Annotated in this window: 93 protein-coding genes, 1 tRNA gene and 2 rRNA genes; 67 read left to right on the top strand and 29 right to left on the bottom strand. The window is 74.1% G+C overall.

The window, feature by feature from the left end; all coding sequences use genetic code 11:
* The 9 genes from NJC10_RS08915 to xerD all read left to right on the top strand — a co-directional run.
* Positions 1-134 (top strand): 23S ribosomal RNA (locus tag NJC10_RS08915); the annotation flags it as partial.
* Between the two features lie 182 nt (positions 135-316).
* Positions 317-433 (top strand): 5S ribosomal RNA (rrf, locus tag NJC10_RS08920).
* Positions 434-1,064: 631 nt separating this feature from the next.
* Positions 1,065-2,033, top strand: coding sequence for a hypothetical protein (locus NJC10_RS08925; protein ID WP_319076048.1), 969 nt, complete (start codon positions 1,065-1,067; stop codon positions 2,031-2,033).
* A complete protein-coding gene (locus tag NJC10_RS08930; RefSeq protein ID WP_319076051.1) occupies positions 2,030-2,845 on the top strand; it encodes an HAD-IIA family hydrolase in 816 nt (271 codons plus the stop codon). Before NJC10_RS08925 ends, NJC10_RS08930 begins: the two co-directional genes overlap by 4 nt.
* On the top strand, positions 2,838-3,650 hold the full coding sequence (locus tag NJC10_RS08935) for a TlyA family RNA methyltransferase (RefSeq protein WP_319076053.1): 813 nt from the start codon (positions 2,838-2,840) through the stop codon (positions 3,648-3,650). The genes NJC10_RS08930 and NJC10_RS08935 overlap by 8 nt, the downstream gene beginning before the upstream one ends.
* A 70-nt stretch (positions 3,651-3,720) precedes the next feature.
* On the top strand, positions 3,721-4,818 hold the full coding sequence (locus NJC10_RS08940; protein ID WP_298988000.1) for an NAD kinase: 1,098 nt from the start codon (positions 3,721-3,723) through the stop codon (positions 4,816-4,818).
* Positions 4,815-6,569 (top strand): DNA repair protein RecN, encoded by a 1,755-nt coding sequence (gene recN / locus NJC10_RS08945; protein WP_298711393.1) that lies wholly within the window; start codon positions 4,815-4,817, stop codon positions 6,567-6,569. Before NJC10_RS08940 ends, recN begins: the two co-directional genes overlap by 4 nt.
* A complete protein-coding gene (locus tag NJC10_RS08950; protein WP_319076057.1) occupies positions 6,562-7,269 on the top strand; it encodes an NUDIX hydrolase in 708 nt (235 codons plus the stop codon). The genes recN and NJC10_RS08950 overlap by 8 nt, the downstream gene beginning before the upstream one ends.
* Positions 7,266-8,294: a site-specific tyrosine recombinase XerD gene (gene xerD / locus NJC10_RS08955; RefSeq protein WP_413466424.1), complete on the top strand. Its 1,029-nt coding sequence runs from the start codon at positions 7,266-7,268 to the stop codon at positions 8,292-8,294. The genes NJC10_RS08950 and xerD overlap by 4 nt, the downstream gene beginning before the upstream one ends.
* Before the next feature lie 199 nt (positions 8,295-8,493).
* Here the strand turns inward: xerD and NJC10_RS08960 are convergent, their stop codons facing one another.
* From NJC10_RS08960 to NJC10_RS08975, 4 genes are all read right to left on the bottom strand, one after another.
* On the bottom strand, positions 8,494-9,639 hold the full coding sequence (locus NJC10_RS08960) for a bifunctional 2-methylcitrate synthase/citrate synthase (RefSeq protein WP_319076059.1): 1,146 nt from the start codon (positions 9,637-9,639) through the stop codon (positions 8,494-8,496).
* Positions 9,640-9,706: 67 nt separating this feature from the next.
* Positions 9,707-10,645 (bottom strand): methylisocitrate lyase, encoded by a 939-nt coding sequence (gene prpB / locus NJC10_RS08965; protein ID WP_298711384.1) that lies wholly within the window; start codon positions 10,643-10,645, stop codon positions 9,707-9,709.
* Positions 10,645-12,171, bottom strand: coding sequence for an MmgE/PrpD family protein (locus tag NJC10_RS08970; RefSeq protein ID WP_319076062.1), 1,527 nt, complete (start codon positions 12,169-12,171; stop codon positions 10,645-10,647). Before NJC10_RS08970 ends, prpB begins: the two co-directional genes overlap by 1 nt.
* Positions 12,168-12,854: a GntR family transcriptional regulator gene (locus NJC10_RS08975; RefSeq protein ID WP_319076065.1), complete on the bottom strand. Its 687-nt coding sequence runs from the start codon at positions 12,852-12,854 to the stop codon at positions 12,168-12,170. Before NJC10_RS08975 ends, NJC10_RS08970 begins: the two co-directional genes overlap by 4 nt.
* Before the next feature lie 156 nt (positions 12,855-13,010).
* Between NJC10_RS08975 and NJC10_RS08980 the strand changes: the two genes are divergently transcribed.
* From NJC10_RS08980 to NJC10_RS09020, 9 genes are all read left to right on the top strand, one after another.
* Positions 13,011-14,966 (top strand): AMP-binding protein, encoded by a 1,956-nt coding sequence (locus NJC10_RS08980; protein ID WP_319076067.1) that lies wholly within the window; start codon positions 13,011-13,013, stop codon positions 14,964-14,966.
* Positions 14,967-15,117: 151 nt separating this feature from the next.
* Entirely contained in the window at positions 15,118-16,500 is a 1,383-nt protein-coding gene (locus NJC10_RS08985) for a cation:dicarboxylate symporter family transporter (protein WP_319076069.1), read from the top strand.
* Between the two features lie 207 nt (positions 16,501-16,707).
* The gene (locus NJC10_RS08990) at positions 16,708-17,568 is read left to right on the top strand and encodes a ParA family protein (protein ID WP_248117807.1); all 861 of its coding nucleotides are present in this window, start codon (positions 16,708-16,710) and stop codon (positions 17,566-17,568) included.
* A gap of 129 nt (positions 17,569-17,697) precedes the next feature.
* Positions 17,698-18,657: a pseudouridine synthase gene (locus NJC10_RS08995; RefSeq protein WP_319076071.1), complete on the top strand. Its 960-nt coding sequence runs from the start codon at positions 17,698-17,700 to the stop codon at positions 18,655-18,657.
* Positions 18,654-19,796, top strand: coding sequence for a prephenate dehydrogenase (locus NJC10_RS09000; RefSeq protein ID WP_319076073.1), 1,143 nt, complete (start codon positions 18,654-18,656; stop codon positions 19,794-19,796). The genes NJC10_RS08995 and NJC10_RS09000 overlap by 4 nt, the downstream gene beginning before the upstream one ends.
* A 2-nt stretch (positions 19,797-19,798) precedes the next feature.
* Complete coding sequence (cmk, locus tag NJC10_RS09005) at positions 19,799-20,572, top strand: (d)CMP kinase (protein WP_319076076.1); 774 nt, start codon at positions 19,799-19,801, stop codon at positions 20,570-20,572.
* Complete coding sequence (gene der, locus NJC10_RS09010) at positions 20,569-22,107, top strand: ribosome biogenesis GTPase Der (RefSeq protein WP_319076079.1); 1,539 nt, start codon at positions 20,569-20,571, stop codon at positions 22,105-22,107. The genes cmk and der overlap by 4 nt, the downstream gene beginning before the upstream one ends.
* A gap of 103 nt (positions 22,108-22,210) precedes the next feature.
* Positions 22,211-22,699, top strand: a complete 489-nt coding sequence (locus tag NJC10_RS09015; RefSeq protein WP_248117747.1) for a hypothetical protein — start codon at positions 22,211-22,213, stop codon at positions 22,697-22,699.
* 338 nt (positions 22,700-23,037) lie between these two features.
* Positions 23,038-23,111: transfer RNA gene (locus NJC10_RS09020), tRNA-Pro, on the top strand.
* Positions 23,112-23,208: 97 nt separating this feature from the next.
* Here NJC10_RS09020 and NJC10_RS09025 read toward each other — a convergent pair.
* Positions 23,209-23,730 carry an adenine phosphoribosyltransferase gene (locus NJC10_RS09025; RefSeq protein ID WP_298711359.1) on the bottom strand — a complete coding sequence of 174 codons (522 nt, stop codon included), beginning with the start codon at positions 23,728-23,730 and terminating at the stop codon, positions 23,209-23,211.
* 141 nt (positions 23,731-23,871) lie between these two features.
* On the opposite strand from NJC10_RS09025, the gene NJC10_RS09030 reads away from it, so the two are divergent.
* From NJC10_RS09030 to NJC10_RS09065, 8 genes are all read left to right on the top strand, one after another.
* On the top strand, positions 23,872-25,410 hold the full coding sequence (locus NJC10_RS09030; protein WP_319076081.1) for a peptide MFS transporter: 1,539 nt from the start codon (positions 23,872-23,874) through the stop codon (positions 25,408-25,410).
* 178 nt (positions 25,411-25,588) lie between these two features.
* Positions 25,589-25,975, top strand: a complete 387-nt coding sequence (gcvH, locus tag NJC10_RS09035) for a glycine cleavage system protein GcvH (RefSeq protein ID WP_248117743.1) — start codon at positions 25,589-25,591, stop codon at positions 25,973-25,975.
* A 101-nt stretch (positions 25,976-26,076) separates the two neighbouring features.
* On the top strand, positions 26,077-26,502 hold the full coding sequence (locus tag NJC10_RS09040; RefSeq protein ID WP_319076083.1) for an FHA domain-containing protein: 426 nt from the start codon (positions 26,077-26,079) through the stop codon (positions 26,500-26,502).
* Between the two features lie 91 nt (positions 26,503-26,593).
* Positions 26,594-27,274, top strand: coding sequence for a MerR family transcriptional regulator (locus tag NJC10_RS09045; RefSeq protein ID WP_248117802.1), 681 nt, complete (start codon positions 26,594-26,596; stop codon positions 27,272-27,274).
* Positions 27,267-27,788, top strand: coding sequence for a bifunctional nuclease family protein (locus tag NJC10_RS09050; protein ID WP_248117739.1), 522 nt, complete (start codon positions 27,267-27,269; stop codon positions 27,786-27,788). Before NJC10_RS09045 ends, NJC10_RS09050 begins: the two co-directional genes overlap by 8 nt.
* Positions 27,789-28,034: 246 nt before the next feature.
* On the top strand, positions 28,035-28,613 hold the full coding sequence (locus NJC10_RS09055; RefSeq protein ID WP_319076086.1) for a MerR family transcriptional regulator: 579 nt from the start codon (positions 28,035-28,037) through the stop codon (positions 28,611-28,613).
* Between the two features lie 81 nt (positions 28,614-28,694).
* On the top strand, positions 28,695-32,225 hold the full coding sequence (locus NJC10_RS09060; RefSeq protein ID WP_319076088.1) for a pyruvate carboxylase: 3,531 nt from the start codon (positions 28,695-28,697) through the stop codon (positions 32,223-32,225).
* A 38-nt stretch (positions 32,226-32,263) separates the two neighbouring features.
* Positions 32,264-33,727: a mycothione reductase gene (locus NJC10_RS09065; RefSeq protein ID WP_319076090.1), complete on the top strand. Its 1,464-nt coding sequence runs from the start codon at positions 32,264-32,266 to the stop codon at positions 33,725-33,727.
* 25 nt (positions 33,728-33,752) lie between these two features.
* Here NJC10_RS09065 and NJC10_RS09070 read toward each other — a convergent pair whose 3' ends face one another.
* Positions 33,753-35,588, bottom strand: a complete 1,836-nt coding sequence (locus NJC10_RS09070) for an AMP-dependent synthetase/ligase (protein ID WP_319076093.1) — start codon at positions 35,586-35,588, stop codon at positions 33,753-33,755.
* A 103-nt stretch (positions 35,589-35,691) separates the two neighbouring features.
* Entirely contained in the window at positions 35,692-36,471 is a 780-nt protein-coding gene (locus NJC10_RS09075; RefSeq protein ID WP_319076095.1) for an alpha/beta hydrolase, read from the bottom strand.
* A 70-nt stretch (positions 36,472-36,541) separates the two neighbouring features.
* Between NJC10_RS09075 and NJC10_RS09080 the strand changes: the two genes are divergently transcribed.
* Positions 36,542-37,255, top strand: coding sequence for a lysophospholipid acyltransferase family protein (locus NJC10_RS09080; RefSeq protein ID WP_319076097.1), 714 nt, complete (start codon positions 36,542-36,544; stop codon positions 37,253-37,255).
* A gap of 64 nt (positions 37,256-37,319) precedes the next feature.
* Positions 37,320-38,720: a class II 3-deoxy-7-phosphoheptulonate synthase gene (locus NJC10_RS09085; RefSeq protein WP_298711332.1), complete on the top strand. Its 1,401-nt coding sequence runs from the start codon at positions 37,320-37,322 to the stop codon at positions 38,718-38,720.
* 21 nt (positions 38,721-38,741) lie between these two features.
* On the opposite strand, the gene pknB is transcribed toward NJC10_RS09085, so the two are convergent.
* Complete coding sequence (gene pknB / locus NJC10_RS09090; RefSeq protein WP_319076100.1) at positions 38,742-40,667, bottom strand: Stk1 family PASTA domain-containing Ser/Thr kinase; 1,926 nt, start codon at positions 40,665-40,667, stop codon at positions 38,742-38,744.
* A gap of 44 nt (positions 40,668-40,711) precedes the next feature.
* Positions 40,712-41,869: a LysM peptidoglycan-binding domain-containing protein gene (locus NJC10_RS09095; protein WP_319076102.1), complete on the bottom strand. Its 1,158-nt coding sequence runs from the start codon at positions 41,867-41,869 to the stop codon at positions 40,712-40,714.
* A 268-nt stretch (positions 41,870-42,137) separates the two neighbouring features.
* On the opposite strand from NJC10_RS09095, the gene NJC10_RS09100 reads away from it, so the two are divergent.
* Positions 42,138-42,536: an Rv2175c family DNA-binding protein gene (locus NJC10_RS09100; protein WP_298985441.1), complete on the top strand. Its 399-nt coding sequence runs from the start codon at positions 42,138-42,140 to the stop codon at positions 42,534-42,536.
* A 44-nt stretch (positions 42,537-42,580) separates the two neighbouring features.
* On the opposite strand, the gene NJC10_RS09105 is transcribed toward NJC10_RS09100, so the two are convergent.
* Positions 42,581-43,702 (bottom strand): polyprenyl synthetase family protein, encoded by a 1,122-nt coding sequence (locus tag NJC10_RS09105; RefSeq protein WP_319076106.1) that lies wholly within the window; start codon positions 43,700-43,702, stop codon positions 42,581-42,583.
* Between the two features lie 36 nt (positions 43,703-43,738).
* On the opposite strand from NJC10_RS09105, the gene dinB reads away from it, so the two are divergent.
* From dinB to nrdR, 24 genes are all read left to right on the top strand, one after another.
* The gene (dinB, locus tag NJC10_RS09110) at positions 43,739-45,010 is read left to right on the top strand and encodes a DNA polymerase IV (RefSeq protein WP_319076107.1); all 1,272 of its coding nucleotides are present in this window, start codon (positions 43,739-43,741) and stop codon (positions 45,008-45,010) included.
* An 82-nt stretch (positions 45,011-45,092) separates the two neighbouring features.
* Positions 45,093-45,467 (top strand): DUF3040 domain-containing protein, encoded by a 375-nt coding sequence (locus tag NJC10_RS09115; protein WP_319076108.1) that lies wholly within the window; start codon positions 45,093-45,095, stop codon positions 45,465-45,467.
* A gap of 395 nt (positions 45,468-45,862) precedes the next feature.
* Positions 45,863-46,294 carry a division/cell wall cluster transcriptional repressor MraZ gene (gene mraZ / locus NJC10_RS09120; RefSeq protein WP_319076109.1) on the top strand — a complete coding sequence of 144 codons (432 nt, stop codon included), beginning with the start codon at positions 45,863-45,865 and terminating at the stop codon, positions 46,292-46,294.
* Between the two features lie 157 nt (positions 46,295-46,451).
* On the top strand, positions 46,452-47,477 hold the full coding sequence (rsmH, locus tag NJC10_RS09125; RefSeq protein ID WP_319076110.1) for a 16S rRNA (cytosine(1402)-N(4))-methyltransferase RsmH: 1,026 nt from the start codon (positions 46,452-46,454) through the stop codon (positions 47,475-47,477).
* Positions 47,478-47,497: 20 nt separating this feature from the next.
* Positions 47,498-48,097, top strand: coding sequence for a hypothetical protein (locus NJC10_RS09130; protein ID WP_248117703.1), 600 nt, complete (start codon positions 47,498-47,500; stop codon positions 48,095-48,097).
* A complete protein-coding gene (locus NJC10_RS09135) occupies positions 48,097-49,920 on the top strand; it encodes a penicillin-binding protein 2 (protein WP_319076112.1) in 1,824 nt (607 codons plus the stop codon). Before NJC10_RS09130 ends, NJC10_RS09135 begins: the two co-directional genes overlap by 1 nt.
* A 38-nt stretch (positions 49,921-49,958) precedes the next feature.
* On the top strand, positions 49,959-51,701 hold the full coding sequence (locus NJC10_RS09140; RefSeq protein WP_319076114.1) for a UDP-N-acetylmuramoyl-L-alanyl-D-glutamate--2,6-diaminopimelate ligase: 1,743 nt from the start codon (positions 49,959-49,961) through the stop codon (positions 51,699-51,701).
* On the top strand, positions 51,698-53,221 hold the full coding sequence (locus NJC10_RS09145; RefSeq protein WP_319076116.1) for a UDP-N-acetylmuramoyl-tripeptide--D-alanyl-D-alanine ligase: 1,524 nt from the start codon (positions 51,698-51,700) through the stop codon (positions 53,219-53,221). Before NJC10_RS09140 ends, NJC10_RS09145 begins: the two co-directional genes overlap by 4 nt.
* The gene (gene mraY / locus NJC10_RS09150; RefSeq protein WP_298711296.1) at positions 53,218-54,345 is read left to right on the top strand and encodes a phospho-N-acetylmuramoyl-pentapeptide-transferase; all 1,128 of its coding nucleotides are present in this window, start codon (positions 53,218-53,220) and stop codon (positions 54,343-54,345) included. The genes NJC10_RS09145 and mraY overlap by 4 nt, the downstream gene beginning before the upstream one ends.
* Positions 54,346-54,359: 14 nt before the next feature.
* On the top strand, positions 54,360-55,940 hold the full coding sequence (gene murD / locus NJC10_RS09155) for a UDP-N-acetylmuramoyl-L-alanine--D-glutamate ligase (protein WP_319076189.1): 1,581 nt from the start codon (positions 54,360-54,362) through the stop codon (positions 55,938-55,940).
* Between the two features lie 32 nt (positions 55,941-55,972).
* Positions 55,973-57,349 carry a putative lipid II flippase FtsW gene (ftsW, locus tag NJC10_RS09160; protein ID WP_319076119.1) on the top strand — a complete coding sequence of 459 codons (1,377 nt, stop codon included), beginning with the start codon at positions 55,973-55,975 and terminating at the stop codon, positions 57,347-57,349.
* Positions 57,349-58,482 (top strand): undecaprenyldiphospho-muramoylpentapeptide beta-N-acetylglucosaminyltransferase, encoded by a 1,134-nt coding sequence (murG, locus tag NJC10_RS09165; RefSeq protein WP_319076121.1) that lies wholly within the window; start codon positions 57,349-57,351, stop codon positions 58,480-58,482. Before ftsW ends, murG begins: the two co-directional genes overlap by 1 nt.
* Positions 58,479-59,963, top strand: coding sequence for a UDP-N-acetylmuramate--L-alanine ligase (murC, locus tag NJC10_RS09170; protein WP_319076123.1), 1,485 nt, complete (start codon positions 58,479-58,481; stop codon positions 59,961-59,963). Before murG ends, murC begins: the two co-directional genes overlap by 4 nt.
* Before the next feature lie 29 nt (positions 59,964-59,992).
* Positions 59,993-60,742 carry a cell division protein FtsQ/DivIB gene (locus tag NJC10_RS09175; protein ID WP_319076125.1) on the top strand — a complete coding sequence of 250 codons (750 nt, stop codon included), beginning with the start codon at positions 59,993-59,995 and terminating at the stop codon, positions 60,740-60,742.
* A gap of 311 nt (positions 60,743-61,053) precedes the next feature.
* On the top strand, positions 61,054-62,313 hold the full coding sequence (gene ftsZ / locus NJC10_RS09180) for a cell division protein FtsZ (RefSeq protein ID WP_298711282.1): 1,260 nt from the start codon (positions 61,054-61,056) through the stop codon (positions 62,311-62,313).
* The gene (locus NJC10_RS09185; protein WP_319076127.1) at positions 62,310-63,140 is read left to right on the top strand and encodes a polyphenol oxidase family protein; all 831 of its coding nucleotides are present in this window, start codon (positions 62,310-62,312) and stop codon (positions 63,138-63,140) included. Before ftsZ ends, NJC10_RS09185 begins: the two co-directional genes overlap by 4 nt.
* Before the next feature lie 49 nt (positions 63,141-63,189).
* Entirely contained in the window at positions 63,190-63,969 is a 780-nt protein-coding gene (locus NJC10_RS09190) for a YggS family pyridoxal phosphate-dependent enzyme (RefSeq protein WP_319076190.1), read from the top strand.
* A 111-nt stretch (positions 63,970-64,080) separates the two neighbouring features.
* Positions 64,081-64,701, top strand: coding sequence for a cell division protein SepF (locus NJC10_RS09195; protein ID WP_248117681.1), 621 nt, complete (start codon positions 64,081-64,083; stop codon positions 64,699-64,701).
* Between the two features lie 7 nt (positions 64,702-64,708).
* The gene (locus NJC10_RS09200; RefSeq protein WP_248117679.1) at positions 64,709-64,999 is read left to right on the top strand and encodes a YggT family protein; all 291 of its coding nucleotides are present in this window, start codon (positions 64,709-64,711) and stop codon (positions 64,997-64,999) included.
* Positions 65,000-65,124: 125 nt separating this feature from the next.
* Positions 65,125-65,754, top strand: coding sequence for a DivIVA domain-containing protein (locus tag NJC10_RS09205; protein WP_319076129.1), 630 nt, complete (start codon positions 65,125-65,127; stop codon positions 65,752-65,754).
* A gap of 74 nt (positions 65,755-65,828) precedes the next feature.
* A complete protein-coding gene (gene lspA / locus NJC10_RS09210; RefSeq protein ID WP_319076191.1) occupies positions 65,829-66,287 on the top strand; it encodes a signal peptidase II in 459 nt (152 codons plus the stop codon).
* A 5-nt stretch (positions 66,288-66,292) separates the two neighbouring features.
* Positions 66,293-67,270: an RluA family pseudouridine synthase gene (locus tag NJC10_RS09215; RefSeq protein ID WP_319076131.1), complete on the top strand. Its 978-nt coding sequence runs from the start codon at positions 66,293-66,295 to the stop codon at positions 67,268-67,270.
* Between the two features lie 121 nt (positions 67,271-67,391).
* Entirely contained in the window at positions 67,392-70,994 is a 3,603-nt protein-coding gene (gene dnaE, locus NJC10_RS09220) for a DNA polymerase III subunit alpha (RefSeq protein ID WP_319076132.1), read from the top strand.
* A gap of 67 nt (positions 70,995-71,061) precedes the next feature.
* The gene (gene nrdR, locus NJC10_RS09225) at positions 71,062-71,556 is read left to right on the top strand and encodes a transcriptional regulator NrdR (protein WP_298711262.1); all 495 of its coding nucleotides are present in this window, start codon (positions 71,062-71,064) and stop codon (positions 71,554-71,556) included.
* Positions 71,557-71,688: 132 nt separating this feature from the next.
* Here nrdR and ppgK read toward each other — a convergent pair whose 3' ends face one another.
* Positions 71,689-72,498 (bottom strand): polyphosphate--glucose phosphotransferase, encoded by an 810-nt coding sequence (gene ppgK, locus NJC10_RS09230; protein ID WP_319076193.1) that lies wholly within the window; start codon positions 72,496-72,498, stop codon positions 71,689-71,691.
* A gap of 74 nt (positions 72,499-72,572) precedes the next feature.
* A complete protein-coding gene (gene map, locus NJC10_RS09235; RefSeq protein ID WP_319076134.1) occupies positions 72,573-73,517 on the bottom strand; it encodes a type I methionyl aminopeptidase in 945 nt (314 codons plus the stop codon).
* 36 nt (positions 73,518-73,553) lie between these two features.
* On the opposite strand from map, the gene NJC10_RS09240 reads away from it, so the two are divergent.
* Positions 73,554-73,778 (top strand): SPOR domain-containing protein, encoded by a 225-nt coding sequence (locus NJC10_RS09240; RefSeq protein ID WP_248115681.1) that lies wholly within the window; start codon positions 73,554-73,556, stop codon positions 73,776-73,778.
* A 60-nt stretch (positions 73,779-73,838) separates the two neighbouring features.
* On the opposite strand, the gene panB is transcribed toward NJC10_RS09240, so the two are convergent.
* Positions 73,839-74,723 (bottom strand): 3-methyl-2-oxobutanoate hydroxymethyltransferase, encoded by an 885-nt coding sequence (gene panB, locus NJC10_RS09245; RefSeq protein ID WP_319076137.1) that lies wholly within the window; start codon positions 74,721-74,723, stop codon positions 73,839-73,841.
* A gap of 39 nt (positions 74,724-74,762) precedes the next feature.
* On the opposite strand from panB, the gene glnA (NJC10_RS09250) reads away from it, so the two are divergent.
* Positions 74,763-76,103, top strand: a complete 1,341-nt coding sequence (glnA, locus tag NJC10_RS09250) for a type I glutamate--ammonia ligase (protein ID WP_319076139.1) — start codon at positions 74,763-74,765, stop codon at positions 76,101-76,103.
* A gap of 8 nt (positions 76,104-76,111) precedes the next feature.
* Positions 76,112-79,201, top strand: coding sequence for a bifunctional [glutamine synthetase] adenylyltransferase/[glutamine synthetase]-adenylyl-L-tyrosine phosphorylase (locus NJC10_RS09255; RefSeq protein ID WP_319076141.1), 3,090 nt, complete (start codon positions 76,112-76,114; stop codon positions 79,199-79,201).
* Between the two features lie 15 nt (positions 79,202-79,216).
* On the opposite strand, the gene NJC10_RS09260 is transcribed toward NJC10_RS09255, so the two are convergent.
* On the bottom strand, positions 79,217-80,221 hold the full coding sequence (locus tag NJC10_RS09260; RefSeq protein ID WP_319076143.1) for an LLM class flavin-dependent oxidoreductase: 1,005 nt from the start codon (positions 80,219-80,221) through the stop codon (positions 79,217-79,219).
* Positions 80,222-80,428: 207 nt separating this feature from the next.
* Positions 80,429-81,853 (bottom strand): type I glutamate--ammonia ligase, encoded by a 1,425-nt coding sequence (glnA, locus tag NJC10_RS09265; RefSeq protein WP_248115676.1) that lies wholly within the window; start codon positions 81,851-81,853, stop codon positions 80,429-80,431.
* A 158-nt stretch (positions 81,854-82,011) separates the two neighbouring features.
* On the opposite strand from glnA (NJC10_RS09265), the gene NJC10_RS09270 reads away from it, so the two are divergent.
* A complete protein-coding gene (locus NJC10_RS09270) occupies positions 82,012-82,527 on the top strand; it encodes an RDD family protein (protein ID WP_319076145.1) in 516 nt (171 codons plus the stop codon).
* Positions 82,528-82,612: 85 nt separating this feature from the next.
* Here the strand turns inward: NJC10_RS09270 and NJC10_RS09275 are convergent, their stop codons facing one another.
* From NJC10_RS09275 to lipB, 3 genes are read right to left on the bottom strand one after another with little or no spacing between them, the layout of a single operon-like run.
* On the bottom strand, positions 82,613-83,419 hold the full coding sequence (locus tag NJC10_RS09275; RefSeq protein ID WP_248115674.1) for a DUF4191 domain-containing protein: 807 nt from the start codon (positions 83,417-83,419) through the stop codon (positions 82,613-82,615).
* Between the two features lie 27 nt (positions 83,420-83,446).
* A complete protein-coding gene (gene lipA / locus NJC10_RS09280; protein WP_319076146.1) occupies positions 83,447-84,454 on the bottom strand; it encodes a lipoyl synthase in 1,008 nt (335 codons plus the stop codon).
* Positions 84,451-85,152: a lipoyl(octanoyl) transferase LipB gene (lipB, locus tag NJC10_RS09285; RefSeq protein ID WP_319076148.1), complete on the bottom strand. Its 702-nt coding sequence runs from the start codon at positions 85,150-85,152 to the stop codon at positions 84,451-84,453. Before lipB ends, lipA begins: the two co-directional genes overlap by 4 nt.
* 176 nt (positions 85,153-85,328) lie before the next feature.
* Between lipB and NJC10_RS09290 the strand changes: the two genes are divergently transcribed.
* The gene (locus NJC10_RS09290; RefSeq protein WP_319076150.1) at positions 85,329-87,059 is read left to right on the top strand and encodes a serine/threonine-protein kinase; all 1,731 of its coding nucleotides are present in this window, start codon (positions 85,329-85,331) and stop codon (positions 87,057-87,059) included.
* A gap of 86 nt (positions 87,060-87,145) precedes the next feature.
* On the opposite strand, the gene NJC10_RS09295 is transcribed toward NJC10_RS09290, so the two are convergent.
* The 4 genes from NJC10_RS09295 to NJC10_RS09310 all read right to left on the bottom strand — a co-directional run bounded on the left by NJC10_RS09295 (position 87,146) and on the right by NJC10_RS09310 (position 92,510).
* Positions 87,146-87,496, bottom strand: coding sequence for a hypothetical protein (locus NJC10_RS09295; RefSeq protein WP_248115670.1), 351 nt, complete (start codon positions 87,494-87,496; stop codon positions 87,146-87,148).
* Between the two features lie 10 nt (positions 87,497-87,506).
* Positions 87,507-89,369: a 2-oxoglutarate dehydrogenase, E2 component, dihydrolipoamide succinyltransferase gene (sucB, locus tag NJC10_RS09300; RefSeq protein WP_319076152.1), complete on the bottom strand. Its 1,863-nt coding sequence runs from the start codon at positions 89,367-89,369 to the stop codon at positions 87,507-87,509.
* A 108-nt stretch (positions 89,370-89,477) separates the two neighbouring features.
* Positions 89,478-90,857, bottom strand: a complete 1,380-nt coding sequence (gene lpdA / locus NJC10_RS09305; RefSeq protein ID WP_319076153.1) for a dihydrolipoyl dehydrogenase — start codon at positions 90,855-90,857, stop codon at positions 89,478-89,480.
* A 117-nt stretch (positions 90,858-90,974) separates the two neighbouring features.
* Positions 90,975-92,510: a leucyl aminopeptidase gene (locus NJC10_RS09310; protein ID WP_319076155.1), complete on the bottom strand. Its 1,536-nt coding sequence runs from the start codon at positions 92,508-92,510 to the stop codon at positions 90,975-90,977.
* A 243-nt stretch (positions 92,511-92,753) separates the two neighbouring features.
* Between NJC10_RS09310 and NJC10_RS09315 the strand changes: the two genes are divergently transcribed.
* The 3 genes from NJC10_RS09315 (at position 92,754) to NJC10_RS09325 (ending at position 96,727) form a co-directional block, all read left to right on the top strand.
* Positions 92,754-93,743 carry a PAC2 family protein gene (locus tag NJC10_RS09315; RefSeq protein ID WP_319076156.1) on the top strand — a complete coding sequence of 330 codons (990 nt, stop codon included), beginning with the start codon at positions 92,754-92,756 and terminating at the stop codon, positions 93,741-93,743.
* Positions 93,744-93,780: 37 nt separating this feature from the next.
* Positions 93,781-94,839: a DUF4192 family protein gene (locus NJC10_RS09320; protein WP_319076157.1), complete on the top strand. Its 1,059-nt coding sequence runs from the start codon at positions 93,781-93,783 to the stop codon at positions 94,837-94,839.
* A gap of 208 nt (positions 94,840-95,047) precedes the next feature.
* Positions 95,048-96,727: an RNA polymerase sigma factor gene (locus NJC10_RS09325; protein ID WP_319076160.1), complete on the top strand. Its 1,680-nt coding sequence runs from the start codon at positions 95,048-95,050 to the stop codon at positions 96,725-96,727.
* Between the two features lie 120 nt (positions 96,728-96,847).
* Here the strand turns inward: NJC10_RS09325 and NJC10_RS09330 are convergent, their stop codons facing one another.
* The gene (locus NJC10_RS09330; protein WP_319076161.1) at positions 96,848-97,048 is read right to left on the bottom strand and encodes a hypothetical protein; all 201 of its coding nucleotides are present in this window, start codon (positions 97,046-97,048) and stop codon (positions 96,848-96,850) included.
* A 281-nt stretch (positions 97,049-97,329) separates the two neighbouring features.
* On the opposite strand from NJC10_RS09330, the gene NJC10_RS09335 reads away from it, so the two are divergent.
* Positions 97,330-99,426: a DNA topoisomerase IV subunit B gene (locus tag NJC10_RS09335; RefSeq protein ID WP_319076164.1), complete on the top strand. Its 2,097-nt coding sequence runs from the start codon at positions 97,330-97,332 to the stop codon at positions 99,424-99,426.
* An 80-nt stretch (positions 99,427-99,506) separates the two neighbouring features.
* The gene (locus NJC10_RS09340) at positions 99,507-99,935 is read left to right on the top strand and encodes a hypothetical protein (RefSeq protein WP_319076165.1); all 429 of its coding nucleotides are present in this window, start codon (positions 99,507-99,509) and stop codon (positions 99,933-99,935) included.
* Between the two features lie 20 nt (positions 99,936-99,955).
* Here the strand turns inward: NJC10_RS09340 and NJC10_RS09345 are convergent, their stop codons facing one another.
* From NJC10_RS09345 to NJC10_RS09360, 4 genes are all read right to left on the bottom strand, one after another.
* Positions 99,956-101,029: an NAD-dependent epimerase/dehydratase family protein gene (locus NJC10_RS09345; RefSeq protein ID WP_319076166.1), complete on the bottom strand. Its 1,074-nt coding sequence runs from the start codon at positions 101,027-101,029 to the stop codon at positions 99,956-99,958.
* Positions 101,026-103,914 (bottom strand): alpha/beta fold hydrolase, encoded by a 2,889-nt coding sequence (locus NJC10_RS09350; RefSeq protein ID WP_319076168.1) that lies wholly within the window; start codon positions 103,912-103,914, stop codon positions 101,026-101,028. Before NJC10_RS09350 ends, NJC10_RS09345 begins: the two co-directional genes overlap by 4 nt.
* A 15-nt stretch (positions 103,915-103,929) precedes the next feature.
* Positions 103,930-104,961, bottom strand: coding sequence for a 3-oxoacyl-ACP synthase III (locus NJC10_RS09355; protein WP_248115659.1), 1,032 nt, complete (start codon positions 104,959-104,961; stop codon positions 103,930-103,932).
* Positions 104,962-105,080: 119 nt separating this feature from the next.
* Positions 105,081-107,696 carry a DNA topoisomerase (ATP-hydrolyzing) subunit A gene (locus NJC10_RS09360; RefSeq protein WP_319076170.1) on the bottom strand — a complete coding sequence of 872 codons (2,616 nt, stop codon included), beginning with the start codon at positions 107,694-107,696 and terminating at the stop codon, positions 105,081-105,083.
* 48 nt (positions 107,697-107,744) lie between these two features.
* Between NJC10_RS09360 and NJC10_RS09365 the strand changes: the two genes are divergently transcribed.
* From NJC10_RS09365 to NJC10_RS09375, 3 genes are read left to right on the top strand one after another with little or no spacing between them, the layout of a single operon-like run.
* Positions 107,745-110,474 (top strand): GNAT family N-acetyltransferase, encoded by a 2,730-nt coding sequence (locus tag NJC10_RS09365; protein ID WP_319076172.1) that lies wholly within the window; start codon positions 107,745-107,747, stop codon positions 110,472-110,474.
* A gap of 52 nt (positions 110,475-110,526) precedes the next feature.
* On the top strand, positions 110,527-111,198 hold the full coding sequence (locus NJC10_RS09370) for a DUF5998 family protein (RefSeq protein WP_248115656.1): 672 nt from the start codon (positions 110,527-110,529) through the stop codon (positions 111,196-111,198).
* Positions 111,195-112,412, top strand: a complete 1,218-nt coding sequence (locus NJC10_RS09375; RefSeq protein WP_319076173.1) for an alkaline phosphatase family protein — start codon at positions 111,195-111,197, stop codon at positions 112,410-112,412. Before NJC10_RS09370 ends, NJC10_RS09375 begins: the two co-directional genes overlap by 4 nt.
* A 26-nt stretch (positions 112,413-112,438) precedes the next feature.
* Here the strand turns inward: NJC10_RS09375 and sepH are convergent, their stop codons facing one another.
* Positions 112,439-114,175, bottom strand: coding sequence for a septation protein SepH (sepH, locus tag NJC10_RS09380; RefSeq protein WP_319076174.1), 1,737 nt, complete (start codon positions 114,173-114,175; stop codon positions 112,439-112,441).
* 291 nt (positions 114,176-114,466) lie between these two features.
* Here sepH and NJC10_RS09385 point away from each other — a divergent pair, with 291 nt between their 5' ends.
* Positions 114,467-114,766, top strand: a complete 300-nt coding sequence (locus NJC10_RS09385; protein WP_248115653.1) for a DUF4193 domain-containing protein — start codon at positions 114,467-114,469, stop codon at positions 114,764-114,766.
* Positions 114,767-114,770: 4 nt separating this feature from the next.
* Here the strand turns inward: NJC10_RS09385 and NJC10_RS09390 are convergent, their stop codons facing one another.
* Positions 114,771-115,298: a DUF3093 domain-containing protein gene (locus NJC10_RS09390; protein WP_319076176.1), complete on the bottom strand. Its 528-nt coding sequence runs from the start codon at positions 115,296-115,298 to the stop codon at positions 114,771-114,773.
* Positions 115,299-115,343: the final 45 nt, after the last annotated feature.

The raw sequence follows: 115,343 nt of genomic DNA on the forward strand, positions 1-115,343 counted from the left end.
CGAGATGAGATTTCCTTGCCCCTTGAGGGTGTGAGGCCCCCAGCGAGAACACTGGGTTGATAGGCTGGATGTGGAAGCGAGGACTGAAGACTCGTGGAGCTGACCAGTACTAATAGGCCGATGACTTTTACACACATGTTCCTTCTGCTGCTTCAAGCGGGAGGGGTGATGGTGCTTGCGTCCACTGTGCGGTTGTCTGATTGCAACCGGTCCTGTCCCTTGTGGGGGTGGGGTTGAGAATTGAAGAGTGTGTCACTGTTGTGTGACCCGATGGTTTCCCGCTGCGCCTGTTTGGGTGTGTAGGTGGGGTTAGGGTTACGGCGGTCATAGCGTGGGGGAAACGCCCGGTTCCATTCCGAACCCGGAAGCTAAGGCCCACAGCGCCGATGGTACTGCAACCGGGAGGTTGTGGGAGAGTAGGTCGCCGCCGGACATCTTTTGAAGAGGGAAAAGGCCCTGCACCGAGTGTGCAGGGCCTTTTTCTGTTTCTGCACCACTACGCTGGACGACAGACCTCGCGTTGCCTCGGACCTCGAGGACGAGCGCGGATTGAGCACCGCCCGATTCGTCCCTTTCCACGGGGCGGCGGGGAGAGAGGACACCACATGGCAGACGGCACCCCCCGCGGAGAGACCCCCCGAGACGATCGCCGCGATCGACCCTCCGGAGGCCGTGGGCGTCCGGAGCGCTCCTCCGACGGCGGTCAGCGTTCTCGCTCTCCCCAGGCAGGGGCGGGACGCGGGGACCGCCGCCGGGATGACGCCGGGGGCGGTCAGCGTCGCGCCTTCTCCGGGGACCGTCGTCGCGACGACGCCGGCGGCGGAGAGCGGCGCGCGCGGGGTGGCGACGGTCGCCGCGACGAGGCAGCGGGCGATCGGCGGTCCTCCTTCGGCGATCGCCGCGGCGGCGCGGGGGAGCGGCGCCGGGACGGTGCCCCTCAGGGAGCCCGGCGGCAGGGCGACCGTGACGCCCGCGGCGGACGTCCGTTCGAGGACCGCCGCCGTCCGGACGCCGAGCGTCAGCGCCCGGCCCACAACCCCCGGGATCTGCGCGCCGCGAACCGGGTGGACCAGGAGCGCTCCCCGGACATCGACCACGATGTGACCGGCAAGGAGCTGGACCGCGGCACCCTCAAGGAGATCGGCGGCCTCGACGAGCGCCCCGCGGAGTGGGTGGCCAAGCACCTGGTGATGGCCGGCCGCTACCTCGAGGACGATCCGGCCCTGGCGTTCCAGCACGCCCTCGCCGCGTCCCGCAAGGGCGGCCGCCTCTCCCGCGTCCGCGAGGCCGTCGCGCTCACCGCCTACGCGGCGGGGGAGTACGGCGACGCCCTGCGCGAGTTCCGCACCTACCGTCGCATGACCGGCGACGACACCCACATCGCGGCGCAGGTGGACAGCGAGCGGGCCCTCGGCCGTCTCGACAAGGCGCTGCAGCTGGCCGCTGAGGTCGACCCCGCGGAGCTCAGCCGTGAGGCCCGGGTCGAGCTGGTGATGGTCGTCTCCGGCGTGCACGAGGACCTGGGTGACCTGCAGGGCGCCCACGACGCGCTCCAGATCCCCGAGCTGGACCGCCGACGCGGATACCCCTTCTCTCCGCGCCTCTTCCAGCGGCAGGCCGACGTCCTGGCAGCCCTCGGCCGACGCGAGGAGGCCCGCCTGTGGGCGCGCTCCGTCCGTGTGGCGGAGAAGGCGCTCGGCATCGGCGGGTTCGCCGAGCCCGAGATCATGGACATCGAGGTGGAGCCGGCAGAGGAGCCCGACCGGGGTGCTCGGGCCGGCGACCGGGGCGGTGCCCGCCACGGACGCGCCGATGATCGCCGCGAGGACCGTCCTCCTCGCCCCGCGAGCCCCCACGAGGAGGCGTCGGTGCCCGATGCCGCGGACACCGACGAGACCGCTCCCTCGGTCGCCATCGACCACGACCCGGAACAGATGGCCCTCTTCGACGCTCCGGCGGACGCCTCGGCCGAGGTCCCCGCGGCAGATCGGGCCTCGGAGGACGGTGCGGCGGCGGAGGGCGACGCCCGATGACGGCCCACGGTGTGCTCCACGGACACGACGGCCTGCTCTGCGACCTCGACGGGGTCGTCTACGCCGGCGGCGCCGCGATCCCGGGTGCGGTCGAGACCCTGACCACCCTGCAGGACCGGGGTGTCCCGGTCGCGTTCGTCACCAACAACGCCTCGCGCGCCCCCGAGGCGGTCGCCGAGCACCTCACCGCGCTGGGCATCCCCGCCGAGCCGTCCCAGGTCTTCGGCTCCGCCGTTGCGGGGGCCGACCTGCTCGGGGAGACGCTCGGGTCGCAGGCCGGCCGTGTGCTCGTCGTCGGGTCGCCGTACCTGCGGGAGGTCGTGGCCGAGCGCGGCCACACCCTCGTGGAGTCCGCGGCCGAGCACCCGGATGCCGTCATCCAGGGCTTCGACCCCTCCCTCGCGTGGTCCGACCTCGCGGAGGCGGCCTACGCCGTCAACGCCGGCGCCGCGTGGGTGGCGACCAACCTCGACCTGTCCATCCCCCGGGCCGAGGGCGTCGCCCCCGGCAACGGCGCCCTCGTGGCGGCGGTCGGCCACGCGACGGGCACGTCCCCTGTGGCCGCCGGAAAGCCCGAGCCGCACCTGTTCCGCAGCGCTGCCCGCGCGCTCGGCCTCTCCCGTCCCCTCGTGGTGGGAGACCGCTTGGACACGGACATCCGCGGGGGCAACGCCGCCGGCTTCGACACCGTCCTCGTCCTCACGGGCATCGACACGCGTGCGACGGCCGAGGCGGCGCCCGCGGGGGACCGCCCCACGTGGATCGTCGCGGACCTCTCCGCCCTCCTCGAGGCGCTCGGGGCCGATGCCTGAGGTCGGACGCGCCGACGTCGTCCTGGCCGCCCGGGGCCTCGCCCGTTCCCGCACGGACGCCGCCGCCCTGATCCGCGCCGGCCAGGTCCTGGCGGACGGGACGCCGGTGCGCCGTCCCGCCCAGCCCGTGGGGCCCGGCGTCGAGCTCGCCCTCGTGGACGACGGCCCGCGGTACGTGTCCCGTGCCGCCCACAAGCTCGTGAGCGCCCTCGCGGCCTTCCCGGACGTGGCGGTCGCCGGGCGCCGCGCCCTCGACGCCGGGGCCTCCACGGGCGGCTTCACCCAGGTGCTCCTCGAACGCGGGGCCGCCCCCGTGGTGGCCGTCGACGTCGGCCACGACCAGCTGGCGGCCGAGATCCGGGCGGACGAGCGGGTGACCGTGCATGAGGGGCTGAACGTCCGCGATCTCACGGCCGCGCACACGGGAGGGCCGGTCGAGCTCGTCGTCTCCGACCTCTCCTTCATCTCCCTGCGCCTCGTGGTGGGAGCCCTCGCGGGCGTGTGCACGCCCGACGCCGACCTGCTGCTCATGGTGAAGCCCCAGTTCGAGGTGGGCCGGACCGCGCTGCCGCGCACCGGCGTCGTGACGGACCCCTCGGCGCGCCGGCGCGCGGTGACCGACGTGGTGGCCGCGGCGCATCGCGCAGGGCTCGAGGCCACCGGCGTGGCCCGCTCGGGCCTGCCCGGCCAGGACGGCAACGTGGAGTTCTTCCTCCGCCTGCGCGCCGCCGCCTCGCCCTCCACCGACGACGCGGCCGGGCACGCGGAGCGGCTGTGCACCGCCCGGGCCGTCGACTGGGGCTGAGGCCGCCCCGCCTGGTTATCCTGGTCGGACGCGTCCCGCCCCACCCCGCCGTCCGCCCGCGGAAGGAACCATGCCCCAGAACCCCGCACGCCGCGTCCTCGTGCTCGCCCACACCGGGCGGCAGGACGCCATCAGTGCGGCGCTCCAGGCCACCGCGGCACTCGCGGACGAGGGCCTGAGCACCGTGATGCTCGAGCAGGACATCCGGGCCATCCGTGAGGCGGCCGACGAGCCGGACGGCTTCGCGCCCCTCACCCTCGGCGTGGACTGCGCGCTGACCGACGTCGCCCTCGGACTCGTGCTCGGCGGCGACGGCTCGGTGCTGCGCGCCGCCGACTTCGTGCGCGGGCACGGGGTCCCGCTCCTCGCGGTCAACCTCGGCCACGTCGGCTTCCTCGCCGAGTCGGAGCGCACCGACCTGCACCGCACGGTCCAGGCGATCGCGGACGAGGCGTACGTGGTCATCGAGCGGATGGCGCTCGACGTCGTGGTCCGGGTGGACGGCCACGAGGTCGCCCGCACGTGGGCGCTCAACGAGGCCTCCGTCGAGAAGTCGAACCGGGAGCGCATGCTGGAGGTCGTCGTCTCGGTGGACGACTCGCCGCTGACGGCCTTCGGCTGCGACGGCGTCGTCCTGGCCACCCCGACCGGCTCCACCGCCTACGCGTTCTCCGCGGGCGGTCCCGTGGTGTGGCCCGGGGTGGAGGCCCTGCTGTTCGTGCCCATCAGCGCCCACGCCCTCTTCGCCAAGCCGTGCGTGGTCGGCCCGCGCAGCACGATCGCCGTGGACGTCATGACCCGCACGCGGGAGACCGGCGTGCTGTGGTGCGACGGCCGCCGCACCGTCGAGCTGCCGCCCCAGGCGCGGGTCGAGGTGTCCCGCTCGGCGGAGCCGGTGCGGCTGGCCCGGCTGAACCCCACCCCCTTCGCGGAGCGCCTCGTGCGCAAGTTCCGCCTGCCCACCGAGGGGTGGCGTGGCCCCGTGACGGCCGAGGAGAGGGACGCGGCCGCGGGCTACGCCGTGGAGACGGTCGAGCCGCGGCACGCGGGTCCGCGTCCTGAGGTCGTCGCCCCGGCCACCGCCAGCCTGCCCGTGCTCTCCCCGGAGGAGCTGCGGCGGCACCGGGAAGAGGGCCGCCCGTGGCGCCGCTCGGAGGAGGGCTCGTGATCGACGTCCTGCGCATCTCCGGTCTCGGGGTGATCGGGGAGGCCAGCGTGGAGCTGGACCCCGGCTTCACCGTCGTCACCGGTGAGACCGGCGCCGGCAAGACCATGGTGGTCACCGCGCTCGGCCTGCTGCTGGGCGCGCGGGCCGACGCCGGCGTGGTCCGGCGCGGCGCCAGGTGCGCCGCGGTGGACGCCGAGGTCCGCGTCCCCGAGGGGCACGCGGCGCTGGCGCTCGCGGAGGGGGCCGGCGCCGTCGTCGACGAGGCGGACGAGGCCGGGGTGCGCGACCTGGTGCTCAGCCGTTCCGTGACCGCGTCCGGGGACGGCACCCGGTCCCGCGCGAGCGCGGGAGGACGCACGGTCCCGGTGGGGCTGCTCTCCGAGATCGGCGCCACGCTCGTCGCCGTGCACGGCCAGAACGACCAGGTGCGCCTGCAGAGCGCGCAGGCCCAGCGGCGCGCCCTCGACGCGTTCGGCGGGCCGCCGCTGCAGGCCGTGCTCGCCGCCTACCGCGGCGACCACGCGGCGTGGAGCGCCGCCCGCCGTGAACGCGACGAGCTCAGCACCCACCAGCAGGAGCGCGCCCGCGAGGCCGAGGCCCTGCAGCGCTCCCTCGAGGAGATCGACCTCGCCCAGCCGGCCGCGGGGGAGGACGAGGAGCTGCGGACGCGGATCCGCCGCCTCGAGGACGTCGAGGAGCTGCGCGCCGCCTCCGGCACCGCGTATGCCCACCTGACGGGCGGCGACGTGGACGCCGCCGAGGAGATCCCCGGGGCCGTGGCTCTCGTGGAGGCGGCCCGGCAGGCCCTGGCGGCCGCCCCCGGGAAGGACGCGGACCTCGAGGCCGCGGCGGCGCGCCTGGCCGAGGCCTCCCTCGTGCTCACGGACATCGCCGGGGACCTCGCGGGCTACGGCGCCGACCTCGACGCCGACGCCGCCGGAGACCTCGACGCCGCCCAGTCCCGGCTGGCCGAGCTCACCCGTCTCCAGCGCCTCTACGGGCCCGAGCTCACGGACGTCGTGGCGTGGGCCGAGACGCAACGCCCGCGCCTCGACGAGCTGCAGGGAGACACCGGCCGCCTCGAGGAGCTCGACGCGGAGCTCGCCCGCCTGGACGCCGTCCTGCGCGAGCGCGCCGCGGAGCTCAGCGCCCTGCGCGCCGCCGCCGCCGAGCAGCTGGAGGCGGCCGTCACCGAGGAGCTGCACGCCCTGTTCATGCCGGACGCGTCCTTCCACGTGGGCCTCACCCCCCTGCCCGGGGAGGAGCTCGGACCGCACGGCGCGGAGGAGGTGGCCCTCGCGCTGCGCCCGCACGCCGGCTCCGAGCCGCGTCCACTGGGCCGCGGCGCCTCGGGCGGCGAACTGAGCCGCGTGATGCTCGCGCTCGAGGTCGTCCTGGCCGCCACGGACCCGGTGCCCACCTTCGTCTTCGACGAGGTCGACGCCGGCGTGGGCGGCGAGGCCGCCGTGCGCATCGGCGCCCGCCTGGCCCGCCTGGCCCGCCACGTGCAGGTGATCGCCGTGACCCACCTGCCCCAGGTGGCCGCCTACGCGGACCGCCACGTGCGCGTGGAGAAGAACTCGGATCCCGGAGCGGGCGTGACCGTCTCCGACGTCGTGACCCTCAGCGAGGAGGAACGCGTCGAGGAGCTGGCCCGCATGCTGGCCGGCCACGGGGACTCCGCGGCCGCCCGGGCCCACGCCCGAGAGCTGCTCGAATCCCGCACCCACGAGGAGGACGACGATGCCTGAGATCCCCGCCGCCGCGGGCCGCGCCCCGCTGCGCGACCTGCACGTCCCGCGCAAGGTGAAGAAGGCCAAGACCGTGTTCGAGGGGCGCGTGTGGGACATCGCCCGCGAGACCTTCCGGCTGGACCCGGCCGAGAAGGAGGTCGAGCCGATCACGCGCGAGCTCATGGTGCACCCCGGCGCCGTCGCGGTGCTGGCCCTGCGCACCGCCATGACCGGGGCCGGACCGCAGGAGCAGGTCGCCCTCGTGCGGCAGTACCGGCACCCCGTGGGCATGGAGCTGTGGGAGATCCCGGCCGGGCTGCGGGACGTGGACGGCGAGGCCCTCCACGAGGTCGCCGTGCGCGAGTTGCACGAGGAGGCGGACCTGCGCGCCGACGAGTGGCACACCCTCGTGGACTACTTCACCTCCCCGGGCGGCTCCACCGAGGCCATCCGCGTGTTCCTCGCCCGGAAGGTGCGCGAGGTGGGGGAGGAGGAGCGCTTCGCCCGCACCGACGAGGAGGCCGCCATGCCGCTGGCCTGGGTGGGCGTGGACGAGGTCGTCGACGCCGTCCTCGACGGACGGGTGCACAACCCCTCCACCGTGGTGGCCGTGCTCGCCCTCCAGGCGCACCGCGCGCGCGGGTGGCGGCGGCTGCGCCCCGTGGACGCCCCCTTCGTGCCGGAGCGGCAGGGCCCAGGGGCGGACTGGCCCGCGTGAACGCGGCGAGGACGACGACGGCCGGCGGCACGGGGGGACAGGGCGATCCCGGTGGGACCGGGCGCGAACCCGACGCACCCTCGCCGCTCGCGGGCCCGATCCGGCGACATCTGGACCACCTCGCCGTCGAGCGGGGACTGGCGGCGAACACGCTGGCCGCGTACCGGCGCGACCTCGAGCGATACCGGGCCTGGCTGGACGCACACGGCATCAGCGAGCCGCGCGCCGTGGAGCCGGGGCACGTCTCCGGCTTCCTCCAGGCGCTCGGCACCGGAGCCGACGGCGGCCGCCCCCTCGCGGTGCGCTCGGCCGCGCGGGTGCTCGCCGCGGTACGCGGCCTGCATCGGTTCTGGGCGCTCGAGGGGATCACCGAGTCCGACCCCGCGCGGGACGTCCACCCCCCGCGGCCCGGTGCCCGCCTCCCGAAGGCGCTTCCCGTGGATCAGGTGACCGCGCTGCTCGAGTCCGTCTCCGTGGACACCCCGGCGGGGCTGCGGGACCGCGCCCTGCTGGAGTTCCTGTACGGCACCGGAGCGCGCATCTCCGAGGTCGTCGGCCTGGACGTGGACGACGTCGTGGGGCTCAGGGGCGTCGAGGACGGCGACGGCGGCCAGCCCGTGGTGCGCCTGTTCGGCAAGGGCTCGAAGGAGCGCGTGGTGCCCGTCGGCTCGTACGCGTCCGAGGCCCTCGAGGCGTGGCTCGTGCGGGGCCGGCCCGCGATGGTGGGCGGGGCGACGGCCTCCTCGCCCGCGCTGTTCGTGAACCGGCGCGGCGGACGGCTCTCCCGGCAGTCCGCATGGGCCGTGCTGAAGCGAGCGGCGGAGCGCGCCGGGATCGACGCCGAGGTCTCCCCGCACACGCTGCGCCACTGCTTCGCCACACACCTGCTGGCCGGCGGCGCGGACGTGCGCGTGGTGCAGGAGCTGCTGGGCCACGCCTCCGTCACCACCACGCAGGTGTACACGCTCGTCACCGTCGAGTCGCTGCGCGAGGTCTACGCCACGGCGCACCCGCGGGCACGCTGACCCGCGCACGCTGACCCGGGCCGGCACGCCGACGGCGGGCCGCCTCCCGTGTGGGGGGGGCGACCCGCCGTCGTCGTGGGTCAGGTCGTGACGGCCGGTCCGGCCGCGGCCCTGGATCTGACCCCGCAGGCTGGTCAGGACACGCCGTGTGCCGTTCGTGCAGACGGCGTGTCGTGACCACTCTGCGGCGAGGGGGTGCTCACTGCTGGGGCAGCTCGCGCTGCTCGGGGCCGTCGTAGGCCGAGAGGGGGCGGATCAGCGCGTTGGAGGCGCGCTGCTCCATGATGTGAGCGGTCCAGCCGGTGATGCGCGCGGCGATGAAGATCGGCGTGAACATCTCGGTGTCGAAGCCCATGAGGTGGTAGGTCGGGCCGGCCGGGTAGTCGAGGTTCGGCTTGATCTGCTTCGCCTCGTCCATGGCCTGCTCGAGACCGTCGTACAGGCCGAGCATCTCGGCGCGGCCGTAGTGCTCGATCATGCGGTCCAGCGCGGCCTTCATGGTGGGCACCCGGGAGTCGCCCTTCTTGTACACGCGGTGCCCGAAGCCCATGACCTTCTTCTTCTGGGCCAGCGCGTCCTCCATCCACGCCTTCGACCGGGCGGCGGCGTCCTCGCGGGACTCCTCCTTGCGGATGCCGATCTCGTCGAAGGTGTGCATGACGGCCTCGTTCGCGCCGCCGTGCAGCGGGCCCTTGAGCGCGCCGATCGCGCCGGTCACGGCCGAGTGCAGGTCGGAGAGCGTGGAGGTGATGACGCGCGCCGTGAAGGTGGACGCGTTGAAGGAGTGCTCGGCGTAGAGCACCATCGAGACGCGGAACGCGTCCACCACCTCGGGGGCGGCCTCCTCGCCGAACGTCATCCAGAGGAAGTTCTGCGAGTAGTCCAGGTCCTCGCGGGGCTCCACGACGTCCTGGCCGCGGCGGCGGCGCTGGTCGTAGGCGACGACGGCCGGGAACGCCGCGAACAGCGCCTTGGCCTTCTCCAGCTCGGCCTCCGGGGAGGAGTCCTCCGCCTTCGGGTGGTTGGCGCCCAGCACGGACACGGCGGTGCGGCCCACGTCCATGGGGTGGCAGTCCGTGGGGAGCAGGTCGATTGCGTCCTTCACCTTCGGGTCCAGGGCGCGGTGGGCGCGCTCGAAGCGCTCGAACTCGGAGAGCTCCTCGTCCGAGGGCAGCTCGCCGGTCCAGAGCAGCAGCGCGACGGCCTCGAACGGCAGGCTCGCCGCGAGGTCCTGCACGGGGTAGCCGCGGTAGAGCAGGGAGTTGGTCTCGGGGTTGACCTTGGAGACCGCCGTGGTGTCCACGACGACGCCGGCCAGGCCCTTCTTGATCTCGGTCTCGGTCATGATGTGCCTCCTGGAGGAGAGGCGGCCCGCCCGGGCGGGCGGGCCGCGGTGGTGTCAACGGTGACGGTCAGAGATTGGCGTTGTTGGACTCGATGTCCGTGGTCGGCACGTCGAAGTTGAAGATGCCGGTGTCGAAGGCGTTGTAGGCCTCGTAGTCCACGAGCTCGTACAGGCGGGCGCGGGTGAGCATGTGCTCCACCTGCGACTGCTGGGTGCCCTCGGACGAGATCGCGTCGAGCACACGCTCGGCGGCGCCCATCGCGGAGCGCAGCAGGGTCACCGGGTAGATGACCATGGCCACGCCCGCCTCCGCCAGCTGCTCACGGGTGAACAGCTCGGACTTGCCGAACTCGGTCATGTTGGCCAGCACGGGCACGCCGAGCGGGGCGAGCTCGCGGCACACGGTCTCGAACTCGGAGATGTCCTTGAGCGCCTCCGGGAAGATCGCGTCCGCGCCGGCCTCCACGAGCGCCTTCATGCGGGCGATCGCGGCGTCCAGGCCCTCGACGGCGCGCAGGTCGGTGCGCGCCATGACGAGAAAGTTCGGGTCCCGGCGGGCGTCCACCGCGGCGGCGATGCGCTTGACGGCGGTGTCCAGGTCCACCATGTTCTTGCCGTCGAGGTGGCCGCACCGCTTCGGGTTGAACTGGTCCTCGATGTGGCATCCGGCGAGTCCGGCGTTCTCGAGCTCCTGCACGGTGCGGGCCACGTTCATCGGCTCGCCGAAGCCCGTGTCCGCGTCGATCAGGCAGGGCAGGTCCGTGAGGCGGGCGATCTGCCCGCCGCGCTGGGCCACCTCGGTCAGCGTGGTCAGCCCGACGTCGGGCAGGCCGAGCTCATTGGCGAGCACGGCTCCGGAGATGTAGACGCCCGGGAACCCCTTCTCCTCGATGAGCTTCGCGGTGAGCGGGGTGAACGCGCCGGGGAACTGCTGCGCGCCGCCCTTCGCGAGGGTCTCGCGGAGGTCCCTGCGCTTCTGCTCGGCGGTCTTCGTGGAGTACAGCATCAGAAGAGGCCCTTCGGAGCGGCGGCCAGGTCGGCCTCGGACAGGTAGGCCGGGTCGGCCTTGACGTTGAGCTGGTCCAGGTCACCGGCCTCCAGCTCGGACACGCGCTGGGCGGCCGCGAGGAAGCGGTCCTGCTCCTCGGGCGTGACGATGCCCTCGGCGAGGGTGCGGAACTTCTGGATGTACTGCTCGCGGGAGAACGGGCGCGCGCCGAGCGGGTGCGCGTCGGCCACAGCGATCTCGTCCGTGATGACGGTGCCGTCGGTCAGCGTGATCTCCACGGCGCCGCCGAACGCCTTCTCGGACAGGTCGAGGGAGTGGTACCGGCGGGTCCACTCGGGATCCTCCACCGTGGTGACCTTGTGCCACAGCTCCACGGTGTCCGGGCGCGCGGCGCGCTCCGGGGCGTAGGAGTCCACGTGGTGCCACGCGCCGTCCTGGAGGGCCACCGTGAAGATGTAGGGGATCGAGTGGTCGAGGGTCTCGCGGGACGCCGTCGGGTCGTACTTCTGGGGGTCGTTCGCGCCGGAGCCGATGACGTTGTGGGTGTGGTGCGAGGTCTTGATCAGCACGGACGCCACGTTCTTCGGGTCCGTGGCCTCGGGGTGCTCGCCGTGCAGCTTGCGGGCGAGGTCGATCCAGGCCTGCGCCTGGTACTCCGCGGAGTGCTCCTTGGTGTAGGTGTCCAGGATGCCGCGCTTGGGCTCGCCCTTCTCGGGCAGCGGGACCTCGTAGGAGGCGTCCGGGCCGTCGAGCATCCACGCGATGACACCGTCCTCGCCCTCGTAGATCGGCACGGGGGAGGTCTGGCCGCGCATCGCGCGGTCCGCGGCCTCGACGGCCATCTTGCCGGCGAAGGCCGGGGCGTGGGCCTTCCACGTGGAGATCTCCCCCTTGCGGGACTGGCGGGTGGCCGTCGTCGTGTGCAGGCCCTGGCCGATGGCCTGGAAGATCGTCTCGGCGTCGAGGCCGAGGAGCGTGCCGATGCCGGCGGAGGCCGAAGGGCCGATGTGCGCGACGTGGTCGATCTTGTGGCCGTACAGGTTGATGGACTTCACGAGGTCCACCTGCACCTCGTAGCCGGTCGCGATGCCGCGCACGAGGTCCTTGCCGGAGCGGCCCGTGTGCTGGGCGACCGCGAGGATCGGCGGGATGTTGTCGCCGGGGTGGGAGTACTCGGCGGCCAGGAACGTGTCGTGGTAGTCGAGCTCGCGCACGGCCACGCCGTTGGCCCAGGCCGCCCACTCGGGGGAGACCTTCTGGTCGATGCCGAACACGGTGGCGCCCTCGCCGCCGGTGGAGGCGGGGTGGGCGAGCGCCTGGGCGCGGGCGGCGACGATCGGGCCGCGCTTGAGCGAGGCGACGGCGACGGAGGCGTTGTCGATGATGCGGTTGACGATCATCTCCTCCACCTCCGGGAGGATCTCCACCGGGTCCACGGCGACCTCGGCGAGCTTCATGGCGAGCTGGTCCTTGCGCTCGAGGTTCTCCTCGGAGCGGTGGACGCGGACGTGGTGGTTCTTCATGGTCGGTCTCCTTCGGTGGGGGTCAGCAGGGCCCCGGCGTCGTCGCGACGGCTCCGGGTGAGGTGGTGGAAGGCGTGGTGCAGGTGGACGCGGGTGGTGGCCTCGGCCAGGTCGGCGGCGCCGGAGGCGACGGCGGACGCGATGTCCGCGTGCTCCTCGGCGGAGGTGGCGAGGCGGCACGGGTCGTTGGCGGCCAGCCGGCGCAGCCGTGCCAGGTGCAGGCGCAGGGTGCGCAGGGTCGAGACGAGGTACGGGTTGTCGGCCGCGGCGTCGAGCGAGGCGTCCAGCTCGGAGGTCATGGCGTAGTACTCGGTGGGGTCGGACCCCGCGCGCAGGGACGGCGCGGCGGCCGCGAACCGCTCGGCCAGATCGGCCAGCGACTCGGCCGCCTCGTCCGTCGCCCGCTGGGCGGCTCGCCGGGCGAGGAGGGACTCGAGCGCGATCCGCAGCTCGAACAGCTGGTCCGCCTGCTCGAGGGAGATGTCGGCCACGACGGCGCCGCGCCCCGTGGCCTGTTCGGCCAGGCCGTCCGCGACGAGCCGGGAGATGGCCTCCCGGACCGGGGTGCGGGAGATCCCCAGCCGCTCGGCCAGCTCGACCTCGGCGAGCCCGGCGCCGGGCGGCAGGGACCAGTCGAGGATCTCCGTCCTCAGCGTCTGGTAGGCCCGCTCACTCGCTCGCATGCCAGAAGTGTATACACGGGCACCCCCCACCGCCAAGGCCCCATCGGGGTGAATGCGCCTGAGAATCGCCTCGGTGTCCTCACTCAGGCCTGCCGTTGCGAGAACATGTATACAGAAACCCTTGATCTCTGTGATGTGGCGCACTACGATCGCGGCATGGCGACTCCCGACGCATCCCCGGCCCCCGGCACCCGCAGCTCCTACGCAGACGTCCACGCCCGCTCCCTCGCCGACCCGGAGGGGTTCTGGCTCGAGGCCGCCCAGGCGATCGACTGGACCACCCCGCCCACGCGCGCGGTCGACTCCTCGAACGCGCCCCTGCACCGCTGGTTCCCGGACGGCGTCCTGAACACCGCCCACAACTGCCTGGACCGCCACGTGGACGCCGGCCGCGGCGACGCGCTCGCGCTGGTCCACGACTCGGCGATGACCGGCACGGTCACCCGCTACACCTACGCGCAGCTGCGGGACGAGGTGGCCGCGCTCGCGGGCGCCCTCGCGGCCCAGGGGGTGGGCAAGGGGGACCGCGTGCTCGTCTACCTGCCGATGATCCCGCAGGCGCCCGTCGCGATGCTCGCGTGCGCCCGCCTCGGCGCCGTCCACTCGGTGGTCTTCGGCGGCTTCGCCCCGCGCGAGCTCGCCGCCCGCATCGACGACGCCGCGCCCGACGTCGTGCTGACGTGCTCGGGCGGCATCGAGCCGAAGCGCCGCGTGGAGTACCTGCCCGCCGTCGCCGAGGCGCTCGAGACGGCTTCGCACCCGGTGCGGACGGTCCTCGTCCACCACCGCGACGGCTTCGAGACCGCGCTGGCCGACGTCGCCGAGCGTGGGGGAGCGGCGTGGAAGGACTGGGACGAGGCCGTGGCCGCCGCTGAGCCGGCCGCCTGCGTGGACGTCGCCGCCACCGATCCGCTCTACGTGCTCTACACCTCCGGGACCACGGGCAGGCCCAAGGGTGTGGTCCGGGACAACGGCGGACACGCCGTGGCCCTGCGGTGGACCATGGAGAACATCTACGACGTCGGCCCGGACCAGGCCATGTGCACCGCCTCGGACGTGGGCTGGGTGGTGGGCCACTCCTACATCGTCTACGGTCCGCTGCTGGCCGGAGCGACCACCGTCATGTACGAGGGCAAGCCCGTGGGCACGCCCGATGCGGGGGCGTTCTGGCGCCTGATCGAGGACCACGGCGTCCGCTCCTTCTTCACGGCCCCCACCGCGCTGCGCGCCATCCGCCGTCAGGACCCCGAGGGCGCGCTCATGAAGGAGCACGATCTCAGCACGCTCGCGCACTTCTACGCCGCCGGCGAGCGCCTGGACCCGGAGACCCAGCGCTGGATCGAGGAATTGCTGGGCATGCCGGTCATCGACCACTGGTGGCAGACGGAGACGGGCTGGGCGATCGCCGCGAACCCGGTGGGGCTGGAGGAGCTGCCCGTGAAGATCGGCTCCTCGTCCGTGCCCTCGCCCGGCTTCGACCTCGTGGTGCTGGACGGCCTGGGCGAGCCGGTGGGCCCCGGAGAGGAGGGGAACATCGCGGTGCGCCTGCCTCTGCCCCCGGGCACCCTGCCCACCCTGTGGGGCGACGACCAGCGGTACATCGACTCCTACCTCTCCGCCTTCGAGGGCCACTACGCGACGGGCGACTCGGGCCTCGTGGACGAGGACGGCTACGTGTTCGTCCTGGGCCGCACCGACGACGTCATCAACGTGTCCGGGCACCGCCTCTCCACAGGCGTCCTCGAAGCGGCGCTCGCCGCGCACCCGGCCGTGGCGGAGTGTGCCGTCGTCGGGCTCGCGGATCCGCTCAAGGGCCAGCGCCCCTTCGGCTACGTGGTGCTCAAGTCCGGGGTGGAGACGCCGGAGCCGGGCTCCCCGGCGGAGGCCGCGCTCCTCGAGGAGCTGCGCCAGGCGGTGCGGCGGGGCGTGGGCCCCGTGGCCGACTTCCGCGACGTCGCGATCGTGGACGCCCTGCCCAAGACCCGCTCCGGCAAGATCCTGCGCAAGACCATGCGCCAGATGGCGGACGGCGAGGAGTACACGGTGCCCTCCACGATCGAGGACGCCTCCGTCCTGGACGATCTGCGCCGGCTCCTGCACCCGCAGCGCTGAGGCCGCGTCGAGGGCACGCGCCGTGACGGGGGTGGGAAGGCCGGCCGGCCTCTCCCGCCCCCGTCGCAATGCCGTGCGTGGCCGAAGTGGCGCTCATCTCATCGTAGGGTGATCCTTGACATCTCTGGCACCCTCTGAAAGGACCGTGCCCATGGCGCACTCGACCGCCGCCGCACCGCCCACGGCGAAGCAGCCGAAGGACCGCACCCACTGGCTCTACATCTCCGTGATCGCCTCGGTGGTCCTCGGCGCCCTCGTGGGCCTGCTGTTCCCGGAGTTCGGCAAGTCCCTCAAGCCCCTGGGCGACGGCTTCGTCTCCCTCATCAAGATGATGATCGGCCCGGTCATCTTCTGCACGATCGTGCTCGGCATCGGCTCGATCGCCAAGGCCGCCACCGTCGGCAAGGTCGGCGGCATCGCGCTGCTCTACTTCATCACGATGTCCACCTTCGCCCTGGCCATCGGCCTCGTGGTCGGCAACTTCGTGCACCCGGGCGAGGGCCTGGCCCTGAAGCCCTATGACCCGAGCGCCCCCAAGCCGGAGATGGACTCCACGGTCAAGTTCCTGCTGGACATCATCCCGGGCTCCGTGCCCGTGCTCCCCGTGCTGTTCGTGGCGCTGCTCGTGGGCTTCGCGCTGCAGCAGATGGGCCCGGCCGGCGCGCCGCTGCTGCGCGGCCTCACGCTCATCCAGGGCGTCGTGTTCCGCATCCTCATGATGATCATGTGGATCGCTCCCATCGGCGCCTTCGGGGCGATCGCCGCCGTCGTCGGGTCCACGGGCTGGTCCGCGATCGGCGCCATGCTCCTGCTGATGGGCTCGTTCTACCTGACCTGCATCCTGTTCATCACCCTGATCCTGGGCACCCTCTTGAAGGTGGTCACGGGCCTGAGCATCTTCTCGCTCATGAAGTACCTGGGCCGCGAGTACCTGCTCATCTTCGCCACGAGCTCCTCCGAGTCCGCCCTGCCGCGCCTGATCGCCAAGATGGAGCACGCCGGCGTGCACAAGTCCGTGGTCGGCGTGACCGTGCCCACCGGCTACTCCTTCAACCTGGACGGCACCGCCATCTACCTGACGATGGCCGCCCTCTTCGTCTCCAACGCGATGGGGATGGAGATGAACCTCGGCGAGCAGGTCGGCCTGCTGCTCTTCATGATCATCGCCTCCAAGGGCGCCGCCGGCGTGACGGGCGCCGGCCTGGCCACCCTGGCCGCCGGCCTGCAGGCGCACCGCCCCGAGCTGCTCGGCGGCATGGGCGTGATCGTGGGCATCGACAAGTTCATGTCCGAGGCCCGCGCGCTCACCAACTTCACCGGCAACGCCGTGGCCACCCTCCTCATCGGCCGCTGGGTCGGGGAGCTCGACGGGGAGCGCGCGCGCGCCGTCCTCGCCGGCGAGGTGAAGTTCGACGAGGCCTCCGTGGTCGGTCACGACGTCGTCGAGTCGCCCACGGCCGCCGAGCAGGCGTTCGAGGGCCACCCCGGGTCGAGCCTGCACACCGCGATCCCGGACGAGGCGACGCGCCGCTGACCGGATGGAGCACGCGCCGCCGTCGCGGAGGGGCCGGGGGCTGCTGCCCTCGGCCCCTCGGCGTCTCCGCCCAGGCACTAGGGTGGAGGGCGAGCATCGCGCCGACGGCAGCCGCGCGCCCGTGACCGGGCGAGGCGCCGGCAGGGCGCCACACCCCCCGTGGAAGGAGCCGGCACCGCCGTGACCTCGAAGGAACCCACCCCCGTCATGACCATCCACGGGGAGCCCGTGATCGGCCCCACCGGCCGCCCCAAGCACGAGTTCCCCGAGCCTGCGCCCCTGGAGGGCCACGGCCCGGCCCGCATCATCTCGATGGTGAACCAGAAGGGCGGCGTCGGGAAGACGACGTCGACCATCAACCTGGGCGCCGCCCTCGCCGGGTACGGGCGCCGAGTGCTCATGGTGGACTTCGATCCCCAGGGCGCGCTCTCCGCGGGCCTCGGCGCGAGCCCCCACGAGCTCGACACCACCGTGTACAACGTGCTCATGGAGCGCTCCGTGACGGCGCGGGACGCGATCCTGCGGACCCCCTTCGAGAACATGGACCTGCTGCCGGCCAACATCGACCTCTCGGCCGCGGAGGTGCAGCTCGTGAACGAGGTGGCCCGGGAGCAGGTGCTCGACCGGGCCCTGCGCCAGGTGCGCGACGACTACGACGTGGTCCTCATCGACTGCCAGCCCTCCCTCGGCCTGCTCACCGTGAACGCGCTGACGGCCTCCCACGGCGTGATCATCCCGCTCACCGCGGAGTTCTTCGCGCTGCGCGCCGTCGCGCTGCTCGTGGAGACCATCGAGAAGGTCCAGGATCGGCTCAACCCTGACCTGGAGATCGACGGCGTGCTGGCCACGATGTTCGACCAGCGCACCCTCCACTCGAAGGAGGTCGTGGGCTCGCTCGTGGCCGGCTTCGGGGACAAGGTGTTCGAGACCGTGATCAAGCGCTCCATCAAGTTCGCCGACGCGACCGTGGCCGCCACGCCGATCACCAGCTACGCCGAGAACCACGACGGCGCCCGGGCCTACCGCCAGCTCGCCCGCGAGCTCATCAGCCGCGGCGGCGCCCCGTGATCCGCTGAGCGTCCGGGATCTGCGACAATGGAGGGTGCACGCGTGCGAACCGCCGCGTGAACCCCTCCGCATTCCGGCCCCTGGCGGCCGATCTGCGGTCGAACGCCTCCCGGAAGGAAGCACCCTCCCATGAACTCCCGCAAGCCGCGAGGCTCCGGACGAACCCCCGCCGTCGGACGACGAGGCGGCCCGTTCCAGGAGCGCGACTTCCAGCGTCAGATCGGCCCCCGCCGCGGGGCCGCCACCCGTCCGCAGGACGAGGCCCCCTTCGACGAGAACGCCGTCGAGCGCCCCCGCGGGCGTCGCGGCCGCGGCGCCGGCGCCGCCCGCGCGAAGGCCGCGGACCTCACGGGCGTCCACACCGAGGACGGCGAGCGCCTCCAGAAGGTGCTGGCCTCGGCCGGCGTCGCGTCCCGTCGCGTGTGCGAGGACCTGATCGCCGAGGGCCGCGTGGAGGTCAACGGCAAGATCGTCACCGAGCCCGGCGTCCGCGTGGAGCCCCGCTCCGCCGTGATCCGCGTGGACGGCATCACGGTGCAGACGGACACCTCCCGTCAGTACCTCGTCTTCAACAAGCCCCGCGGCGTCATCTCCACGATGATCGACCCCGAGGCCCGTCCCTCGATCGCCACGTACCTCAAGCCGGGCCAGGAGCACCTCTTCCACGTGGGCCGCCTGGACAACGAGACCGAGGGGCTGCTGCTCCTCACCAACGACGGCGAGCTGGCCAACCGCCTCACCCACCCCAGCTACGAGGTCCCCAAGACCTACGTGGTGCAGACGCGCGGCCCGCTCGCGAAGGGCGTGTCCAACCGCCTGCGCGAGGGCATCGAGCTCGAGGACGGCATCGCCAAGGTGGACTCCTTCAAGCTCGTGGACTCCACGCCGGGCCACGTGCTCGTCGAGGTCGTCCTGCACTCGGGCAAGAACCGGATCGTGCGCCGCCTCTTCCAGGAGATCGGCCACCCCGTGGAGCGTCTCGTCCGCGTGAAGGTGGGCCCGATCCTCCTGGGCGACCAGAAGCAGGGCAGCGTCCGTCCGCTCTCGCAGCAGGAGCTGGGCCACCTCAAGGCCCTGGTCGGGCTGTGAGCACCGCCGAGGCGCCCGCCGCCGCGGTCGGCGTCCCGGATCCCGTGCTCATCCGCGGCACGGGCCTGCTCGGCACCTCGATCGGCATCGGCCTCAGCGCGGCCGGGTCCACCGTGCTCCTCCACGACCCCTCGCCCTCGGCGAGCGGCGTGGCCCAGGACATCGGAGCCGGCGTCGCGGTGGACCTCGACGGCGACGCTCTCCGGGACACCCCGCCCGTCCTCGTGGTGGTGGCGGCGCCGCCGGACGTGACGGCCGCCGTCGTGGTGGACTCGCTGCGGCGCTGGCCGGGCGCCGTCGTGGTGGACATCGCCTCCGTCAAGGAGGGCGTGGTCCGCGCGGTGCGGGAGGCCGTGGAGCGCGGGGAGATCTCCGCCGCCGACGCCGATCGCCACCTGGGCACCCACCCCATGGCCGGCTCCGAGCGCTCGGGCCCCGTGGCCGCCCGCGGGACGCTGTTCACGGCAAGCCCGTGGGTGCTGTGCCCCGAGCCCACGACCGCGCCGGCGGCCCTGGCGGCGGGGGAGGCCCTCGCCCGCGTCCTGAAGGCGACCCCGTCCCGCATGGACGCGCAGGCGCACGACGAGGCGGTGGCCCTGATCTCGCACCTCCCCCAGATCGCGGCCTCCCTCGTGGCGGCGCGACTGCAGGACACCGCGGACGCGTCGCTCGCGCTCGCGGGCAACGGGCTGCGGGACACCACCCGGATCGCCGCGTCGGACCCGCAGCTGTGGGTGCAGATCCTGGCGGGCAACGCCGAGCGGATCGTGCCTGCCCTGCGCAGCCTCCGGGACGACCTGGACGGCCTGCTCGACGTGCTCGAGGAGCCGGCGGCGCCGGGCGCGCGCCTGGGGATCGCCCGGCTCATCGCCGAGGGGAACGCGGGCCGGGCCCGCATCCCCGGCAAGCACGGGACGCCGCCCCAGGCGTTCGCCGTGGTGACCGTGGTCGTCGACGACGCCCCGGGCCAGATCGCAGCGCTCCTGGAGGCCGTCGGCCGCACGGGCGTCAACGTGGAGGACCTTCGCCTCGAGCACGCCTCCGGGCATCGGGCGGGCATGGTGGACGTGTCCGTGCTGCCCGGATGCAAGGACGAACTCGTGTCGGCACTGGCCGACGCCGGATGGAAGGTGGTCTGAGGATGACCGAGAACACCGCTGAGCACGCCCGCGCGGCCGAGGCCGCGTGCACGGACGCCGCGCCCCTCGTGGTGGCCGTCGACGGCCCCTCCGGGTCCGGCAAGTCCTCCGTGTCCCGCGAGGTGGCCCGGCGCCTGGGCGCCGCCTACCTGGACACGGGGGCGATGTACCGCGCCGTGGCGTGGCACTGCCTGGACTCCGGGGTGGACCTCGCCGACCCCGAGGCCATCCTCGAGGCGACGCGCACCATGCCGCTGACCCAGTCGACCCACCCGGACGAGGACGTCGTGCTCGTGGGCGAGGCCGACGTCACCGAGGCCATCCGCGGTGCCGAGGTGACCGACGTCGTCTCCACCGTGGCCGTCGTCATCCCCGTGCGCGAGGAGCTGCGCCGCCGCCAGCGCGCGGCCATCGCGGACGCCGGGCGCATGGTGGCCGAGGGACGCGACATCACCACCGTGGTGGCCCCCGATGCCCACGCCCGCGTCCTGCTGACGGCCTCCGAGGCCGTGCGCACGGCCCGCCGCTCCGGCCAGCTGGCCGCCGCCGGCGAGCCCGGCGTCGACGCCGGCACGCTGAATCGCCAGGTGGCCGGGCGCGACGCGCGCGACGCCACCGTCTCCACGTTCGACCGCCCCGCCGAGGGCGTGGTGCTCGTGGACTCCACCGAGCTCGACTTCGAGCAGACCGTGGCGGCCGTGATGGCCGCCGTCGAGGAACAGGCCGGGGAGGCAGCCCGTGGGGCGCGCCCGGCCGAGAAGGGACAGGGACGATGAGCGAGAACCCGCAGAACCGCCCCGAGGACGACGAGTACACGCCCGCGGGCGACGACAAGGTGGCCGAGCGCCTCGCCGCGATGAGCGACGAGGAGGCCGCCGCGCGGGCCGCCTCGCTGCGCGCCGGCCTGGCCGACTATGAGCTGGACGACGAGGACGCCGCGCTCCTGGGCGACTGGGACGTGGACGACGACCTCGAGCCCGATGCGCCCGTGCCCCCGGTGCTCGCGATCGTGGGCCGCCCCAACGTGGGCAAGTCCACCCTCGTGAACCGCATCATCGGCCGCCGCGAGGCCGTGGTGGAGGACGTGCCGGGAGTGACCCGTGACCGCGTCTCCTACGAGGCGGAGTGGAACGGCCGCACCTTCACCGTGGTGGACACCGGCGGCTGGGAGCACGACGCGAAGGGCATCCACCGCCGCGTGGCCGAGCAGGCCGAGCTGGCGGTGGACGTGGCCGACGCCGTGGTGTTCGTGGTGGACTCCACCGTGGGCATGACCTCCACCGACGAGGCCGTGGTGACCATGCTGCGTCGCAAGGACCGCCCCGTGATCGTGGCCGCCAACAAGGTGGACGACATGGTGCAGGAGGCCGAGGCGGCCTCGCTGTGGTCCCTCGGCTTCGGCTACCCCCACCCCGTCTCGGCCGTGCACGGCCGCGGCGTGGCCGACCTGCTGGACGCCGCCCTCGAGGCGCTCCCCGAGGAGTCGGCGCACGGGGGCCTGGTGCCGCGTGGCGGCCCCCGCCGCATCGCACTCGTGGGCCGCCCGAACGTGGGCAAGTCCTCCCTGCTGAACAAGCTCGCGGGCTCCGACCGCGTGGTGGTGGACGACCTCGCGGGCACGACCCGTGACCCGGTGGACGAGCTGATCGAGCTCGGCGGGCGCCTGTGGCGCTTCGTGGACACGGCGGGCATCCGCCGCCGCCAGCACATGGCGCACGGGGCGGACTACTACGCCTCCCTGCGCACCGCGTCCGCCCTGGACCGGGCCGAGGTGGCCGTGGTCCTCCTGGAGGCCCCCTCGGTCATCTCGGAGCAGGACGTGCGCATCCTGCAGATGGCGCTCGAGTCCGGCCGCGCCCTCGTGGTGGCGTTCAACAAGTGGGACAAGGTGGACGAGGACCGCCGTGAGCAGCTCGAGAAGGAGATCGACCGGGACCTCGCGCACGTGGCGTGGGCTCCGCGCGTGAACATCTCGGCGCTCACCGGCTGGCACAAGGACCGCCTCGTGCCCGCGCTGGACACGGCGCTCGACTCGTGGGAGACCCGCATCCCCACGGGCAAGCTCAACGCGTTCCTCGGCGAGCTCGTGGCCGCGCACCCGCACCCGCTGCGCGGCGGCAAGCAGCCCCGCATCCTCTTCGCGACGCAGGCCTCGGTCCGCCCCCCGAAGTTCGTGCTGTTCACGACGGGCTTCCTGGACCCGGGCTACCGTCGCTTCATCACGCGCCGCCTCCGCGAGACCTTCGGGTTCGAGGGCACGCCGATCGAGATCGGCATGCGCGTGCGCGAGAAGCGCGGGCGGCACCGCTGACGTCGCCACCGCCTCCGCCGGGGGAGTCCGCCGCTCGTGGACTCCCAGGCGGCGGAGGCGGTGCTCCCATGCGGCGTCCATGCCGCCCGGCTAGCCTGGATCCATGAGAACCCGCCGACGCCCCCGCCCCGCGGCCTCGATGGCCGCCGTCGCCGCCCTGGCGCTGACCCTCAGCGGCTGTGCCGCGGACGACTCCGAGACCCAGGCCGCCCTGGAGAGCGCGAACGAGCGGATCTCCCGGGCCGAGCAGCGCATCCAGGAGCTCGAGGACGAGGCCGACCGGCGGGTCGACCTCCCGGACCTGCGGCAGCGGGCCGAGGACGCCCTCTCCGGGCTCGGCGACGCCTCCGAGGACGCGCAGGCCACGGCCGACGAGCTCGTGTCCTCCCTGCCCTCCGTGGACGACGTCGTGGACGTGGAGGCCATGAAGGAGGAGGGCAGGGTGATCGTGGACTACGCCGACGACGTCCTCTCCGCGGACCCCGCCGAGCTCGAGGGTCAGCTGCGGGACGCCGCCGAGAGGGCCAAGGAGTCCATGCCGGACCTGAAGGACGTGGAGTTCCGCGTGGGGGACCGCGCGTTCACGTTCTGACCTGCGGCGCCGTGGCACGGCGGGAGGCGGCTCCCGTGCTATCCTCGCCTGCGTACGCATGATCATCGATGGTTCGTGCCGTCCCCCGGGACGGCCCTGCCGCAGATGCGTGTAGACCACCGCGGGGCGCCTCGGCGAAGGCCGCGGACACCGGGGGACTCTCGGTCGGGTCACCCTTGGTACAGGGGCAAGGGGTGCATGGTCGCGGAAGCGGACGTGGGCCCCTTGTTCGTCTCCGGGCGGCGGGTCCCCGCCGCGTCGTCCTCGCCGATTCGCCTCCCGGCCGGGGGCGGTGTAGGATCATCGGGTGCCGAACCGCGCAGGACGCGGAGTCGCCACGGGCTGTAGCGCAGCTTGGTAGCGCACTTGACTGGGGGTCAAGGGGTCGCAGGTTCAAATCCTGTCAGCCCGACCGATCGAAGGACCCGGTTCCGCCGCAGGCGGGGCCGGGTCCTTCTGCGTCCGGGCCCGTCGGTGTGACGGGCCGTCCATGTGACCGCCCGTCCGGGTCAGACGCGGATGAGTGCGTGGGCATCGGGCACGGCCGCCCGTCCGCCGAGGCTCTCGAGCTCGAGCAGGCACGCCGCGCCGGCCACGTGTGCCCCCCGCTCCCTCACCAGCCGCGCCGCCGCGGCGAGCGTGCCGCCCGTGGCCAGGACGTCGTCGAGGACGAGGACGCGGTCTCCCGCGTGCAGGTCGGCGGAGACCTCGATGGCGGCCTCCCCGTACTCCAGCGCATAGCTCGCGGAGGCCACCGGGGCGGGGAGCCTGCCCGCCTTGCGCAGCGGCACGAGTCCCGTGCCCGTGAGCACCGCGGCGGCGCCTGCCAGCAGGAAGCCGCGGGCCTCCACCCCGGCCACGACGTCGAACGACCCCGCGAAAGGCTCCACCAGCGCCTCCACGCACGCCCGGAACGCCCGGGCGTCGGCCAGGAGCGGGGTGATGTCCTGGAACGCCACGCCCGGGACGGGGTGGTCCTGGACGACGCGGATCAGGGAGCGGGCGCGGTCGATCTCGGGGGAGTGCGGCATGGGGCCAGCGTAGACGGGCGCCCGCGGGTGGCCCTCCGGGCGCGGGATGAGAGAGCCCGCCGCCCCCGCATCGTTCGTCGTGTGTCGAGCATCACCCAATGTCAGTTTGATAACGGGGGCGCCCGGGAGGACAGTGGATCGGTGATCCATCGCACAGACACCGCCCCCGGCTCCGCGCCCGACGTCGAGCCCTCCGCCCGCGTGAACCCCGCCACGGCGTCGTCGCCCGGCGCGCCGGACGCGCACAACCCCTCGGGCCGGCGGTTCTTCGGCCAGCCCGGACCCCTCGCCAACATCTTCTCCGTGGAGATGTGGGAGCGGTTCTCCTTCTACGGCATGCAGGCCATGCTCGTGTACTACATGTACTGGTCCGTCGCGGACGGCGGCCTGGGGATCGACCGCGCGGTCGCCACGGGCATCGTGGGCGCGTACGGCGGCATGGTCTACGTCTTCTGCATCCTCGGCGGCTGGGTCGCCGACCGCCTGATCGGCTCCGAGAAGACCCTGTTCTTCTCCGCCATCGGGATCATGCTCGGCCACATCGCCCTCGCCCTCGTCCCGGGCGTGCCGGGCCTCATCCTCGGCCTCTTCCTCGTGGCCATCGGCTCCGGCGGCCTCAAGGCGAACGCGGCCAACATCGTGGGCTCGCTCTACGCCAAGGGCGACCGGGCCCGCGACGCCGGCTTCTCCATCTTCTACATGGGCGTGAACATCGGCGCCCTCATCGGCCCGCTCCTCACGGGCTGGGCCCGCGACATGTGGGGCTTCCACGTGGGCTTCGGCCTCGCCGCGGCGGGTATGGCCATCGGCCTGACGCAGTACGCCCTGACGCGCAAGGACCTCCCGGACAGCGTGCACGGCGTCCCGGACCCGCTGCCGCGCTCCCAGTACGGCCGCTGGGCGCTCATCGCGCTCGCCGCCGTGGCCGTCGTCGCGGCGCTGTTCCTCACCGGACTGGTGACGGTGGACAACCTCGCCGACGCCGTCGTCGCGCTCTCCGCCCTCGCGGCGGTCGGGATCTTCGTGATGCTCCTGACCTCGTCCAAGGTGGACGCGGACGAGCGGTCGCGCGTGAAGGCCTTCATCCCGCTCTTCGTCGGCACCGCGGTGTTCTTCGCGCTGTTCCAGCAGCAGTTCACCGTGGTGGCCCTGTACTCGGAGAACCGCCTCGACCGCGTCGTCGCCGGCTGGGAGGCCCCGATGGAGTGGGTCAACTCGATCAATCCGGTGTTCATCATCGCCTTCGCGCCGATCTACGCGGCCCTGTGGACCCGCCTCGGGAACCGCCAGCCCTCCACCCCGGTGAAGTTCGGCATCGGCATCCTCCTGATCGGCCTCGCGTTCCTGCTCTTCATCCCCATGGCGGGCGTGGCCTCCGTGCCGCTGCTGTGGCTCACGCTGATCCTCTTCGTCATGACGCTGGGCGAACTGATGGTGTCGCCCGTCGGCCTCTCCCTGTCCACGAAGCTGGCGCCCGCGGCCTTCCCCGTGATGACGGTGGCACTGTTCAACCTCGCCGTCGCGCTGGGCTCGGCCCTCGCCGGGTCCCTCGCCGGGTCCTACTCCGAGCAGAACGAGGCCGGCTACTTCGGCGTCATCGGCGCCGTGACCGTGGGCGTGGGCCTGCTCATGCTCCTGTTGGCCCCGGCCATCCGCCGCGGCATGCGCGGCGTGCGCTGACGCACGCCGTTCCCCTCCCGGCCCGCGCGCAGTCGCAGGCCCGCTCCGCGCCCCGCACCCCTCCCGGTGCGGGGCGCCGAGCGTTCCGAGTGCCGTGCGGTGGCGCGAGTCACCCGCGGATTCGGTAAGGTGCTGGAGAGCACCCACCGTCGTCTCCACCAGTGAAGGGGCCCTCCCGATGAGCACCATCCCCGCAGGACTGAAGTACTCCGCCGAGCACGAGTGGATCGCCGAGGCCGACGCCGCGGGCACCGTGCGCGTCGGCATCACCGACTTCGCCCAGGACGCCCTCGGCGACGTGGTCTACGTCGACCTCCCCGAGGTCGGCACCGAGGTCACCGCGGGCACCGCGGTCGGTGAGGTCGAGTCCACCAAGTCGGTCTCCGACATCTACGCCCCGGTGTCCGGCACGGTCTCGGCCGTCAACGAGGAGCTCGACGGCGAGCCCGGCCTCGTCAACAGCGCCTCGTACGAGGGCGGCTGGCTGCTCGAGATCACCCTCTCCGACGCCGCCGAGCTCGACGGCCTCATGGACGCCGAGGGCTACGCCTCGCACGTCAGCTGATCCCCTCCCTCCGACGCCGCCCCGCCCCCTTCGCGCGGGGGCGGCGTCGGCGGCACCCACACCACCCCCGCGCGTCGGGGGCCCGCGCACAGGAGCACCCCATGCAGCAGCCCGGACACGAACCGGACCTCCACACCTCCTCCATCAGCCTGACGGAGCTCGCCCCCCTCGTGGCGGCCGACCTCACCCCGGAGGAGTCCGATGCGGTGCGCGCGCTGCCCGTCGGCTCCGCGCTGCTGCTGGCCCACGGCGGCCCCGGCCACGGGGCGCGCTTCCTCCTGGACCAGCCCGTGGTGACCGTGGGCCGCCATCCGGACGCGGACATCTTCCTCGACGACGTGACCGTCTCCCGCCGCCACGCCGAGCTGCGCGCGGAGGGCGGCGGGCACCGGATCGTGGACATGAACTCCCTCAACGGCACCTTCGTGAACAACGACCGGGTGGATGAGGTGCGCCTGCGCTCCGGCATGCAGGTGCAGATCGGCAAGTACCGCCTCGCCTACTACGCCGGCGTCGCCGGCGCCTGAGCGCCGCCTCCGCTCCGTGAGCGCCCCCTCCGACGAGCCGACGCCGCCGTCCCGCACCGACGCGGGGACGCGGCCGCTCGGCGCGCTCGGCATCGGGGACGTGGTGGCCGAGCTCAAGCCGCACTTCCCCGCCGTGAGCGCCTCCAAGGTCCGATTCCTCCAAGAGCGCGGCCTGGTCCATCCGGAGCGCACCCCGGCCGGATACCGCCGCTACACCCCGGCCGACGTCGACCGGCTGCGGTTCGTGCTCACCCTCCAGCGCGACCAGTTCCTCCCGTTGAAGGTGATCCGGGAGCACCTCGACGCCGTCGACCGCGGCGAGCGCCCCCAGGACCTGCCGGGCGGGGTCACGCTGGCCCCCCAGTCCGAGGCCGAGCGCCTCGGCCACGAGGTGGCCGGAGGCGAGCGGCGGCGGTCCCGCGCTGAGCTCGCGCGGGACTCCGGGGCGGCGGAGGAGCTGCTGGAGGAGCTCGAGAAGTACTCCCTGCTCCCCGTGGACGACGACGGCGGGTACAGCGTGCACGCCGTGAGCGTGGCGAGGGCCGCCGTCGCCCTGGCCGCCCACGGGCTCGAGCCGCGCCACCTGCGCCCCTTCCGTGCGGCCGCGGACCGGGAGCTCGGCCTCGTGGAGCGGGCCGTCGTGCCCCTGACGTCGCGCCGCGACGCCGCGACCCGCACCCGCGTGGCCCGCCGGGCCCACGAGATCGCCGAGGCGTGCCTCCAGCTGCACTCCGCGCTGGTGAGCACCGGCCTGGAGCAGTGGGATGACTGAGGGCGGGGACGGCATGGCCCGCGGACCGCACAGGCGCGGTGCGGACGTGCCGCTCACGGTGCTCGGCGTGCGCGTCGAGCTGCCGGAGCAGCACCACGTCGTCCTGCTGCTCAACCCGGAGGGGGACACGATGCTGCCCCTCTGGGTCGGGGCGCCGGAGGCCGCGGCCGCCGCGCTCGCCCTGGACGCCGCACCCACCCCGCGGCCGCTCACCCACGAGCTGCTGGTCTCCGTCCTGGCGGCCCTGGGCCAGACGCTCGAGCGCGTCCGCCTCACGGAGGTGCGGGACGACGTCGTGCATGCCGAGCTCCACCTCAGCGGCGGCGCGACCGTGGACGCCCGGGCCTCCGACGCCGTGGTGCTGGCCCTGCGGGCCGAGGCCCCCGTGCTGTGCGACCCCGCGGTGCTGGCCGAGGCCGGGATGGACGCGCGCGGGCAGGAGGCCGGAGACGAGGGCGAGCTGGACGACTTCCGTCACTTCCTGGACTCGGTGCGCCCCGAGGACTTCGGCTGAGCGGTGCGCCCGGGCCCGCGCGGTGACGCCCGGCGAGTCCCCGCGGGCGCGAGCCGGGAGGGTCCGGGGGCGCGACACGACCGCCGTTCACGGCCGGGTTCGTTGACCGGCCCGGGGCTCGGACGTACCGTCGAGCAGAAGGGTCCCGCGCCGTGGACCGCCAGGACGCGTCCCCGCCTCGCCGGCCGGGCCGTCCGGGCGTCCTCGGCATCTCGCACGGGGGCCCATGATCAGAAGGGTCCACCCATGACGCCGAGGACAGGTGCCGGCCATCCGCCCGTGATCGCCGGCCGGCAGGACAGCCTCTTCGAGGCCTCCTCACCCGACGGCGACGTCGGCTACCGCGGCCCGACCGCGTGCAAGGCCGCGGGCATCACGTACCGGCAGCTCGACTACTGGGCGCGCACCGACCTCGTGGTGCCCACCGTGCGCGGAGCGGCCGGCAGCGGATCTCAGCGCCTCTACTCGTTCCGCGACATCCTCGTGCTCAAGGTCGTCAAGCGGCTCCTGGACACGGGCGTGTCCCTCCAGCAGATCCGCACCGCCGTCGCGCACCTGCGCGAGCGCGGCGTCGCGGACCTGGCCCAGATCACCCTGATGAGCGACGGCGCCTCCGTATACGAGTGCACCTCCGCGGACGAGGTCGTGGACCTCGTGCAGGGCGGGCAGGGCGTCTTCGGGATCGCCGTGGGCCGCGTGTGGCGTGAGGTCGAGGGGAGCCTGGCCGACCTCCCCAGCGAGCTGCTCGGCGCCGCGACGGACGAGCCCGCGGACGAGCTCGCCCGGCGTCGGCACGCCCGCCGGCCCGCCCGCAGCGCCTCCTGAGACCCGCCTGGCGGCGGTCCCCGCGCGTCATGTGTAGGTCAGGTCACGGGCAATCAGGGTGCGCTGTGACACACTCGGGGTATGAATGCACCTGAGGAATCCGTCACCACCCGCAGCGCCGCGGGTCGGCAGGCCGAGGCCGGTTCGACCCCCGTCTTCTCCAAGGTCCTCGTGGCGAACCGCGGCGAGATCGCGGTGCGCGCCTTCCGTGCCTGCTACGAGCTGGGAGCCCGCACCGTCGCGGTCTTCCCCGTCGAGGACCGCAACTCCATCCACCGCCAGAAGGCGGACGAGGCCTACCGCATCGGCGAGGAGGGCCACCCGGTCCGCGCCTACCTCGACGTGGACGAGATCATCCGCGTCGCCAAGGACGCCGGCGCGGACGCGATCTACCCCGGCTACGGCTTCCTCTCCGAGAACGCGGGCCTGGCCCGCGCGGCGGCCGAGAACGGCATCACCTTCGTGGGCCCGCCCGCGGACGTGCTGGAGCTGACCGGCAACAAGGTGGAGGCCCTGCGCGCCGCGAAGAAGGCGGGCATCCCCACGCTCGCCTCCTCCGAGCCGAGCGCGGACGTCGAGTGGCTCCTGGAACAGGCGGAGGGCATCGGCTTCCCCATCTTCGTCAAGGCCGTCGCCGGCGGCGGCGGTCGCGGCATGCGCCGTGTCGAGCGACGCGAGGACCTGCGGGACTCCCTCCAGGCCGCGATGCGCGAGGCGGAGACCGCGTTCGGCGACCCCACAGTCTTCCTCGAGCAGGCCGTCCTGCGCCCTCGGCACATCGAGGTCCAGATCCTTGCGGACTCCGAGGGCAACGTGGTGCACCTCTTCGAGCGCGACTGCTCGCTGCAGCGGCGCCACCAGAAGGTCATCGAGATGGCGCCGGCACCGAACCTGGACGAGGACATCCGCCAGGCCCTGCACCGGGACGCCGTCGCCTTCGCCAAGGAGATGGGGTACGTCAACGCCGGCACCGTCGAGTTCCTGGTGGACACCGCAGGCGAGCGCGCCGGCCAGCACGTGTTCATCGAGATGAACCCCCGCATCCAGGTGGAGCACACGGTCACCGAGGAGGTCACGGACGTCGACCTCGTGGCGGCCCAGCTGCGCATCGCCGGCGGCGCCACCCTGCCGGAGCTCGGCATCACGCAGGACTCCCTGCACGTGCGCGGCTTCGCCATGCAGTGCCGCATCACCACCGAGGACCCGGCGAACGGGTTCCGCCCGGACACCGGCACCATCACGGCGTACAGGTCCGCCGGCGGCTCGGGCGTGCGGCTCGACGGCGGCACCATCTACGCCGGTGCCGAGGTCAGCCCCCACTTCGACTCGATGCTCGTGAAGCTCACGTGCCGCGGGCGGGACTACGCCACCGCCGTGCGCCGCGTCCGCCGCGCGCTGGCCGAGTTCCGCGTGCGCGGCGTGGCGACGAACATCCCCTTCCTCATGAACGTCATGGACGACCCGCAGTTCCTCAGCGGGGACGTGGCCACCGACTTCATCGACAAGCACCCCGAGCTGGCCTCCGTGAACCGCTCGCAGGACCGCGGCTCCAAGGCGCTGCAGTTCCTCGCAGACGTCACGGTCAACCAGCCGCACGGCCCCCGCGTCGAGGGCATCGACCCGCGCGACCGGCTGCCCGAGCACCCCGGGGACAAGCGCCAGGAGCCCGACCGCTCGCCGTTCGACGGGCCGAGCCGTGACCCCGCGGCCGTGCCGCCGCCCGGCTGGCGCCAGGTGCTGCTCGAGCGGGGCCCGGAGGGCTTCGCCGCCGCGCTGCGCGAGCAGACCGCGCTGGCCGTCACGGACACCACGTTCCGCGACGCCCACCAGTCCCTCCTCGCCACCCGTGTGCGCACGCGCGACCTCCTGGCCGCCGCGCCCGCCGTCGCCCACACCCTCCCCGGGCTGCTGTCCGTGGAGGCCTGGGGCGGGGCCACGTACGACGTCGCCCTGCGCTTCCTGCACGAGGACCCGTGGAAGCGGCTGGCCCTGCTCCGCGCGGAGCTGCCCAACATCCCGATCCAGATGCTGCTGCGCGGGCGGAACACCGTGGGCTACACGCCGTACCCCACCGAGGTGACGGACGCGTTCGTGGCCGAGGCCGCCGCCACCGGCGTGGACGTCTTCCGCATCTTCGACGCCCTCAACGACGTCTCCCAGATCACCCCGGCGATCGAGGCCGTGCGGGCCACGGGCACCGCCGTCGCGGAGGCGGCGCTGTGCTACACGGGCAACATGACCGACCCGGCCGAGACCCTCTACACCCTCGACTACTACCTGGGGCTCGCCCGCCGGATGGTCGACGCCGGCGCGCACGTGCTGGCCATCAAGGACATGGCCGGGCTGCTGCGCCCCGCCGCCGCGCGGGAGCTCGTGGGCGCCCTGCGCGCCGAGTTCGACCTGCCCGTCCACCTGCACACGCACGACACGGCCGGCGGCCAGCTGGCCACCCTGCTCGCGGCCTCCGAGGCGGGCGTCGACGCCGTGGACACGGCCACCGCGTCCATGGCGGGCACCACGAGCCAGGTGCCGCTGTCCGCTCTGGTGGCCGCGCTCGAGCACACCGAGCGGGACACCGGCCTCGGCCTCGACGCGGCCACGGCCATGGAGCCCTACTGGGAGTCCGTGCGCACCGTGTACGCGCCGTTCGAGGCCGGCCTGCCGGCACCGACCGGCCGCGTGTACCGCCACGAGATCCCGGGCGGCCAGCTCTCCAACCTCCGCACCCAGGCGATCGCCCTGGGGCTGGGGGAGCGGTTCGAGCAGATCGAGTCGATGTACGCGGCGGCCAACGGCCTGCTGGGCAACATCGTGAAGGTGACCCCGTCCTCCAAGGTGGTGGGCGACCTCGCACTCCAGCTCGTGGGCCAGGGCGTGGACCCGGCGGAGTTCGGGGAGCGGCCGCAGGACTTCGACATCCCCGACTCCGTGGTCGGCTTCCTGCGCGGCGAGCTCGGCGACCCGCCCGGGGGCTGGCCGGAGCCCTTCCGCACGAAGGCCCTGCAGGGCCGCCGCGAGGGCGCCGGCACGGCCGAGGTGAGCTCCGAGGACGCGGCCGCCCTGGCCGCCGGCGGCCAGGAGCGTCGCGACACCCTGAACCGCCTCCTCTTCCCCGCCCCCACGCGGGAGTACGAGGCGCACCGCGACGAGTTCGGCGACACCGGGACGCTGCACACGCGCGACTTCCTCTACGGGCTCGTCCCGGGGCGGGAGCACGTCATCTCGCTCGGCCGCGGCGTCCGCCTGCTGGCCGTCCTGCAGTCCGTCTCCGAGCCCGACGAGAAGGGCATGCGCACCGTCATGCTCACCCTCAACGGGCAGCTGCGCCAGGTGATGGTGCGGGACCGCTCGGTGGAGTCCACGGTCCGCACCGCCGAGAAGGCCGACCCCGCGGCGGCCGGCCACGTGGCGGCGCCCTTCGCGGGCTCGGTGACGGTGCAGGTCGCCGTGGGCGACGCCGTGGAGGCCGGCCGGCCCGTGGCCACGATCGAGGCCATGAAGATGGAGGCGGCCATCACCGCCCCCGTCTCCGGCACGGTCTCGCGAGTGGTGACGGAGGGCGTGACGCCCGTCAACGGCGGCGACCTGATCCTGGTGATCGACGGTCAGTGAGCCAGCGACGACATGCCCCCAGCCCCTAGGCTGGGGGAATGTCCACGTCTGAGGAACGCTTCGACCTGATCGTCATCGGCTCCGGATCGGGCAACACGCTCATCACGGAGCACTGGGAGGGCCGCCGCGTCGCCCTCGTGGACTCCGGCACCTTCGGAGGCACGTGCCTGAACGTGGGCTGCATCCCCACGAAGATGTACGCCTACCCCGCCCAGCTCGCGGCGACCCCCGCCGAGGCCGCGCGCCTCGGGGTGGGGCTCGAGTTCACGGGGGCGGACTTCCCGGCCATCCGCGATCGGATCTTCACGCGCATCGACGGCATCAGCGCCGACGGGCTGCGCTTCCGCAGCGAGGACCAGCCGCACGTCACCGTGGTGCGCGAGGAGGTCAGGTTCACGGGGGAGCGGCGCCTGGAGACGGCGACCGGGCGCGTGCTCACCGCTGACCGCGTGGTCGTGGCGGTCGGCTCCCGCCCGGCCGTGCCGGACGTCCCGGGCATGGACCTGCCCTCGGTCCACACCTCGAACACGGTGATGCGCCTGGACCGTCTCCCGCGCCGACTGGTGGTGGTCGGCGGCGGCTACATCGGCGTGGAGTTCGCCGCGATCTTCTCCGCCCTCGGCTCCGAGGTGATCGTGCTGAACCGCGGACACCGGCTGCTGAAGGAGCACGACCTCACGGTGTCCACGCGCTTCACCGAGATCGCCCGCGAGCAGTGGGACGTGCGCACCGGATGGACGCTGGCCGGCGTCGAGCCCGCCGAGGACGCGGCGCGCGCCGCCGACGGCTGGGTGCGGGTCCGCCTGGACCCCGCCGAGGGCCAGGAGCAGAGCGGGACGGTGGAGGAGGAGATCGAGGCCGACGCGGTGCTCGTGGCCGTCGGCCGCATCCCCAACACGGACCGGCTGCACGTGGACGCCGCCGGCCTGGACCTCACCGAGGGCGGCGTGCTCGCGGTGGACGAGCACCAGCGCGTGCTGCGCGGCGGCGAGCCGGCCGAGGGGGTCTTCGCCCTGGGCGACGCCGCCAACGACTGGCAGCTCAAGCACGTCGCCAACCGCGAGGCCCGCGTGGTGGCGCACAACCTCGAGCACCCCGACGACCTCCGCGCCATCGGCGACGTCCCGGTCCCCGCCGCGGTGTTCACGCGGCCCCAGGTCGCCTCGGTCGGGCAGACCGAGGCCCAGGCCCTCCTCGAGCACGGCGCGGAGGCCGTCACCGTGAAGGTCCAGCGGTTCGGCGACGTGGCGTACGGCTGGGCCATGGAGGACCGTGAGGGGCTGTGCACGGTGGTGGCCGAGCGGGCGACGGGACGCATCCTGGGCGCCCACATCCTCGGGCACGAGGCCGCCAACCTCATCCAGCCCTTCGTGCAGGCCATGACGTTCGGGCTCGACGCCCACACGATGGCGCGGGGGCAGTACTGGCCGCACCCCGCCCTCACGGAGGTCATCGAGAACGCCCTGCTGGGGCTCGACGTCCCGGACTGCGGGCTCCTCTGACGCCGCCCCCGCCACGCCGCCCCGGTCAGGGGCGGGGGGCGGCGCCCGCGTAGATGTCCTCGATCTCCTTCTGGAAGTCGCGGAGGATGGCCGCGCGCTTCATCTTCAGCGAGGGCGTCATGTGGCCCTCGTCCTGGGAGAAGTCCCGGTCCAGGATCCGGAACTCGCGGATGCCCTCCGCGCGGGACACGGTGGCGTTGGCGCGGTCCACGGCGGCCTGGATGTGGGCGCGCACCTTCTCCTCCCGGGCGGCGGCGGCAACATCCAGGGTCCGGGGCAGGCCGTGGGCGGCGAGCCAGGCGGGCAGGGTCTCGGCGTCGAGGGTCACGATCGCCGCGACGAAGGGCTTCGCATCGCCGACGACCATCACCTGGGAGATGAGCGCGTCGGAGCGGATGGCATCCTCCAGCTGGGCCGGCGCCACGTTCTTGCCGCTGGCCGTCACGAGGATCTCCTTCTTGCGGCCCGTGATGCGCAGGTAGCCGTCGTCGTCGAGGCTGCCGAAGTCGCCGGTGCGGAACCAGCCGTCCTCGAAGGCCTCGGCGTCCGCCTCGGGGCGGTTGTGGTAGCCGCGCATGAGCGAGGTGCCGCGGGTGAGGATCTCCCCGTCCTCGGCGATCCGGACCTCGTTGCCGCCCAGCGGAAGACCCACCGTGCCGATGCGCAGGCCGCCCGGACGGCCGACCGTCACGGGCGCCGTCGTCTCGGTCAGGCCGTAGCCCTCGAGGATGGTGACGCCCAGGCCGCGGAAGAAGTGCGCGAGGTCGGGGGAGAGGGGGCCGCCGCCGGAGACCGCGTACCGCAGGCGTCCGCCCATGGCGGTGCGGATGCGACGGTAGATGAGCGCCGAGTAGAAGGCGCGGCTGACGCGCAGCGGCACGGGCACCTTCCCGGAGTCCAGGGCCTTGGAGTAGCGGACCGCGATGTCCGCGCCGCGCTCGAAGATCCGCCCCTTGCCCCCGGACTGCGCGGAGAGCAGTGCGGCGTTGTAGATCTTCTCGAACACGCGGGGCACGGCCAGGAGGAACGTGGGCTGGAAGGACTGCAGCGAGCCCGAGAGCTGCGCGAGGTCCGCGACGTGCCCGCAGCGCGCGCCGGCCCCCACGGTGAGCACCGAGACGAAGCGTGCGAACACATGCGCGAGCGGGATGAACAGCACGGTGCTGGCGTCCTCGGTGACGACCTCGCCCAGCGAGGAGGAGAGGGTCTGGTTCACCAGCTCCGCGAAGTTCCCGTGGGTGAGCTCGCACCCCTTGGGGCGGCCGGTCGTGCCCGAGGTGTAGATGATCGTGGCGAGGTCGGCCAGGTGCGTGGCGGAGCGCCGCGCCTCGAGGTCGGCCTCCGTGACGTCCGCCCCGAGGCGGGTCAGCTCGTCCAGTCCGGCGCCCGGCTCGCCGTCGGGGGCGTCCATGGTCCAGAGGCCCACCAGGGCGTCGAGCCCCTCACGGTGCACGGCGTCCCGCACGGTCTTGGCGCGCTCGGCGGTGTCGGCGACCACGGCGCGAACACCGGAGTCCTCGAGGATCCAGGCCACCTGGGAGGCGGACGAGGTCTCGTAGATCGGCACGGTGACGGCGCCGGCGTACCAGATGGCGAAGTCCACCAGCGTCCACTCCAGGCGCGTGGCGGCCATGAGGCCCACGCGGTCCCCGGGACCGATGCCGGCGGCCATGAGCCCGCGGGCGAGCTCGGCGACGCGGTCGCGGGCCTGCGCCGCGGTGACGTCCCGCCAGCCGCCCTCGCCCTCGGGCACGGCGAAGAGCGCGGCGTCCGGGCGTTCGCGGGCCTGGCGCTCCAGGACGTCGGTGATGTTGGCCTCCGGCGACAGCCGGGGGTGGTAGGGCTCGCTGACCTCGCGCATGGTCCTCCTTGGGTCGGGCGCCTCCTCTGCGCCGCTGCGGGGACCCGGGCGGATCGCGGCGTGGACGCACGGGGCTGTCAGGTGAGGCGGATCACAGGCCAGCCTACCGCAGGAGCCCCTGCACGGCGCCGGCGACGGCGGTCCGGCTGCGCTCGACCAGCAGCTCCCCGTCGAGGTCCATCGTGGCCACGTGCCGACTGCGCGGCAGGGGCACCACCTGGACGGGCGCGCGGCGCAGTCCGCGCAGGAGGGTGCGGTGGCTCGCGGCGGGGACGACGGCGTCGCGCGCCGAGCGGAAGACCGTCACGGGAGCCGTGACCCGGCCGAGCCCGCGGCGCGCCGCCCGCTGGATCGCGCCCACGGCCGCGACGCCGGCCACCGGCGTGCGCTCGTACGCGAGCTCGTCCGCCTCGGGGTCGGCCACGTCGTTGGCGATCGAGGCCACGGTGGGCACCACGTGCCGCAGCAGCGGGGCGGCCGGGGCGAGCGGGCTCGCGAAGCGCAGGGCGGGGTTCACGAGCAGGACGCCCGCCACCGGCCGGTGCGCGGCGGCGTCGAGGGCCAGGGCGCCGCCCAGGGACAGGCCTGCGACGACGACCGGCAGCCCGCGGGCGAGCTCGGCGTCGACGGTCCGGCGCACGGCCGCCCGGATCTCAGGGGCGGGGGTGTCCGCGAGGTCGCGCCAGTGGGTGCCGTGGCCGGGGAGCAGCGGGACGGCGACCTCGGAGCCCGCCGCCGCGAGGCCCTCGGCCCACGCCCGCACGGAGTGGGGACCGGAGGTGAAGCCGTGCAGCATCACCACGGTGTGCGGCACGCGGGCGGGCGCGGCGGGGGGCAGGCGGAACGGGCGATGCTCGGCGCGGACCTCGAAGTGCTGGACCATGGCGTCAGACTACGGCGGACCCCTGCGTAGGATGGTCTCCGCACCCGCCCCGTCTCCGGAAGGCCCCGCCGTGTCCACGTTCTACTGGTCCGCCAAGACCTTCGTCGTGGCCCCCGCCACCCGCGTGCTGTTCCGCCCCTGGGTCAAGGGCCTGGGCAACGTCCCGGCGTCCGGCCCGGCGATCCTCGCGAGCAACCACCTCTCCGTCTCGGACTCCGTGTTCATGCCGGCGATGCTCGACCGCCAGGTGCACTTCCTGGCGAAGAAGGAGTACTTCACCGGACCCGGCGTCAAGGGCTGGGTCACCCGGAAGTTCTTCGAGGCCGCCAACCAGCTGCCCATGGACCGCTCGGGCGGGGCCGCCTCCCTGCGCTCGCTCGAGGCAGGCGTGGACTGCCTGCGCCGGGGGGACCTGCTGGGCATCTACCCCGAGGGGACCCGCAGCCCGGACGGGCGGCTGCACCGCGGCAAGATCGGCGTGGCGAAGCTCGCCCTGGCCACCGGCGCCCCCGTGGTGCCGATCGCCATGATCGGCACGGACCGCGTGCAGCCGATCGGACGCAGCCTGCCCTCGATCCGCCGCCTCGGGATGATCTTCGGGGAGCCCCTGGACTTCTCCGACCGCGTCGCGGACGCGGACGACCCGCGCGTCCTGCGCGAGGTCACGGACGAGGTCATGGAGGCGATCCGCCGGCTCTCCGGCCAGGAGTACGTGGATGCGTACGCCGGGGACGTGAAGGCGGGCCGCGCCGTCGCCCCGCCCCGGAGCCGCCCGGGCGCGTGAGGCGCGGGCCACCGCGCCGCGTCATGCGCGCGCCCCGGCCCCGGTGCGCCCCTAGCCTGGAGGCATGAGTTCGGACCCCCGCGATCAGATCCTGGCCTTCGGCACCGCCATCACGGAGGGCGCCGCGGACACCCCGGGCCTCGACGACTGGCGCTCGCTGCCCATCACGCAGGCCCCCTCCTGGGCGGACCGGGAGGACTACGAGGCGGCCGTCGCCGAGCTGAGCACCGTGCCCCCGCTCGTCTTCGCCGGCGAGGTGGACGTGCTGCGCACCCGCCTGGCCGCCGTGGCCCGCGGTGAGGCGTTCCTCCTGCAGGGTGGCGACTGCGCCGAGACCTTCGCCGGCTCCACCGCCAACCGCATCAGCGCCCGCGTGAAGACCATCCTCCAGATGTCCGCCGTGCTCACCTACGGGGCGTCGATGCCCGTGGTGAAGATGGGGCGGATCGCCGGGCAGTTCGCCAAGCCGCGTTCCTCGGACACCGAGACCCGCGACGGGGTCACCCTGCCGAGCTTCCGCGGGGAGATCGTGAACGGCTACGAGTTCACGGAGGAGGCGCGCCGCCACGACGCGCGGCGCATGGTGCGGGCCTACCACACGGCCGCCTCCACCCTGAACCTGGTGCGAGCGTTCACGCAGGGCGGCTTCGCGGACCTGCGCAGCGTCCACCAGTGGAACCAGGGGTTCATGGCCAACCCCGCGTACGCGCAGTACGAGGAGCTCGCGGCGGAGATCGACCGCGCCGTCCGGTTCATGGACGCCGCCGGCGTGGACTTCGAGGCGATGCGCCGCACCGAGTTCTACTCCGCGCACGAGGCGCTGCTCCTCGACTACGAGCGTGCACTGACGCGCGTGGACTCCCGCAGCGGCGACCCCTACGCCACGAGCGCGCACTTCCTGTGGATCGGGGAGCGCACGCGCGACGTGGCCGGCGCCCACGTGGACTACCTCTCCCGCGTCCGCAACCCGATCGGCGTGAAGCTCGGCCCCACCACGACGGCGGCGGACGCGCTCGAGCTCGCGGAGAAGCTGGACCCGGAGCGCGAGCCCGGCCGCCTCACCTTCATCACGCGCATGGGGGCGGGCGTCATCCGTGACGTCCTCCCCGGGATCGTGGAGGGCGTGCGCGATGCGGGCGTGCAGCCGGTGTGGGTCACCGATCCCATGCACGGCAACACGGTCACCGCCGCGAACGGCTACAAGACGCGCCGCTTCGAGGACGTCATGGACGAGGTCAGCGGTTTCTTCGAGGTGCACCGCGCCCTCGGCACCCACCCGGGCGGCATGCACGTGGAGCTCACGGGCGACGACGTGGCCGAGTGCCTCGGCGGCTCGGAGCCGGTGAACGAGGCCGACTTCGACGCGCGCTACGAGACCCTGTGCGACCCGCGGCTGAACCATCAGCAGTCGCTCGAGATGGCGTTCGCCGTCACCGACGCGCTCTCCCACCCCGAGCGCGGCTGACCTTCGGCGGGGAGGGCGCCGTCAGAGGCCCCAGACCTCGACGGCGGTGCCCTCGTCCAGCTCCGTCCCGGCGGCAGGGCTCTGGCGCGCCACGACGGGGGAGCGCTCCCGCAGCGGCGTGAGCGGGGCCTCGTGGACGCGCACCGTGAAGCCCAGCTCCTCGAGGGCGGACCGGGCCCGGGCCACGTCCTGCCCGCCGAGCTCGGGCACGACGCGGCGCGCCGGACCCGCGGACACCACCACGCGGACCGCGGAGTCCGGCGCGGCCTGCGCTCCGGCGGCCGGGGTCTGGAGGAGCACGGTGCCGGCCGGGACCTCGCGGTCGGTCCGCCGCTCCGCCACGCTCACCCGCAGGTGCTCTTCGGCGGCGCGCGCGTGGGCCCGCGTGATGGTGGAGCCCGTCAGGTCCGGGACGGACACGGGGGCCGGGCCGGTGGAGACGGTCAGCTCCACGCGCGTGCCCGGGGCCAGCGGGTCTCCCGCGGCCGGAGCGGCGGCCGCCACCGTGCCGTCCGAGTAGCGCTCGTCGGCCCGGGCCGAGACCTCGACCGCCACACGGGCGTGGGCCAGCCGCTCCTCCGCGGTGGCGCGGTCCAGCCCCTCGAGCGCCGGCATGACGGCGACGCCGGCCGCGCCGAGCGGGGCACCGCCCGAGCCGAGCGTCCATCCCAGGAGCAGCGCGGCACCGGTGAGCAGGAGGGTGACCGCCGTGCCGATCGCCACCGTCCTGCCGGCCCCCTCGCCGAGCGGCACCTCGGGCCGGCGCGCGGCGCGACGGCCCTCACGGGCCGGACGGGGGGGACGGGGGGTGGCCGCGGGGCGCGCGCGGGACGCGGCGGGCTCCCGCATGTCAGGACGGTCTCGTGACGCGGGCGGGTCCGTGCGCGGGAGCGGCGCCGGGTCCGCCGCCGGTGCCGGGGATGCCGAGGATGCGGGCGCCGGGGAGGAGCGGGGCGTGGAGGCGCCGTGGACGGCGTCGAGCACGGCGGTCTCGGGGTCGCCGGAGTGCCGCGGCGCAGAGGCCAGCACCCGCGTCTCGTCGTCCACCGGGACAGGATGGCCGTGGGGACGGTGGTCCAACTCCTCGGGCGTGAGCCGCTCGGCCAGGGAGTGCAGTTCGGTGAGGAGCGCCCCGGCGTCGGCGGGACGATCCGCGGGGTCCGGCTCCGTGCACCACAGGACGAGGTCGTCGAGGGGCTCGGGCAGTCCGGGGACCACCGAGGACGGCACGGGCACGCGCTCGTGCACGTGCCGGTAGGCCACGCGGATGGGGGTCGCCGCCGGATAGGGCTGCCGGCCCGTGAGCAGCTCGAAGAGCACGATGCCCGCCGCGTACACGTCGGCGCGGGCGTCCGCGGTCCCGCCCGTGATGAACTCCGGGGCGAGGTAGGCCGGCGTTCCCACGAGCGCCTGCCCGGTGGCGGTGTGGGTGGTGGCCGCGCGGGAGAGGCCGAAGTCGGCCACGGTGATCCGCCCGTCCGTGGAGACCAGGACGTTCTCCGGCTTCACGTCCCGGTGCACGAGCCCCGCACGGTGGGCCGCCGCCAGGCCGTCCACCGCCGGGGCGAGGACGGCGAGGGCCTCGCGCGGGGTCAGCGGCGCGTCCTCGCGGACCACCGTGCGCAGCGTGTGGCCCGGCACGAGCTCCATGACGAGGTAGGCCAGCACCCCGCCGTCGCCGTCGTCGGTGTGCCCCTGGTCCAGCACCGCGACGATGTGCGGGTGCGAGAGCCGGGCGGCGGTCTTCGCCTCGCGTTCGAAGCGGCCCACGAGGGCCGGGTCCTCCGCGAGGTGCGGGTGCATGACCTTGAGCGCGACCTCGCGGTCGAGGCGCAGGTCCACGGCCCGGTAGACCGTGGACATGCCGCCGCGGGCGAGGCGGTCCCGGACCTCGTAGCGGCCGTCGACGATGCCCCCGACGAGGGGGTCGCGGCGTGTGCTGCTCATCGCTCCAGCCTAGAGGACCGGATCCCGTCCGCGGCGGGCGCCGCTCAGAACATGGCCATCGCGGCCTTCACCTTGGCGATGTAGTCCACGGTGTCCGGGCGGGGGCCGTCGCGCAGCACGCCGCCGAGGCCCTGGTAGTAGGCGCCGATCCCCAGCTCGAGGGTGGGCGTGCGGGCCTGGATGTACTTGATGTACGCGATGCCTGCCGTCACGTTGTCGTACGGGTCCAGCAGGTTCAGCTTCCGGCCCACAAGCTGGGACGCGAACTCGCCCGTCACGGGGATGACCTGCATCGTGCCGATCGCGTTGGCGGGGGAGACCGCCCGCTGGTTGAAGCGCGACTCGGTGTACGCGTGGGCCAGGGCCAGGCGCGGGTCGACGCCCATCTTGACGGCCGTCTCGCGGACGATCTGCTGCATCTGCTCGCGGGAGGGCACCGGCACGGACTGGAGCAGGCGGTAGTTCTCGTTGGCCGCGGCGGTCACGTGCGGCGGGTACGTGTAGTGCAGGAAGGTGTTGCCGATCGGCTGGACGTCCGAGACGGGCTGCGGGGCCACGGCGCCGTTGGAGATCACGAGCACCTGGCCGGGCCGCAGGATGGACTCCGCGGTGATCCCGTTGAGGCTGAGCAGCTGGGAGATGGAGACCTCGAAGCGTTGGGAGATGCCCCACAGGGTGTCGCCGGTGACCACGGTGTAGCGCACGGTGGACCCGGTGGTCGGCGCGGGGGCGGGCGTCGGGGTCGGCGTGGGGGCCGGGGTGGAGGTGGCCGCGCCGGTCTTCAGGACCATGCCGGGGTGGAGCATCGTGGAGGCGCTCATCCCGTTGAGGGACCACAGGGTGGACATGGGGACGCCGGTGCGCTCCGAGATGACCCACCAGCCGTCGCCGGGGCGCACGGTGTAGGTGGTGGAGGAGGCCGGCGCGGGGGCCGGGGCGGAGGCGGCCGCGCCGGTCTTCAGGACCATGCCGGGGTGGAGCATCGTGGACGCGCTCATCCCGTTGAGGGACCACAGGGTGGACATGGGGACGCCGGTGCGCTCCGAGATGACCCACCAGCCGTCGCCGGGGCGCACGGTGTAGGTGGTCTCAGCGGCCTGGGACTGCGCCGGGACGGCGGCCAGGAGCATCAGGGGGACGGCTCCGCCGGCGAGTGCGGAGCGCAGGCGGCGGCGGGCGGGGGTGCGAGCGGAGAGGGGCACGGTGAGGACCTCGGATCCAGGGTCATGCGGGACATGGCGGTGGGGAAGCGCTGGGGTTCCCCAGCAGTCGGGCGGAGTGGGGGAGCGTGAGCCCGCCCCGTCGTGCCGTGCGACCTCGTCGATGTTATCGGAACGTGATCTGATCTCCCATTCCCCATTGCTGAGGAATTTCTGTGCAGCTCGGACGTCAATTGTCACTCGCAGTTCACCCTGTATTCACCGTCACGGGGGCCCGGAGGCGTCCCGCGGCCGCGCGTACCCTGGACGCGTGACCATTCCCTCCTCAGACTCCCGCGTCCCCGCCGACGCCATCCCCGCCGAGCTCGACGCCCTCGTGGGCGAGTGGCTCGCGCTGCCCGACGTCGCCGAGCGGCTCGACGTCGTGGTGACGCGCGTGCACTCCCTCGTGAAGGACCGCCGCCTCATCGCCGTCCGTCGTCCCGATCCCGCGGTGCGCGCCGTCCCGGCGCTCTTCCTCGACGAGGAGGGGATCCTCGACTCCCTGCGCGGCACTCTCGTGCTCCTGCAGGACGCCGGGTACAGCGACGCCGAGGCCCTGCGCTGGCTCTTCACACCGGACGAGTCCCTCCCTGGCCGCCCGATCGACGCGCTGCGCGGCGGACACAAGACCGAGGTGCGGCGGCGCGCGCAGGCACTCGCCTGGTGACGTCGGCCCGGTGAGCCCTCCCGTGGTGCCGCGCGCGCCCCGCCTCAGGCGGAGCGGCGGGTGAACGCGTCGATCAGCCCGCTCACCGCAGAGCAGACCGCGTCTTCCACGCCCAGCCCCTCCCAGGCGGCGACCCCCGCGGTCGCCTCCGCGGAGAGCCGGTCGACGTCGGCCGCCACCGCGGCGCGCGCGCCGCACTCCTCCAGCCGGCGCTGCCAGTGGGCCACCCGGTCGTCCGCGAGGTCGGCGTCGCCCAGGTCGGCGTCCAGGGCCTCCGCCTCGGCGGGGTCGAGGAGCGCCGCGGCCCGCGCGATCAGGACCGTCCGCTTGCCCTCCCGCAGGTCGTCTCCACTCGGCTTGCCCGTGAGGGCAGGGTCGCCGAAGACGCCCAGCAGGTCGTCGTGATACTGGAAGGCCAGGCCGAACGGCAGCGAGACCGCCGCGAACGCCTCCAGGAGGGCGTCCTCGGCCCCGGCGAGCAGCCCGCCCAGGGCGAGGGGGTGCACGGCCGAGTAGCGGGCTGACTTGAACTCCACGACGGTGGCCGCGGAACGCACGGCCTCGGCGGGATCCGGGTCCGGGGGCGTCATCTCCGCGAGGACGTCCAGGTACTGGCCGGCCATCACCTCGAAGCGCATCCGCTCCATCTCCGCACGAGCCCGGCCCGCCCGCGGCGTGCCGGCGATCGCCTCGGCGAACGCCTCGTCGCTCAGGGCCAGGCACACGTCGCCGGCCAGGATGGCCGCGGAGACGCCGAAGTGCTCCGCCTCGTGACGCCATCCCGCCGCGCGGTGCGTCGCCTCGAAGTGCCGGTGCACGCTGGGCATGCCGCGGCGCGTGTCCGAGCGGTCCAGGATGTCGTCGTGGATGAGCGCCGCCGCCTGGAAGAGCTCGAAGGCGGCCCCTGCCGTCACGATGCGCGGGTCAGCCGGGTCCGCGCCGGCGGCGCGCCAGCCCAGCCAGCACAGCACGGCGCGCAGGCGCTTGCCGCCCGAGGTGAGCCGGGCGATGGCGTCCACCACCGGCACCGCCCCGGGGTGGATCGCCCGCGCGTCGTCCCGCCGTCGGTCCAGGATCTCCTCGAGCCGGGCCGCGACGGCGGCGCGGTGGGTGTCCGGCGAGGGCGCGTCGGCGGGGGAGGGGCTCAGGGTCGCGGCGTCGGGCATGCCCACACCCTAGCCGCCGGTCACTAGGCTCGACCCATGCCCGCACGCCCGTCCGATGCCGCCGCCGCACCCGCGCGGGAGGCCTCGATCCTGCACGTGGACATGGACGCCTTCTTCCTGTCCGTGGAGGTGCGGGAGCGGCCCGGGCTCCGGGGCCTGCCCGCGGCCGTCGCGTCCCCGATCGGGCGCTCCGTCGTCCTCTCCGCCTCGTACGAGGCGCGCGCGTACGGCGTCCGCTCCGCCATGCCGCTCGCCCACGCCAAGGCGCTGTGCCCCCCGCTCGCGGTGGTGGCCCCGCGGCAGGACGTCTACCGTGCGGTCTCGGCGGAGGTCATGGCCCTGCTGGGGAGCGTCACCCCGGTGATGGAGCAGCTCAGCGTGGACGAGGCGTTCCTGGACGTGGCCGGCGCCCGACGGCGGCTGGGACCGCCCGAGCGCATCGCCCGGCTCATCCGCCGTCGGGTGGCGGACGAGCTGGGCCTGCCCTGCACGGTGGGCGGGGCCGCCGTGAAGTTCGTGGCGAAGATGGCCTCCACCGCCGCGAAGCCGGACGGGCTGCTGATCGTCCCGCCCGAGCGCACCCTCGCCTTCCTCCACCCCCGGCCCGTGGGGCACCTGTGGGGCGTGGGCCCGGTGATGGCGGGACGGCTCGAGACCCGGGGGATCGCCACGATCGGCGACCTCGCGCGGACCGACCCCGAGCGGCTGCGCGGGTGGTTCGGCGCCGCCGGCGCGGCCTGGTCCGAGCTCGCCCGCGGCCGGGATCCCCGCCCGGTGGCCCCGCGCGCGGCGGCGCGCACGGTGGGCGCCGACCACACCTTCGACGTCGACCCCACCGACGGGGAGGCGGTGGCCCTCGAGCTGCTGCGTCTCGGCCACCGGGTCGCGGCGCGGCTGCGCGCCGACGGCGTGGAGGCCGCGGGGGTGACGGTGCGCCTGAAGGACCCCCGCGGCCTGGTGCGCGCCCGCACCGCACGGCTGCCGAGGCCGAGCGCGGCCGCCCACGACCTCGTGGCCGCGGGCCGGCGGCTGGCCGACGAGCTGCTGGCAGAACGCCGTCACCCCGTCCGTCTCGTGGGACTGCGGGCCGAGCGCCTGACGGCAGCGGGGGAGCCCGTCCTCGCGCAGGACGCGCTCTTCCCCGCCGAGGGTGAGGAGCCGGCGGCCTCGTCGTCGGCCTGGACGGAGGCCGAGACCGCCGCCGACGCCGTCGCCCGGCGCTTCCCGGGGGCGGCCGTCCGTCCGGCGTCGCTGCTGCCGGCCCCGCGGCCGGACTCGCGCGGGGGTCCTGGCACGCGCGTCCGGTGAGCACTATCCTGGTCTGACCCGGCGCCCCCGTGCGCCCGCGTCCGCGGCCTCACGGACGACGCCTGTGATCGAAGGAGCGGGAGTGCCTCTCTCGGAGCACGAACAGCGCATGCTGGACCAGCTGGAGCGCCAGCTCAACGACGAGGACCCACGCCTCGCCACCCAGCTCGCGGAGACGTCGCGACCCGCCCTCCCGGTGCGTCGCATCGTGCTGGGGGCGGTGCTCGGCGTCGTCGGCCTGCTCGTCATCCTGGCGGGCGTGTCCACCCACCTCCTCCTCGTCGGCGTGCTGGGAACCCTTCTGCTGGGTGCCGGGATCCTGGTGCTCACGGCACGGGGGCCGGCCCAGGCCGCCCGCCCCGGGCGCTCCGGGCGTCCGACCCCGGACGCCGGGCGGGGCGAGTTCATGTCCCGCCTCGAGCAGCGCTGGGACGAGCGCCGGCGCCGCGAGCCGTGACCGCACCGGCGCGCTGAGCGCGCCGGTGCGGGAGATCCGGTCCGTCCTCGCGCCGCCCCGTCCCCACTCTTCTCCACCGGACCCCTCCACTTTCCTCCTCCACCGCCTCCTCGGCCCTCCATCGGCCCCGATCCCGCCCCGGGATCGGGGCCGGCGGCGTCCTGGGGCTCATCGGCGTGTCCCGGAGTGGGCGGCTCTCCACCGCCCCCCCACCCGCCGACGACCGCGGGATTCCGCGGAGGTGAGCGGCGTCATCGGGCCGACGGGAAACGCCGCGCCGACGCGGTGGGAGGAGGGGGTTGTCGGTGGGGGAAAGTGGGGTAAAGTGGAGCGCAGGAGAGAGCAGTGGTCCCGACTCTGGTCGGGAGGGACCACTCGGCGAGTCAGGGGGGTGCGTGTTCCTCGGGACCTACACCCCCCGGCTCGACGAGAAGTTCCGGCTGATCCTCCCCGCGAAGTTCCGTGAGGAGCTGTCCGAGGGACTCGTCCTGACGCGCGGGCAGGAGCGGTGCCTCTACGTCTTCAGCGCCCGTGAGTTCGAGAGGGTCCACGAGCAGATGAGGGCGGCTCCGCTGTCCTCCCGCCAAGCCCGTGACTACATCCGCGTCTTCCTCTCGGGAGCGTCGGACGAGGTCCCGGACAAGCAGGGCCGCGTGACCGTGCCCGCTCCGCTGCGCCAGTACGCGGGGCTGGACCGGGACGTGACCGTGATCGGCGCGGGGACCCGGGTCGAGATCTGGGACACCGCGTCCTGGAACGAGTACCTGGCGGAGCAGGAGGCCGCGTTCTCCGAGACCGACGAGGACGTCCTCCCCGGCATGTTCTGACCACCGACTCACCGACTTCCCCCGCGTGAGACCTCCACCCGACGTCGCCGCACCTGACCCGCCTTCCCCTGGGCCAGGCACGGCGACGGACGGATGGGGATCCCGCCCGAGGGACCATGTCCCACCGATGGATGAGAGCAGGAGCAGGAGGTCGCCCATGGACGCCGACGCCCCCCTCTCGGACCGCTCCGCGGATTCCGCCCCCCGCCCCGAGGACCGCCACGTCCCCGTCATGCGCGACCGTGTGGTCGACCTGCTCGCCCCCGCCGTCCAGGCCGCCGTCGACGCCGGGCGCGTCCCCGTCGCGATCGACGGCACGCTGGGCATGGGCGGGCACACGCAGGCCCTGCTCCGCCGTTTTCCCACGCTGCGCGTGATCGGGATCGACCGCGACCCCCACGCCCTGCGCATGGCGCAGGAGCGCCTCGGGGAGCTCGCAGAGCGCCTCGTCCCCCACCACGGCACCTACGACGAGGTGCCCGAGGCCATGGAGGCCGCCGGCGTGAGGCGCGTGGACGCGGCCCTCTACGACCTCGGCGTCTCCTCTTACCAGCTGGACGACCGGGAGCGGGGCTTCGCGTACTCCTACGACGCGCCGCTCGACATGCGCATGGACACCACCGCAGAGCGCTCGGCCGCGACGCTGGTGGCGGACCTGGACGAGGACGAGCTGCGTCGCATCATCCGACGCGACGGCGAGGAGCGGTTCGCCGGGCCGATCGCCGCGGCGATCGTGCGCGCCCGTGCCGAGGCCCCCATCGAGACCACGGGCCGCCTCGTGGACGTCATCCGGGATGTCGTGCCCGTCTCCGCCGGCGCCAAGGGCGGCCACCCGGCCAAGCGCACCTTCCAGGCCCTGCGCATCGCGGTGAACGAGGAGCTCGACATCCTCGACGCCGCCGTGCCGGCCGTCCTGGACGCCCTCGCCGTGGGAGGCCGCCTCGTCGTGATGAGCTACCACTCGCTCGAGGACCGGATCGCCAAGCGGCACCTGAGCGCCTGGGCCACCTCGACCGCGCCGCCCGGGTTCCCCGTGGTCCTGGAGGAGCACGAGCCCGTGGTGCGCATGCTGACCCGCGGCACCGAGAAGCCCACTTCCAGGGAAATCGCTGAGAACCGCCGCGCCTCCTCCGCGAAAGTGCGTGCGGTTGAGAAGATCAGGGCGACGAGGACACCGCAATGACGGCGTATGAGGAGTTGGGCATGAGCGCACAGGCGCGGATCGAGACCACGCTGCACCCGGTCTCGCCCTACGAGGCGGTCCCGCCGCGGGCCCTCGAGCCGCGCACCCCCCTCTCCGTCGTCCCCGCCCCGCTGCCGCGCTCCGGACCGGGGCTCGTCGTGTTCTGCGTGAGCCTGCTGGTCGCGGCCCTCGCGGCCGTCCTCGTGCTCAACATCACGCTCTCCAACCGTCAGTACGCCCTGCTCGAGCTGCGCGCGGAGCAGCAGACCCTGATGCAGACCAACGAGCGCCTGGCCGAGCAGGTGGGCTACCTCGAAGCACCCCAGAACCTCGCCGCGCGCGCCGACGCCCTCGGCATGGTGCCCCCCGCCGGCACCGCGGCCCTGGACGCCTCCACCGGAGAGTTCTCCGGCGAGGCCGTCGGGGCGGGCACCGGCAGCGTCTCGGCCGCCTTCGTCGCCCCGCCCGCCGGCGCTGACGCGGCGGGCCCCGCGGACGCCGAGGGCCGCATCCCCGCGCCGCGCACGGGGGCCGGCGCGGCCGACCCGGCAGCGGCCGCCCCTGCCTCCGGCGAGCCGTCTGCGCCCGCCGCAGGCCAGCCGGGGCCCGCCGTCGACTGATGACGCGTTCCGCCCCCCACCCCGCCCACGGCGGGTCTCGGGTCCTCTCCGCGCCCGGACTGCCCACCGCCCGCACCCGAGCCGCCCTGCTGGTGGTGTTGGGACTCCTCGCCGCCCTCGCGCTCCGCCTCCTCTTCGTGCAGGGCGTGGACCCCACGGGCCAGGCCGCCAGGGCCATGGACGAGAGGCTGCGCACCCAGACGCTCGAGCCCGAGCGCGGGTCCATCCTCGACCGCGACGGCGACGTCCTCGCCGCCAGCGTCCGCCGCTACGACATCGTGGTGGACCAGCGCCTCGTCAAGGACTTCGACGAGTGGGACCGGGAGAGCGGCGGGGAGAAGCGGGTGAGCGTGGACGAGCGGCTCCGGGAGCTCGCCGGGGTGCTGGAGCTCTCCGAGGAGGAGGTGCGCCGCTCCACCCTCGGCGACCGTCCGTACGCGGTGGTCAAGCGCTCCGTCACCCCCGAGGTCCGTGAGCGGGCGCTCGCCGTCCGCGTGCCCGGCGTCCTGGCCGATCCGGTGGACCGTCGGACCTATCCGAACGGGGCGGTGGCCGGCAGCGTCGTGGGCTTCATGGGCGGCGACGGCGAACCCCTCGAGGGCCTCGAGCTCAGCCAGGACGCCGTCATGTCCGGCACGGAGGGCACGCGCACCTTCGAAGTGGGCGCGGACGGCATCCGCATCCCCAACGCGGAGTACGAGGAGACACCCGCGGTGGACGGTGCGGACCTGCGCCTCACGCTGGACAAGGACGCCCAGTGGTACGCGCAGGAGCAGATGGGCGCCCTCGCGGCCCAGCACCAGGCGGAGTGGGCGAACGCCGTCGTGATGGACGCCCGCACCGGCGACGTGCTGGCCATGGCCGACTCCACCACGGTCGACCCGGCGGAGCCGGACGCCACCGACGCCCGCTTCCGCACGCCCACCACGCTCACCACGCCGTACGAGCCGGGGTCCACGGGCAAGGCCCTCACGCTGGCCGCGGCCCTCGACGCCGGCGTGGTCGAGCCGGAGGACGCCTTCACCGTCCCCAACCGGATGGACTTCCACGGCCAGACGATCAGCGACGCCGGGCGGCACCCGACCTTCGACATGACGGCGGCGGGCATCTTCGCGCGCTCGTACAACACGGGCACGGTCCAGATCGCGGAGCGGCTCACGGACCAGCAGCGGTACGACGCGATGCGCGCCTTCGGGATCGGCCAGCCGATCCCGCTCGGCCTTCCCGCGCCCGCGACGTCCGTGCTCGTCCCGCCCTCCGCGTGGGACGGCCGCCAGCGCCTCGTCACGGCCTTCGGGCAGGGCTACACGCAGACCACCCTGCACACCGCCCAGATGTACCAGGCCCTCGCCAACGGCGGCATGCTCATGCCCGCGCGGCTGATCGACGCGGCCGTCGACGCGGACGGGGCCGAGCGGCGCTGGGAGGACGGGCGCACGCCCCGCCGCGTGGTTTCCGAGGACACCGCGGCAGAGATGCTGCGCATGACGGAGACGGTGATCACCCAGGGGACGAGCAAGGCCGCCGCGATCCCCGGGTACCGCGTGGGCGGCAAGTCCTCCACCGCCGAGGCCGCCGGACCGACCGGGCGCTACGACGGGTACAACTACGGCTTCACGGCGGTGGCGCCGCTGCACGACCCGCGCTTCGTGGTCTCGGTGTCCCTGCACCGCCCCACGGCAGGCGGCAGCTCGAAGGTGGCCGCGGAGGCCGCCGCGCGGATCATGGAGCACATGCTGCGCCAGGCCAACGTCCCCGCCACCGGGGCGGACCCCCACGACTACCGTGTGTTCGTGGACGACCCGCAGGAGCGCCCGTGGTGACGCGAGGACAGACAGTGACGAGCACGGAGGAGCACCCCATGACGCAGACGCCCGGACCCGAGGCGCCGCTGAGCCCGGCGGAGCAGGACGGGGCGTTCCGACCCGCGCACGTGGACCCGCTGCCGTGGGACGCCCTCCTGAGCGCTCTCGAGACCGCCGGGCAGCCTGCCCGCGTGCACGGCGAGGCGCCCGCCGCGGGCCTCACGGGGGCGGCCCTCGACTCACGGGTCGTCCGCCCCGGCGACCTCTACATCGCCCTGCCCGGTGCGCGTGCCCACGGCGCCGCGTTCGCGGGGGCCGCCCTCGACGCGGGCGCCCGCGCCGTTCTCACCGACGCCGCCGGCGTGCGGCTGCTGGCCGAGGCCGGTCGCGACGCCGTGCCCGTCCTGGACGTGGAGTCAGTGCGCACCGCCGCCGGCGCGGCGGCGGCGGCGGTCTACGGCCGGGGCCTGGATGCGGGGCCCCGACTGGTGGGCGTGACGGGCACGAACGGCAAGACCACCACGAGCTTCCTCGCCGCCGCGCTGCTCGAGGCGCTCGGGCGCCGCAGCGGGATCATCGGCACCATCCTCACCCGCGCGGGGGAGCGCACGGTGCCCTCCACCCTCACCACCCCGGAGTCCACCCAGCTGCACGCCCTCATGGCGCTCATGCGTGAGGAGGGCGTGGACACCACGGTCATGGAGGTCTCCTCGCACGCCGTCTCCTACCGGCGCATCGCGGGGCTGCGGTACGCCGTGGCCGGCTTCACGAACCTCACGCAGGACCACCTGGACCTGCACGGCTCCATGGACGAGTACTTCGCGGCCAAGGCCGGGCTCTTCGACGCCGACCGCACGGACCGCGCCGTCATCACCGTCGACGGCGGCGAGGGCCCCCGCTGGGGCCTGGCCATGGCACGGGCCGCGCAGGCGCCCGTGACCACGCTCGCGCTCGGCCCCGCGGCCCCCGTGCCCGGCGCGCTCGCCGCGGAGGCCCCGGACTTCCGCGCGGACTGGGCGATCACGGAGCTGACGCCGGACGGCCTCGGCCACCGGTTCACCCTGCACCACGCCGCGTCGGGGCGGGTCCTGCGGGCCTCCGTGGGCCTGCCCGGGCGCTTCAACGCGGCCAACGCCGCGCTCGCGGCCCTCCTGGTGCTGCACGCCGTCGGGGAGGACCAGCTGGACGCGCTCGAGGCCGTGCTGGACGTCCCGGCGGGGGAGGGCCCGTTCGCCGCCGCCGTCCCCGGCCGCATGGAGGTCGTGGGACGCGAGCCGGACGCCGTGGTGGACTTCGCCCACAACCCCGACGGCATGGTCCAGGCGCTCACCTCCCTCTCGGACGCCCGCGCGGCCGGCGGCCGGACGGGGCGCACGCTCATCGTCTTCGGCGCCACGGGCGACCGCGACGTCACGAAGCGTCCGCTCATGGGGCGGATCGCCGTCGACCACGCCGACGTCGTGATCGTCACGGACGACACGCCCCACTCGGAGGACCCCGCGCCCATCCGCGGCGACGTGCTCGCGGGTGCCCGCGAGCAGGCCGCCCGTGCGGCGGCCGAGGGCCGCACGGTGCTCGTGGAGGAGGTCGTCCCGCGCGCCGCGGCGATTCGGCGGGCCGTGGAGCTCGCGGGGGACGCGGACGGCATCCTCGTGGCCGGCCGCGGCCACGAGACGGAGCAGGACTTCGACGGCGTGGCCGTGCCGCTGGACGACCGCGTCGAGCTGCGCTCCGCGCTGGCCGAGCGCACGAGGGGCCGGTCGCAGGCGTCCTCCGGGGGTAAGGTCGACCCGTCATGATCGCTCTCACCGCCGCCCAGATCGCCGACGCCGTCTCCGGCGCGCTCACCGCCGCCCTCGACCCCGAGACCGTGCTCGTGCACGCCACCCCGGACTCCCGGCAGGTGGAGGGGGCCGGCACGCTCTACATCGCGAAGCCGGGGGAGAGCGCCGACGGCCACGACTTCATCGACGCGGCCCTCGCCGCCGGCGCCTCCGCGGTGCTGGCCGAGCGCGTCACCCACGCCCCCGACGGCGCGGAGCATCCCGCGATCGTCGTGCCGGATGCGGTGCTCGCGATGGGCGCCCTCGCCCGCGAGGTGATCCGCCGCATCCGCGCACACTCCGAGACCACCGTCGTCGGGATCACCGGCTCGGCCGGCAAGACCACGACGAAGGACCTGCTGGCGGCCCTGCTGTCCACGCAGGGCCCCACCGTCGCCCCCGTCGGATCCTTCAACGGCGAGGTCGGCGTGCCGCTGACGGCCTTCCGCGCCGAGCTGGACACGCGCTTCCTGATCGTGGAGATGGGGGCCGACCACGTCGGCAACATCGCCTACCTGTGCGACATCGTGCAGCCGGACGTCGGCGTGGTGCTCATGGTGGGCACCGCCCACGCGGGCAGCTTCGGCGGGGTGGAGAACATCGCCACGACGAAGGGCGAGCTCGTCGAGGCGCTGGCCGCCGACGGCGTCGCGATCCTCAACCGGGACGACCCGAAGGTCGCCGCGATGGCCTCCCGCACCCAGGCCCCCGTCACCTGGTTCTCCGCCGACGAGGACGCCCTCGCCTCCGTGGCCGAGGACGTCGCCGCGGGCCGCGCCGCCGCCCTCGTGGCCGCCCGCGACCTGCGCATGGACGCGGAGGAGCGTCCCGAGTTCGACCTCCAGGTCGGCGCCGACCTCGACGCGCCCCGCCACCCGGTCCGCTCGGGCCTGACGGGCGCCCACCACGCCTCCAACGCGCTCGCGGCGGCCGCGGCCGCCCACGCCGCGGGCATGGAGCCCGCCGAGATCGCCCGCGTCCTCGACGGGCTCGGCCCCACGAGCCGCTTCCGCATGGAGCGTACGGACCGCGCGGACGGCGTCACGGTCATCAACGACGCGTACAACGCCAACCCCGAGTCCATGCGCGCGGCCCTGCGGACCCTGGCCACGCTCGGCCGCTCCACGGGGCGCCGCACGTGGGCCGTCCTCGGCGAGATGCTCGAGCTGGGCGACGCCCGCGTGCGCGAGCACACCCTCGTGGGCGAGTCCGTCGTGCGCCTGAACATCGCCCAGCTGCTCGTGGTCGGCGCCGGCGCGCGCCCCCTCTACCTCGCCGCCCTCAACGAGGGCAGCTGGGGCGAGGAGGCCCACTTCGTGGACGACGCCGCGCAGGCCGAGGCGTTCCTCGCCGCGCGCCTCGAGCCCGGCGACATCGTGCTCGTGAAGTCCTCGAACGGGGTCGGTCTGGCCGCCCTCGGCGAGCGGCTCGCGACCGCGGACGTCGACCCCTCCGCCTCCCCCTCCGTCCCGTCTCTCAAGGAGCCCCGCCCGTGATCGGCCTTCTCGTCGGTGGCCTCCTCGGCCTGATCCTCTCGATCGTCGGCACCCCCCTGTTCATCCGGTTCCTCGTGCGGAAGGGGTACGGCCAGTTCATCCGTGACGACGGTCCCACCACGCACAAGACCAAGCGCGGCACGCCCACCATGGGCGGCGCCGTGATCATCGGGGCTCTCGTGCTCGGCTACCTCCTCACGCACGCGGTGCTCGCCCTGATCGGCAGCCCCATGGCCGGCCCCACGGCGTCGGGCCTGATCCTGCTGTTCCTGACCGTCGGCATGGCGTTCGTGGGCTTCGTGGACGACTTCACGAAGATCACGAAGCAGCAGTCCCTCGGCCTCACGGCGCGCGGCAAGATCATCCTGCAGGCGCTGATCGGCACCGCGTTCGCGCTGCTGGCCCTGAACTTCCGCGACGAGCGGGGCCTCACCCCCGCCTCCACCGCGGTCTCCTTCGTGCGCGACGTGCCGTGGCTCGACCTCGCCTTCGCCGGCCCCGTGCTGGCCGTGGTGCTGTTCGTGATCTGGTCCAACCTCATCACCACCGCCACCACGAACGCGGTGAACCTCACGGACGGCCTGGACGGCCTGGCCACGGGCGCGACCGCCATGGCGACCGGCGCGTACGTGCTCATGTCCCTGTTCCAGGCGAGCCAGCACTGCGGGCTCGGCGGAGCGCCCGGGTGCTACGAGGTCCGCGACCCCATGGACCTCGCCCTGCTGGCCGCCGTGCTCACCGGCGCGCTGCTCGGCTTCCTGTGGTGGAACACCTCGCCGGCCAAGATCTTCATGGGCGACACCGGCTCCCTCGGCCTCGGCGGCGCCCTCGCCGGCTTCGCGATCTTCACGCGCACGGAGATCCTCGTGGTGCTGCTCGCCGGCCTCATGGTGGCCATCACCCTCTCCGTGATCATCCAGGTGGGCTGGTTCAAGATCTCCGGCGGCAAGCGCGTGTTCCTCATGGCGCCGCTGCAGCACCACTTCGAGCTGAAGGGCTGGGCCGAGGTCACCGTGGTGGTCCGGTTCTGGCTCGTGGCGCTGATGTGCGTCATCGCCGCCCTCGCCGTCTTCTACGGCGAGTGGCTGCTCGCCCAGGGCGGCCTCGCCGGGGTGACCCCGTGAGCGCCGTCGAGGGGATGGGCCCCGTGCTGAGCCCCCGTGCGGACACCCCCCGCACGGAGTCCCTGCACGGGTGGGACGCGCCGGGCTGGCGCGGCCTGCGCGTCGTGGTCACCGGGCTGGGCGTCAGCGGATTCTCCGTGGCGGACACGCTGGCCGAGCTCGGCGCCGTCGTGACGGTGGTGGACGGCAACGACGGCCCGGAGAACCAGGCCCGCGCGGAGACCCTGCGGATCGTCGGCGTCTCCGAGGTGCTCCTCGACGCCGAGGCGACCCGCTCCCTGCCCGCCGTGGCCGGGGAGCCGGCGGACCTCGTCGTGACCTCTCCGGGCTGGCGCCCGGACCAGCCGCTGCTCATGGAGGCGCACGCCGCCGGCCTGCCGATCTGGTCGGACATCGAGCTGGCGTGGCGCGTGCGGGAGCGGCCCGGCCGCCCGACCGCCGAGTGGGTCTGCCTCACGGGCACCAACGGCAAGACGACCACCGTGACGATGGTCGAGGCCATCCTGCGCGCCGACGGGCGCCGCGCGATCGCGTGCGGCAACGTGGGCACGCCCGTGCTCGACGCCGTCCGCGACCCCGAGGGCTTCGACGTCCTCGCCCTCGAGCTCTCGAGCTTCCAGCTGCACTGGACGCACAGCCTCGCCGCGGCCGCCGCCGCCGTGCTCAACCTCGCCGAGGACCACGTCGACTGGCACGGCTCCCTGGAGGCCTACGCCGCGGACAAGGGCAAGGTCTATCAGAACGCTCGCGTGGCCTGTGTCTACAACGAGGCCGACGCCCTGACGCGCACCCTCGTGGAGCGCGCGGACGTGCAGGAGGGCTGCCGCGCAATCGCCTTCACCACGGGCACCCCCGGGCTGTCCACGGTGGGCATGGTGGACGGCATCCTCGTGGACCGCGCCTTCACCGAGAACCGCCGGCACGAGGCCGTCGCGCTCGCCGCGCGCTCCGACCTGGGCACCGTCGCCCCGAAGCACACGGTGGCGAACGCCGCGGCCGCCGCCGCGCTCACCCGTGCCGTGGGCGTGAGCCCCGAGGCCGTCGCGGAGGGCCTGCGCGGCTACGACCGCGGCGAGCACCGCATCCAGCTCGTGGCCACCTCCCGCGACGTGATGTGGGTGAACGACTCCAAGGCCACGAACCCCCACGCCGCCGACGCCTCCCTGGCCGCGTTCACCTCGATCGTCTGGCTCGCGGGCGGACTGCCCAAGGGCGTGACCTTCGACGAGCTCGTGAGCACGCACGCGAGGCGGCTGCGCGCCGTGGTCCTGCTCGGCACGGACACCTCCGTGCTGCGCGCGGCCCTCGCGGCCCACGCCCCGGACGTGCCCGTCCACGCGCCGCTGGCGGCCGCCGACGGCGCCGGATCGCCGGACGGCCCGGCCGTCATGGCCGAGGCCGTGCGGCTCGCGGACAGGCTCGCCCGGCCGGGGGACACCGTCCTCATGGCGCCGGCCGCGGCGTCCATGGACCAGTTCCGCTCGTACGCCGAGCGCGGAGACAGCTTCATCGCGTCCGTCGCGGCCCTGATGCAGGAGCACGGCTGGGACGTGGACGGCGAAGGCCCCGGCCCCGACGCCCCGGACCCGTCCTGACCACCCGACCGACCGCCACCCCGAGGAGCACCATGCCGCACACCGCACCGAGCCGCCCGGCGGCGACGCGCGGAGCGCACGGCGCCCCGGGCCGTCCCGCCCGCTCCGGCAGCCCGATGACCCGGGTCTGGGCGGGCCTGGAGGGCGCCCGCGCCCTGGACCTCTCCGCGTTCCTGATCGGGACCAGCGCGGCCCTCCTGACCGTGCTGGGCCTCGTGATGGTCCTCTCCTCGTCCTCGGTCGAGGCCATCGGCACCGGCGGAGGCTCCTACGACCTGTTCCTGCGCCAGCTCATGTGGGCCGGCGTGGGCGTGGCCGTGCTCATCGGGTTCTCCCTCACGCCCCTGCGGGTGCTGAAGGCGCTGGCGTGGCCGGCGATCGGCATGGCGATCCTGCTCCTGGTGCTCGTGGCCTTCACCCCGCTGGGCGTGGAGGTCGGCGGCAACCGCAACTGGCTCGGCATCGGCGGCTTCCGGATGCAGCCCTCGGAGGCGGCCAAGCTTGCCCTCGCGCTGTGGAGCGGGGCCGTGCTGGAACGCAAGGCCCGCCTCATCTCCCACGTCAAGCACGCGCTGCTGCCCGTGCTCCCCATGGCCGCGCTCCTGATCGGCCTCGTGCTCGCCGGCCGGGACCTCGGCACCGCCCTCATCCTCGCCCTCGTCCTCATGACCGTCCTCTTCGTGGCCGGCACCCACCGGGGGGTGTTCCTCGTCTCCGGAGCCGTGGTGACGGTGGGGGCGATCCTGATGACCGTGTTCGCCCCGCACCGCATGGTGCGCGTGCAGGCGTGGCGCGGGATCTGCGACTTCCCCACGGACCCGTGCTTCCAGCCGGACCACGGCATGTTCGCGCTCGCCTCGGGCGGCTGGTGGGGGGTGGGCCTCGGCCAGTCCCGCCAGAAGTGGAGCTACATCCCGGAGGCGGAGAACGACTTCATCTTCACCATCCTGGGCGAGGAGCTCGGCCTCGTCGGCACCCTCGCCGTGATCCTGGCGTTCGCCGCCCTGGCCGTCGGCATGTACCGCGTGGCCGCCCGCACCACGTCCACGTTCATCCGCCTGACCACGTGGGGGATCCTCGCGTGGCTCGTGGGACAGGCCTTCGTGAACATCGCCATGGTCTCCGGGATGATCCCCGTGGTGGGCGTGCCCCTGCCGTTCATCTCCTACGGCGGCTCGGCGCTCACGCTGTCCCTGGCCGCGGTGGGCGTGGTCCTCTCCTTCGCCCGCCACGAGCGCCAGCGCGCCGCAGAGCTGCGGGCACTGGCCCACGACGACGACGGCGCCGCCGGCCTCGACGCCGTGCCGGACGCCCGACCCGCCTCCCGGGCCCACACCGACTCGGCGGAGCCGGAGACCGATCCCATCCCGCTCGTCCCTTCCCCCACCCGCGCACCGCAGGAGTCCTGATGCCGCAGATCCCCGAGACCGACCGTCCGCTCCGCGTCGTCCTGGCCGGCGGCGGCACCGCCGGCCACATCTCGCCCATGCTCGCCATCGCCCGTGCCCTGGGGGCGGACCAGGGGCAGGCCCCCGCCGTGTGCACCATGGTGGGCACCGCCTCCGGCATGGAGACCCGCCTGGTTCCCGAGGCCGGCTTCGAGCTGGACCTCATCGACCGCGTCCCCATGCCCCGACGCCCCTCGATGGACGTCGTCCGCTTTCCGGGGCGCTTCCGCGCGGCCATCGGCGCGGCGAGCCGCATCCTCGCCGAGCGGGAGGCGGACGTGCTCGTGGGCGTGGGCGGCTACGTCGCCACGCCGATGTACCTCGCCGCCCAGCGGGCCGGCATCCCGTACGTGGTCCACGAGGCCAACGCGAAGCCGGGGCTGGCCAACCGCCTCGGCGCCCGCCGGGCCTCGCGCGTCGGCACCGCCCTGCCCCAGACCCGCCTGCCGCGCGCGGAGTGGGTCGGGATGCCCATGCGCCCGGAGATCTCAGGCCTCGACCGCAGCGCCGCACGGGCCGCCGCCCGCGCCGAGCTCGGCCTGGACCCGGAGCGCACCACCGTGGTGGTGACCGGCGGCAGCTCCGGTGCGCTGGCCGTGAACCGCACCGTGCGCGAGTCGCTGGACGACCTCCTCGGAGCGGGCCTGCAGGTCTTCCACCTCACGGGCCGCGGCAAGGAGCTCACCGACGACGCCGGCCACCGGGTCCAGCGCGACGGCTACGTCCAGCGCGAGTTCCTGAGCGGCATGGAGCAGGCCTACGCCGCCGCCGACCTCATGGTCGCCCGCTCCGGCGCCGGCACGGTGTGCGAGGTCTCGGCGGTGGGGCTGCCCGCCGTGTTCGTCCCGCTGCCCGTGGGCAACGGCGAGCAGGCGCTCAACGCTGGGCCCGTGGTGGAGGCCGGCGGCGCCCTCCTCGTGCGCGACGACATGTTCCGCGCGGACTGGGTCCGACGCGAGCTGATCCCCCTGGCCACCGACCCCGCGCGCCTGTCCGCGATGGCGGAGGCCTCCGCGCGCCTGGGCGTGCGGGACGCGGACGTGACGATGGCCGGCCTCGTGCGCGCGGCGGCCCAGGAAGGAGCACGGCGATGAGCCACCAGACCACCCCCGCATCCGAGGGGCGCTTCGCCGACCTCGGCCGCGTCCACCTGCTCGGGATCGGCGGCGTCGGCGTCTCCGGCGTCGCGCGCATCCTCCAGGACCAGGGCGTCGCGATCTCCGGGTCGGACGCCAAGGACCTGCCCGTCATGCGCGAGCTCGCCGCGGGCGGGGCCCGCATCACGGTGGGCTACGCGGCCGAGCACGTGGGGGAGGACGTCACCACCGTGATCGCCTCCTCGATCGCCGGCCCGGGCAACCCGGAGCACGACGCCGCCGTGGAGCGCGGCCTGCGCGTGCTGCACCGCTCGGAGGGCCTCGCCCTCGCCATGGCGGGGCACCGGGTGCTCGCCGTCGCCGGCACCCACGGCAAGACCACGACCTCGTCCATGGCGGCGATGGCCTTCTCCTCCGCGGGCTGGGACCCGACGTTCGCCGTCGGCGCCGCCGTCGCCGGGCTCGGCACGAACGCCCAGGCCGGCCGGGGCGAGTGGTTCATCGCGGAGGCCGACGAGTCCGACGGCACGCTCGTGAACTACCCAAGCACGATCGCCGTGGTCACCACCGTGGAGGCCGACCACCTGGACCACTACGGCACGGAGGAGGCGGTGCACCAGGTGTTCCGCGACTTCGCGGCCGGGCTGCCGGCCGCCGCGGACGGCGGAGCACTCGTGGCGTGCCTGGACGACGACGGCGCGGCCGCCCTGGCCGCGTGGGTGCGGGTCCACACCGCGGCGCGGGTCCTCACCTACGGCTCCGCCGAGCGCGACGGAGTGCGTCCGGACCTGCTGGTCTCGGACCTCACGGTGGAGCCGGGGGAGTCGGGGGTGGGCCAGCGCGCCCGCTTCACGCTCGCCGACGGGACCTCCGCGGAGGTCCGGCTGCTGGTGCCGGGACGCCACAACGCCCTGAACGCGGCGGCCGTGGCGCTCGCCGCCGTCGAGGCCGGCATGGCGTTCGAGGACGCCGTACGCGGCCTCGAGGCCTTCCGAGGCACCGCCCGGCGCTTCGAGTTCCGCGGCGCCGGCCGCGGCGTGCGCGTCTTCGACGACTATGCGCACCACCCCACCGAGGTGGCGGCCGCCGTCTCGGCGGCCCGTGCGGTGGCGGACGGGCACCGCGTGCACGTGCTCTTCCAGCCGCACCTGTTCTCCCGGACGCGCGAGTTCGCCGCCGAGTTCGCCTCGGCGCTCTCCGGAGCGGACGTCGTGCGCGTGCTGCCCGTGTACGCGGCCCGCGAGCAGCCGATGGAGGGGGTGGACTCCTCGCTCATCGCGTTCCGCCTGACCACCGCCGACCCGGCAGACCGGGCCGTGGCGGAGGACCGCGCCGCCGCCGTGGCCCAGCTGGCCCGCGGTGCGGCGGACGGCGACGTGATCCTCACGATGGGCGCGGGCGACGTCACCGCCCACGGCGCCGACCTCGTGGCGGCCCTGGCCGACGACGCGGGCACGGCGTCCTCCCCCGCCTCGTGAGCGAGCGGCCGGGCCGTCCGCTGCCTCCCGTGGGGGACGCTGGGTCCACGGTGGTCCGCTTCCCCGGGCGCAGCGCCCGCCAGCGCCGGGCCGCCCGCTGGGCGATCGGCGCCGGCGTTGCCGCGCTCCTGGCCCTCGTCGCCTGGATCCTGTTCTTCTCTCCCGTCCTCGCGGTCGACCGCGTGTCGGTGACCGGCACGCGGCTGGTGGACCGGGCCGACGTCGAGCGCCGTCTCGAGCCGCTGCGGGGCGAGCCGCTGCCGCGCATCGGGACGGGCCGGGTGGAGGGCCTGCTCGCGGACGTCCCGGGCATCGCCGAGGTGCGCTCCGTGGCCCAGCCGCCCACCGGTGTGGAGGTGGTCGTGCGCGAGGAGACCCCCGTGGCGCGGAAGGAGGCGGGGGACGGGGTCGACGTGCTGCTCGCGGACGGCTCCGTCCTGTCCGGCATCGCGGACGAGGCGCCCGGGGTCGGCGCGCTGCCCTCCATGGCGGATCCCCTGCCCGGCGGGGACGAGGCGGTGCGCGCCGAGGCGGCCCGCGTCCTCACCACGCTGCCGGACGCGGTCCGCTCCCGCGTGGAGACGGTGGGCGCGGGCACGCCCGGGCAGGTGAGGCTCGGGCTCGACGGCGGCACGGTCCTCGTGTGGGGAGACGACTCGCACGCCGACCTCAAGGGGGACGTCGTCGAGGCCTTCCTGGACGAGGACGGCGGCGGCCCGGACCTGCGCCGTGTGAAGGAGCTGGACGTCACGGTCCCGGAGCGGCCGATCACCCGCTGACGCGGCTTCCCGAGGGCGACGGGGTCTCAAGGTGAAAGTGAAGATGAAGGTTGTGCTCGACGGACCGGCGCCCCCGGTCGACCTGCTCCGACGAGGACCTAAAGTTCGACTCTCATGTGAAGGTTGAACAACGACACGCGCGAGCCCCGCCGTGATGCGGATTTCTTTGCGCTGGCCGCGCCCGTGCCAGTACGGTGGTCCTGAACGCGCGTGAGCGGCATCATTCAAGCTGAGCTTGAAGGCGGCTCGTCAAGGGGTCCGTACCCCGTCGGGCGTGGACATCGCGATTCCGAGCAAAGGGACTGAACACCGTGGCTGCACCCCAGAACTACCTGGCCGTCATCAAGGTCGTCGGCATCGGCGGCGGCGGCGTCAACGCCGTGAACCGCATGATCGAGGTGGGGCTCCGCGGCGTGGAGTTCATCGCGATCAACACGGACGCACAGGCGCTCCTGATGTCCGACGCGGACGTGAAGCTGGACGTGGGCCGCGAGCTCACCCGCGGCCTCGGTGCCGGCGCGAACCCCGAGGTGGGCCGCCAGGCCGCCGAGGACCACGCCGATGAGATCGAGGAGGTCCTGCGCGGGGCGGACATGGTCTTCGTGACCGCCGGCGAGGGCGGCGGCACCGGCACCGGCGGCGCCCCCGTGGTGGCCCGCATCGCCCGCTCGCTCGGCGCGCTGACCATCGGCGTCGTGACCCGCCCGTTCACCTTCGAGGGCCGCCGCCGCGCGGGCTCCGCGGAGAACGGCATCGACGCGCTGCGGGACGAGGTCGACACCCTGATCGTCATCCCGAACGACCGCCTGCTCTCCATCTCGGACCGCAACGTCTCCGTCATGGACGCGTTCCGTCAGGCGGACCAGGTCCTGCTCTCCGGCGTGCAGGGCATCACCGACCTCATCACCACCCCCGGCCTGATCAACCTCGACTTCGCGGACGTGAAGTCCGTGATGCAGGGCGCGGGCTCGGCGCTCATGGGCATCGGCCACGCGCAGGGCGAGGACCGTGCCGTCAAGGCCGCCGAGCTCGCCATCGCCTCCCCGCTGCTCGAGGCCTCGATCGACGGCGCCTACGGCGTGCTGCTCTCCATCCAGGGCGGCTCCGATCTCGGCCTGTTCGAGATCAACGAGGCCGCGCGCCTCGTCCAGGAGGTCGCGCACCCCGAGGCCAACATCATCTTCGGCGCCGTGATCGACGACGCCCTGGGCGACGAGGTCCGCGTCACCGTGATCGCCGCCGGGTTCGACCAGGTGGACGCCACCTCCGCCCCGCAGGCCTACCAGCAGCCCGCCCCGCAGGCGCAGTCCTCCTCCTACCAGCAGGCGCAGCAGCTGCCGCAGCAGCGCGAGGCCCCGTCCACGCAGCAGCAGCAGGCCCCGCAGCAGTCGGCTCCGCAGGGATACACCCAGCAGCAGCCGCAGCGTGCCGCGGTGCCGGGCACGGTCCCGACGCAGTCCGGCCAGCAGGGCCAGCAGCAGTCCCGCCCGCGTCCCGAGCTGCCCACCGTCGTCGAGCCCGACCTGGGCGCCGGCTCGTCCGACCTGGACGTGCCGGACTTCCTGAAGTGACCGCCTCGAAGGGGCCGGAGGGGACCGTCGTGGGCCGCTCCGGCCCCTTCGTGCACCGTGTGGACCTCCCGGCAGACGGCCGGGGGAGCGCGGTGCACGTGGCGTGGACGTCCGTGGACGCGGGCAGCCTCGCCTTCCACGTCCTGGACTCGGACGCCCCCGCCGCACGCGCGGACGTCGCGGCGGCGCGCCGCGCCCTCGAGGCGGAGATGGGCGTGACGCCCGGGTCCACCGTCTACCTCGACCAGGTCCACTCGGCGGACGTGGTGTGGGCCGAGGGCCGCGGCTGGGAGCACGACGCCCCCGAGACCGCCGACGCCGCGGTGAGCCGCGATGGCACCCGTCCCCTCGCCGTCATGGTGGCCGACTGCCTCCCGGTGGTCCTCATGGACGAGCGCACGGGCGCCACCGCGGTCGCGCACGCGGGCCGGCGCGGTCTGCTGGGCGGCGTCCTGGAGAACACGCATGCGCGCCTCCTCTCCCTCCGCCCGGCCGAGGACCGGGAGGCCCCGGGGATCCGCGCGTGGATCGGTCCCGGCGTGTGCGGGAACTGCTACGAGGTCCCCCCGCAGATGTGCGCCGACGCCGCCGAGCGGATCCCCGTCGTCGCCTCGCGCACCTCGTGGGGCACCCCCGCGCTCGACCTGCCGGCCGGCGCCGAGGCCGTCCTCGCGTCCCTGGGTGCCGCCGTGGAGCGCGTCCGGGCGTGCACCCTCGAGGACGATCGGCTCTTCTCCCACCGGCGGGCGCCGGGCCGAGGCCGGTTCGCCGGGCTCGTGTGGCGCACCCCCGCGGACGCCTCCACCGGGGAGGCGCAGCGTGGCTGAGCGCCCCGCCGACACCTGCACCCCCGATGCCGGCACCGGGGACGTCCCCATCGACGGCGTCGGTGCCGCCGACGCCCGCACCGCTGAGCTGGCCGCCGCGCTGGACGCCGTCCGTGCGCGCATCGCGCGGGCCGCGGCCGGGGCCGGACGCGCCGACGTGCCCGAGCTGATCGTGGTGACCAAGACCCACCCGGCCGCCGACGTCGCCCGGCTGGCGCGCCTCGGCGTGCGCGACGTGGGGGAGAACCGCGACCAGGAGGCCCGGCCCAAGGCGGCCGAGGTCGCCGAGGCGCTCGGCGCCGACGCCCCGCGGTGGCACTTCATCGGCCAGCTGCAGACCAACAAGGCCAAGCTCGTCGTGCGGTACGCGAGCGCCGTGCACTCCGTGGACCGCGTCGAGCTCGCGGACGCGCTCTCCCGGGCCGTGGTGCTGCGGCGCGAGCGGGAGGGCGGGGGAGCGGACGGCGTGCCCGACCTCGAGTGCCTCGTCCAGGTGGACGTGGACCCGCGGTCCGACGACGAGCGCCCGGAGGGCATCGGACCGCGCGGGGGGGCGTCCCCCGAGGACGCCTCCTCGATCGCCGGGCGGATCGCCGCCGCCGAGGGGCTCGCCCTGCGCGGGCTCATGTGCGTGGCCCCGCGCGGACTCGACGCGGAGGAGTCCTTCCGCCGCCTGGCCCGTCTCGGCCGCGACCTGCGGGCGGCCCACCCCGAGGCCGAACGGCTCTCGATGGGGATGAGCGGGGACCTCGAGGCCGCCGTGCGCGCGGGGGCGACACACGTCCGGATCGGCTCGGACGTCCTCGGCGCGCGCGGCGCCGTGGGATAACGTGGGGAGGGCATGCCCGCGAGGCGGGCGACACCCCGCGCCCCGTGCGCGGGCGACGAACGACGGCGATCCGCGCCCCGGCGGATCGCAGGACGTGGTGAAGGAAGAGTCATGGCTGGCGCACTGAAGAAGACGATGATCTACCTCGGTCTCGCCGACGGCGAGGAATACGAGGAGCACGAGCGCACCGCCGCTCCGCGCGAGGAGGCCTCCCGCCGCGACGTGGTGGAGGCTCGCCGTGCCCCGGCGCCGGACGAGGCTCCCGCGTTCGAGGAGGCTCCCGCGCGCGTGGAGCAGCCCGCCCACGCCGCCGGCTCCACCGCCGCCCCCGTGGTGTCCGAGCCCACCGAGGTCCGGCGGGCCGCGCGGCCCGAGCCGGCGGACCAGGGCTACCGGGCCCCCGTCACCCCCATCAAGCGAGCCGCCGCCTCGTCGGCCGAAGGAGCCCCCGTGCGCACCCTCTCCACCGTCCACCCCCGCTCCTACGACGACGCCAAGGCGATCGGCGAGGCGTTCCGCACCGGCATGCCGGTGATCATGAACGTCACGGAGCTCGGTGAGAACGAGGCCAAGCGCCTCGTGGACTTCGCCGCGGGCCTCGTGTTCGGCCTGCACGGCTCGATCGCGCGCATCACGAACAAGGTCTTCCTCCTGACCCCCGCCACGGTCGAGGTCGTGGGCGCGGACACCGCCGAGTCGGCCGAGGCCGACGCGCCGTACGACGCCGACTGAGGCTGCCGTGGACCTGCTGCTCGCCCTCGTCTACCTCGCGCTCACGCTCGTGATCGCGGCCCTCACGGTCCGCATCGTGTTCGACGTGACCGAGTCCTTCGCCCGCTCGTGGCGGCCCTCGGGTGCCGTCCTCGTCATGGCGAGCGGCATCTACGCGGTCACGGATCCCCTCCTGGACACCGCGCGGCGGCGCATGCCGCCGGTGCGGCTCGGCGGCGTCAGCCTCGACGTGGCCTTCCTCGTGGTCTTCATGGCCGTGGTGCTGCTGCGCGTCCTGGTGCTCGCCCTCGCCCGCTGACCCCCGGAGTCGCCGCGGCACCCGGTGGTATCGTGCGGTGACGACCTGAGGCGCGCGCAGTCGGCCGCGCCCACCACCGCGGGCCGTGCCGGTGCTCGGCGCGCGCGAGAGAAGGGTGCCCCTCCGTGGCTCTGACCTGGGAAGACGTGCTCAACAAGCAGTTCCAGCACACCAAGTTCCGGGAGGGGTACGACCAGGACGAGGTCGACGACTTCCTCGACGCGGTCGCGGAGGAGCTCAAGCGCCTGCACGTCGAGATCGAGCGGCTGCGCGCGGGCGGGGCCGCCGAGGCCCCCGAGGCGGGCGTCTCGTTCGCGCCCGGCGACGCCCCCGCGCAGGAGCGCCCGGAGCTCGTGCTGGCCGCCGGCGAGGCGGAGGCCGCGGCTCTCGAGGCCGAGGAGACGGCCGCACCCGCCGCGTCCGACGGGCCTGCTCAGGCCGGCTCCTCGGCGGCAGCCGTGCTCGCCATGGCCCAGCGGCTGCACGACGAGCACGTGGCCGACGGCGAGCAGCGCCGCGCCGCGCTCATCGCCGAGGCCGAGGCCACGGCCGCCGAGGTGCTCGGCCAGGCCGAGGAGACCAAGGCAGCGACCCTCGCGGAGCTGGCCTCCCAGCGCTCCGAGCTGGAGTCCGAGGTCGAGCGGCTGCGCGGCTTCGAGACCGACTACCGCCTCCGCCTGACCGCCTACATCGAGGGGCAGCTGCGCGAGATCCGATCCCAGGAGCGGGTGGAGCCCCGCGGGGAGACCGCGTGAGCACAGCGCTCGATGGGGCCGGGGACGGCACCCCCCGCGCGGCGGTCTCCGGCCGCCGCGCCGTCGGCGTCGCCCTGACCCTCGCCGTGCTCGCCTACACGCTCGACCAGCTGAGCAAGCTGTGGGTCGAGCGCACCATGGAGCTCGGCGAGTCGATCGTCGTGATCCCGGGTCTGCTGCGGTGGCACTACATCCTGAACCCGGGCGCGGCCTTCTCGATCGGGGAGGGGCACACCTGGGTCTTCACCCTCATCCAGGCCGTGGTCGCCGTGGTCGCGCTCGTGCAGATCGCCCGCGTGCGCTCGCTGCCGTGGGCGCTCGCCCTGGGCGGCCTGGCCGGCGGCGTGCTCGGCAACCTCACGGACCGGCTGTTCCGGCCGCCGTCGTTCGGCCAGGGCCACGTGGTGGACATGATCTCCGTGCCCCGCTTCGCGGTCTTCAACGTGGCCGACTCCTTCATCGTGTGCTCCATGATCCTCGTGTGCCTGCTGCTGGTGACCGGCCGCCGGCTCGACGGCACCCGTGAGGCGTGAGCGGCATGGGCGCAGGCGTGCGGCGCGTGGAGGTCACGGCCGAGCAGGCGGGCAGGCGCGCCGACGCCGTCCTCACGGAGGCCCTCGGCGTGTCCCGCGCACGGCTGGCGGACTGGTTCGCGCGCGGGCTCGTCCGCGCCGAGACGCGCGGCGGGCGTCGGGACCGGGTGCTCGCCAAGTCGGCCAGGGCGGTGCCGGGGGAGACCCTGGCCGTGGACCTGCCGAACGATCCCGATCCGCTGGAAGTGAGGGCAGAGGCCGTGGACGAGATGACCGTGCTGCACGAGGACGAGCACCTGCTCGCCGTGGACAAGCCGACCGGCGTGGCGGCCCACCCCTCGCCGGGCTGGAACGGGCCCACCGTGGTCGGTGGCCTCGCGGGCCTGGGCTACGACATCACCACCTCGGGGGCGCCGGAGCGCCAGGGGATCGTGCACCGGCTCGACGTCGGCACCACCGGCGTGATGGTGGTGGCCAAGACGGAGCGCGCGTACGCCGCCCTGAAGGACCAGTTCCGCGAGCGCGTGCCGCACAAGGTCTACCACGCGGTGGTGCAGGGGATCCCGGACCCGCTTGCGGGCACGATCGACGCCCCGATCGGCCGCCACCCGGGGCACCAGTGGAAGTTCGCCGTGCTCGAGGGCGGACGGCCCTCCGTGACGCACTACGAGACCCTCGAGGTCTTCGGCCGCGCCACGCTGCTTCAGGTGCACCTCGAGACCGGGCGCACCCACCAGATCCGCGTCCACACCTCCGCGCTGCGGCACCCGTGCGTGGGCGACCTCACCTACGGCGCCGACCCGCGCCTGGCCGCCGAGCTGGGGCTCACGCGGCAGTGGCTCCACGCCCACCACCTCTCCTTCCCGCACCCCGTCACGGGGGAGCCCGTGAGCATCACCTCGCCCTACCCGGACGACCTCGCCCACGCGCTGGCGGCGCTGCGCGGCGACGACGTCGCCGACGCCGCGGGCGAACGGGACTGACCGCCGGGGACCGGAGACCGCAGGCCCGACGCCCGCCGGGCCCGTCCCGCCCGCCCCCCCGTGACGCGCAGTAGGCTGGGGCGGGCCCGCCGTCGTCCTCTCCGAAGGAGCTCCACCCCGCATGACCGCGACCTCCGAGACCCGCGCCGAGGCCCTCAAGGACGGCGGCTTCGTCCACCTCCACACGCACACCGAGTACTCGATGCTCGACGGCGCGGCGAAGCTGGACGAGCTGTTCGCCGAGGCCGACCGCCTCGGCATGCAGTCCCTGGCCATCACGGACCACGGCTACCTGTTCGGCGCGTTCGACTTCTGGCGTCAGGCCACCGCGGCGGGCATCAAGCCGATCATCGGCCTCGAGGCCTACCTGACCCCGGGCACGCAGCACCGCACGGACAAGGAGAAGATCCGCTGGGGGGAGCCGCACCAGCGCGGCGACGACGTCTCCGGCGGCGGCGCCTACACGCACATGACCATGCTGGCGCAGTCCACCACGGGCATGCACAACCTCTTCCGCATGGGCTCCATCGCCTCGCTGGACTCGGTGTACGCCAAGTGGCCGCGCATCGACCGGGAGCTGCTGAGCCAGTACTCCTCGGGGCTCATCGCGACCACGGGCTGCCCCTCGGGCGAGGTGCAGACGCGCCTGCGCCTGGGCCAGTACAAGGAGGCCGTGGCGGCGGCCGCCGAGTTCCGGGACATCTTCGGGGCCGAGAACTTCTACTGCGAGATCATGCAGCACGGCCTGGACATCGAGAAGCGCGTCATCACGGACCTGCGCCGCCTGGCCAAGGACCTGGGCCTGCCGCTCGTGGCCACGAACGACCTGCACTACACGCACGAGCACGACGCCAAGGCCCACGAGGCGCTGCTGGCCCTGCAGTCCGGCTCCAAGCTCAACGAGCCCAGCTACGACCAGGGCGGCTCGCGCTTCGCGTTCTCCGGCACGGAGTACTACCTGAAGTCGCCGCGGCAGATGCGCGAGCTCTTCCGGGAGATCCCGGAGGCGTGCGACAACACCCTCGTGATCGCTGAGCGCTGCGAGTCCACGTTCGACACGGACGCCAACTACATGCCGGTGTTCCCCACGCCGGAGGGCGAGGACGAGACCAGCTGGCTCATCAAGGAGGTCACGAAGGGCCTCGACTACCGCTATCCGGACGGCGTCCCGGACCACGTGCGCAAGCAGGCGGACTACGAGCTGGACGTCATCATCTCGATGGGGTTCCCGGGGTACTTCCTCGTCGTCGCCGACTTCATCAACTGGGCCAAGGAGAACGGGATCCGCGTGGGCCCGGGCCGCGGCTCGGGTGCCGGCTCCATGGTGGCGTACGCGCTGCGCATCACCGACCTGGACCCGCTGAAGCACGGGCTGATCTTCGAGCGCTTCCTCAACCCGGACCGCGTGTCCATGCCCGACTTCGACGTGGACTTCGACGACCGGCGCCGCTCCGAGGTGATCGACTACGTCACCCGCAAGTACGGCGACGAGCGCGTCACCATGATCGTCACGTACGGCACGATCAAGACGAAGCAGGCCCTGAAGGACTCGGCCCGTGTGATGAACCAGCCCTTCTCCATGGGCGAGGCGCTCACCAAGGCCCTGCCGCCGGCCGTGATGGCCAAGGACATCCCGCTCAAGGACATCGAGAACCCGGACGCCCCGCGCTACGGGGAGGCGGCGCCGTTCCGCGAGCTGATCGCGACGGACCCGGTGGCGGCGCAGGTGTTCGAGACCGCGAAGGGCATCGAGGGCCTGAAGCGGCAGTGGGGCGTGCACGCGGCCGGCGTCATCATGTCCTCCGTGCCCGTGGTGGACGTCGTGCCGATCATGCGCCGCCTCCAGGACGGCCAGGTCATCACCCAGTTCGACTACCCCATGGCGGAGTCGCTGGGCCTGATCAAGATGGACTTCCTGGGTCTGCGCAACCTCACGATCATCTCGGACGCGATCGAGAACGTGAAGGCGAACCAGGGCGTGGACCTGGACCTCGAGACCCTCGACGTCGACGACCAGGCCTCCTACGACCTGCTGGCCCGCGGCGACACCCTGGGCGTGTTCCAGCTCGACGGCGGTCCCATGCGCTCCCTGCTGAAGATGATGCGCCCGGACAACTTCGAGGACATCTCGGCGACCATCGCGCTCTACCGTCCGGGCCCCATGGGTGCGAACTCCCACACGAACTACGCGCTGCGCAAGAACGGGCAGCAGGAGATCACGCCGATCCACCCGGAGCTCGAGGAGCCGCTGCGGGAGATCCTGGACACGACCTACGGCCTGATCGTGTACCAGGAGCAGGTCATGGCGATCGCCCAGAAGGTGGCCGGGTACTCGCTCGGCCAGGCGGACATCCTGCGCCGCGCGATGGGCAAGAAGAAGAAGTCCGAGCTGGACAAGCAGTACGCCGCCTTCCACCAGGGCATGCTGGACCGCGGCTTCTCCGAGGCCGCCGTGAAGGCGCTGTGGGACATCCTCCTGCCGTTCTCGGACTACGCGTTCAACAAGGCCCACTCCGCGGCGTACGGGCTGGTCTCCTACTGGACGGCGTACCTGAAGGCGCACTACCCGGCCGAGTACATGGCGGCGCTGCTCACCTCGGTGGGCGACGACAAGGACAAGCTCGCGATGTACCTGAACGAGTGCCGCCACATGGGCATCACGGTGCTCCCGCCCGACGTCAACGAGTCCCACCTGACGTTCACCCCGGTGGGCCGGGACATCCGCTTCGGCATGGGGGCGGTGCGCAACGTGGGCGCCAACGTGGTGAAGGGCATGGTGCAGGGCCGCGAGGAGAAGGGCCTCTACACCGGCTTCGGCGACTTCCTGGCCAAGGTGCCGCTCGTGGTCTGCAACAAGCGGACGATCGAGTCCATGATCAAGGCCGGCGCCTTCGACTCCCTCGGCTACGCCCGGCGTGCCCTGCTCGCGGTGCACGAGGAGGCGGTGGACGCCACGGTGGCGCAGAAGCGCAAGGAGGACCACGGCGAGTTCACGTTCGACCTCTTCGCCCTCGGCGGCGCGGCGGAGGCCGAGGACGCCTCCGACGCCTCGGACGGCGTCGCCGTGCCCGAGCTGCCCGAGTGGTCCAAGAAGGACAAGCTCGCCTACGAGCGGGAGATGCTGGGCCTCTACGTGTCCGACCACCCGCTGCAGGGCCTGGACGCCGTGCTCTCCCAGCACGCGGACACGCAGATCACCCGCGTGCTCGACGACGACGGGCCCGCCGACGGCTCCCAGGTCACCATCGCGGGGCTCATCACCACGCTCGAGCGGCGCATCGCCAAGTCCTCCGGCAATGCGTACGCGCGGTGCGAGATCGAGGACCTCGGCGGATCCATGGACGTGATGTTCTTCGGCCAGGTGTACGCCCCGATCGCCATGATGCTCGCGGAGGACCTCGTCGTCGCCGTGAAGGGGCGCGTGCAGCGCCGCGACGACGGCTCCGTGTCCCTCTCCGCGATGGAGCTGACCATCCCCGAGCTCACGGACGGCACGTCCGGGCCCGTGCGCATCCAGATGCCCTCCTTCAAGGCCACGGAACAGGTGATCGGCCAGCTCGCAGACGTGCTGCGCACCCACGAGGGCTCCTCCGAGGTGCGGCTGACGCTGATGGGCCAGCGCGGAGCGCAGGAGTTCGTGCTCGGCCCGCAGTTCCGCGTGAGCCCGAACCCGGCGCTCTTCGGGGATCTGAAGATCCTGCTCGGTCCGGCCTGCCTGGGCTGATCGCCGGCCGCCGCCGTAGAGTGGGCGCAGGTCAGGCCGAGGTCGTCCACGAGGAGGGAGCGAGAGAGTGCACTGCCCGTACTGCCGTCACGAGGACTCCCGCGTGGTGGACTCCCGTTCCCTCGACGACGGCTCGGCGATCCGCCGCCGCCGCCAGTGCCAGGCGTGCGGCAAGCGCTTCACCACCATGGAGACCACCGCGCTCACCGTGGTCAAGCGCTCCGGCGTGGCCGAGCCCTTCGACCGCTCCAAGGTGATCAACGGGGTCCGCAAGGCCTGCCAGGGCCGGCCGGTCACGAGCGACGACCTGGCCATGCTCGCCCAGGAGGTCGAGGAGACCGTCCGCGCCTCGGGCAACGCCGAGGTGGACGCCCACGACGTTGGCCTGGCGATCTTGGACCCCCTGCGCCGCCTCGACCAGGTCGCCTTCCTGCGCTTCGCCTCCGTCTACCGGGACTTCGAGTCGCTGAGCGACTTCGAGGACGCGATCGCGGACCTGCGCGACGCCGAGGGCGAGGCCCCCGGACGGCCCGCGGTGCAGCCCCGGCTGTTCACGCGCTAGGGGCTGGACAGGGGAGCCCGTCGAGGGGCTACAGTGGGGGCGGCGAGGCCCCCAGCGGGCGACGCACAGACTGCCGCGGGCGGTTCCGGAGGGGAAGCCGGAACCGCCCGCGGTGTCTTCACCGGCCGGGGCTCAGGTGTGGTCGGCCGCCGAGCCGTGGGCCGCGAGCGCGGCGCCCACGATGCCCGCGTTGTTCTGCAGCTGCGCCGGGATGATCGGGGTGTCCAGCCGCAGCAGGGGCAGGTAGTCGTCGGGGCGCTTGGAGATGCCGCCGCCCACGATGAACAGGTCGGGGGAGAAGATCCGCTCCACGTGGGAGAAGAAGCGCTGCAGGCGCACCGCGTACTCGGCCCAGCTCAGGCCGTCGCGCTCGCGGGCCTTCGCGGACGCCCGGGTCTCGGCCATGACGCCGTCGAGCTCCATGGAGCCGACCTCGAAGTTGGGCACGAGCACCCCGTCGTTGATCATCGCCCCTCCGATGCCGGTGCCGAGGGTGATGACCAGGACGAGCCCCTCGTGGCCGCGTCCCGCGCCGTAGCGGGCCTCGGCCAGGCCCGCGGCGTCGGCGTCGTTGACCACGGTGACGGGGCGGCCCAGCCGCTCCTCGAACATCGACCGCAGGTCCGTGCCGATCCAGGAGGGGTCGATGTTGTTGGCCGAGCGGCACACGCCGCCGCGCACGATCGAGGGGAAGCACACGCCGATCGGGGAGTCCGGCGCGGGGGCCTTCTCCCGCCGGTCCAGCTGGGCCGTGATGGCCGCGAGGGTCTCCGCCACGGGCAGCGGCATGGCCGGCTGCGGCGTGGCGATGCGGAAGCGGTCCCCGCGCAGCGTCCCGGCTTTGGGGCCCGTGCCGAGGCGCACGAGGCCGCCCTTCATGCCGGTGCCGCCGATGTCGACGCCGAGCACGGTCGGGTACTTCGACGCCCCGGGGTCCTTCACGGACTGCTCGGTGCCGGGCTGGTCAGGGGGGGAGGCTTCGAGGTTGCTCACGTGCGCCAGTGTACGGACACCCCTCACGGGAGGGTGAGGATCTCCGCGCCGTCGTCGGTGACCACGAGCGTGTGCTCGAACTGCGCGGTGCGCCGGCGGTCCCGCGTGACCACGGTCCAGCCGTCGTCCCACTGGTCCCACTCGATGGTGCCGAGGGTGATCATCGGCTCGATCGTGAACACCATGCCCGGGACCATGACGGTGTCGTGCAGGGGCGCGGCGTCGTAGTGCGGGATGACCAGGCCGGAGTGGAAGTCCGTGCCCACGCCGTGACCGATGAAGTCGCGCACCACGCCGTAGCCGAAGCGCTTGGCGTAGGACTCGATGGCCCGGCCGATCACGTTGACCTGCCGGCCCGGCTTCACGGCCTTGATGCCGCGCCGCAGGGCCTCCTCGGTGCGCTCCACGAGCAGGCGGGACTCCTCGTCCACCTCGCCCACGAGGTAGGTGCGGTTGTGGTCGCCGTGCACGCCGTCCACGTAGGCGGTGATGTCCAGGTTGACGATGTCCCCGTCCTCCAGGACGGTGCCGTCCGGGATGCCGTGGCAGATGACCTCGTTCAGCGAGGTGCAGATGGAGCGGGGGAAGCCGCGGTAGCCCAGGCACGAGGGGTAGGCGCCGTGGGAGACGAGGAACTCGTGGGCCACGCGGTCGAGCTCGTCGGTGGTGACGCCCGGGGCGATGTGCGCGGCTGCGGCCTCCATGGCCTGCGCGGCGAGCCGTCCGGCCGTGCGGATGCGCTCGATCCCGGCGGCGTCGTACACGTCCGAGGCGTGGCCCTCGTCCGGCGTGGCCTTCCCCACGTACTCGGGGCGCGGGATCGCGGCGGGCACGGGAGGGGCGGGGGAGAGGACGCCCGGCGCGAGCGTGCCCACCGGGGCCCTCGAGCCCGGCTCCGGCGCCGGGGGCCCCGCGGGGCGGGGGCCGTTGTGGCTGGACGGGGCGGCGGGGCTCTGGCGATCGGACATGTCCTCCAGCGTATCGGCCCCGTTAGGGTGGCCCGCATGAACGACGACGTGAGCACCGCTCGGGAGTACTACTTCAACGTCCGCACCCACGAGGTGGAGGAAGGGGCCCAGTCCAACTGGAAGGAGCTCCTCGGCCCGTACGCCTCGCGTGCCGAGGCGGAGTCCGCGCTGGCCCGCGTCCAGGCCCGCAACGAGGCCTTCGACGAGGCCGAGGACCACGACGAGAAGTGGAATGCCAACCCGCTCGACGACGCGAGCTGAGCCGTCCCGGCACCCGGCCCGTCGCGGCCCACCCGGCCAGGGTGGGCCGAGAGGGGCGTCTCAGCCCTCGAACCCGTGCTCCGGCGCCGGGAACGAGCCCTCGAGCACGTCCGCGCGGAAGGCGCGCACCGCCTCGCCCATGACCGCGTGCAGCTGCGCGTACTGCTTCACGAACCGGGGCATGCGCCCCTCACGCAGGCCGAGCATGTCCTGCCACACGAGCACCTGGCCCGTGGTCCCCGGCCCCGCACCGATGCCCACGGTGGGCACGCGCACCGCGGCGTCGACGGCGGCGGCCACGTCCGAGGGCACCATCTCCATGAGCACGGCGAAGGCGCCCGCCTCCTCGAGTGCCCGTGCTGAGGCGGTCATGCGCTCGACGGCCCCCTCGCCGCGGCCCTGCACGCGGTAGCCCCCGAGGACGTGCTCGGACTGCGGGGTGAAGCCGATGTGCGCCATCACGGGGACGCCGGCCGCGGTCAGCGCGGCGACGTGCTCGGCGAAGCGTTCGTCGCCCTCCATCTTGACGGCCGCCACACCCGCCTCCTTCATGAGGCGCACGCCCGCGGCCACCGCCTGCTGCGGGGAGGCCTCGTAGGAGCCGAACGGCAGGTCGGCGACCACGAGCGCGCGCGTCGCTCCGCGCACCACGGCCGCGGAGAAGAGCACCATCTCGTCGAGGGTCACGGGCAGGGTGGAGGGATGGCCGAGGACCGTGTTGCCCACCGAGTCGCCCACCAGGAGCACCTCGACGCCGGCCTCCTCGAAGAGCGCGGCCGTCATCGCGTCGTAGGCCGTGAGCATCGCGAAGCGCCGGCCCTCGTCCTTCGCGCGCTGCAGGTGCACCGTGCGCCAGCGCGCGGGCGGGCCGGCTGACGCGGGCGCGGCGCCGCCGTAGGGGGCCGGGGACTCGGGGGCGGGCGTGGCGGAGGGGGTGGCGGACATGCCCCGGAGTCTACGGCGGGCGTGGATAGAGTGGGCGGCATGGATCGTCAGCAGGATGTCGTGCTCCGCACCATCGAGGACCGGGACGTGCGCTTCGTGCGCCTCTGGTTCACCGACGTGGTGGGCACCCTCAAGTCCGTCGCCCTCGCCCCCGCCGAGGTGGAGTCCGCGTTCACGGAGGGCCTCGGCTTCGACGGCTCCTCGATCGACGGCTACACCCGCATCTCCGAGTCGGACATGCTCCTGCAGCCGGACCCGGCCACCTTCACCATCCTCCCGTGGCGGGGGGAGCAGGGGCAGACCTCCCGCATGTTCTGCGACGTCCTCACCCCGGACGGCGCCCCCGCCCCGGCCGACCCCCGCCACGCCCTGCGGCGCGTGCTGGAGAAGGCCTCGGACATGGGCTTCAGCTGCTACACGCACCCGGAGATCGAGTTCTACCTGCTCAAGAGCTCGGAGCTCGGCCCGGACGGCCAGCCCCAGCCGGTGGACACCGCCGGGTACTTCGACCACGTGCCCGGGGGAGAGGCGCAGGACTTCCGGCGCGACGCCGTCACCATGCTCGAGGAGATGGGCATCTCGGTGGAGTTCAGCCACCACGAGAACGGGCCGGGCCAGAACGAGATCGACCTGCGCGCCGCGGACGCCCTGACCACCGCGGACAACATCATGACCTTCCGCACCGTGGTCAAGGAGGTGGCCGCGCAGCAGGGCAGCTACGCCACGTTCATGCCGAAGCCGTTCGCGCTGCACCCGGGCTCGGGCATGCACACCCACTTCTCCCTGTTCGAGGGGGACGCCAACGCGTTCTACGACCCGGCGGACGAGTTCCGGCTCTCCAGGACGGGCCGCAGCTTCATCGCGGGCCTGCTGCGGCACTCCGAGGAGATCAGCGCCGTCACCCACCAGTTCGTGAACTCGTACAAGCGCCTGTGGGGCGGGGGCGAGGCCCCCTCGTACGTGTCCTGGGGCCACAACAACCGCTCGGCGCTCGTCCGCGTGCCCCTCTACAAGCCGGACAAGGCCGGTTCGGCCCGCATCGAGTACCGCGGGATCGACGCCTCCGCCAACCCCTACCTCACCTACGCGCTGCTGCTCGCGGCCGGGCTGAAGGGCATCGAGGAGGGCTACGAGCTGCCGGAGCCGGCCTCGGACGACGTGAGCGCCCTGAGCCCCCACGAGCGCCGCGTGCTGGGCCACACCCCGCTGCCCGGCACGCTCCACGACGCCCTGCGGCTGGCCGAGGACTCCGAGTTCGTGGCCTCCGTGCTCGGCGAGCACGTGTTCGACGCGTTCCTGCGCCACAAGCGCCAGGAGTGGGACGACTACCGCGTCGAGGTCACCCCCTACGAGCTGCGCCGCTACCTCAGCGCCCTCTGAGGCCGACGATGCCGAGCCTGCCCCCGTCCGGCAGCCCCCACCGCCGCACCCTGACGCGCGCGGGTGTGCAGGCCGTGCCCCGCGCCGTCGGCCTCCTCGAGTCCCCCGAGCTCCAGGGGGTCGACGTGGGGCCGCTCGTGGACGTGCTCTGCCATGCCGCGGACCCGGACCGGGCCCTGCTGCTCTGGGTGCGCCTGGCCGATCGCGAGCCGCGCGTCCACACCGCGCTGGCCGACCCGGACCACGCGACGCGCCTCGTCCGCCTGCTCGGCGCCTCCGACGCCCTGGGCGAGTTCCTCATCCGGTGCCCCGAGCACCTCGACCTCGTGCTGGACCCGGAGTGCGCAGCCGCCACGGCCCCCGCCCTCACCGGCCTCGAGCACGGGGACGGGCCGGACACCGCCCCGGGCGAGGACCTGCGCCGCCTGCTGCTCGCGGCCGTCGAGGCGGACCCGGACGCCGAGCGGCCCTGCGCCGGGCTCACGGGGGCGGACGCCGCCGTCGCGCTGCGCCGGGCGTACCGCCGCCAGCTCACCGCGATCGCGCTCGCGGACCTCGCCGCGCCCGACCCGTCCGCCGTGATGCCGGCCGTCGGCGCGTGGCTGGCCGACCTGGCCGGTGCGGCGATCGACGCCGCCCTCGCCGTCTCCCGCGCCGAGGTGGTCGCTCGCGACGGGGATGCCGCCCGCGGGGTCGAGCTCGCCGTCATCGGGATGGGCAAGTGCGGGGCGCGCGAGCTGAACTACGTGTCCGACGTCGACGTGGTGTTCGTGCACGACGTGGCCGAGGACGCCGCGCCCGTCGGCGGCGCCGCCTCCGTGGCGGCCGAGCTGGCCGCAGGGATCTCGCGCGTCATCACCGGCGCCGCCCCCGAGCCGGGCCTGTGGGAGGTGGACGCGAACCTCCGCCCCGAGGGCAAGGACGGCGCGCTCAGCCGCACCGTGGACTCCCACGTGGAGTACTACCGCCGCTGGGCGCACGGCTGGGAGTTCCAGGCCCTGCTCAAGGCACGCCCGATCGCCGGCTCCCGCGCCCTCGGCGAGCGCTACGTGGAGGCCGTGTGGCCGCGCGTGTGGGAGTCCTCCGCGCGGGAGGGGTTCGTGGACGCCGTCCGCGCGATGCGCCGGCGCGTGCTGGACACGATCGCGCCCGCCGAGCGGGACCGGGAGATCAAGCTCGGCGCCGGCGGGCTGCGCGACGTCGAGTTCACCGCCCAGCTGCTGCAGCTGGTGCACGGCCGCGCGGACGAGTCCGTGCGGGTGCGGGGCACCCTCGACGCCGTGGCGGCCCTCCACGCCGCCTCCTACATGAGCACCGCGGACGCCGCCGCGTTCGAGGAGCACTACCGCTGGCTGCGTGCCCTCGAGCACCGCATCCAGCTCGTGCACCTGCGCCGCACCCACCTCCTGCCGGCCAAGGACGACGCCCTGCGCGTGATCGCCCGCTCGCTGCGCGGCGCGGGGCGCACGGAGCCCTCCGCGGCCGAGGGCCTGAGGGAGCGCTTCGGAGCCGTCCGCCGCCACGTGCGCTCGCTCCACGAGACGGTGTTCTACCGTCCCCTGCTCTCCACCACGGCGGCGCTCTCCGACGACGAGGTGCGCCTCTCCGCGGACGCGGTGCGCGAACGTCTCGCCGCCCTCGGCTACCGCGACCCGAAGGGCGCCCTGCGCCACATCGAGGCGCTCACGCAGGGCGTCTCCCGACGCGCGGCCATCCAGCGCCAGCTGCTGCCGGCCATGCTGGGCTGGTTCGCCGACGGGCCCGACCCCGACGCGGGGCTGCTCGCCTTCCGGCGCCTCTCCGAGGCCCTCGGCACCTCGCCGTGGTTCCTGCGCATGCTGCGGGACTCGGGGGAGGCTGCCCGGCGCGTGTGCCTCGTGCTGGCCGGCTCGCGGTTCGTCGGCGACCTCCTCGAGCACGCCCCCGAGTCGGTGGCGTGGGTCGGGGAGGACCGTGAGCTGGAGCCCCGCGGCTCCGCGACGCTGTGGCGTCAGGTCGCCGCCCGCCTGGACCGGCACGGCGACGACGGGTCCCCCGCCCAGTCGATCCGCCACGTCCGGCAGATCCGCCAGCGCGAGATCCTGCGGGTGGCGCTCGCGGACATGTCCGGGCAGCTCGGCCTCGAGACGATCGGGGCGGCACTCGCCGACATCGACCAGGTGGCCGTCGCCGGGGCGCTGCGCGTGGCCGTGCACGCCGCCACGCAGGGGCAGGAGCCCCTCACCGACGTCGTGGTGGTGGCCATGGGCCGCCAGGGCGGACGCGAGATCATGTACGGCTCCGACCTCGACGCGATGTTCGTGCACCGCCCGCGGCCGGGAGCGGACGACGAGGCCGCCGGTGCCCAGGCGGAGGCGGTGGCCCGCCACGTGGTCTCCCTGCTGAAGCAGCCGGCGGCGCCGCCCCTGCCGGGGGAGAGGCCGCTCGAGGTGGACTCGGACCTGCGCCCCGAGGGGCGGCAGGGCCCGCTCGTGCGCACCCTGGACTCGTACCGGGAGTACTACCGGCGCTGGGCGGAGGTGTGGGAGCGGCAGGCGCTGCTGCGCGCCCGGCCCGTGGCCGGGGACGACGGGCTGGCCGACGAGTTCCGCCGCTGGGCGGACTCCGTGCGCCACGCCCAGGGTCTCACCGACGCCGACGCCCGCGAGATCCGCCGCATCAAGGCGCGCGTGGAGGCCGAGCGACTGCCCCGCGGCGCCGACCCGGCCCGGCACGTCAAGCTCGGCCGCGGAGGGCTCTCCGACGTGGAGTGGCTCGTGCAGTCCCTGCAGCTGCGCCACGCGCCCGAGGTCGAGGACCTGCGTGTGACCTCGACCCTGCCCGCCCTGCGGGCCCTCGCCCGGCACGGCCTGCTCCCCGACGCCGAGGCCGGCGTGCTCGAGGAGGCCTGGCTCCTGGCCAGCCGCATCCGCGCCGCCACGGTGCTGTGGAGCGGCAAGCCCGGGGACGTGCTGCCCACGAACGCGCGCGACCTCGCCGCGATCGCCCGCCTCAGCGGGGCGGACGGCAACGCGGGCCCCGCGGCGTTCGAGGAGCGCTACCTGCGGGTCACCCGGCGGGCCCGCTCCGTGTTCGAGACGCGGTTCTACGGGCTCTGACTGGCGCGCCCGGGCTCAGCCGCGGACCACGTGCTCGCCCAGGATCCGCAGCGTGCGCTCGCGCACGGCTGGGTCCGGGGCCGCCGTCGTGACGATCACCTCGTCGGCCTGCACACCGGCGGCGAAGTCCCGCAGCCAGGCGGCCACGGTCTCGCCCGTGCCCACGGCGGTGCGCGCGAGCATGCCGAGCACCTGCTCGCCGGCGGGGGAGTCGAGCAGCATCTCGACCTCGTCGTCGCCGAGGGTGCGGCCGCGGCCGAGCATCATGCGGATGCGGTCGCGCTTGGCCCGCTCCCACTGCGCCTGCGCCTGCTCCTCGGTGTCTGCCGCGATCACGTTCGCGGCGGCGATGAAGTGGGGCTCGGCCAGGTCGGCCGAGGGCTGGAAGTGCTCGCGGTAGACCCGAGCGGCGTGCTCGAGCATCTGCGGGGCGAAGTGGCTCGCGAACGCGTACCCCAGGCCGAGGCGGGCGGCCAGCTGGGCGCCGAACGCAGAGGAGCCCAGGATGTACAGCGGCACGTCGGTGCCCTTGCCCGGGTACGCGTCGATCCCGGGGATCCGGCTCTCGCCCTTCAGGTAGCCCTGCAGCTCCAGGACGTCCTGCGGGAAGTGCTCGGCGGCATCGGGCGAGCGCCGCAGGGCCTGGAGGGTGCGCTGGTCGGTGCCGGGGGCGCGGCCGAGGCCGAGGTCGATGCGGCCCGGGTGGAGCTCGGCCAGCGTGCCGAACTGCTCCGCGATCACCAGCGGGGAGTGGTTGGGCAGCATGACGCCGCCGCTGCCCAGGCGGATGGTGCTCGTCCGGGCGGCCACGTGGGCGATCAGCACGGACGTCGCCGACGAGGCGATCGCGGGCATGTTGTGGTGCTCTGCGTACCAGACACGGCGGAAGCCCTCCTCCTCGGCCACGCTCGCCAGGCGCACCGACTGCGCGATGGCCTCGCCGGCCCCCTCGCCGGGGCGGGCCACGGCGAGGTCCAGGAGGGACAGCGGGAGGGGTGTGGGGTCAGGCGTCTCGGTCATGGTGCTCCTCGGGCGGTAGGCGGGCAGTGCTCTCCCCTCGTGGAGCGTCCGCGGGGGCCCGGCTATTCCAGCGGTGCCCCGCCCCGTGCTCCACGTCTCAGGCCGAGTGCTGCACGCCCGGTGCCGCCCTCCCCGGGCACGACGCCGGCCGGCCGCCTCCCTGGGGGAGACGACCGGCCGGCGTCGTGGACCGCGCGGAGGCGCGGGTCAGCAGGAGTAGTACAGCTCGAACTCGTAGGGGTTCGGCCGCAGCGAGAGCGGAGTGAGCTCCTTCTCCCGCTTGTAGTCGATCCAGGTGCGGATGATCTCCTCGGTGAACACGTCACCGGCGAGGAGGAACTCGTGGTCCTCCTCGAGCGCGGCGAGCGCCTCCTCGAGGCTCGTGGGCGCCTTCTGGATGTCCGCGGCCTCCTCCGGGGGCAGCTCGTAGAGGTCCTTGTCGATCGGCTCGGCCGGCTCGATGCGGTTGCGGATGCCGTCCAGGCCGGCCATCAGCTGCGCGGCGAACGCGAGGTAGGGGTTGCCCGAGGCGTCCGGGGCGCGGAACTCGAGGCGCTTGGCCTTCGGGTTGGAGCCGGTGATCGGGATGCGGATGCCCGCGGAGCGGTTGCCCTGCGAGTAGACCATCGAGACCGGGGCCTCGTAGCCGGGCACGAGGCGGCGGTAGGAGTTCACCGTCGGGTTGGTGAACGCCAGCACGGCGGAGGCGTGGTGCAGCAGGCCGCCGATGTACCAGCGCGCGGTGTCCGAGAGGTTGGCGTAGCCCTTCTCGTCGTAGAACAGCGGCTCGCCGCCCATCCACAGCGACTGGTGGCAGTGCATGCCCGAGCCGGCCTCGCCGAAGACCGGCTTCGGCATGAAGGTGGCGGACTTGCCGAACATGTCGGCGACGTTCTTCACGACGTACTTGAACTTCAGCAGGTCGTCCGCGGAGTGGGTGAGGGTGTTGAACCGGTAGTTGATCTCCGCCTGGCCGGCCGAGCCCACCTCGTGGTGGGAGCGCTCCACCGTCAGGCCCACCTCGGCGAGCATCGTGCAGATCTCGTCCCGCAGGTCGGCCTGCTTGTCCGTGGGGGAGACGGGGAAGTAGCCGCCCTGCTTGGGCGTCTTGTAGCCGAGGTTGCCGCCCTCCTCCACGCGGTTGGTGTTCCAGTAGGCCTCCTCGGAGTCCACGGCGTAGGAGGCGCCGCGCGCGGAGGACTCCCAGCGCACGTCGTCGAACACGTGGAACTCGGCCTCGGGGGCGAAGAACGCGGTGTCCGCGATGCCCGTGGAGGTGAGGTAGGCCTCGGCGCGCTGGGCCACGCCGCGGGGGTCGCGGCGGTAGGGCTCGCCGGTGCGGGGGTTCACGATGGAGAAGTTCATGGCGAGCGTCTTGCGCACGCGGAACGGGTCCAGGTAGGCGGTCTCCACATCCGGGATGAGCTGCATGTCGGACTCGGCCAGGCCGGCGAAGCCGCGGATGGAGGAGCCGTCGAACAGCTGGCCCGTGACGAAGAAGTCCTCGTCCACGGAGGAGGCGGGGACGTTGAAGTGGTGCTGCATGCCCGGCAGATCGGTGAAGCGGATGTCGACGAACTCGACACCCTCCTGCTCGATGTACGCGAGGACTTCTGCGGGGGAGGTGAACACGGTTCTCTCCTGGCCTTCCTGGGACGGAACGGGGGCGCCGGCAGACACCCGGGCCCGCCGGCCGACGCCCTCCAGACTACTCAGGGGGCGACGTTCCAGCGTAGCCAGAGACTCTTCGTGACTGCTGTGGCGCGCCGGGCGACGACTACGCTGGAGGGGTGGCACACCGAGCGACCGACCCCCCTGACCGGCCCGACGAGTCCCGGCGCGACGCCGGAGACCGCGCCGAGCCGCTCATCACGCGCGCGGACCTCGCGGGGTGGGTGGACGGCCCGGGCGGCGGCCGCGCGGCGGGGCGGTGGCCCGGCGACCTCCTCGGCCTCCCCCAGCGCGGTCCGGCCTCCATGGCGACGGCGGCCCGCCGATTCGGGGCGCTGTGCATCGACTGGGCGCTCGCCCTCGTCGTCTCGAACCTCGTGTTCGGCGGTGAGGCGATCGCCACGCTGCTCGTCTTCGCGGTGATGCACGTCGTCGGGATCTCCCTGCTGGCCACCACCGTGGGCAAGGCCCTGCTGCGCACCCAGGTGGTGCGCGTGGGCGGCCGCACCGCGCCCGTCCACCGCGTCCTCGTCCGGACGGTCCTGCTGTGCCTCGTGCTGCCCGCCGTCGTGGTGGACCCCGATGGGCGCGGCATGCATGACCGCGTGGCGGGCACCGTCGAGATCCGCATGTGAGCGCGCCGAGACGCGACAGGGGCGGCCCACCGTGCTGGTGGGCCGCCCCTGTCGCGTCCGGTCCGGACGTGGCACCGAGCGGGCCTCAGCGGCCGCGCATGCCTCGGCGGTCGGCGCGGGCGCGCATCGGGTCGATCCCCTTGGGGATCGGAGGGCGGGAGGTGTTCAGGGCGGACAGGCGCTTGTCGATCGCGCTGACCTCCTGGTCGGTGAGCGTCTTCTTCATGGACTTCAGCGTCTTGGGCACGAGGTGCAGGGGCGTCTGGCCCTCCCCGTTGCCGGCCTGCACCACGTGCACGGGCACGTTGGGCAGGAAGCGCTCGAGGCTGCGCTCCTCCTTGGCCAGCAGCTTCGCCAGGCGCGGGGCGGGGCCCTCGGTGACGAGCACGACGCCGGGGCGGCCGATCGCGCGGTACACGACGTCCTGGGTCTTCGGGTTCACGGCCACGGGCTGCTCGGGCACGATCCAGCCGCGGCGCAGCGTGGACAGGGCGGCGCCGACGGATCCGGGACGCCCCTCGAGCTGGGCGAACATGGCCCGCTCCGCGAGGCGGTTCATCACGATCACCGCGGCGAGCACGCCGAAGGGGATGGCGATCAGCAGCCACGTGATCCAGTTGTGCAGCAGCAGGCCGATGACCAGGCCCACCACCAGCGCGGCCGAGAAGGCCAGCGCCATCCACAGCACGACCTTCGGGTTGTGCTGGCGGGTCATGGCGAAGACCTGCTTGAGCTGCGTGAGGATGCCGGGGCCGCCGGAGGAGCGCTTGCGCCGGCGGTCCGCCTTCGCGTCCACCTTCATCTGGCGGCGCCGCTCGCGCTGCATGGCCTTGACCTCCTTGAGGGAGGTGGATCCGGCGGAGGGCGAGGGGGTCTGCGTGTTCTTGGCCATAGCGGGGTCCAGTCTACCGGGGCCGGATCAGGACATCCGCGCGACGACGGCCGAGGCCTCCTGGCGCGCGGTCCGCTCGCCGGCGAGGTGGGTGAGGTTCGCGGGCAGCGTGCGGCCGAGGCGCTCCATGGCCTGCGCGTAGAGCTTCCCGGCGCGGTAGGAGGAGCGCACGAGGGGGCCGGCCATGACGCCCGTGAAGCCGATCTGCTCGGCGCGCTCCGACCACTGCACGAACTCGGTGGGCTTCACCCAGCGGTCGATCGGGTGGTGGAGCTTGGACGGGCGCACGTACTGCGTGATCGTGATGATGTCGCAGCCGGCCTCGTGGAGGTCCACGAGCGCCTGGTCGATCTCCTCGTCCGTCTCGCCCATGCCCAGGATGAGGTTGGACTTCGTCACCAGCTCGTCCGCCTTGGCCATCGTCAGGACGCGGAGGGACTTCTCGTACGTGAAGGCGGGACGGATGCGCTTGAAGATGCGCGGCACGGTCTCCAGGTTGTGGGCGAAGACCTCCGGGCGGGCGTCGAAGACCTGCTGCACGAGCTCGGGGACCGCCCCGAAGTCCGGGGGCAGGATCTCGACGCCGGTCCCGGGGTTCAGCTCGTGGATGCGCCGGATGGTCTCCGCGTAGAGCCACGCGGCGCCGTCCTTCTGGTCGTCGCGGGCCACGCCCGTGACGGTGGCATAGCGCAGGTCCATCTCCCGGATGTTCTCGGCGACCTTGAGCGGCTCGTCCATGTCCAGGGGGAGCGGACGGCCCGAGGCGATGTCACAGAAGTCGCAGCGCCGGGTGCAGATGTCGCCGCCGATGAGGAACGTGGCCTCGCGGTCCTCCCAGCACTCGAAGATGTTGGGGCAGCCGGCCTCCTCGCACACGGTGTGCAGGCCGGAGCCCTTCACCTTGTTCTTCAGGGAGATGTACTCCGGGCCCATGTGCACCTTGGCCTTGGTCCACTCGGGCTTGCGCTCCACGGGGACCTCGGCGTTGCGGGCCTCGACGCGCAGCAGGCGGCGTCCTTCGGGTGCGGTGCTCATGCGGTGGGTCCTTCCGTGGGGGTGACGGCGATGTACCGGGGGCCGAGCTCCTCCAGGTGGCGGGTGAGCACGGGGACGACGTCGGCCGGCGTGATGGTCCGGCCCGTCTCCTCGGTGAGCGTGGTGGTGGCGGCGTCGGCGATGCCGCACGCGATGATGCCCGCGTAGGGGGCGAGGGAGTTGGAGCAGTTCAGGGCGAAGCCGTGGGTGGACACGCCGTCGTGGATGGCCAGGCCGATGGCGCCGAGCTTGCGGTCCGGGCGCGCCGCGCCGTCGGCGTCCGTGTCGCTGAGGACCCAGATGCCGGCCCGGCCGTCCACGCGGACGGCGGTGACGCCGTACGCGGCGGCCGTGCGGATCAGCAGCTCCTCCAGGAACCACACGTAGTCCTTCACGTGCGCGCGGTCCTTCAGGCGCACCACGGGGTAGCCGACCAGCTGGCCGGGGCCGTGCCACGTGATCTTCCCGCCGCGGTCCACGTCCACCACGGGGGCGCCGTCGGCGGGACGCTCGTGGTCCTCGGTGCGGCGGCCCGCGGTGTACACCGGGGCGTGCTCCAGGAGCAGGAACTCGCCCGCGGAGCGGCCGGCGACGACGTCGTCGTGGAGCGACTTCTGGCGGTCCCATGCCGCGTGGTAGTCGACGAGGTCAGGGGCCAGGCCGAGCACGCGCAGGGGAGGGAGGAGGGGGTCGGACATGCCGTCCACTGTATCCCTCGGGCCCCGGGAGCCGGGCGCGGAGGGACGGGTCCGCCTCGGCCTGTGGACAACCCGGCTCGCGGGTCCTGGAGGAGGCACGATGGTGGCGGGGGCCGGAGGAGGCCCTCCCGGGCGCCTGTCGGAGGCGGTCGGAGGGATCGGGAGGGGAGCGCGCGATGGGGGCGCACGGAGGGGGCGAGGGGCCCGAGGCTCGGTACGGGCGCCTGGATCCCGCGGGAGCGGAGCCGGGGGCGGCGCCGGAGGACGCGGCCGAGGACGGCGCTCCCCGGGTCCCCGGCTGGGAGGCCGTGCGGCTGCTGGGCGAGGGGTCCCAGGCTCGCGTGTGGCTGGTCCGGGACGCCGCCGGGGGCGAGGCCGCCCTCAAGGTGCCCCGCTCCCCGGCCGCGGGGGATTCGCTCTCGGCGGAGGCGGCTGCCCTCGCGCACGTGCGGCATCCGCACCTCGTCGCCGTGCTGGGAACCGTGCCGACGGACCAGGGCACGGGCATGCTGAGCGAGCATCGGCCTGCGGGGTCGCTCGCGGACCTCGTGCGCGAGGCCGGGCCGCTCACCCCGGGCCAGGCGGTGACCATCCTCGTGCCCATGGCCCAGGCCCTGGCCCGGCTGCACGAGCACGGGATCGTCCACGGGGACGTCTCCCCGGGCAACGTGCTCTTCGGCGTGGACGGCAGCCCGGCCCTCGCGGACCTCGGGGTGGCGCGCGTCGTCGGGGGAGCCCAGGGTGTCGGCGGCACGCCCGGGTTCGCGGCGCCCGAGGTGCTGCGGGCGCTGCAGGAGGCGGAGGCGCCAGCGGACGGGGAGCGGGCCGCTGCGCCGGTCCGCCCCACCGCCGCGTCGGACGTGTTCTCGTGGGCCGCCCTGGGGTGGTTCGCGCTGACCGGGCGGGCGCCCGGGCCCCACGGCAGCCGGGCGCCGCTGCCCGTGCTCGTGCCGGAGGTCCCCCCGGAGCTCGCGATCCTGCTGGACGCGGCGCTCGACCCCGACCCCGCGGGCAGGCCGAGCGCCCTGGAGGGCGCCTCCGCCGCCTACGCGGCCGCCGCTCCGGAGCCCGTTCCCCTCCACGAGGCGGCTCCGATCGAGGTGGCCCACCTGCTGCCCACGCTCCTGCCCGGCGGCGGAGGGCCGGGCACGAGGCACGGACGGCGGAGGCGGACCGGGGGCCGAGGTGCGGTGGGCCGGCGACGCCGACGGGCGCCTGGACCGGCCGTGGGACTCGCGGCGGGGGCCGTCGCGCTCCTGGCGGGGCTGGCCGTGGCGGGCGCCGTGCTGCACCGGACCGCGGACGGCCCCGCGGCCGGGGAGGGAGAGGGACCGGCGGCGCCGTCGGCGCCGGCGAGTGCCGCCCCCGCGTCGGGCACCCCGCCCTCGTCGAGTGCGGCCGGCCGGCCACCGGACGCTGCGGCGTCGTCCACCCGGCACGGGGTGTCGGGGGCGGCCTCCGGGGAGGCACCCGGGGACCCGTCCACCGGCACCGAGGCCTCGGCCCGCCCGGAGGAGCTGTCGGAGGACGCCGTCGCGCTCGAGGAGGTCCTGGCGGGGGTGGGCCGCGCGCGGACGGCCGCGCTCGAGGACCCGCGGGCGGAGCGGCTGGAGGCCTACGCCGTTCCGGGCAGTCCCGCGTGGCGCAGGGACGCCGCGGTGCAGCGGGACCTGGCCGGCGGCGGCTACGCGTTCGCCGGGCTCACGGTGTCCGTGGAGCCAGACGGGGCCGCCGAGGTCGAGGGGGATGCGCTGCGGGTGCCGGCCCGGATCGTCACGAGTGCGCACGCGGTGCAGGACGGCGCCGGCGCCGTCGTCGGGGACGTGGAGGAGCGAGAAGAGGCCGTGGAGCTGACCCTGCGCGCGGACGGGACGCGGTGGCGCGTGGAACGGGTGGACCCTCGCTGAGCCGTCCGGGGACGGGGAACGCCGTGCGCCCCGAGGATCTCTCCTCGGGGCACACGGCGTGAACGCGGCTCAGCCGCAGAGGCGGATCAGTGCCAGAGCAGCGCGATCAGCATGTTGACCAGGCCCAGGCCGCCCACGGCGTGGGCCAGGCCGGTGGGCACGGCCTCGCCGCGGTTGAGGCGGCGCCGACCCAGCAGGGCGGCCACGAACACGATGACGCCGATCAGGAACTTGATCCCCAGCTTCATGTGGTTCGGGTCCTCCCACGTGGCCATGGCCACGCCGAAGAGCGCGATGCCCGTGAGGATCATGCCGATCGAGCCGATCCACTGCGAGGCGGTCACGGTGGGGTTGCGGAAGTGGGCGAACCAGCCGCCCACGATCGCCGCGGCCGAGACCACGTGGATCGTCACCAGGATGGTGGTCAGGACGTCCATGACGGTCCCCTCAGAGGCCGAGCTCGGGAGCGAACTCGCCGGCCTCGAGGCGCTGCTTGAGCGTCTGGAGGAAGCGTCCGGCGTCCGCGCCGTCCACGAGGCGGTGATCGTAGGTCAGGGACAGGTACATCATGTGGCGGATGGCGATGGTGTCGTTGCCGTCGGCGTCGGCCACCACCATCGGGCGCTTCACGATCGCACCGGTGCCCAGGATGCCCACCTGCGGCTGGTTGATGATCGGCGTGTCGAACAGGGCGCCCACGGAGCCGATGTTCGTGATGGAGAAGGTGCCGCCCGAGAGCTCGTCCGCGGAGATCTTGTTGGTCCGGGTGCGCTCGGCCACGTCCGCGATCTTCTGCGCGATGCCCGTCAGGTTCAGCGAGCCGGTGTCCTTGATGACGGGCACCAGGAGGCCCTTCTCGGTGTCCACCGCGATCGCGATGTCCTCCGAGGAGTGGTAGGTGATCTCCTTGTTGTCCTCGGAGAAGGACGCGTTCAGCTTGGGGTGCTGCTTGAGCGCCTCGGCCACGGCCTTCGTGATGAACGGCAGGTAGGTGAGCTTGACGCCCGACTGCTGCTGGAAGGAGGACTTCGCCTTGGCGCGCAGCTGCACGATGCGGGTCATGTCCACCTCGTGCACCTGGGTCAGCTGCGTCGAGAGGTCCAGGGACTCGCGCATGCGCTGGGCGATGACCTGGCGGATGCGCGGGGCCTTCTCGGTCTCGCCGCGGACCGAGGGGTCCACGGAGGACGCGGCGGCCTGCGGGGCCGAGGAGGCGGCCGGGGCGGCGGACTCGGCGGGGGCAGTGGCCTCGTCACCGGAGGACTTCTTGGCGAGCGAGGCCGCCAGGACGTCCTGCTTGCGGATGCGGCCGCCCACGCCGGTGCCGCGCACCGTGGAGAGGTCGACGTCGTTCTGGTGCGCCAGGCGGCGGACCAGCGGGGTGACGTAGCCCTGGCCGGGCTCGGTCGCGGAGGGCTCGGCCTTCGCCTCGCCGGACTCCTTCGCGGAGGACTCCTGCTCGATCGCCTTCTCGGAGGCGGACTCCTCGGGGGCCTCGGCGGCGGGCTCGGTGCCGGCGTCCTCGGCGGCCTCCTCGGTCTCGGTCGGGACCGCGGCCTTGGTGGCGGCGTCCTCGATCTCCTCCGGGGTGGCCTCGTCCCCGGCGGGGGAGGCGTCCGACGAGGCGTCCGACGAGGGCTGCGAGCCGCCGGCGGAGCCGGAGCCGGAGCCCACGAGCGCCAGCACGGCGCCGACCTCGACGGTCTCGTCTTCCTGGGCCTTGATCTCCACCAGGGTGCCGGCCACGGGGGATGGGATCTCGGTGTCGACCTTGTCCGTGGAGACCTCGAGCAGCGGCTCGTCGACCTCCACGTCGTCGCCGACCTCCTTGAGCCAGCGGGTGACGGTGCCCTCGGTGACGGACTCGCCCAGGGCGGGGAGGGTCACCTCGGTGGCCTCGCCGGCCTGGCCGCCGGAGGACTGCTGGTCCGCCTCGGTGCTGGCGCGCTCCTCGGGAGCGGGCTCACCGGCGGGCTCCTGCTGCTGCTCGTCCTCCTGGGCCTCCTCGGCGGCCGGCTCCTCGGCCTCGGCGGGCTCCTCGGACGGGGCGTCGTCGGACTGCGCGGAGCCGGAGCCGTCGCCGATGGTCGCCAGCGGGGCGCCGACCTCGACGGTCTCGTCCTCGTCGGCCAGAATCTCCTCGAGCACGCCGGCCACGGGGGACGGGATCTCGGTGTCGACCTTGTCGGTGGAGATCTCCACCAGGGGCTCGTCGACGGCGACCTCGTCGCCGACGGCCTTCAGCCAGCGGGTCACGGTTCCTTCGGTGACGGACTCACCGAGGGCGGGCAGGTTCACGGTTTCGGACATGGGACCGTCTCTCCTCACGGGGGTGGCGCGGCGGCTGCGGATCGCCGCCGCGCCGGGGTGGGTGGGTGGGACCGTCGGACGGCCCCGTCAAGGGTCTGGCTCGGTCGGTCAGCCGTGCAGCGGGTGGCCGAACAGGGCCATCGCGGCCTCGCCGAGCGACTCGTTCTGCGTCGGGTGGGCGTGCACGAACTGGGCGACGTCCTCCGGGTAGGCCTCCCAGTTCACGATGAGCTGCGCCTCGCCGATCTGCTCGCTGATGCGCTTGCCCACGCCGTGGACGCCGACGATGGGGCCGTTCTTCTGGCGCACCAGCTTGATGATGCCGCCGGTGCCGAGGATGGAGGACTTGCCGTTGCCGGCCAGGTTGTACTCCGCGACCTCGACGTTGTCCTTGCCGAACTTCTCCTCGGCCTTGGGCTGGGAGTAGCCCACGGACATGATCTCGGGATCGGTGAAGGTGACCTTCGGGATGTTGATGTCCTCGACGACCATCGGGTTGTTGCCCGCGATCTCCTCGGCGACGAAGATGCCCTGCTGGTAGCCGCGGTGCGCGAGCTGCAGGCCGGGCACGATGTCGCCGACGGCGTAGATGTTGCCCACGCCGGTGTGGAGGCGCTCGTTCGTGATGACGAAGCCGCGGTCCAGGGTGATGCCCTGCTCCTCGAAGCCGAGGCCTTCGGTGTTCGGGCCGCGGCCCACGGCGACGAGGCACACCTCGGCCTCGAACTCCTTGCCGTCGGCCAGGGTCACCTTGACGCCGGACTCGGTCTCCTCGACCTTGTCGAAGAAGGTGCCGAGGCTGCTCTTGATGCCGCGCTTCTTGAACTCGCGCTCCACGATCTTGATGATCGCGGGGTCCTCGTTGGCCACGAGGTTCTTCAGGCCCTCGATGATGGTGACCTCCACGCCGAACGAGTTCCACAGGGAGGCGAACTCGGACCCGATGACGCCGCCGCCGAGCACGATGGCGGACTTGGGGGTGTAGTCCAGCTCCAGGGCCTCGGTGGAGGTCATGATCTTCTTGGAGATCGGCAGGCCCATCGTCTTCGAGACGGACCCGGAGGCCAGCACGATGTTCTTGGCCTTGTAGCGGGTGCCGTCGACCTCGATCTCGTCCTGGGAGACGAGCTTGCCCTCACCCTCGATGACCTGGACCTTGCGCATCTTCATGAGGCCGGTGAGGCCCTTGTGCTTGCCGGCGACGATGCCGTCCTTGTAGTCGCGCACCTTCGCCATGTCCACGGACTCGAGCGTGGCGTTGACGCCGAACTTCTCGGCGTGGCGGGTCTCGTCGGCCACCTCGGCGGCGTGGAGGTAGGCCTTCGTGGGGATGCAGCCCCAGTGGAGGCAGGTGCCGCCGAGCTTGGCCTTCTCGACCAGGCCGACGGTCATGCCGTACTGGACGGCCCGGAGGGCTGCCGCGTACCCGGCGGAGCCACCGCCGAGGACGAGGACGTCGAATTCCTGAGCGGTTGCCGAATCGGCCACTTGTCATGCTCCTTGTGCTGGGAGTGGGTGGAGCAGGGGATCCCTGCTGGTCACCGCCTCCCCGCCGGCCCGGCACAGAGCCGGGACCGGGACGGGGGACGGACGTCGGAGCCCACCTTACCCGGCGCGTCCTGCGATGAGACCAACCAGGGTGCGCACCATCACGCCGGTCGCGTCGCGGGGGGTGTAGCCGTGGGCCGCGGCGTCGTTGAAGGAGGGTCCGGCGATGTCCAGGTGGGCCCACGGGGTCGGGCTCTCGGCGCGCTCGGCGGCGTCGCGGCCGGCGTCGACGAACTCGCGCAGGAAGGCGGCGGCGGTCATCATCCCGCCGAACTTGTCGCCCATGTTCGAGAGGTCCGCCACGCGCGAGTCCAGCGAGGCGCGCTGGTTCTCCGGGATGGGCATGGCCCACGCCAGCTCGCCCACGCGGTCGGCCGCCGCCACGACCTCCGCGCGCAGGGCCTCGTCCCCCATCACGCCGGTGTAGCGCGTGCCGAGGGCGACGAGCTGGGCGCCGGTCAGGGTGGCGATGTCCAGCACGGCGTCGGGGCGCTCGTCCGTGGCGGCGACGAGCGCGTCGGCCATCACGACGCGTCCCTCGGCGTCCGTGTTCATGATCTCCACGGTCTTGCCGCCGTACATGGTCACGACGTCGGAGGGGCGGATGGCGGTGTCCGAGGGCATGTTCTCCGCGAGGGCCAGCCAGCCCGTGACCTTCACGGGCAGCTGGAGGGCGGCCGCGGCGCGGACGACGGCGAACACGGTGGCGGCGCCGGCCATGTCCGACTTCATGGTCATCATGGAGGCGGCCGGCTTGAGGGAGATGCCGCCGGTGTCGAAGGTGATGCCCTTGCCCACGAGGGCGATGTGGGCGGCGGCGCCCTCCGGGGCGTGCTCGAGGCGCACGAGGCGCGGCGGACGGGAGGAGCCCTGGCCGATCGCCAGGATGCCGCCGAAGCCCTCGGCGGCCAGCCTCCCCTCGTCCCACACGGTGACGTCCACGGACGTCCCGGCCAGGTCCTGCTCCACCGCGTCCGCGAAGGTGGAGGGGTAGAGGTGTGAGGGGGCCGTGTTCACGAGGTCGCGCACGGCGCACACGGCGTCGCCCACGACGGCGGCGCGGCGCAGGGCGGGGCCGGCGACGTCCTCGCCCAGGTCGGTGACGACCTCGAGGGACCGCACCGGGCGGGAGCGGCGGGACTCCTCGCGGACGGCCTCGGACTTCAGGGCCGTGAACGCGTAGGCGCCCATGGCGGCGCCCTCCGCGACGGCGGCGAGGCGCTCCGCGGAGTCGGACGGCAGGGCGAGGGCCACGGCGTCGGTGCCGGCCAGGGAGCGCACGGCGGCGCCGGCCGCGCGGCGCAGCGCCTCGGAGCTCACGCCGCCCTCCTCGTCCAGCGGGCCCACGCCCACGAGCACGAGCAGGGGCACGGGGGAGCCGCCGACACCGGGGAGGCGGTGGACCTCGTCCGCGCCGCCGCGCACGCCCAGCAGCTCGAGCGAGGCCTCGAGCGCGGTGGCCGCCTCGGCCGGCAGGGCATCCGTGAGCAGCAGCGGCCCGTCCGGTCCGGAGCCCACCCCCACCACCAGGGCGGACGCGGTCACGTCCTCGAGGGTGCGGGCGGTCAGGGACGGACGGTCCTGTGCGATCACGGTGGTGCCTCTTTCTCTTCTCGGCGGGGACTGCGGGACGGGTGGGCCGGCGACACCCGTGTGACGCGGCCCTCATCGGTCATCCTAGTCACGGCCCCCGGCGGCCCCCTGGCCGCGCCGCGGTGGAATAGGGGAGGCCGTCGGGGAGGTTGACCCTGGCGGAGGCGGGGCCCGGGACCACGGGCGTCCGCCGCAGACCATCAGCAGGACGAGATCGAGCAGGACGAACCGGGAGGGCGCGCGGTGCAGGATCCCACGCAGCTGTACACACGTCACGACGGCGGGCCTGAGGGCGCCGCAGACCTGGCCGTCCCCCCGGGGCTGGGCATGCTGGTCGTGCTCACGGGCCACATGGACGCGGGTCGGGTGGCCCTCCAGGTGCGCTCGGCGCTGCGCGAGCACCTCACGCACCGGCTCGTCGCCGACTTCGACCTGGACCAGATGTTCGACTATCGGGCCCGCCGCCCGCGGCTGCGGTTCGAGCGGGACCGATACAGAGACCTGCGCATGCCCTCGCTGCGGGTCGAGGTGGTGGAGGACCTGATCGGCCACCCGTTCCTGCTGGTGGCCGGCCCCGAGCCGGACTTCCAGTGGGAGCGCTTCACCGCCGCGCTGCTCGGGCTCGCCGAGGAGTGGCAGGTGGACTCCCTCACGTTCCTCGACGCCGCCCCCATGCCGGTCCCGCACACCCGCCGCCTCGGGGTGACCACCCACGGCTCCCGCCAGGACGCCGTCGGCGGGCTCTCCACGTGGAGCCCTGAGGCGGACATCGTCTCCGGGGCGCTGCAGATGCTGGAGGTCCGCGCGGAGGAGGCCGGCATCCCCACGGCCGGGTACACCCTGCACGTGCCGCACTACCTCGGCGAGGCGGCCTTCCCCCAGGCGGCGGTGGCCGCACTCGAGTACGCGGGCGCCGCGCTGGGCCTCATGCTCCCCACGGACGAGCTGCGGGACGCCTCCCGGGAGATCGAGGCGGAGATCGAGCGGCAGGTGGCGGACTCGGAGGAGGTCCGGTCCATGATCACGGGGCTCGAGAAGAACTTCGACCAGAACGCCGAGGACCAGGAGCGCTCGCTCCTGGAGACCGACGGGGGACTGCCCGACGGCGACGCGCTCGCCTCCGCCGTCGAGGCCTACCTCGCGGAGCGGGACGGGGCGGTGCACCCCTGGACGCGGACGGATCCTGCACAGGAGGACCGGCCCGGTCCGCCCTCCACCGATCCGACCGACTGACCCCCGGCGGCGGGGGCGCCCGACCCAGGATCGGGCCATGGACCCGTGCACCCCCACCCCCGCCCTCGCCCCCGGCACCCTCTCCGCCCGCGGGGTGGACGACCTCCTCGGCTACGTCGGCCACGCCCTCGGCACCCTTCCTCGGCAGAGCCTCGTCCTCGTGACCCTCGAGCACCGCCTCCTGCGCGCCGTCGTGCGGGTGGACCTGCCGGGGCATGCCGACGCGCAGGGGCGCTGGGCGCGCACCGTGGCCGGCGTCTGCCGGCGGGACGCCCGGGCGACCGCCGTCCTGGCCCTGGTGCTCGACGCCTCGGCCGAGCCCGGCGCGGCCCCCGCGCCTCCATGGTGGCCGGCTCTCGAGGACGCCCTGTGCCGTGCGGACATCCCGGTGGCCGAGGCGTGGTGCAGCGCGGGTGAGCGGGCCTGGCCGTGGCCTCCCGGGCGGGGCACGGCGTCGCAGGCGCGCGCGGTGAGCCCTGAGTCCAGCGTCCTCTCCCTTCACCTGCTCGCCCAGGGTTCCGTGTGGGGCCTGCGGGACCGCGACGTCCTCGTGCCGCCGCCGCGACGGGCGGTGCCCGCCGACGCCCGGCGGTGGCCGGCGCCGGACCCACAGGACGCCGCCGGCCGGGCCGCCTGGCAGGACGCGTGGCGCACCGTGCTGCGCGGCGGGTGCGCGCAGGACCACGAGCTCCTCGGCGGGCCGCTCGTCCTCCCTGCCTGGCGCGACGCCCTCGTGGTCCTGGCGGCGTGCGGCCCGGACGCCGCCGCCGCCGACGGCGCCGCGCGGGAGCCGATCCTCACGGCCTCGACGCCGGAGCCGCCGGACTGGCGCTCCCTCGACCGCCTGTGGGAGGCGTGCCGGGGCATCGCGGGCACCGCCCCGGCACGCCACGCGGCCCAGGCGCTCGCGGTGGCGGCATGGGTCTCCTGGGCACGGGGCCACGGCTCCGCGGCGAGCGCGCACCTGGAGGCCGCCGAGGCGCTGGACCCGAGGGACCGCTTCGGCTCGGTGCTGCGGGCCGTCACGGGAGCGGGCCTGGTCGCGGGGTGGGCGACGTCCCCGGAGACCGCATGGCGGGCCGGTCCGCGGCGGTGACGCCCCGCGGGGCGTGGCCGGGGTGGGGGCCTGCCGCACCGTGCGACAATGGATCGGTTCAGCGCCGGTCGAGCCGCGCGGTCCGCCTCGGTGTGATCCGCGTGGAATAGACCCGGCCGCCTCGGTGTTGAGCACTCCAGGACCCTGCAGTCTGCGGGCCCGGGCGACGTCGTCGCCCGGGGTCGGGACTTGACAGGGTCACGTGTATATGGACTGCAAGGGATCCGCGCGCAGGCGCGGACCGACGGAAAGGCCACGAGTGACCACTTCGACGACCAGCGGAGCGCAGGACGGCCCGGAGACGACCGGCACCGGTGCGGCCAAGAAGGCCACCACCCGCACCCGGGCGAGCGGGACCGCCGCGAAGAAGACCACCGCCACGGCGAAGAAGACGGCCACGGCCGGAACGAGCACGGCAGCCACGAAGGCCGCCGCCACGAAGGCCGCCGCGACGAAGACGACCGCGGCCAAGACGACCGCGGCGAAGTCCGCTGCCGGCACGAAGTCGGCGGCAGGCGCGAAGTCCGCGACCGGCACCGCCAAGAGCACCGCCGCCAAGAAGCCGACGACCCGGTCCACCGCGGCGAAGACCGCCGGTCCGTCCAAGGCCACGGCCCCCACGGCGGCTGCGAAGGCCGCCTCCACGAAGGCGACGGCCGCCAAGGCCGCCGCCGCGAAGGCCGCCGACGCGGACGTCGAGGCGGAGACGGACGAGGCGGCCGTCGACGCCCGCGAGGAGACCGCCAAGGCCGACGCGGTGGGCCCGGAGGACGAGGCGCTGGCCGCCAAGGGCGACACCACCGCCGACGAGGACTCGGACGATGAGGACGCCGACGGCTCGGACGCGAACCAGGCGCCGGCCATGGCCCCCGAGTCCGTCACCGGCACCAAGGCGAGCGGCCCCGCCGTCGTCCGGGGCGCCTTCGTGGTGGACAACTCCGAGGACGACGCCCCGGTGCAGCAGGTCGTCGTGGCCGGCGCCACCGCCGACCCGGTGAAGGACTACCTGAAGCAGATCGGCAAGGTGGCCCTGCTGAACGCCGAGCAGGAGGTGGACCTCGCCATGCGCATCGAGGCTGGCCTGTACGCCGAGCACTGGCTCAAGGAGAACCCGGTGGACGACTACCGGGTGCGCCGCGACTACGAGCTGATCATCGCCGACGGCCGCCGCGCCAAGAACCACCTGCTCGAGGCGAACCTGCGCCTCGTCGTCTCGCTGGCCAAGCGCTACACCGGGCGCGGCATGCTCTTCCTGGACCTGATCCAGGAGGGCAACCTCGGCCTCATCCGCGCCGTGGAGAAGTTCGACTACACCAAGGGCTTCAAGTTCTCCACGTACGCCACGTGGTGGATCCGCCAGGCCATCACCCGCGCCATGGCGGACCAGGCCCGCACCATCCGCATCCCCGTGCACATGGTGGAGGTCATCAACAAGCTGGCCCGCGTGCAGCGCCAGATGCTCCAGGACCTGGGCCGCGAGCCCACCCCGGAGGAGCTCGCCAAGGAGCTGGACATGACCCCGGAGAAGGTCGTGGAGGTCCAGAAGTACGGCCGCGAGCCCATCTCCCTGCACACCCCCCTCGGCGAGGACGGCGACTCCGAGTTCGGCGACCTCATCGAGGACTCCGAGGCCGTCGTGCCCGCGGACGCCGTCTCCTTCACCCTGCTCCAGGAACAGCTGCACTCCGTGCTGGACACGCTCTCCGAGCGCGAGGCCGGCGTGGTCGCCATGCGCTTCGGCCTCACCGACGGCCAGCCCAAGACCCTGGACGAGATCGGCAAGGTCTACGGCGTGACGCGCGAGCGCATCCGCCAGATCGAGTCCAAGACCATGTCGAAGCTGCGCCACCCGTCCCGCTCGCAGGTGCTGCGGGACTACCTGGACTGATCGCGGGGAGGGCGGGTCCGACGCGGCCCGCCCCCCCCTACGCGGCGGAGGGCCGGGACACCGTCATGGTGCCCCGGCCCTCCGCCGTTCGGTTCGGCTGCAGCGCAGCCGGGGGTCGGCTCAGCTCAGGCTGGCCGTCTCGTCCTGCCACACGGCGGTCTTCGGGCGCAGGGCGGCCTCCACGTCACGTGCGTGGTGAGCGCAGAAGAGCAGCTCGCCGCCGGCCTCGAGCACAGCGCGGACGTAGGCCTGGGCGCCGCAGCGGTCGCAGCGGTCGGCACGGGTGAGGGCGGCCGGCTCGGCCAGGGCGGTGATGGACACGGTGTCCTCCTCGAGTTCGGGTCAGGGGGCTGACAGCCGGCGGATGCGCCGGCTGCCCCACTCGTCCGATGGAACAGCCAGGATGGCAGGGTTATTCGCGGCGCGGGGCGCGGACCCGCCCCGTTTCGCTGGGCGCGTATCGGCGACGTCGACGTCGGTCTCCGGACGCTGCGGGCCTCCCGCAGGGCGCCCTGCCGTGTCCGGCCCCCCGAGTAGGCTGGACGGGCCGTCGCCGCGCCGCCTCGGCCCCCGCGTCATCCCCGTCGAAAGGCCCGCCTCCCGTGCCAGCGTCCTCCGAGTACACCGCGCGCCACCTCTCCGTGCTGGAGGGGCTCGAGGCCGTGCGCAAGCGGCCAGGCATGTACATCGGCTCCACGGACTCCCGCGGCCTCATGCACTGCCTGTGGGAGATCATCGACAACTCGGTGGACGAGGCCCTCGGCGGCTTCGGCCAGTCGATCGACGTCACGCTGCATCCCGACGGCTCCGTGGAGGTGGAGGACTCAGGCCGCGGCATCCCCGTGGACGTCGAGCCCAGGACGGGCCTGACCGGCGTCGAGGTGGTGTTCACCAAGCTCCACGCGGGAGGCAAGTTCGGTGGCGGCTCCTACGCCGCCTCGGGCGGCCTGCACGGCGTGGGCGCCTCCGTGGTGAACGCCCTGTCCTCCCGTCTGGACGTGCAGGTGTTCCGCGGCGGGAAGGTCCACCAGATGTCCTTCCGCCGGGGCGAGCCCGGCCGGTTCGCGGACGGTTCGAGGCCCTCCCCGGAGGCCCCGTTCGAGCCGGCGAAGGACGCCTCGCCGCTGGACGTCGTCGGCAAGGCCAAGCGCGGCCGCACCGGCACGCGGGTCCGCTACTGGGCGGACGACCAGATCTTCATCAAGGACGCGAAGTTCTCGGCGGAGGACCTGCGCGCCCGGGCCCGGCAGACCGCCTACCTGATCCCCGGGCTCCGGATCACGGTGCGGGACCTGCGCCGCGCCGCGGGGGAGGAGGCCCCCGCGGAGGAGGTCTTCCAGTACGACGGCGGCATCTCGGAGTTCGTCGAGCACCTGACCCCCGCGTCCCCCGTCACCGACGTGTGGCGCATCCAGGGCTCGGGCACGTTCAAGGAGCGCGTGCCGGTGCTCGGCGAGGACGGCCGGACGGCGATGCAGGACGTCCAGCGCACGTGCGAGGTGGACCTCGCCCTGCGGTGGGACGTCGGCTACGAGACCGTGTTCCGCTCCTTCGTGAACATCATCGCCACGCCCAAGGGCGGCACCCACCAGTCCGGCTTCGAGGCCTCGCTGCTCAAGGTGCTCCGCGCCCAGGTGGAGGCCAACGCGCGCCGCCTGAAGGCGGGCACGGACAAGGTGGAGAAGGACGACGTGCTGGCGGGCATGACCGCCGTGCTCACCGTGCGCCTCGCCGAGCCGCAGTTCGAGGGGCAGACCAAGGAGATCCTCGGCACCTCGGCCGTGCGGCGCATCGTCGCACAGGTGGTGGAGAAGGAGCTCACCGCGCGCCTGGCGTCGTCGGCCCGGGCGCAGAAGCAGCAGACGGCGGTGCTGCTGGAGAAGGTCGTGGCGGAGATGAAGTCCCGCATCTCGGCGCGCACCCACAAGGAGAACCAACGGCGCAAGAACGCGCTGGAGACCTCCACCATGCCGGCCAAGCTCGCGGACTGCCGCAGCTCGGACGTCGCCTCCTCGGAGCTGTTCATCGTGGAGGGCGACTCCGCCCTCGGCACCGCCAAGCTCGCCCGGTCCTCCGACTTCCAGGCGCTGCTGCCCATCCGCGGCAAGATCCTCAACGTGCAGAAGGCCTCGGTCTCGGACATCCTCTCCAACGCCGAGTGCGCAGCCCTGATCCAGGTGGTGGGCGGCGGCGCCGGGCGCAGCTTCGACATCGACGCGGCGCGCTACGGCAAGGTCATCCTCATGACGGACGCGGACGTGGACGGTGCCCACATCCGCACCCTCCTGCTCACCCTCTTCTTCCGGTACATGCGTCCCATGGTGGAGGCGGGCCGCGTGTTCGCCGCCGTCCCGCCCCTGCACCGGATCGAGGCGGTCACCCGCGGGCAGAAGGAGCGCGAGGTCATCTACACCTACTCCGAGCAGGAGCTCCGCGAGGTCCTCGCCCGCCTGGAGAAGGAGGGGCGCTCCTACCGCGAGCCCATCCAGCGCTACAAGGGCCTCGGCGAGATGGACGCGGACCAGTTGGCGGAGACCACCATGGACCCCCGCCACCGCATGCTGCGCCGCGTGAACATCTCCGAGCTGGAGGCCGCCGAGCGCGTGTTCGACCTGCTCATGGGCTCCTCCGTCGCCCCTCGCAAGGAGTTCATCGTCTCCGGCGCGGACGACCTGGACCGCGACCGCATCGACGCCTGAGCCCGGCACCTCCGGGGAGGAGTCGGGTTCCCCTCGATCGCCGCACAGGCCTGTGAGAGCCTGGACACATGAATGCGACGATGAGCGAGCGGTCCTGGCGGTGGCGCATCGGGGTGGCCTCGGCCGCCCTCGGGGCGGCGAGCGTCGTCGCCGGGCTGCGCGAGGCGCTGGGCCTCGGCTGGGCCGTCGGACTCCTGCTCGCGTGCATCGCCGTGGTCGGAATCGCGCTGCGGGGCGTCCGCCGCCGCGTCGACCAGGCCACGGCGCGCACGGACGTGGTCTACAGCGGCGAGGGCGCGACCGCGTGGCTCATGGTCGCGATGCTCGGCGTGGGCATCGTGCCCGGCCTGCTCACGGGGGCATTCGCCGACGGCACGGTCCGCACGCTCGTGGCGGGCCTGATCGCCGCCGCCGTGGCCGCGGCCTCGAGCGGCGTCCTCGCGGCCACCACCACGCCCGAGCCGCAGCCGGTGCCCGACCCCGTCCCTCTGGGGAGTCCGGCCAGGTGAGCCGCCACGCCGGGGCGGGGTCAGTGCTCCCGGTAGTACTGCGCGAGCCGGTGGAGTCCCTCGTCGATGCTGACGGACGGCGTCCACTCGAGCACCTCGCGCGTGCGGCGCTGGTCGAACCAGTGGGCCGTGGAGAGCTGCTCGGCGAGGAACTCGGTGAGCGGCGGCTCGCCGTCGTCGGAGCCGAGGCCCGCCGAGCGCACGCCGAACAGGTTCCGCTCCCAGGCCTTCTCGATGAGCGCCCCCGCGCGGCGCGCGAGCCCCGCGGGCACCGTGCGCGCCGGCTCCGCCGCGCCACCGGCCAGGGCGATCCCGCGTACGAGCTCGCCCACGGGGCGCGGCTCCCCGTTGGTGACCACGAGCGCCTCGCCGTGGGTGTGGTCCGCGGCGCTCACGGCGGCCACCGTGGCCTCCACGGCGTTGCCGGTGTAGAGCGTGTCGATCAGCGGTGCCCCGGTGCCCAGCACCGGCATGCGGCCGGCGCGGGAGCGCTGGACGATCCGGTCCGTGAGCTGCCGGTCCCCGGGTCCCCACATGAGGTGCGGGCGCAGCACGAGGACGCGGAAGTCGTCACGGTCCGCGGCCAGGGCCAGCAGCTCGCCCTTGGCCTTGGTGCGCGCGTACGGGCCGCGAGCGTGCTCGGGGCTGGCGGGCCCGGCGCCCTCGCCCACGATGGAGGAGCCGGCGTGGGCCACGGACGGGGAGGAGACGTGGATGAACCGCCGCACGCTGTGCCGCCGGGCGGCCTCCAGCATGATCCGCGTGCCCTCCACGTTCACGGCCTCGAACTCGCGCTCGGGGCCGGAGACGGACACCTTGGCGGCCACGTGCACCACGGTGTCCGCACCGGTCACGGCCTCCTCGACGGCGGCGGGATCGGTCACCGAGCCGCACACGTCCACGGCCCCCGGCACGCCCGAGGGGCGGCGCTGCAGGGTGGTCACCGCGTTGCCGGCCTCGGACAGCACGCGGGCCACCCCGGAGCCGAGCAGGCCGGACGCCCCGGTCACGAGCACGCGGCGCGACTCGAGACGCTCCATGAGCACGGGCATGCCCTGCGGGTCGATCTCGACGTCGTAGCCGAACCGGTTCACAGCGACCCCACCTTGCCGCCCGCCAGCACCCGCTCGGCCCAGCGCGCCACCCTGGGCCGGTCGATCTTGGAGTTGTGCCGGATGTCCGTGGGGATCTGATCCGCGACGAGGACCGCCGCCACGGGGAGCGGCTCGAGCGCGCAGCGCACGGCCGAGGCCACGGACGTGGGGGCGAGGCCCTGGTGGGGGCGGCCGTCCCGGTGGTGGCCGGCGCGGCGGGCGGGGCGCGTGGCGGGCACGGCGGCCTCCACCACCACGACGACGGCCTGCGTGCCCCGCGGGCCGACGCCCACCACGGCGGAGCGCTTCACGGGGCCGAGCGCGTCGACGACCTTCTCGGGGCCGCCCGGACCGATCGGCCCCTCGGGGAGCGTCAGCACGTGCTGCAGGCGCCCCTCGATCCACAGGCGGCCCTCGGCGTCGAAGTGCCCGATGTCCGCGGTGCGGTGCCACACGCGGCCGTCCTGGAACCAGAGCCCGTCCCGCTTGGACTGGTGGTCGGTGTACCAGAGCGCGTCATAGCGCTCCTTCAGGTGCGGCGCGGTGACCACGATCTCGCCGAGCACCCCGTGCCCGGTCTGCGCGTCGAGCACGACGTCGTCCGCGGTCCCGTCCTCGAGCAGGGGCGCGATGCCCAGCGTCACGGTGGGGACGGCGGTGCCCACGCACACGCCCTCGTCCGCAGCGCGGCGCAGGTCCTGCACGGTCTCCCCGTCCACGTCGGTGAGCAGCAGCCCCTCGGTCATGCCGTAGGGCGTGTGCACGCGGGCGTTGGGCAGAAGGGCGCCCACCTGGCGCAGGAGGTTCGGGTGCACGGGCGCGCCCGCGGAGAGCGCGAGCCGCACCTGCCCGAGCGCCCGCCGCTGCTCCCGGTTCAGCTTCCCCGCGGTCGCCACGATGTTCTCCAGCGCCGCGGGGGAGGCGAAGAGCACGGTGGACTGGCCGGCGATCGCCGCGTCCGCCAGCGCCGTCGCGGTCAGGGTGGCCGGCTTGGTGACGTCCATCTCCGGGGAGACGGAGGCGGCCCCGAGGGCGGGGCCCAGGAGGGCGAAGGGGGCGAAGGCCGCCAGCAGCGAGGATCCCGGGCGCACGTCCAGGGTGTCCCGGACCAGGGCGACCAGGCGGCCGAGCCGCTCGTGGGTGTAGACCACGCCCTTGGCCGGACCGGTGGAGCCGGAGGTGAAGAGGATGGCGGCGTCGGCGGACGTCTCCGGCTCCGGGAGCACGGCGCCTGCGGCGTCCCGGGCGTCCCCGGCCGCGGCATCCCGATGGCGGTCGACCATCTCGTAGAGCGAGCCCTCCACTCCCAGCAGCGCCCGCTGGCCCGCGCCGAGCGGCGCGACGGAGAGGCGGGTGCCCGGCCAGGACTGTGCACGGGCGAGCGTGAGGCCCGGGGTCTTCCCGATCACCCAGCGCGGCCGCGCGGACTTCATGGCGCGGGTCATGCCGGAGATCCCCAGGCCCTGGTCCGCCACCACGGCGACCCCGCCGACGCGCAGCACGGCGTAGAGCGCGGCGGAGAGGTCGCGGCCGGGCGGGACGAGCATGGCCACGCGGTCGCCCGGCCGCATCCCCGCGGCCCACAGGCCGGAGGCGATCGCGGACACCATCTCCTGCAGCTCGCCCCAGCTCACGGCCACGGGGCGGCGCGAGCCGCCGAGGATCGAACGGCCGGTGTCGGCGCCGGCCATGTCCACGAGCGCGGTGTAGTCGCGGTACGCGGAGTCCGGAGCGCCCCAGTCGCGCAGGTGGTCCCACAGCAGGGCGACCCCCGGCTCGGGTCCGGCGAGGGCGGCGCGCGGGTCCGGTCCCGGCAGGCCGGAGGCCGGATCCTCCAGGAGCCCGGTGTGCAGCAGCTGCGCCCACGCGAGGATCGGGAGGGTGAGGTCCCGGTCGTCGACGAGCAGGTGGCCGGCCTCCTCGTAGCGGTGGACGCGGGCCTGCGGGAGGCGCTCGCGCAGGTCGTCGAGGTAGCGGTCCAGGAACACCGGGTCCTCGGCGCCCCACAGGATGAGGGCGGGCGTGCCCGCCGCGCCCAGGGCGCTGACGCCGTCGGACACCGCGGTCAGGGAGGCGTGGCTGGCGTGCTCCTCGTCCACGGGGATGTCGGCGACGAAGCCGCCGATGCCGCCGCGGCGGTCCGCGCCCTCGTAGGGCAGGTGGTACGCGGCGCGGACGTCGTCCGGCAGGGACGGGTTCGCGAGCGAGGTGGTGACGGCCAGGAAGGCGTCGGTGGTCACCGTGGAGCCGGGGAGCAGCGGGCCGGCCAGCGCGGCCTGCAGCGGGGCGGGGATCGCCGCCTCCGGCGGCTGGTGCACGGCGGTGTTCAGCGTGGCCACGCCCGAGACCACGTCCCGGCGGCGGCCCGCCCAGCCCAGCGAGACGACGCCGCCCCAGTCGTGGCCGAGCGTGATCAGCGGGTGGCCGGTGCGGGCCAGCTCCGTCAGGCCGAGGGCCTGCACGAGGGCGTCGAGGTCGTCGATCCGCGCGCCGAGCGTGCGGTACGTGCCGCCCGGGGCCCCGAGGTCGTCGGGCCTGGGCAGCCGGGGATGGGCGAGGCGCTCGGAGAAGCCCATGTCCAGCTGGTCCGGGGCGACCACCCGCCAGGCCGGCTGGCCCTGACGTGCGCGGCGCACCGTGGCCTCCATCAGGGAGCGCCACAGGTAGGACCACGTGGGGTTGCCGTGCACGGCCACGACGGTGCCGGCGATCTCCACGCCGAGCGAGGCCAGGACGGGCCCGGTGTCCGCCACGTGCAGGGTGCGGACGGTGCCCTCGGGGTCGGCGGCGGAGCGGATCTCCACCAGGCGGGACCATGCGGCGTCCCATCCGGGGAGCCGGTCGGCGGGGGGCAGCACGGCGGGGGCGGAGGGGATCTGCGGCATGGGGGCTCCTTCAGCTCACCACTGGATCTCGAGCATGGCGGTGTTCAGGCCCGAGCCGACGCCCAGGCACAGGACATGGTCCCCGGCGGAGAGGCGCTCCTGCTCGCGCACCAGCGTGATGGGCAGCGAGGCCGGCCCCACGTTGCCCAGGGTGGGGAACGTGCGGGGGATGCGCTCGGGGTCGAGGCCGGCGGCCTCGGAGATGGCGTTCGTGTGCAGCTGGGAGACCTGGTGGGTGATGTAGCGGTCCATGTCCCGCCAGCCCCACTCCTGCGGCGTGTCGTTCCACGCGTCCATGACGAGCTCGAGGCCGTCGGTCAGCAGCGCCGTGGAGTCCGTGAACATGCCGTTGTGGTCGCCCACGCACAGGCCGTGGTGGTCCGTGCCGGCGCGGGTGACCCCGCGCAGGATGCGGTGCGCGTCCGGGTGGTCCTCGATGCTCCCCACGACGGCGGCGGCCGCTCCGCAGCCCAGGGTGAGGGAGGCGAACTGCTCCATGAAGTTGCCGCGATTGGTGGTCTGCGCGTGCAGGTTCCGCACGGTGGCCTCCTGCACCCTGCCGGAGTCCTCGCCGGCCACCACCACGGCGTAGTCGATCTGGCCGGCGTCCACGAGGGTGGAGGCGATCATCAGGCCGTTGACGAACCCGAGGCACGCGTTCGTGATGTCGAAGTTCGTGGCGGAGGTCGGCAGGCCCATGAGGTCGTGGATGCGCACGGCCACGGAGGGCTCGAGGGTGGCGCGCGTGACGGAGGTGTTGATCAGCAGGCCCACGCGCGAGGCGTCGACGCCCGCGGCCGAGAGCGCGGCGGTGCCGGCGTCCGCGGCGGCCTCCTGGAAGTCGCGCGTCTCGTCCCAGAAGCGGCGGGCCCGCACCCCGGCGACGCGCTGCAGCAGGGAGGCGGGCAGCTTCAGCCGGGCGAGCACGTCCTTCAGCTTCTCGTCGAGGTCATCCGAGGTCACCTCGAGGGGCGCCTCCACCTCGGTCACCGCCAGGAGGGCGGCGCGGGAGTATTCGAAGCTGGCGTTGCCGGACACGTGGGGCACCTGGACCGTTCTTGTTGGCGGTGGGGATCCGGCCCGTGGCTGGCACGGGCCGGGCTGTCACTCTAGCCGAGCCCCCCCGGAGGCCCTGACGGGATCACGGCGTCCGGGGGGAGGGGTTCTCACTCAGCGGACACCGTCACGGCGTCGTCCTCGGGTGGCGCCGCGGCGACGAGCGTGGGGGAGGCCCCGGCGCCGAGCGCCTCGATCCGCTGGTCCACCGGCACGCCCGAGCCGTCCCGGCGCCCGAACTCCACGGGCAGCGAGCGGGCCACGCCGGCCCGGGAGGCCGCCAGGGCGGGGGCGGGGCCGACCCAGGCGAGCGCGAGCCCGGACTCCCCGCGCAGCAGGCGATGGGCCCGCACGCCCGCGGTGCCGCGGCCCTTGGCCGGGTACTCGGCCAGCGGCGTGACCTTCACGGAGCCCGGGGCCGAGCCCAGCAGGTCGCCCTCGCCCTCGCCGTCGGCCACGGTCACGACGACGGCGGCCCGCGCCGCGGCGGCGTCGCCCTCGCCCGCACCCTCGGCCACGGACGAGGCGGGGGCGACGCCGAAGCCGATCACCGCGTCCTCGTCGGCCACGCGCATGCCGGCCACGCCGCCCCCCGCCGGCCCCTGGGGCCGCACGGCCGAGGCCGGGTAGCGCAGCAGCTGCCCGGAGCGCGTGAGGAACACGAGGTGGTCCTCGTCGTCGGCGGCCGGCGCCGCGCCCACCACGGCGTCGGCGTCCTTGAGGGCGATCGCGTCCATCGCGTCCCGGTTCAGGGGCCACTCAGGGCGCACCCGCTTCACCACGCCGCGGGCGGTGCCCAGCGCGAGGACGGCGTCGAGCGGGACGAGGGCGACGAGGGACTCTCCACGCTCGAGGGGGATGAGCGTCTTCGCGTCCGCCGCGGCGGCCATGGCCGGCGCCTCCGAGGACTCGGGCGCGGCCGGGAGGTCCACCACCTGCAGCCGGTGCACGCGCCCCGCGGAGGTCAGCGCGCCCACCTCGCCGCGGGCCGTGGCCGGGACCACGGAGACGAAGGCGTCGTGCTTGCGGCGGCGGCCCTGCGCCGTGATCGGGGTGCGGTCCGCGGTGCGCAGCACCTTGCCCGCCGTGCTCAGGAGCACCCAGCAGGCGGTGTCCGGGACCATGAGGTCTGCTCCGGCCTGCGCGGCGCCGGCGGCCGAAGGCCCCCGGCGGGAGCCGGCCGGGGCGGCCGCGGCGGCGAGCGTCTCGGCCTCCAGGAGCTGGGTGCGCCGCTCGTCCCCGAACTCGTCGGCGACGGCCTGCAGCTCGGAGGAGACCGCGTCCCGCAGCCGGGCCTCGGAGCCCAGGATGGCCTCGAGCTCGGCGATCGCGTCGGCCAGTTCGTCCCGCTCGGCCTCCAGCTCGATGCGGGAGAACCGGGTCAGCTGGCGCAGCCGCAGCTCGAGGATGTGCGAGGCCTGCGCCTCCGAGAGGTCGAAGACCTGCTCGAGGCGGGCGCGGGCCGAGGCCGTGTCGTCCGAGGTGCGGATGATCTGGATGACCTCGTCGATGTCCACCAGGGCCAGCAGCAGGCCCTCCACGAGGTGGAGGCGGTCCCGCCGTCGCCCCAGGCGGTGCGCGGTGCGCCGACGCACCACGTCCAGGCGGTGGTCCACGTACACCTGCAGCAGCGGCTTCAGCCCCAGGGTCTGCGGCTGCCCCTCCACGAGGGCCACGTTGTTGATGCCGAAGGACTCCTCCAGCGGCGTGTGCTTGTAGAGGGCGGCGAGCACGGCCTGGGGGTTGAAGCCGGACTTCAGCTCGATCACCAGCTTCAGCCCGTTCTTGCGGTCGGTGAGGTCCACGACGTCGGCGATGCCCGCGAGCTTCTTGGCGTTGACGCCGTCCTTGATGCGCTCGATGACCTTCTCCGGGCCCACCCCGTACGGCAGCTCCGTGACCACGAGGCCCGTGCGGCGCGGGGAGACCTGCTCGACGGCGACGGCGGCCCGCATGCGGAACGAGCCGCGGCCCGTGGCGTAGGCGTCCCGCACGCCCTCGAGCCCCACGATCCGTCCGCCCGAGGGCAGGTCCGGGCCGGGGATGTGCGCCATGAGCGCGTCGAGGTCCGCGTCCGGGTGGGCCAGCAGGTGCCGGGCTCCGGCCACGACCTCGCGCAGATTGTGCGGGGCCATGTTGGTGGCCATGCCCACGGCGATGCCGGCCGCGCCGTTGACCAGCAGGTTCGGGTAGGCCGCGGGCAGCACCGCGGGCTGCTGGAACTGGTTGTCGTAGTTGGGGACGAAGTCCACGGTGTCCTCGTCGAGGTCCGCGGTGAGCGCGAGCGCCGCCGGGGCCATGCGGGCCTCCGTGTAGCGCGGCGCCGCGGGGCCGTCGTCGAGGGAGCCGAAGTTGCCGTGCCCGTCCACCACGGGCAGGCGCAGGGAGAACGGCTGCGCCAGGCGAACCATCGCGTCGTAGATGGCGGTGTCGCCGTGGGGGTGGAGCTTGCCCATCACCTCGCCCACCACGCGCGCGGACTTCACGTGCCCCTTCTCCGGGCGCAGGCCCATCTGGGACATCATGAAGAGGATGCGCCGCTGCACCGGCTTGAGGCCGTCGCGGGCGTCGGGGAGCGCGCGCGAGTAGATCACGGAGTACGCGTACTCGAGGAACGAGCTCTCCATCTCCTGCGCCACGTCGACGTCGACGATGTTCTCCTGCTCCAGCGGGAGGGGACGCGCGGCGTCCGGGTCGGCGGGACGGGAGCGGGACGAACGGGCCATGGCGGTGGGGGGATCCTCACGGGGTCGGTGATTGTCTACCCTGATCCTATGGGTGACACCGAGTCCGTCCGCGGATACCCGAGCCACTGGGAGGCCGACGTCGTGCTGCGCGACGGCGCCACGGCGCGACTGCGCCCCATCACGCCCGACGACGCCGCCGGGCTGCAGGACATGCACGCCCACCAGTCCGAGGCCTCCATCTACCTGCGGTACTTCACGTACAAGTCCGAGCTGTCCCGCAAGGACCTGGAGCGCTTCACGACGGTGGACCACCGGGACCGCGTGGCCTTCGTGATCACGCGCGGAGGGCAGATCCTGGGCATCGGCCGCTACGACCGCTTCCCGGGCACGGACGCCGCCGAGGTGGCGTTCAACATCTCCGACGCCGCCCAGGGCCGCGGCCTCGGCTCCATCCTCATGGAGCACCTGGCCGTCGCGGCCCGCGAGTTCGGCATCCGCCGCTTCACGGCGGAGGTCCTGCCGGAGAACCGCAAGATGCTCTCCGTCTTCCAGGAGTCCGGCTTCGAGGTGGCCCGCCACTTCGAGGACGGCGTGGTGGCCGTCGAGTTCCCCATCAACCCGACCGCGCGGTGGCGCGCCGTGGTGGAGTCCCGGGAGCACCGTGCCGAGGCCCGCAGCCTCGCCGAGCTCGTCGCGCCCGAGTCCGTGGCCGTCGTCGGGGCCTCCCGCGACCCGCAGTCCGTGGGCTCGATCGTGCTGCGTCACATCCTCGAGGCCGGCTACACGGGCACGGTGCACGCGGTGAACCACGCGGCGGAGCAGGTGCAGGGCATCGAGGCGCACGCCGCGCTCGCGGACGTCGGCGAGCCCGTCGAGCTCGTGGTCGTGGCCGTGCCCGCGGACGCGGTGGACGACGTCGTCGCCGACGCCGCCGCGATCGGCGCGAAGGGCCTGCTCGTGCTCACCTCCGGGTACGCCGACGCCGGCGCGGCCGGCCTGGAGGCGCAGCGCCGCCTCGTCTCCCGCGCTCGCGCCGAGGGCATGCGCGTGATCGGCCCCGCCTCCGCCGGGCTCGTCTGCACCGATCCGGCCGTGCGCCTCAACGCCTCGCCGTCGCCGGGGCTGGCGAGCCGTGGCCCGGTGGGCCTGTTCAGCCAGTCCGGCGCCGTGGGGGCCATGGTCTCGGCGGGCGTCAAGCGGCGCGGGATCGGCGTGTCCACCTCCCTGAGCGCGGGCAATCGGGCGGACGTCTCCGGCAATGACGCGATGCAGTTCTTCGAGGACGACCCGCACACCGCCGCCGTGGGCGTCTACCTGGAGTCCTTCGGCAACCCGCGCAAGTTCTCGCGGATCGCGCGGCGGCTCTCACGCACCAAGCCCGTGGTGGTGGTCCGCTCGGACGTGACCGGCCGATTCCTGCCCCCGGGCCACGAGACGCGCACCACGCAGGCGCCCGCGGGCGCCGTGGACTCGATGCTGGACCAGACCGGCGTCCTCGAGGCCTCCACCCACGACGACATGCTGGACGTGCTCATGGCCGTGGCCTCGCAGCCGCTGCCGACGGGCCGCCGGGTGGTGCTCGTGGCCGACTCCCTGGCCCTGGACCGCCTCACCCGCGACGCGGCCGCCGAGGCCGGGCTCGACGTGATCGAGACCCTGGGCCTGGGCGACCGCGAGAACGGCATCGCCCCGCTCGAGGAGCAGCTCGTCGCCTCGGTGCGCGCGGCCGTCGCCCACCCGGAGGCGGACGCCGTCGTGGTCGTCGGCCGCCTCGGGCTGCACCAGGGCGAGGACGAGCCCGAGGAGCTGGCCCGCGCCCTCGCGGAGATGACCGCGGGCGCGGCCGTGCCGGTGGCGGTGTGCCTCACGGACGTGGTCTCCCCGCGCTACTCCGCCGCCACCCTCGGTGCGTCCGGGCCGCTGCCCGACGACGCCGAGCCGGGCTCCCTCCAGGCCGGCGTGCCGTTCTACCCCTCGCCGCAGAAGGCCATGGCCGTGCTCGGCCGGCTGGCCGACTACGTGGACTGGCGGCGCGAGGAGGCGGGGGAGCCCCTCGAGCCCGCCGGCACGGACCTGCACGCGGCCGAGTCGCTCGTGGAGGCCGCGGCGGCCCGCGCGGCGGGCACGGAGCTCGTGCGCCTCACCCCGGAGGAGACGCAGGAGCTGCTGGGCCACTACGGGATCGACGTCCTGCCCTCCGTGCGCTTCTCCACTGCGGAGGAGGCCGTGGCCGCGGCCGAGGAGCTGGGCTTCCCCGTGGCGGTGAAGGCCGTGGACCCGCACCTGCGCCACCGCCTGGACCTCGGCGGCGTGCGCCTGAACGTGGTGGACGCGGACTCCCTGCGCCGCAACGTCCAGCAGATGCGCGGCGTCCTCGAGCCCTTCGGCGTCACCGAGCTGGAGGTGCAGTCCATGGCCCCGGCCGGGCAGGCGTGCATGGTCACGGCGCTCGAGGACCCGCTCCTGGGCCCGGTCGTCTCGTTCGGGATCGCCGGAGACGCCACGGACCTGCTGGGGGACTGGGTGCACCGCGTGCCGCCCCTGACGGACCGGGACGTGGCCCGCATGGTGCGCGCTCCCCGCGCGGCCGCCAAGCTGGAGGCCACGGGCGGGGTGCCCGCCGTGGACCTGGCCGCCCTCGAGGACCTCGTGGGGCGAGTCAGCGTGCTCAAGGACGACCTCCCGCAGGTCGCTCGCCTGCGCTTCGCTCCCGTGCTGGCCTCGCCCGAGGGCGTCACCGTGCTCCAGGCGGAGGTGGACGTGGCCAACGCCGCACGGCGCACGGACTCCGCGCGCCGCGCGCTGCGGGGTGACTGAGCGCGGCCCTGCGGACGGCGGCTCCCGCGGGCCTCGCCGTAGCATGGACCCCATGACCCCGCTGCGCAGGAATCACGACTCCGGCCACCAGGACCCCCGCCACGGGGGCCGTCCCGAGGGCCCTGACGCCCGCACCGGGCACCGCACCGTGGACGCGGCCGCCACCCTGGGCGGCTCCCTCGTGCGCGCCGGCTTCTACCCGGAGCTCGTGGCCCACGCGATCGCCCAGGAGCTCGAGGGGCGCGCCGTGCTGGCGCACCTGGTGCACGTGGACACGCACTTCGACTACGACGAGATCCACCGGCACATCACCGTGCTGGTCCTCGCCGCGGACGTGCTGCTCGCCGTCCACCTCGACGACCATGCCGCCGACCCGGAGGGCCAGGCCGTGCTGGCCCAGGTGTCCACCGAGCTGGTCCCGCTGACGGCGATCGCCTCCGTCCTGCTCACCACGGGCCACGCCGATCCGGCCCGCTTCCACCCCTCGGACCCGGTGGCCGAGGTGACGCTGGGCGTGCAGTGGGCCGGAGGCCAGCGCCTGGACCTGCAGCCGGCCGGCTGCGCCGATCCGCAGTGCGAGGAGGACCACGGCTACACCGGGACCGCAGCACGGGAGGACCTCGTGATCCGCGTGGCGGCCGACGCCGAGGGCCAGGCCGCCGTGGACGGCGCCGTCGTCTTCGCCCGCGCCCTGCGCCGCGCCCACCTCCGGGCGGCCGCGTGACGGGGGAGTCGGCCCCCACCTCCCCGCAGGCGCCGGGCGGCCCGGCCGTCCCCGCCGGCGTCGTCCCGCCCGAGCGTGCCCTGCGCTCCGTGCTGGTCTCCGCGGCGGCCGCCCTCGGGGTGGAGGGGATGACCAACGCGCTCGGCCTGCCGTCCACGCGGCGCGTCGTCGTGGCCCTCGTGGACGGGCTGGGCCGTGCCCATCTCCGGCGCTTCGGCGGACACGCGCCCACGCTCCGCGCGGCGATGGCGGACGGCGGCCGCGTGCTCCAGGCGGCCGTGCCCACCACCACCGCCGCCTCGCTCACGAGCCTCGGCACGGGCCTGGAGGTCGGGGAGCACGGGATCGCCGGCTACGACGTCCTGGACCCGGAGCGCGGCGTGGTGGTCAACCAGCTCGGCGGCTGGGACGAGGCCACGGACCCGCTGGCCTGGCAGCCGCACGCCACCGTGCTCGAGCGCGCGGCCGCCGCCGGCGTGGACACGGTCACGGTCTCCCTGCCGGCCTTCGAGCACTCGGCGCTGACCCGCGCGGGCCTGCGCGGCGGCCGCTTCGTGGCGGGGAGGGGACTGCTCGCGCGCGCCCAGCACGCCGAGCGCATCCTGAAGGACGCCCGCGAGCCCACCCTCGTGTACGTCTACGCGAACGAGCTGGACAAGGCCGGCCACCGCCACGGCGTGGGATCGCCGCAGTGGCTGCACGCCCTCGAGGAGGTCGACTCCGCCCTGCGCCGCCTCCTCGCGCGCGTCCCCGCGGGCACCGTGGTCCTCGCCACGGGCGACCACGGCATGGTGGACGTGCCCGCCTCCCGGCGCGTGGACTACGCCGCGCTCGACGACGGGGGCGCGCTGCTCGATCCCGCGCTGCTGGCCGGGGTGGCGCACACCGCGGGGGAGCCGCGTCTCGTGCAGCTGCACTTCCGCCCCGACGCGGACGAGGCGGTGCGCGAAAGCACCCGTGCCGCGTGGTTCGAGCGGTACGGGGCGCACGCCTGGGTGCTCACCCGGGAGGAGGCGGTGGCGGCCGGATGGTTCGGGGAGCGCGTGGAGGAGCGCGTCCGCGGCCGCATCGGGGACCTGCTGATCGCCGTCCACGGGGACCTCGCGCTCTACGACGGTCGCCGCGTGGAGCCGACCGCCTTCGCGATGGTCGGGCAGCACGGGGCGCCCACGCGCGCCGAGCGCGAGGTCCCGCTGCTCACCTGGGTGCGCTGAGCGGACCCGCCTCGGCGAGGCGCGGCTCAGTCGCCCTTGCGGCCGAAGACGATGTCGTCCCAGCTGGGCACCGACGCGCGGCGCGAGGCCGAGCGGGAGCGGGGCCGCGGCGTGGGGGCGGGCATCGCGGGGCGGCCCGGGGCAGGGGTCGACTCCGGCGTTCCGGCGATCGCCTCGGCCTCGATCTCGGCGGTCTCAGGCTCGGCGACCTCCGCGTCATCCCGGTCGTCGGCGACGTCGGCCGTGGCGGCGCGGACCTGGGCGACCTCGTCCTGGGCGCGGCTGACCTCGCGGTCCACCTCGGCCTCGGTCACCTCGGACGACGCGGCGTCGTGTGCCCCCGGCGCGCGGCGGGCGTCCGCCGCCTCCGCCGCGGGATCCGGGAGGGACGGGCGCAGGGGCGTCGGGGCCGCGGTCCGGCGCTCCGCCGCGTCGCGGGCGATCAGGTGGGCCAGGGCGTCGTCCGAGGCGACGTCCGCGCCCACGCGCTGTCCGCGGCGGGCCCGGAGGATCTCCAGGAGGTCGGCGTCGGGGTCGGCCGCGGGGGTGTGGGCGCCCAGCGGGGTCACCGCCGCCTCCGCGTGGTCCACCGGAGCGTCAGGACGGCGGCCCGCCGCCGCGGGGGCGTCCGCATCGGCGGCCTCGGCGTCGGTCTCGGAGGACGGGGTCCGCGGAGCCGGCGGCTCGGGGAACACGTCCCACGCCTCAGCATCGGAGAGCATCCGGGCCCACGCGTTCTGCGGGTCCAGGTGCCGCCCCACCGGGCGGAACGTCCACCGCGCGGGCGGCTCCTCCGTGGTGGGCCGGGTGCGCAGGCCGGTCGCCGCGAACTGCGCGGTCACGGTCCACTCCCCGGAGGGCTCGCGCCATGCGTCCCACTCGAGTCCGCCCGCGGGGGCGCCCAGCTCGCGCAGCCGATGCTCGGCGAGCTCGCCCAGGGTGCTGGGCCCGCCGTCCTCGATCGCATCGGTGTACAGATCGGGGCCGCCGACCCAGATCTCCGTGCCGCGCGCCTGCTGCGCCACGTAGCCGCGCTCCGCGAGGACGGGGAAGCCGTAGCTGCGGATGCGGGCGAAGGGGTTGCCGCTCTCGCGGGCCACCTGCTCCACCGAGGCGCCCGCACGGATGCGCTGCTGGATCTCCCGCGGCGAGAGCGGCGGGGCCTCCTGGGAGGCCGCGGCGCGCACGTCCTCCTGGTCGGCCAGGGGAGCGGTGGGCGTGCCGGACGCGGTGCGGCGCTCGCCCTGCGCGGCGGGGCGGACCGCGGAAGAGCGGGTCATGGAGGGGCGCGGCGCGGCGGGCTCGCCCGGCGTCAGACGCGCTTCCACGGGGGAGACGGCGGGCTGAGGGGAGCCCGTGAGGGCGGACGTGGCGGTGAGCGGGGCCGCAGACGGGGCGCCGGCGGTCGGCGGCAGGGGCGCGTGGGAGGCCGCCTCCGGCTGGAGGGGAGGCGTGATGCGCGGCGCCAGGGGGCTGGGGCCGGTGCGGCGGGGCGGCTGCGCCTCCTCCTCGGAATCGGGGCCGCCGGTGACCTCGTCGCCGGACGCGTCGTCGGGGCTCTGCTCGTCGGTGCCCTGCTCGTCCCCCCGCGGGGCGTCCTGCGCGGGCTGCTCCTGAGGCTCGGCGTCCTCCTGCTCCATGCCCTCGAGCACGAGGCGGCGCAGGTAGACGGAGAGGGGGAGGGAGTGCTCCTGCCCGTCCGCGTCGGCCAGGCGCAGTGCCCGGCCGTCCTCGGTGGGTCCGGTCAGTCGCAGCTCTGCCATGGCGGTGGTCCCTCCCACATCGTTCTCGACCGGTCCGCGGCGTGTCCGCGGGCGCGGGCGAGGACGGCGCGGCCGGCGTCGGGCCTCTGCTGATCCTAGCGGTCCGGCCGCGGGGAGCCGCGGTGCGAGCGCGGCCCGCGGCCATTTGGTTCCCGGCGGCCCGTGGTGCACAATCTACGCGCAACGGCGCAGGATGACGGCGGGCGCTCCCCTCGGGGGTCCCGATCCGCTGCCCGCACCGGCATCGGTCCCGATGCCGTACCCCCACCAGCGGAGCGTGAGAACCACACCATGGCCACGGACTACGATGCCCCTCGCAAGAACGAGGAAGAGCTCGGCCAGAATTCCATCGAGGAGCTGAAGGCGCGTCGCACCGACACGCAGTCGGCCGTCGTGGACGAGGACGAGACCGAGGCGGCGGAGGGATTCGAGCTGCCGGGGGCGGACCTCTCCGGCGAGGAGCTCATGGTGCGGGTCCTGCCCGCGCAGTCCGACGAGTTCACGTGCGCCTCGTGCTTCCTGGTGCGCCACCGCTCGCAGGCCGCGCGCGAGAAGAACGGCGAGCTCTACTGCACCGACTGCGAGGGCTGAGCCCTCACCCGTCCTCGGCGGCCATGCGGCCGCCGAGGACCGCCACGAGCTCCTCCGGCCTGCGGGTGCTCGTGAGCCAGTACGGCGTCCGGTCCCGCTCGTCCGTGATCTGGACGCGCACGACGGGGGAGATCCACCCGCGCACCGTCACGTAGGCCAGTCCGTGCAGGTGCGGCCCGCGCTGCTGCCGCGCCGACTCGCCGCGATGTCCCGTCACCGCGCCGATGTGACGCCGCTCGATGCTCGCGCGGCCCACCTGCAGCGTCCGCTCGCGCACCGTGATCCGGGGGGTTCCGGTGATCAGCAGGAGTGCCTCGATCCCGAAGAAGACAGCCGCGGCGATCAGCCCCACGACGATGTCGATCGGCGCGAACACCAGGATGGCCAGTCCCGCGAGCATGAGGGCCACGATCCACACGCCCGGTGACGGGGAGAGCCGCTCCTCGTAGACCACCGGGTCCGGGCCGCCGGCCACCGCGGGGGCGGGCTCGGCGGAGAGGGGGCGGGCGGCGTCATCGTGGGGCTCCTGCATGTCCTCCAGCTTCCCACATCCGGCCGCCCGGGGGCCCCGACGCGG

It is taken from the genome of Micrococcus sp. M4NT (assembly GCF_033790745.1).
Lineage (GTDB): Bacteria > Actinomycetota > Actinomycetes > Actinomycetales > Micrococcaceae > Micrococcus.

Bases quoted from the DNA above. Each gene is read 5' to 3' on its own strand.
- gcvH (WP_248117743.1), top strand. From the start codon at position 25,589: ATGAGCACCATCCCCGCAGGACTGAAGTACTCCGCCGAGCACGAGTGG.
- NJC10_RS08980 (WP_319076067.1), top strand. From the start codon at position 13,011: ATGGCGACTCCCGACGCATCCCCGGCCCCCGGCACCCGCAGCTCCTAC.
- NJC10_RS08930 (WP_319076051.1), top strand. From the start codon at position 2,030: ATGACGGCCCACGGTGTGCTCCACGGACACGACGGCCTGCTCTGCGAC.
- sucB (WP_319076152.1), bottom strand. From the start codon at position 89,369: ATGTCCGAAACCGTGAACCTGCCCGCCCTCGGTGAGTCCGTCACCGAA.
- lipA (WP_319076146.1), bottom strand. From the start codon at position 84,454: ATGAGCACCGCACCCGAAGGACGCCGCCTGCTGCGCGTCGAGGCCCGC.
- NJC10_RS09105 (WP_319076106.1), bottom strand. From the start codon at position 43,702: ATGCCCGACGCCGCGACCCTGAGCCCCTCCCCCGCCGACGCGCCCTCG.
- NJC10_RS09140 (WP_319076114.1), top strand. From the start codon at position 49,959: ATGACGCAGACGCCCGGACCCGAGGCGCCGCTGAGCCCGGCGGAGCAG.
- dinB (WP_319076107.1), top strand. From the start codon at position 43,739: ATGCCCGCACGCCCGTCCGATGCCGCCGCCGCACCCGCGCGGGAGGCC.
- NJC10_RS09350 (WP_319076168.1), bottom strand. From the start codon at position 103,914: ATGCCGCAGATCCCCTCCGCCCCCGCCGTGCTGCCCCCCGCCGACCGG.
- murG (WP_319076121.1), top strand. From the start codon at position 57,349: ATGCCGCAGATCCCCGAGACCGACCGTCCGCTCCGCGTCGTCCTGGCC.
- NJC10_RS09260 (WP_319076143.1), bottom strand. From the start codon at position 80,221: ATGACCGAGACGCCTGACCCCACACCCCTCCCGCTGTCCCTCCTGGAC.
- pknB (WP_319076100.1), bottom strand. From the start codon at position 40,667: ATGAGCAGCACACGCCGCGACCCCCTCGTCGGGGGCATCGTCGACGGC.
- NJC10_RS09340 (WP_319076165.1), top strand. From the start codon at position 99,507: ATGAGCGAGCGGTCCTGGCGGTGGCGCATCGGGGTGGCCTCGGCCGCC.
- NJC10_RS08985 (WP_319076069.1), top strand. From the start codon at position 15,118: ATGGCGCACTCGACCGCCGCCGCACCGCCCACGGCGAAGCAGCCGAAG.
- NJC10_RS09050 (WP_248117739.1), top strand. From the start codon at position 27,267: ATGACTGAGGGCGGGGACGGCATGGCCCGCGGACCGCACAGGCGCGGT.
- NJC10_RS09385 (WP_248115653.1), top strand. From the start codon at position 114,467: ATGGCCACGGACTACGATGCCCCTCGCAAGAACGAGGAAGAGCTCGGC.
- NJC10_RS09295 (WP_248115670.1), bottom strand. From the start codon at position 87,496: ATGGACGTCCTGACCACCATCCTGGTGACGATCCACGTGGTCTCGGCC.
- NJC10_RS09195 (WP_248117681.1), top strand. From the start codon at position 64,081: ATGGCTGGCGCACTGAAGAAGACGATGATCTACCTCGGTCTCGCCGAC.
- NJC10_RS08970 (WP_319076062.1), bottom strand. From the start codon at position 12,171: ATGAAGAACCACCACGTCCGCGTCCACCGCTCCGAGGAGAACCTCGAG.
- dnaE (WP_319076132.1), top strand. From the start codon at position 67,392: ATGACCGCGACCTCCGAGACCCGCGCCGAGGCCCTCAAGGACGGCGGC.
- NJC10_RS09290 (WP_319076150.1), top strand. From the start codon at position 85,329: ATGGGGGCGCACGGAGGGGGCGAGGGGCCCGAGGCTCGGTACGGGCGC.
- NJC10_RS09085 (WP_298711332.1), top strand. From the start codon at position 37,320: ATGAGTTCGGACCCCCGCGATCAGATCCTGGCCTTCGGCACCGCCATC.
- NJC10_RS09065 (WP_319076090.1), top strand. From the start codon at position 32,264: ATGTCCACGTCTGAGGAACGCTTCGACCTGATCGTCATCGGCTCCGGA.
- NJC10_RS08950 (WP_319076057.1), top strand. From the start codon at position 6,562: ATGCCTGAGATCCCCGCCGCCGCGGGCCGCGCCCCGCTGCGCGACCTG.
- NJC10_RS09015 (WP_248117747.1), top strand. From the start codon at position 22,211: ATGAGAACCCGCCGACGCCCCCGCCCCGCGGCCTCGATGGCCGCCGTC.
- NJC10_RS09320 (WP_319076157.1), top strand. From the start codon at position 93,781: ATGGACCCGTGCACCCCCACCCCCGCCCTCGCCCCCGGCACCCTCTCC.
- NJC10_RS09275 (WP_248115674.1), bottom strand. From the start codon at position 83,419: ATGGCCAAGAACACGCAGACCCCCTCGCCCTCCGCCGGATCCACCTCC.
- NJC10_RS09135 (WP_319076112.1), top strand. From the start codon at position 48,097: ATGACGCGTTCCGCCCCCCACCCCGCCCACGGCGGGTCTCGGGTCCTC.
- lipB (WP_319076148.1), bottom strand. From the start codon at position 85,152: ATGTCCGACCCCCTCCTCCCTCCCCTGCGCGTGCTCGGCCTGGCCCCT.
- map (WP_319076134.1), bottom strand. From the start codon at position 73,517: ATGTCCGATCGCCAGAGCCCCGCCGCCCCGTCCAGCCACAACGGCCCC.
- murC (WP_319076123.1), top strand. From the start codon at position 58,479: ATGAGCCACCAGACCACCCCCGCATCCGAGGGGCGCTTCGCCGACCTC.
- NJC10_RS08995 (WP_319076071.1), top strand. From the start codon at position 17,698: ATGAACTCCCGCAAGCCGCGAGGCTCCGGACGAACCCCCGCCGTCGGA.
- NJC10_RS08975 (WP_319076065.1), bottom strand. From the start codon at position 12,854: ATGCGAGCGAGTGAGCGGGCCTACCAGACGCTGAGGACGGAGATCCTC.
- NJC10_RS09240 (WP_248115681.1), top strand. From the start codon at position 73,554: ATGAACGACGACGTGAGCACCGCTCGGGAGTACTACTTCAACGTCCGC.
- NJC10_RS09075 (WP_319076095.1), bottom strand. From the start codon at position 36,471: ATGGTCCAGCACTTCGAGGTCCGCGCCGAGCATCGCCCGTTCCGCCTG.
- glnA (WP_319076139.1), top strand. From the start codon at position 74,763: ATGGATCGTCAGCAGGATGTCGTGCTCCGCACCATCGAGGACCGGGAC.
- panB (WP_319076137.1), bottom strand. From the start codon at position 74,723: ATGTCCGCCACCCCCTCCGCCACGCCCGCCCCCGAGTCCCCGGCCCCC.
- prpB (WP_298711384.1), bottom strand. From the start codon at position 10,645: ATGCTGTACTCCACGAAGACCGCCGAGCAGAAGCGCAGGGACCTCCGC.
- NJC10_RS09325 (WP_319076160.1), top strand. From the start codon at position 95,048: ATGGACTGCAAGGGATCCGCGCGCAGGCGCGGACCGACGGAAAGGCCA.
- NJC10_RS08960 (WP_319076059.1), bottom strand. From the start codon at position 9,639: ATGACCGAGACCGAGATCAAGAAGGGCCTGGCCGGCGTCGTCGTGGAC.
- murD (WP_319076189.1), top strand. From the start codon at position 54,360: ATGGGCCCCGTGCTGAGCCCCCGTGCGGACACCCCCCGCACGGAGTCC.
- sepH (WP_319076174.1), bottom strand. From the start codon at position 114,175: ATGGCAGAGCTGCGACTGACCGGACCCACCGAGGACGGCCGGGCACTG.
- NJC10_RS09070 (WP_319076093.1), bottom strand. From the start codon at position 35,588: ATGCGCGAGGTCAGCGAGCCCTACCACCCCCGGCTGTCGCCGGAGGCC.
- NJC10_RS09040 (WP_319076083.1), top strand. From the start codon at position 26,077: ATGCAGCAGCCCGGACACGAACCGGACCTCCACACCTCCTCCATCAGC.
- ftsW (WP_319076119.1), top strand. From the start codon at position 55,973: ATGCCGCACACCGCACCGAGCCGCCCGGCGGCGACGCGCGGAGCGCAC.
- NJC10_RS08935 (WP_319076053.1), top strand. From the start codon at position 2,838: ATGCCTGAGGTCGGACGCGCCGACGTCGTCCTGGCCGCCCGGGGCCTC.
- NJC10_RS09255 (WP_319076141.1), top strand. From the start codon at position 76,112: ATGCCGAGCCTGCCCCCGTCCGGCAGCCCCCACCGCCGCACCCTGACG.
- rsmH (WP_319076110.1), top strand. From the start codon at position 46,452: ATGGACGCCGACGCCCCCCTCTCGGACCGCTCCGCGGATTCCGCCCCC.
- NJC10_RS09145 (WP_319076116.1), top strand. From the start codon at position 51,698: ATGATCGCTCTCACCGCCGCCCAGATCGCCGACGCCGTCTCCGGCGCG.
- NJC10_RS08990 (WP_248117807.1), top strand. From the start codon at position 16,708: ATGACCATCCACGGGGAGCCCGTGATCGGCCCCACCGGCCGCCCCAAG.
- NJC10_RS09215 (WP_319076131.1), top strand. From the start codon at position 66,293: ATGGGCGCAGGCGTGCGGCGCGTGGAGGTCACGGCCGAGCAGGCGGGC.
- NJC10_RS09370 (WP_248115656.1), top strand. From the start codon at position 110,527: ATGACCCCGCTGCGCAGGAATCACGACTCCGGCCACCAGGACCCCCGC.
- NJC10_RS09360 (WP_319076170.1), bottom strand. From the start codon at position 107,696: ATGGCCCGTTCGTCCCGCTCCCGTCCCGCCGACCCGGACGCCGCGCGT.
- NJC10_RS08940 (WP_298988000.1), top strand. From the start codon at position 3,721: ATGCCCCAGAACCCCGCACGCCGCGTCCTCGTGCTCGCCCACACCGGG.
- NJC10_RS09130 (WP_248117703.1), top strand. From the start codon at position 47,498: ATGAGCGCACAGGCGCGGATCGAGACCACGCTGCACCCGGTCTCGCCC.
- NJC10_RS09025 (WP_298711359.1), bottom strand. From the start codon at position 23,730: ATGCCGCACTCCCCCGAGATCGACCGCGCCCGCTCCCTGATCCGCGTC.
- der (WP_319076079.1), top strand. From the start codon at position 20,569: ATGAGCGAGAACCCGCAGAACCGCCCCGAGGACGACGAGTACACGCCC.
- NJC10_RS09365 (WP_319076172.1), top strand. From the start codon at position 107,745: ATGGGTGACACCGAGTCCGTCCGCGGATACCCGAGCCACTGGGAGGCC.
- NJC10_RS09055 (WP_319076086.1), top strand. From the start codon at position 28,035: ATGACGCCGAGGACAGGTGCCGGCCATCCGCCCGTGATCGCCGGCCGG.
- NJC10_RS09060 (WP_319076088.1), top strand. From the start codon at position 28,695: ATGAATGCACCTGAGGAATCCGTCACCACCCGCAGCGCCGCGGGTCGG.
- cmk (WP_319076076.1), top strand. From the start codon at position 19,799: ATGACCGAGAACACCGCTGAGCACGCCCGCGCGGCCGAGGCCGCGTGC.
- NJC10_RS09390 (WP_319076176.1), bottom strand. From the start codon at position 115,298: ATGCAGGAGCCCCACGATGACGCCGCCCGCCCCCTCTCCGCCGAGCCC.